The 101,424-nt window shown below is 38.6% G+C and carries 107 protein-coding genes; 68 read left to right on the plus strand and 39 right to left on the minus strand.

All coding sequences use genetic code 11. The annotated features are described in order from the left end of the window. Nucleotides 1-136: 136 nt before the first annotated feature. The 4 genes from gyrB to dnaA form a co-directional block, all read right to left on the minus strand. Nucleotides 137-2,566, minus strand: a complete 2,430-nt coding sequence (gyrB, locus tag V6256_RS02420; protein WP_341596413.1) for a DNA topoisomerase (ATP-hydrolyzing) subunit B — start codon at nucleotides 2,564-2,566, stop codon at nucleotides 137-139. 7 nt (nucleotides 2,567-2,573) lie between these two features. Beyond that, nucleotides 2,574-3,656, minus strand: a complete 1,083-nt coding sequence (recF, locus tag V6256_RS02425; protein WP_341596414.1) for a DNA replication/repair protein RecF — start codon at nucleotides 3,654-3,656, stop codon at nucleotides 2,574-2,576. 86 nt (nucleotides 3,657-3,742) lie between these two features. Continuing rightward, nucleotides 3,743-4,846, minus strand: coding sequence for a DNA polymerase III subunit beta (dnaN, locus tag V6256_RS02430; protein ID WP_341596415.1), 1,104 nt, complete (start codon nucleotides 4,844-4,846; stop codon nucleotides 3,743-3,745). A gap of 14 nt (nucleotides 4,847-4,860) precedes the next feature. After that, the gene (dnaA, locus tag V6256_RS02435; RefSeq protein ID WP_341596417.1) at nucleotides 4,861-6,234 is read right to left on the minus strand and encodes a chromosomal replication initiator protein DnaA; all 1,374 of its coding nucleotides are present in this window, start codon (nucleotides 6,232-6,234) and stop codon (nucleotides 4,861-4,863) included. 515 nt (nucleotides 6,235-6,749) lie between these two features. Between dnaA and rpmH the strand changes: the two genes are divergently transcribed. From rpmH to V6256_RS02465, 6 genes are all read left to right on the plus strand, one after another. Then, complete coding sequence (gene rpmH, locus V6256_RS02440) at nucleotides 6,750-6,884, plus strand: 50S ribosomal protein L34 (protein ID WP_084605455.1); 135 nt, start codon at nucleotides 6,750-6,752, stop codon at nucleotides 6,882-6,884. Nucleotides 6,885-6,894: 10 nt separating this feature from the next. Next, on the plus strand, nucleotides 6,895-7,251 hold the full coding sequence (gene rnpA / locus V6256_RS02445; RefSeq protein WP_341596419.1) for a ribonuclease P protein component: 357 nt from the start codon (nucleotides 6,895-6,897) through the stop codon (nucleotides 7,249-7,251). Then, entirely contained in the window at nucleotides 7,218-7,481 is a 264-nt protein-coding gene (gene yidD / locus V6256_RS02450; protein ID WP_341596420.1) for a membrane protein insertion efficiency factor YidD, read from the plus strand. Before rnpA ends, yidD begins: the two co-directional genes overlap by 34 nt. 14 nt (nucleotides 7,482-7,495) lie before the next feature. Continuing rightward, nucleotides 7,496-9,160 carry a membrane protein insertase YidC gene (yidC, locus tag V6256_RS02455; RefSeq protein ID WP_341596422.1) on the plus strand — a complete coding sequence of 555 codons (1,665 nt, stop codon included), beginning with the start codon at nucleotides 7,496-7,498 and terminating at the stop codon, nucleotides 9,158-9,160. 76 nt (nucleotides 9,161-9,236) lie between these two features. Further along, nucleotides 9,237-10,604: a tRNA uridine-5-carboxymethylaminomethyl(34) synthesis GTPase MnmE gene (gene mnmE, locus V6256_RS02460; RefSeq protein ID WP_341596423.1), complete on the plus strand. Its 1,368-nt coding sequence runs from the start codon at nucleotides 9,237-9,239 to the stop codon at nucleotides 10,602-10,604. Nucleotides 10,605-10,836: 232 nt separating this feature from the next. After that, nucleotides 10,837-11,763 carry a porin gene (locus V6256_RS02465; protein WP_341596424.1) on the plus strand — a complete coding sequence of 309 codons (927 nt, stop codon included), beginning with the start codon at nucleotides 10,837-10,839 and terminating at the stop codon, nucleotides 11,761-11,763. A gap of 848 nt (nucleotides 11,764-12,611) precedes the next feature. Here V6256_RS02465 and V6256_RS02470 read toward each other — a convergent pair. Continuing rightward, entirely contained in the window at nucleotides 12,612-13,526 is a 915-nt protein-coding gene (locus V6256_RS02470; RefSeq protein WP_341596425.1) for a TIGR01777 family oxidoreductase, read from the minus strand. Between the two features lie 167 nt (nucleotides 13,527-13,693). Between V6256_RS02470 and V6256_RS02475 the strand changes: the two genes are divergently transcribed. The 3 genes from V6256_RS02475 to glpX all read left to right on the plus strand — a co-directional run bounded on the left by V6256_RS02475 (nucleotide 13,694) and on the right by glpX (nucleotide 16,657). Next, the gene (locus V6256_RS02475) at nucleotides 13,694-14,257 is read left to right on the plus strand and encodes an anthranilate synthase component II (RefSeq protein ID WP_341596427.1); all 564 of its coding nucleotides are present in this window, start codon (nucleotides 13,694-13,696) and stop codon (nucleotides 14,255-14,257) included. An 80-nt stretch (nucleotides 14,258-14,337) separates the two neighbouring features. After that, on the plus strand, nucleotides 14,338-15,561 hold the full coding sequence (locus V6256_RS02480) for an aspartate aminotransferase family protein (protein ID WP_341596429.1): 1,224 nt from the start codon (nucleotides 14,338-14,340) through the stop codon (nucleotides 15,559-15,561). A gap of 85 nt (nucleotides 15,562-15,646) precedes the next feature. Further along, a complete protein-coding gene (gene glpX, locus V6256_RS02485; RefSeq protein ID WP_341596431.1) occupies nucleotides 15,647-16,657 on the plus strand; it encodes a class II fructose-bisphosphatase in 1,011 nt (336 codons plus the stop codon). A 79-nt stretch (nucleotides 16,658-16,736) separates the two neighbouring features. Here glpX and coaA read toward each other — a convergent pair whose 3' ends face one another. The 8 genes from coaA to aroE all read right to left on the minus strand — a co-directional run bounded on the left by coaA (nucleotide 16,737) and on the right by aroE (nucleotide 21,913). After that, nucleotides 16,737-17,693 (minus strand): type I pantothenate kinase, encoded by a 957-nt coding sequence (gene coaA / locus V6256_RS02490; protein WP_341596433.1) that lies wholly within the window; start codon nucleotides 17,691-17,693, stop codon nucleotides 16,737-16,739. Beyond that, nucleotides 17,686-18,327 carry a nucleoside/nucleotide kinase family protein gene (locus V6256_RS02495; RefSeq protein WP_341596564.1) on the minus strand — a complete coding sequence of 214 codons (642 nt, stop codon included), beginning with the start codon at nucleotides 18,325-18,327 and terminating at the stop codon, nucleotides 17,686-17,688. Before V6256_RS02495 ends, coaA begins: the two co-directional genes overlap by 8 nt. Before the next feature lie 109 nt (nucleotides 18,328-18,436). Next, on the minus strand, nucleotides 18,437-19,045 hold the full coding sequence (locus tag V6256_RS02500) for a thiol:disulfide interchange protein DsbA/DsbL (protein ID WP_341596434.1): 609 nt from the start codon (nucleotides 19,043-19,045) through the stop codon (nucleotides 18,437-18,439). A 34-nt stretch (nucleotides 19,046-19,079) separates the two neighbouring features. Further along, nucleotides 19,080-20,063: a serine/threonine protein kinase gene (locus V6256_RS02505; protein WP_341596436.1), complete on the minus strand. Its 984-nt coding sequence runs from the start codon at nucleotides 20,061-20,063 to the stop codon at nucleotides 19,080-19,082. A gap of 245 nt (nucleotides 20,064-20,308) precedes the next feature. Further along, nucleotides 20,309-20,500 (minus strand): DUF4250 domain-containing protein, encoded by a 192-nt coding sequence (locus tag V6256_RS02510; protein WP_341596437.1) that lies wholly within the window; start codon nucleotides 20,498-20,500, stop codon nucleotides 20,309-20,311. 18 nt (nucleotides 20,501-20,518) lie between these two features. Next, the gene (locus V6256_RS02515; protein ID WP_341596438.1) at nucleotides 20,519-20,782 is read right to left on the minus strand and encodes a YihD family protein; all 264 of its coding nucleotides are present in this window, start codon (nucleotides 20,780-20,782) and stop codon (nucleotides 20,519-20,521) included. A gap of 24 nt (nucleotides 20,783-20,806) precedes the next feature. Next, the gene (locus V6256_RS02520) at nucleotides 20,807-21,088 is read right to left on the minus strand and encodes a DUF1488 family protein (protein WP_341596440.1); all 282 of its coding nucleotides are present in this window, start codon (nucleotides 21,086-21,088) and stop codon (nucleotides 20,807-20,809) included. Nucleotides 21,089-21,094: 6 nt separating this feature from the next. Beyond that, nucleotides 21,095-21,913 carry a shikimate dehydrogenase gene (aroE, locus tag V6256_RS02525; RefSeq protein ID WP_341596442.1) on the minus strand — a complete coding sequence of 273 codons (819 nt, stop codon included), beginning with the start codon at nucleotides 21,911-21,913 and terminating at the stop codon, nucleotides 21,095-21,097. Between the two features lie 359 nt (nucleotides 21,914-22,272). Here aroE and V6256_RS02530 point away from each other — a divergent pair, with 359 nt between their 5' ends. The 4 genes from V6256_RS02530 (at nucleotide 22,273) to V6256_RS02545 (ending at nucleotide 24,718) form a co-directional block, all read left to right on the plus strand. After that, nucleotides 22,273-23,286 (plus strand): class I SAM-dependent rRNA methyltransferase, encoded by a 1,014-nt coding sequence (locus V6256_RS02530; RefSeq protein ID WP_341596443.1) that lies wholly within the window; start codon nucleotides 22,273-22,275, stop codon nucleotides 23,284-23,286. Between the two features lie 94 nt (nucleotides 23,287-23,380). Further along, nucleotides 23,381-23,887: a helix-turn-helix domain-containing protein gene (locus V6256_RS02535; protein ID WP_341596445.1), complete on the plus strand. Its 507-nt coding sequence runs from the start codon at nucleotides 23,381-23,383 to the stop codon at nucleotides 23,885-23,887. Between the two features lie 101 nt (nucleotides 23,888-23,988). Continuing rightward, a complete protein-coding gene (locus tag V6256_RS02540; protein ID WP_341596447.1) occupies nucleotides 23,989-24,198 on the plus strand; it encodes an IS3 family transposase in 210 nt (69 codons plus the stop codon). Further along, entirely contained in the window at nucleotides 24,170-24,718 is a 549-nt protein-coding gene (locus V6256_RS02545) for an IS3 family transposase (RefSeq protein ID WP_341596565.1), read from the plus strand. The genes V6256_RS02540 and V6256_RS02545 overlap by 29 nt, the downstream gene beginning before the upstream one ends. A gap of 66 nt (nucleotides 24,719-24,784) precedes the next feature. On the opposite strand, the gene V6256_RS02550 is transcribed toward V6256_RS02545, so the two are convergent. The 7 genes from V6256_RS02550 to V6256_RS02580 all read right to left on the minus strand — a co-directional run bounded on the left by V6256_RS02550 (nucleotide 24,785) and on the right by V6256_RS02580 (nucleotide 30,389). Beyond that, complete coding sequence (locus V6256_RS02550; protein ID WP_341596448.1) at nucleotides 24,785-25,933, minus strand: 5-(carboxyamino)imidazole ribonucleotide synthase; 1,149 nt, start codon at nucleotides 25,931-25,933, stop codon at nucleotides 24,785-24,787. A 1-nt stretch (nucleotide 25,934) separates the two neighbouring features. Next, nucleotides 25,935-26,417, minus strand: a complete 483-nt coding sequence (gene purE, locus V6256_RS02555; protein ID WP_341596449.1) for a 5-(carboxyamino)imidazole ribonucleotide mutase — start codon at nucleotides 26,415-26,417, stop codon at nucleotides 25,935-25,937. 205 nt (nucleotides 26,418-26,622) lie between these two features. Then, the gene (gene tsaC, locus V6256_RS02560) at nucleotides 26,623-27,192 is read right to left on the minus strand and encodes an L-threonylcarbamoyladenylate synthase type 1 TsaC (RefSeq protein ID WP_341596450.1); all 570 of its coding nucleotides are present in this window, start codon (nucleotides 27,190-27,192) and stop codon (nucleotides 26,623-26,625) included. Between the two features lie 73 nt (nucleotides 27,193-27,265). Then, nucleotides 27,266-27,829, minus strand: a complete 564-nt coding sequence (locus tag V6256_RS02565) for a DNA topoisomerase family protein (protein WP_341596451.1) — start codon at nucleotides 27,827-27,829, stop codon at nucleotides 27,266-27,268. A 1-nt stretch (nucleotide 27,830) separates the two neighbouring features. Next, the gene (locus V6256_RS02570; RefSeq protein WP_341596452.1) at nucleotides 27,831-28,304 is read right to left on the minus strand and encodes a Smg family protein; all 474 of its coding nucleotides are present in this window, start codon (nucleotides 28,302-28,304) and stop codon (nucleotides 27,831-27,833) included. Between the two features lie 2 nt (nucleotides 28,305-28,306). Continuing rightward, complete coding sequence (dprA, locus tag V6256_RS02575; RefSeq protein WP_481133287.1) at nucleotides 28,307-29,416, minus strand: DNA-processing protein DprA; 1,110 nt, start codon at nucleotides 29,414-29,416, stop codon at nucleotides 28,307-28,309. A gap of 25 nt (nucleotides 29,417-29,441) precedes the next feature. Beyond that, nucleotides 29,442-30,389: a peptidoglycan-binding protein gene (locus V6256_RS02580; RefSeq protein WP_341596456.1), complete on the minus strand. Its 948-nt coding sequence runs from the start codon at nucleotides 30,387-30,389 to the stop codon at nucleotides 29,442-29,444. Nucleotides 30,390-30,482: 93 nt separating this feature from the next. Between V6256_RS02580 and def the strand changes: the two genes are divergently transcribed. Genes def through V6256_RS02610 form a run of 6 tightly spaced genes read left to right on the plus strand, consistent with a single transcriptional unit; the run spans nucleotide 30,483 to nucleotide 37,093 of the window. Next, nucleotides 30,483-30,995: a peptide deformylase gene (gene def / locus V6256_RS02585; protein WP_341596457.1), complete on the plus strand. Its 513-nt coding sequence runs from the start codon at nucleotides 30,483-30,485 to the stop codon at nucleotides 30,993-30,995. A 27-nt stretch (nucleotides 30,996-31,022) separates the two neighbouring features. Beyond that, entirely contained in the window at nucleotides 31,023-31,976 is a 954-nt protein-coding gene (gene fmt, locus V6256_RS02590) for a methionyl-tRNA formyltransferase (protein WP_341596459.1), read from the plus strand. Between the two features lie 5 nt (nucleotides 31,977-31,981). Then, the gene (rsmB, locus tag V6256_RS02595; protein WP_341596460.1) at nucleotides 31,982-33,280 is read left to right on the plus strand and encodes a 16S rRNA (cytosine(967)-C(5))-methyltransferase RsmB; all 1,299 of its coding nucleotides are present in this window, start codon (nucleotides 31,982-31,984) and stop codon (nucleotides 33,278-33,280) included. Between the two features lie 44 nt (nucleotides 33,281-33,324). After that, nucleotides 33,325-34,701, plus strand: a complete 1,377-nt coding sequence (gene trkA / locus V6256_RS02600; protein ID WP_341596462.1) for a Trk system potassium transporter TrkA — start codon at nucleotides 33,325-33,327, stop codon at nucleotides 34,699-34,701. Nucleotides 34,702-34,708: 7 nt separating this feature from the next. After that, nucleotides 34,709-36,157, plus strand: coding sequence for a TrkH family potassium uptake protein (locus V6256_RS02605; RefSeq protein WP_341596566.1), 1,449 nt, complete (start codon nucleotides 34,709-34,711; stop codon nucleotides 36,155-36,157). A 42-nt stretch (nucleotides 36,158-36,199) separates the two neighbouring features. Then, nucleotides 36,200-37,093: a LysR family transcriptional regulator gene (locus V6256_RS02610; RefSeq protein WP_341596464.1), complete on the plus strand. Its 894-nt coding sequence runs from the start codon at nucleotides 36,200-36,202 to the stop codon at nucleotides 37,091-37,093. On the opposite strand, the gene rmuC is transcribed toward V6256_RS02610, so the two are convergent. Beyond that, nucleotides 37,094-38,452: a DNA recombination protein RmuC gene (gene rmuC / locus V6256_RS02615; RefSeq protein WP_341596466.1), complete on the minus strand. Its 1,359-nt coding sequence runs from the start codon at nucleotides 38,450-38,452 to the stop codon at nucleotides 37,094-37,096. Continuing rightward, complete coding sequence (locus V6256_RS02620; RefSeq protein ID WP_341596467.1) at nucleotides 38,453-38,701, minus strand: hypothetical protein; 249 nt, start codon at nucleotides 38,699-38,701, stop codon at nucleotides 38,453-38,455. A gap of 296 nt (nucleotides 38,702-38,997) precedes the next feature. Between V6256_RS02620 and glmS the strand changes: the two genes are divergently transcribed. From glmS to V6256_RS02640, 4 genes are all read left to right on the plus strand, one after another. Next, complete coding sequence (glmS, locus tag V6256_RS02625) at nucleotides 38,998-40,830, plus strand: glutamine--fructose-6-phosphate transaminase (isomerizing) (protein WP_341596468.1); 1,833 nt, start codon at nucleotides 38,998-39,000, stop codon at nucleotides 40,828-40,830. Nucleotides 40,831-41,017: 187 nt separating this feature from the next. Next, complete coding sequence (msrA, locus tag V6256_RS02630) at nucleotides 41,018-41,611, plus strand: peptide-methionine (S)-S-oxide reductase MsrA (protein WP_341596470.1); 594 nt, start codon at nucleotides 41,018-41,020, stop codon at nucleotides 41,609-41,611. A 283-nt stretch (nucleotides 41,612-41,894) separates the two neighbouring features. After that, entirely contained in the window at nucleotides 41,895-42,698 is an 804-nt protein-coding gene (locus V6256_RS02635; protein WP_341596472.1) for a MetQ/NlpA family ABC transporter substrate-binding protein, read from the plus strand. A 245-nt stretch (nucleotides 42,699-42,943) separates the two neighbouring features. Continuing rightward, a complete protein-coding gene (locus V6256_RS02640) occupies nucleotides 42,944-43,267 on the plus strand; it encodes a hypothetical protein (protein ID WP_341596473.1) in 324 nt (107 codons plus the stop codon). A 212-nt stretch (nucleotides 43,268-43,479) separates the two neighbouring features. Here V6256_RS02640 and dgcA read toward each other — a convergent pair whose 3' ends face one another. After that, nucleotides 43,480-44,445, minus strand: coding sequence for an N-acetyl-D-Glu racemase DgcA (gene dgcA, locus V6256_RS02645; RefSeq protein WP_341596475.1), 966 nt, complete (start codon nucleotides 44,443-44,445; stop codon nucleotides 43,480-43,482). A gap of 2 nt (nucleotides 44,446-44,447) precedes the next feature. Beyond that, nucleotides 44,448-45,467: an N-acetyltransferase DgcN gene (dgcN, locus tag V6256_RS02650; protein ID WP_341596477.1), complete on the minus strand. Its 1,020-nt coding sequence runs from the start codon at nucleotides 45,465-45,467 to the stop codon at nucleotides 44,448-44,450. A gap of 183 nt (nucleotides 45,468-45,650) precedes the next feature. Here dgcN and V6256_RS02655 point away from each other — a divergent pair, with 183 nt between their 5' ends. Continuing rightward, on the plus strand, nucleotides 45,651-46,532 hold the full coding sequence (locus V6256_RS02655) for a LysR family transcriptional regulator (RefSeq protein ID WP_341596479.1): 882 nt from the start codon (nucleotides 45,651-45,653) through the stop codon (nucleotides 46,530-46,532). A gap of 46 nt (nucleotides 46,533-46,578) precedes the next feature. Here the strand turns inward: V6256_RS02655 and V6256_RS02660 are convergent, their stop codons facing one another. Then, the gene (locus V6256_RS02660; RefSeq protein ID WP_341596480.1) at nucleotides 46,579-46,809 is read right to left on the minus strand and encodes a hypothetical protein; all 231 of its coding nucleotides are present in this window, start codon (nucleotides 46,807-46,809) and stop codon (nucleotides 46,579-46,581) included. 172 nt (nucleotides 46,810-46,981) lie between these two features. Between V6256_RS02660 and V6256_RS02665 the strand changes: the two genes are divergently transcribed. Continuing rightward, nucleotides 46,982-47,860, plus strand: coding sequence for a DMT family transporter (locus tag V6256_RS02665; RefSeq protein ID WP_341596482.1), 879 nt, complete (start codon nucleotides 46,982-46,984; stop codon nucleotides 47,858-47,860). A gap of 36 nt (nucleotides 47,861-47,896) precedes the next feature. On the opposite strand, the gene V6256_RS02670 is transcribed toward V6256_RS02665, so the two are convergent. Further along, entirely contained in the window at nucleotides 47,897-48,697 is an 801-nt protein-coding gene (locus tag V6256_RS02670; protein WP_341596484.1) for a fumarylacetoacetate hydrolase family protein, read from the minus strand. Between the two features lie 220 nt (nucleotides 48,698-48,917). On the opposite strand from V6256_RS02670, the gene V6256_RS02675 reads away from it, so the two are divergent. After that, complete coding sequence (locus V6256_RS02675; RefSeq protein ID WP_341596486.1) at nucleotides 48,918-49,415, plus strand: hypothetical protein; 498 nt, start codon at nucleotides 48,918-48,920, stop codon at nucleotides 49,413-49,415. Between the two features lie 127 nt (nucleotides 49,416-49,542). Here V6256_RS02675 and V6256_RS02680 read toward each other — a convergent pair whose 3' ends face one another. The 3 genes from V6256_RS02680 to V6256_RS02690 are packed head-to-tail and all read right to left on the minus strand — an operon-like array spanning nucleotide 49,543 to nucleotide 51,417. After that, the gene (locus V6256_RS02680; protein ID WP_341596487.1) at nucleotides 49,543-49,977 is read right to left on the minus strand and encodes an ExbD/TolR family protein; all 435 of its coding nucleotides are present in this window, start codon (nucleotides 49,975-49,977) and stop codon (nucleotides 49,543-49,545) included. Then, complete coding sequence (locus V6256_RS02685) at nucleotides 49,974-50,672, minus strand: MotA/TolQ/ExbB proton channel family protein (RefSeq protein ID WP_341596488.1); 699 nt, start codon at nucleotides 50,670-50,672, stop codon at nucleotides 49,974-49,976. Before V6256_RS02685 ends, V6256_RS02680 begins: the two co-directional genes overlap by 4 nt. A 1-nt stretch (nucleotide 50,673) precedes the next feature. Then, nucleotides 50,674-51,417: an energy transducer TonB gene (locus V6256_RS02690; protein ID WP_341596490.1), complete on the minus strand. Its 744-nt coding sequence runs from the start codon at nucleotides 51,415-51,417 to the stop codon at nucleotides 50,674-50,676. 917 nt (nucleotides 51,418-52,334) lie between these two features. Between V6256_RS02690 and V6256_RS02695 the strand changes: the two genes are divergently transcribed. From V6256_RS02695 to V6256_RS02715, 5 genes are all read left to right on the plus strand, one after another. After that, on the plus strand, nucleotides 52,335-53,534 hold the full coding sequence (locus V6256_RS02695; protein ID WP_341596492.1) for a class I SAM-dependent methyltransferase: 1,200 nt from the start codon (nucleotides 52,335-52,337) through the stop codon (nucleotides 53,532-53,534). A 513-nt stretch (nucleotides 53,535-54,047) separates the two neighbouring features. Beyond that, a complete protein-coding gene (locus tag V6256_RS02700) occupies nucleotides 54,048-55,337 on the plus strand; it encodes a thiolase family protein (protein WP_341596494.1) in 1,290 nt (429 codons plus the stop codon). Then, nucleotides 55,337-57,469 carry a 3-hydroxyacyl-CoA dehydrogenase NAD-binding domain-containing protein gene (locus V6256_RS02705; protein ID WP_341596496.1) on the plus strand — a complete coding sequence of 711 codons (2,133 nt, stop codon included), beginning with the start codon at nucleotides 55,337-55,339 and terminating at the stop codon, nucleotides 57,467-57,469. Before V6256_RS02700 ends, V6256_RS02705 begins: the two co-directional genes overlap by 1 nt. Nucleotides 57,470-57,529: 60 nt before the next feature. Then, complete coding sequence (locus V6256_RS02710) at nucleotides 57,530-59,419, plus strand: acyl-CoA dehydrogenase family protein (RefSeq protein WP_341596497.1); 1,890 nt, start codon at nucleotides 57,530-57,532, stop codon at nucleotides 59,417-59,419. Between the two features lie 6 nt (nucleotides 59,420-59,425). Continuing rightward, on the plus strand, nucleotides 59,426-61,603 hold the full coding sequence (locus V6256_RS02715) for an alpha/beta fold hydrolase (RefSeq protein ID WP_341596499.1): 2,178 nt from the start codon (nucleotides 59,426-59,428) through the stop codon (nucleotides 61,601-61,603). A gap of 4 nt (nucleotides 61,604-61,607) precedes the next feature. Here V6256_RS02715 and V6256_RS02720 read toward each other — a convergent pair whose 3' ends face one another. Genes V6256_RS02720 through V6256_RS02730 form a run of 3 tightly spaced genes read right to left on the minus strand, consistent with a single transcriptional unit; the run spans nucleotide 61,608 to nucleotide 64,614 of the window. Beyond that, nucleotides 61,608-61,922: an MGMT family protein gene (locus V6256_RS02720; RefSeq protein WP_341596501.1), complete on the minus strand. Its 315-nt coding sequence runs from the start codon at nucleotides 61,920-61,922 to the stop codon at nucleotides 61,608-61,610. Then, on the minus strand, nucleotides 61,909-62,601 hold the full coding sequence (locus V6256_RS02725) for a pseudouridine synthase (RefSeq protein ID WP_341596503.1): 693 nt from the start codon (nucleotides 62,599-62,601) through the stop codon (nucleotides 61,909-61,911). Before V6256_RS02725 ends, V6256_RS02720 begins: the two co-directional genes overlap by 14 nt. After that, on the minus strand, nucleotides 62,602-64,614 hold the full coding sequence (locus tag V6256_RS02730; RefSeq protein WP_341596505.1) for a GNAT family N-acetyltransferase: 2,013 nt from the start codon (nucleotides 64,612-64,614) through the stop codon (nucleotides 62,602-62,604). 365 nt (nucleotides 64,615-64,979) lie between these two features. Between V6256_RS02730 and rpsJ the strand changes: the two genes are divergently transcribed. From rpsJ to rplQ, 28 genes are all read left to right on the plus strand, one after another. Continuing rightward, nucleotides 64,980-65,291 (plus strand): 30S ribosomal protein S10, encoded by a 312-nt coding sequence (gene rpsJ, locus V6256_RS02735; protein WP_025563085.1) that lies wholly within the window; start codon nucleotides 64,980-64,982, stop codon nucleotides 65,289-65,291. 15 nt (nucleotides 65,292-65,306) lie between these two features. Further along, nucleotides 65,307-65,945 carry a 50S ribosomal protein L3 gene (rplC, locus tag V6256_RS02740; protein WP_341596508.1) on the plus strand — a complete coding sequence of 213 codons (639 nt, stop codon included), beginning with the start codon at nucleotides 65,307-65,309 and terminating at the stop codon, nucleotides 65,943-65,945. 14 nt (nucleotides 65,946-65,959) lie between these two features. After that, a complete protein-coding gene (rplD, locus tag V6256_RS02745; protein WP_341596510.1) occupies nucleotides 65,960-66,565 on the plus strand; it encodes a 50S ribosomal protein L4 in 606 nt (201 codons plus the stop codon). Next, entirely contained in the window at nucleotides 66,562-66,861 is a 300-nt protein-coding gene (rplW, locus tag V6256_RS02750; protein ID WP_341596512.1) for a 50S ribosomal protein L23, read from the plus strand. The genes rplD and rplW overlap by 4 nt, the downstream gene beginning before the upstream one ends. A gap of 11 nt (nucleotides 66,862-66,872) precedes the next feature. Then, a complete protein-coding gene (gene rplB, locus V6256_RS02755; protein ID WP_341596514.1) occupies nucleotides 66,873-67,700 on the plus strand; it encodes a 50S ribosomal protein L2 in 828 nt (275 codons plus the stop codon). Between the two features lie 14 nt (nucleotides 67,701-67,714). Then, entirely contained in the window at nucleotides 67,715-67,990 is a 276-nt protein-coding gene (gene rpsS, locus V6256_RS02760) for a 30S ribosomal protein S19 (protein WP_113819677.1), read from the plus strand. Between the two features lie 8 nt (nucleotides 67,991-67,998). Next, nucleotides 67,999-68,334 carry a 50S ribosomal protein L22 gene (gene rplV / locus V6256_RS02765; RefSeq protein WP_341596520.1) on the plus strand — a complete coding sequence of 112 codons (336 nt, stop codon included), beginning with the start codon at nucleotides 67,999-68,001 and terminating at the stop codon, nucleotides 68,332-68,334. A 3-nt stretch (nucleotides 68,335-68,337) separates the two neighbouring features. Next, entirely contained in the window at nucleotides 68,338-69,027 is a 690-nt protein-coding gene (rpsC, locus tag V6256_RS02770; RefSeq protein ID WP_341596522.1) for a 30S ribosomal protein S3, read from the plus strand. A 12-nt stretch (nucleotides 69,028-69,039) separates the two neighbouring features. Beyond that, nucleotides 69,040-69,450 carry a 50S ribosomal protein L16 gene (gene rplP / locus V6256_RS02775; protein WP_134289635.1) on the plus strand — a complete coding sequence of 137 codons (411 nt, stop codon included), beginning with the start codon at nucleotides 69,040-69,042 and terminating at the stop codon, nucleotides 69,448-69,450. Next, nucleotides 69,450-69,641 carry a 50S ribosomal protein L29 gene (gene rpmC, locus V6256_RS02780; RefSeq protein WP_341596526.1) on the plus strand — a complete coding sequence of 64 codons (192 nt, stop codon included), beginning with the start codon at nucleotides 69,450-69,452 and terminating at the stop codon, nucleotides 69,639-69,641. Before rplP ends, rpmC begins: the two co-directional genes overlap by 1 nt. Beyond that, on the plus strand, nucleotides 69,641-69,892 hold the full coding sequence (gene rpsQ / locus V6256_RS02785; RefSeq protein ID WP_341596528.1) for a 30S ribosomal protein S17: 252 nt from the start codon (nucleotides 69,641-69,643) through the stop codon (nucleotides 69,890-69,892). The genes rpmC and rpsQ overlap by 1 nt, the downstream gene beginning before the upstream one ends. A gap of 176 nt (nucleotides 69,893-70,068) precedes the next feature. After that, nucleotides 70,069-70,437, plus strand: coding sequence for a 50S ribosomal protein L14 (gene rplN / locus V6256_RS02790; protein ID WP_341596530.1), 369 nt, complete (start codon nucleotides 70,069-70,071; stop codon nucleotides 70,435-70,437). A 10-nt stretch (nucleotides 70,438-70,447) separates the two neighbouring features. Then, nucleotides 70,448-70,762: a 50S ribosomal protein L24 gene (gene rplX / locus V6256_RS02795; protein ID WP_341596532.1), complete on the plus strand. Its 315-nt coding sequence runs from the start codon at nucleotides 70,448-70,450 to the stop codon at nucleotides 70,760-70,762. 12 nt (nucleotides 70,763-70,774) lie between these two features. Then, entirely contained in the window at nucleotides 70,775-71,314 is a 540-nt protein-coding gene (gene rplE, locus V6256_RS02800; protein ID WP_341596534.1) for a 50S ribosomal protein L5, read from the plus strand. Nucleotides 71,315-71,325: 11 nt separating this feature from the next. Further along, nucleotides 71,326-71,631, plus strand: a complete 306-nt coding sequence (rpsN, locus tag V6256_RS02805; protein WP_341596535.1) for a 30S ribosomal protein S14 — start codon at nucleotides 71,326-71,328, stop codon at nucleotides 71,629-71,631. A 26-nt stretch (nucleotides 71,632-71,657) separates the two neighbouring features. Beyond that, entirely contained in the window at nucleotides 71,658-72,050 is a 393-nt protein-coding gene (gene rpsH, locus V6256_RS02810) for a 30S ribosomal protein S8 (protein WP_341596536.1), read from the plus strand. Nucleotides 72,051-72,060: 10 nt separating this feature from the next. After that, on the plus strand, nucleotides 72,061-72,594 hold the full coding sequence (gene rplF / locus V6256_RS02815; protein ID WP_341596538.1) for a 50S ribosomal protein L6: 534 nt from the start codon (nucleotides 72,061-72,063) through the stop codon (nucleotides 72,592-72,594). Between the two features lie 9 nt (nucleotides 72,595-72,603). Further along, nucleotides 72,604-72,954, plus strand: coding sequence for a 50S ribosomal protein L18 (gene rplR, locus V6256_RS02820; RefSeq protein ID WP_113819685.1), 351 nt, complete (start codon nucleotides 72,604-72,606; stop codon nucleotides 72,952-72,954). Nucleotides 72,955-72,965: 11 nt separating this feature from the next. Further along, a complete protein-coding gene (gene rpsE, locus V6256_RS02825) occupies nucleotides 72,966-73,466 on the plus strand; it encodes a 30S ribosomal protein S5 (RefSeq protein ID WP_025563067.1) in 501 nt (166 codons plus the stop codon). Between the two features lie 6 nt (nucleotides 73,467-73,472). Beyond that, nucleotides 73,473-73,655, plus strand: coding sequence for a 50S ribosomal protein L30 (gene rpmD, locus V6256_RS02830; RefSeq protein ID WP_025563066.1), 183 nt, complete (start codon nucleotides 73,473-73,475; stop codon nucleotides 73,653-73,655). 2 nt (nucleotides 73,656-73,657) lie between these two features. Continuing rightward, nucleotides 73,658-74,092: a 50S ribosomal protein L15 gene (gene rplO, locus V6256_RS02835; protein ID WP_341596541.1), complete on the plus strand. Its 435-nt coding sequence runs from the start codon at nucleotides 73,658-73,660 to the stop codon at nucleotides 74,090-74,092. 6 nt (nucleotides 74,093-74,098) lie between these two features. Then, nucleotides 74,099-75,427: a preprotein translocase subunit SecY gene (gene secY / locus V6256_RS02840; RefSeq protein WP_341596543.1), complete on the plus strand. Its 1,329-nt coding sequence runs from the start codon at nucleotides 74,099-74,101 to the stop codon at nucleotides 75,425-75,427. 39 nt (nucleotides 75,428-75,466) lie between these two features. Further along, complete coding sequence (gene rpmJ, locus V6256_RS02845; RefSeq protein WP_005417265.1) at nucleotides 75,467-75,580, plus strand: 50S ribosomal protein L36; 114 nt, start codon at nucleotides 75,467-75,469, stop codon at nucleotides 75,578-75,580. Between the two features lie 137 nt (nucleotides 75,581-75,717). Next, entirely contained in the window at nucleotides 75,718-76,074 is a 357-nt protein-coding gene (rpsM, locus tag V6256_RS02850) for a 30S ribosomal protein S13 (RefSeq protein ID WP_333388689.1), read from the plus strand. Nucleotides 76,075-76,085: 11 nt separating this feature from the next. Next, nucleotides 76,086-76,475 carry a 30S ribosomal protein S11 gene (gene rpsK / locus V6256_RS02855; RefSeq protein ID WP_019613697.1) on the plus strand — a complete coding sequence of 130 codons (390 nt, stop codon included), beginning with the start codon at nucleotides 76,086-76,088 and terminating at the stop codon, nucleotides 76,473-76,475. Nucleotides 76,476-76,508: 33 nt separating this feature from the next. Further along, nucleotides 76,509-77,129: a 30S ribosomal protein S4 gene (rpsD, locus tag V6256_RS02860; protein WP_341596546.1), complete on the plus strand. Its 621-nt coding sequence runs from the start codon at nucleotides 76,509-76,511 to the stop codon at nucleotides 77,127-77,129. 25 nt (nucleotides 77,130-77,154) lie between these two features. Next, nucleotides 77,155-78,141 (plus strand): DNA-directed RNA polymerase subunit alpha, encoded by a 987-nt coding sequence (locus tag V6256_RS02865; protein ID WP_113819691.1) that lies wholly within the window; start codon nucleotides 77,155-77,157, stop codon nucleotides 78,139-78,141. A gap of 35 nt (nucleotides 78,142-78,176) precedes the next feature. Then, nucleotides 78,177-78,557 (plus strand): 50S ribosomal protein L17, encoded by a 381-nt coding sequence (rplQ, locus tag V6256_RS02870; protein ID WP_341596547.1) that lies wholly within the window; start codon nucleotides 78,177-78,179, stop codon nucleotides 78,555-78,557. 115 nt (nucleotides 78,558-78,672) lie between these two features. Here rplQ and oxyR read toward each other — a convergent pair whose 3' ends face one another. After that, nucleotides 78,673-79,578 carry a DNA-binding transcriptional regulator OxyR gene (gene oxyR, locus V6256_RS02875; RefSeq protein ID WP_341596548.1) on the minus strand — a complete coding sequence of 302 codons (906 nt, stop codon included), beginning with the start codon at nucleotides 79,576-79,578 and terminating at the stop codon, nucleotides 78,673-78,675. A 259-nt stretch (nucleotides 79,579-79,837) separates the two neighbouring features. Between oxyR and trmH the strand changes: the two genes are divergently transcribed. Genes trmH through V6256_RS02890 form a run of 3 tightly spaced genes read left to right on the plus strand, consistent with a single transcriptional unit; the run spans nucleotide 79,838 to nucleotide 83,378 of the window. Beyond that, on the plus strand, nucleotides 79,838-80,524 hold the full coding sequence (trmH, locus tag V6256_RS02880; RefSeq protein ID WP_341596549.1) for a tRNA (guanosine(18)-2'-O)-methyltransferase TrmH: 687 nt from the start codon (nucleotides 79,838-79,840) through the stop codon (nucleotides 80,522-80,524). A 15-nt stretch (nucleotides 80,525-80,539) separates the two neighbouring features. Further along, complete coding sequence (locus V6256_RS02885; RefSeq protein WP_341596550.1) at nucleotides 80,540-81,979, plus strand: DUF2868 domain-containing protein; 1,440 nt, start codon at nucleotides 80,540-80,542, stop codon at nucleotides 81,977-81,979. A 1-nt stretch (nucleotide 81,980) separates the two neighbouring features. Further along, entirely contained in the window at nucleotides 81,981-83,378 is a 1,398-nt protein-coding gene (locus V6256_RS02890; RefSeq protein ID WP_341596551.1) for a GTPase/DUF3482 domain-containing protein, read from the plus strand. A 13-nt stretch (nucleotides 83,379-83,391) separates the two neighbouring features. Here the strand turns inward: V6256_RS02890 and V6256_RS02895 are convergent, their stop codons facing one another. Next, nucleotides 83,392-84,270, minus strand: a complete 879-nt coding sequence (locus V6256_RS02895; RefSeq protein ID WP_341596552.1) for a phospholipase A — start codon at nucleotides 84,268-84,270, stop codon at nucleotides 83,392-83,394. Between the two features lie 111 nt (nucleotides 84,271-84,381). On the opposite strand from V6256_RS02895, the gene recG reads away from it, so the two are divergent. After that, nucleotides 84,382-86,454 carry an ATP-dependent DNA helicase RecG gene (gene recG / locus V6256_RS02900; protein ID WP_341596553.1) on the plus strand — a complete coding sequence of 691 codons (2,073 nt, stop codon included), beginning with the start codon at nucleotides 84,382-84,384 and terminating at the stop codon, nucleotides 86,452-86,454. Between the two features lie 76 nt (nucleotides 86,455-86,530). Here the strand turns inward: recG and glnG are convergent, their stop codons facing one another. The 5 genes from glnG to glnA form a co-directional block, all read right to left on the minus strand. Beyond that, nucleotides 86,531-87,931, minus strand: a complete 1,401-nt coding sequence (glnG, locus tag V6256_RS02905; protein ID WP_341596554.1) for a nitrogen regulation protein NR(I) — start codon at nucleotides 87,929-87,931, stop codon at nucleotides 86,531-86,533. Nucleotides 87,932-87,972: 41 nt separating this feature from the next. Beyond that, nucleotides 87,973-89,034, minus strand: a complete 1,062-nt coding sequence (glnL, locus tag V6256_RS02910; RefSeq protein ID WP_341596555.1) for a nitrogen regulation protein NR(II) — start codon at nucleotides 89,032-89,034, stop codon at nucleotides 87,973-87,975. Between the two features lie 11 nt (nucleotides 89,035-89,045). Further along, nucleotides 89,046-89,573, minus strand: a complete 528-nt coding sequence (locus V6256_RS02915) for a DUF4124 domain-containing protein (RefSeq protein ID WP_341596556.1) — start codon at nucleotides 89,571-89,573, stop codon at nucleotides 89,046-89,048. Nucleotides 89,574-89,801: 228 nt separating this feature from the next. Further along, nucleotides 89,802-91,973, minus strand: a complete 2,172-nt coding sequence (locus V6256_RS02920) for a glutamine synthetase III family protein (RefSeq protein WP_341596557.1) — start codon at nucleotides 91,971-91,973, stop codon at nucleotides 89,802-89,804. 300 nt (nucleotides 91,974-92,273) lie between these two features. Next, nucleotides 92,274-93,692, minus strand: a complete 1,419-nt coding sequence (glnA, locus tag V6256_RS02925; RefSeq protein WP_341596558.1) for a glutamate--ammonia ligase — start codon at nucleotides 93,690-93,692, stop codon at nucleotides 92,274-92,276. 457 nt (nucleotides 93,693-94,149) lie between these two features. On the opposite strand from glnA, the gene typA reads away from it, so the two are divergent. From typA to V6256_RS02950, 5 genes are all read left to right on the plus strand, one after another. Then, the gene (gene typA / locus V6256_RS02930) at nucleotides 94,150-95,973 is read left to right on the plus strand and encodes a translational GTPase TypA (protein WP_341596559.1); all 1,824 of its coding nucleotides are present in this window, start codon (nucleotides 94,150-94,152) and stop codon (nucleotides 95,971-95,973) included. Between the two features lie 100 nt (nucleotides 95,974-96,073). Continuing rightward, a complete protein-coding gene (locus V6256_RS02935) occupies nucleotides 96,074-96,943 on the plus strand; it encodes a virulence factor BrkB family protein (protein ID WP_341596560.1) in 870 nt (289 codons plus the stop codon). Continuing rightward, complete coding sequence (gene dtd / locus V6256_RS02940; protein WP_341596561.1) at nucleotides 96,940-97,377, plus strand: D-aminoacyl-tRNA deacylase; 438 nt, start codon at nucleotides 96,940-96,942, stop codon at nucleotides 97,375-97,377. Before V6256_RS02935 ends, dtd begins: the two co-directional genes overlap by 4 nt. Before the next feature lie 88 nt (nucleotides 97,378-97,465). Continuing rightward, the gene (locus tag V6256_RS02945) at nucleotides 97,466-100,342 is read left to right on the plus strand and encodes an insulinase family protein (RefSeq protein ID WP_341596562.1); all 2,877 of its coding nucleotides are present in this window, start codon (nucleotides 97,466-97,468) and stop codon (nucleotides 100,340-100,342) included. A gap of 197 nt (nucleotides 100,343-100,539) precedes the next feature. Next, nucleotides 100,540-101,292: a DUF481 domain-containing protein gene (locus tag V6256_RS02950; protein ID WP_341596563.1), complete on the plus strand. Its 753-nt coding sequence runs from the start codon at nucleotides 100,540-100,542 to the stop codon at nucleotides 101,290-101,292. Nucleotides 101,293-101,424 lie beyond the last annotated feature (132 nt).

A 101,424-nucleotide genomic window follows, 5' to 3' on the forward strand; every position in this document is an offset into this window, starting at 1 on the left:
TCGCTGTGCTATCGAGATTGGACAAATTTGGAAACTTAATTAACGGAATTGGTATTATTAGTATTATTAACATTGAAGTAAAAAAAATCCAGCAAGTAAGCTGGATTTTTTATAAGACTAAATAATTAGTTCAGACTTAGATATCAATGTTATCAACACGAAGTGCATTTTTCTCGATAAAGGCTCGACGAGGTTCAACATTATCACCCATTAAAGTAGTAAATAATTGGTCTGCACCAACAGCATCTTCAACGGTAACTTGTAGCATGTTACGTGTATTTGGATCCATTGTTGTTTCCCATAATTGGCTTGGATTCATCTCGCCCAAACCTTTATAACGTTGTATATATAAACCACGTTTAGATTCATGCATTAACCAATTTACTGCATCGATAAAGTTATCAACTGATTTAGTGCGTTCACCACGTTGAATGTAAGCACCTTCTTCTAATAAGTTGTGGATCTCAATACCTAATGCAACAAGAGATTTATATTCACTAGAACCGAAGAATTCTTCATCTAAAGTGTAGTGTGTATCAACACCATGTTTACGAACAATAAAGACAATATTGTTAGTTAATTCATTTTCAGATTTAACAACTTTCGCTTTATAAATCGTACCTTCAAGGTCTTCACGATTTAATACATCGATAATATTATTGACCCAGTCAGTTGTTACTTGTGAATTAACGAGCTCTTCAGCTGTTAATGGCACTTGATAAATCAGTTTATCTAATACAACGTTAGGGTAACGCTTACTTAATCGTGTAATGGTTTCTTGAGCCGTACGGTAGCGTTCAATCATACCTTCTAATGCAAGACCTGTAATACTTGGTGCTTCTTTATTTACATGTAATGCTGCACCTTCCATTGCTAAGCTTGTTAGGTAGCTTTGTAATGCAGGATCATCTTTGATGTAAGTTTCTTGTTTACCTTTCTTAACTTTATATAGAGGTGGTTGTGCAATGTAGATATAACCATTTTCTATTAGCTCAGGCATTTGACGGTAGAAGAAAGTCAGTAGCAAAGTACGAATGTGAGAACCATCGACATCGGCATCGGTCATGATAATGATGCGATGATAACGTGTTTTTTCTGGGTTATATTCATCGCGTCCGATACCACAACCTAATGCTGTAATCAGTGTCGCAACTTCTTGAGAAGATAGCATCTTATCAAAACGTGCTTTTTCAACGTTTAGGATTTTACCTTTCAAAGGTAATATTGCTTGGTTTTTGCGAGATCGGCCTTGTTTCGCACTTCCGCCAGCCGAGTCCCCTTCCACTATGTATAGTTCAGAAAGCGCAGGATCTTTTTCTTGGCAATCTGCTAACTTACCTGGCAAGCCAGCTAAATCTAATGCACCTTTACGACGGGTCATATCACGTGCTTTACGAGCAGCTTCACGTGCGCGAGCTGCATCAACAATTTTACCAACAATGATTTTTGCTTCATTTGGGTTTTCTAATAAGAAATCCTGTAGACGTTCATTCATTGCACTTTCAACAATTGGACGAACTTCCGATGAAACTAAGCGGTCTTTTGTTTGTGAAGAGAATTTTGGATCAGGTACCTTAACTGAAATAACAGCCGTTAAGCCTTCTCGTGAATCGCCACCTTCAGTAGTTGTTTTATTTTTATTGTTTTTAACTTTTGCTAACTCTTTTTCAATATAAGAATTTAGAGTACGCGTTAATGCCCCACGGAAACCGGTTAAGTGAGAACCACCGTCACGTTGTGGGATATTATTAGTAAAACAGTAAATGTTTTCTTGGAAACCATCATTCCATTGCATTGCAACTTCAACTGCAGTGCCATCTTCATGTTCAGTATTAAAGTGGAATACTTTGTTATGAACAGGCGTTTTGTTTTGGTTTAAGAACTCAACAAATGCTTGAATACCACCTGCATAATGAAAGTGATCTGACTTATCTTCTTCACGGTTATCAATTAACTTGATTGATACCCCTGAATTTAGGAATGATAATTCGCGTAAACGTTTCGCTAAGATATCATATTGAAATTTTGTTTTTGAGAAGGTTGTTGGGCTTGGCCAGAAACGAATCTCAGTACCCGTTTGGTCAGTATCGCCGATAACAGCGACAGGTGCATCTGGTTCACCGCGTGTATATGACTGTTGATGTATATGTCCACTTCGTTTGATAGTAAGGCGTAATTTATCAGATAAGGCATTTACTACTGAAACACCAACACCATGTAAACCACCAGATACTTTATATGAGTTATCATCAAATTTACCACCGGCATGTAATACCGTCATGATAACTTCTGCTGCAGAGACGCCTTCTTCTTCATGGATATCGACTGGAATACCACGGCCATCATCTCTTACAGAAACACTTCCGTCAGTATGGATAGTACAGATAATATCGCTACAGTGACCTGCTAAAGCTTCATCGATGGAGTTATCTAAAACTTCGAATACCATGTGATGTAAACCAGTGCCGTCATCGGTATCGCCGATATACATGCCTGGGCGTTTGCGAACTGCATCTAAGCCTTTTAGTACTTTAATACTTGACGAATCATAACTATTCTCAGCCATAAAACTTTCACCTTTCTACTGTAAATTTTCCCTGTTTCACGTGAAACAAAGAGCGTTCTTGCGTAAATAAATCATCGATGTTATTCATCGATATAGCACTGATAAAGACTTGTGCTTTAGAATCTATTATATGTTTTGCTAATATTGCTTGTTTGCTTTTATCTAATTCAGAACTAAAGTCATCGATTAAAAACACGCACTGTTTATTATCAATGGTATTCAAAAATAAACCTTGTGCTAGACGTAAAGCATAAACAAGTAGTTTTAATTGACCTCTTGAGAGCACATCATCAACAGGTAATTTATTAATTTTTAATTTTAAATCTGCTTTTTGAGGGCCGATACTTGTATAGCCTAATTGCTTGTCTCGTTGGAAGTTATCAAATAAATATTGTGCTAAAGGTTTATTCTTTTCATCCCAACCACAGAAGAAATTACTTTCGATAGTAAACTCAGGTAAAAATTCGGCCATGGTTTGTATTATCAAAGGCTGCAATTCTGCAAAGTATTTGGCTCTCTGGGAGCTTATCTGCTCACTTAAGGCACAAAGTTCATTATCCCATACTTCAAGCTCTTTGTAAGCGTTACATTGCTTTAATGCTGCATTCCTTTGCTTTAAAAGCCGCTTTATTCTAGCCCAGTTGTGATAAAAGTGAGGATCGTGATAAAAAACGCCCCAGTCTAGATATGCACGGCGATTTTTAGGGCTACCAGATAGTAAAGTATAGCTTTCCGGTGTGATTAATTGCATGGGTACATATTGTGTAAGAGAAGCTAGCTTCTTAACTAATTGACCATCAATTTTAAGAATCGTTTCACCATTACGTGATTTTTGTAAGCCAATCGGGAACGCACGTTCTTGAAAATTTATTTCACTGTAAAGTGTAAAATGAGGCTGTTCATGTTGAATAACACGGTTGGTTAAATGAGTGCGAAAAGAGCGCCCTAAACCAAGTAAATAAATGGCTTCTAATAATGACGATTTACCGCTGCCATTATCGCCAATTATCAAGTTAACTTTGGGGTGAAAAGTAAGCGAGGTTGATTCAATATTACGAAACTGATTAATGCTCAATTTTTGAAAAGACATTAATCAGTTCCTAATGGTAATAAAGTAAATGCTGTAGATATAAATATACCACCTTTAAAAAGCATTGTTGCTAATAACAGAGTGAGTTATAAACGCATTGGCATCAATACATAAAGTGAATCGTCATCGTCAATCGATTCTATTAATGCACTGTGATCAGATGAACTAAAGGTTATTTTAACTTGTTCACTTTTCAATGTGTTTAGAACGTCTAGTACGTAACTCACGTTAAAACCGATCTCTAACTCAGCAGATTGGTAATCTACATCGATGTACTCTTCAGCTTCTTCCCTTTCAGGGTTGTTTGCTGTGATTTTTAATAAATTTTCAGATAAGGCTAAACGTACACCACGGAATTTTTCATTAGATAAAATAGCCGCTCGACTGAATGCTTGCTTTAGTGTTTCTCTACCAGAAATTAATTCTTTATCGCCATTACGTGGAATAACGCGACGGTAGTCAGGAAAACGACCATCAACTAATTTAGTGGTAAATACAAAACCATCGATCACTGCTCGTAGGTTATTTTTACCTAGTTGAATTGTTACATTTTCTTGATCTTTATCTAACAGCTTCACTAATTCTAATACCCCTTTACGAGGTACAATAACCGATTGCTCTTCAATCGTTTGTTGTATGTTAATGGCACAAGAAGCCAAACGATGGCCATCGGTAGAAACACTACGTAATGTATTACCAGAAACTTCAAAGAACATACCATTTAGGTAGTACCGAACATCTTGGCTAGCCATTGCAAACTGGGTAAATTCAATCAGTTTTTTAAATTCAGTTTGCGGTACTGTTAGTTCAATTAAACTCTGCCATGATTCAATGTTGGGAAAATCAATAGAAGGCAAGGTTGATAGTAAGTACCTACTACGGCCAGATCGCACTGTAACCCTTTCGTTTTTTACTTCAAAGGTGACTTCACATGGATCAGATAAACCGCGGCAAATATCTAATAACTTTCTAGCTGGAACAGTAATAGCTCCTTCTTCTGAAGCAAGTTCTAATGGTATTTGAGCCATTAATTCCACTTCTAAATCAGTACCAGTTAGGTTTAAAAAGTTATCTTTTACTTCTATAAGTATATTTCCCATGATCGGTAAAGCTGGACGACCACCGGCCACTGAGCCAACAACTAATTGTAATGGGCGTAATAATATTTCACGAGAGATAGTAAATTTCATTCGATAACCTTTTCTTACATCGATAACGTGCGGATAAGAATTTTGTAGTCTTCTTGTATATCGTTATTTTCACGACGTAATTCTTCTACTTTTCGACAAGCATGTAATACAGTTGTATGGTCACGACCACCAAATGCTTCACCAATTTCAGGTAAACTATGCTGTGTTAATTCTTTAGCGAGTGCCATTGCGATTTGACGTGGACGAGCAACTGTTCGAGTACGTCGTTTTGAAGACATATCAGAAATCTTAATGCGGTAATGTTCCGCAACCACTTTCTGAATATTATCAACGGTTGTTTGTTTGGTATGAACAGCTAACATATCACGCAGTGCATCTTGAACAAGAGAGATAGTAATATCCTGTCCTGTAAACTGTGCTTTTGCTGAAATGTTGGCAATTGCACCTTCTAGTACACGTACGTCAGTAATGGTTAAACGTTTTGCAATAAAGAAAGCAACATCATCAGGCAGTTGTAAACCGCGCTCTTCCGCTTTCGTTATTAATATCGCAACACGCGTTTCAAGCTCTGGTGGATCAATTGGAATTGATAATCCCCAACCAAAACGAGTACGTAGTCGTTCATCTATTCCTTCAATCTCTTTTGGAAAACGGTCACTGGTTAAGATGACTTGTTGATGCGCATCTAACATTGAGTTAAATGTTTGGAATAAGACTTCTTGAGAACGGTCTTTACCGGCGAAGAAGTGGATGTCATCTATTAATAGTGCATCTAAAGAAGCGTAATACTCTTTAAATTGCTCAATTGTATTATTACGGATTGAGTTGATCATATCTTGAACGAAGCGTTCTGAACGAATATAGACGACTTTACTATCAGGGTTTTCTGAAACGATAGCATTACCTACAGCATGTAATAAATGTGTTTTACCTAAACCTGGGTGTGCGTATAAGAATAACGGGTTATAAACATCTCCCGGATTTTCAGCTATTTGTTGCGTTGTTGCGATAGCAAAGTTATTAGACTTACCTTCAACAAAGTTATCAAAAGTGTATTTTTTTATTAAATTACTTTTATGAGCAACACTGATTGATTTAGATTCACCTTCCCAAGGTTGGTTAGTATTCGCAGTTGGTACTGCTTTTACGGTAGGTTTATTTTCCGTTGCGTTAGCAGTCCCTACTAATAAACGGATTTTAATTGTTTGGTTTTCATCTATGGCATGCACTAAAGTTTGTAATCTAGTTTCAATAGTATCCATGTACTTTTCACGTACCCACTCACTTGTATACTTATTAGGTGAGTATAAAGATAGCGTATTATTATCGTATTCTGCCTGAAGAGGACGTAACCAAGTGCTAAAGTCTCCTGCTGATAGCTCGTCTTTTAATTGTGCTAAACATTCTTGCCAAATAGCGAGGGACATTGTTGGACTCCAGTATATTCATTAGGGCGGATAATTCTACCGATAAGATCGTTTATATGCCATAAGATCAGGCAACAAAAATAAAAAAAAGATCCTTGTGTTTTTTCTCATTCAATGGTTAAAGCATCCACAACCCTCTGATTAGGTAGCGTATAGCTTAGTAAGCTTTATCCACAGCAATAAAAAATACTTATACTTAAAGGTTAAATGATAAGATCGCGGAAGATCCTTGCTATATAGCTGTGCTCCTATATAATCTTGCCACCCTAACTTTTGAGTTTGGCTCGTAGTGACAATTTATTTCTTTAGGATATTTATTCTAAGGAATGTGAATTTAATCTGCCAGAAAGAAGCATCTCTGATTGACTTTTAGTCAATCTATCAATAGAATTCGCTCTCTTTAAATCGGCTGATGCTTTTAATGATCGTTGTTTTAATACTTTTCGAAGTACTTAATCATCAATTTTTAAAAAAACTAGCTACTGTACAGTACTTAACAATAAGTGGAAAAGAGCATGAAACGTACTTTTCAACCAAGCAACACAAAGCGTAAGCGTTCACACGGTTTTAGAACTCGTATGGCGACTAAAAACGGTCGTGCCGTATTAGCTCGTCGTCGTGCTAAAGGCCGCGCTAGCTTAAGCGCATAATTTACCAGACGTGGTGAATTATTCGTTTTCTCGGGAGTTACGTCTGTTAACTCCCGAAGATTTTCAACCCGTATTTAAAAATGCTATTCCAGCAGTATCTCCACACCTAACTCTTCTTGCTAGAAAAAATACCCTTGATCACCCCCGTATTGGTATGGCTATCCCTAAAAAGCATATAAAATTGGCTGTAGGGCGTAATCGTATACGACGCATTGTAAGAGATAATTTTCGTCTTCAACAACATGAGCTTCCAAACATCGACATTGTTGTTGTTGCAAAAGCTGGTATTGCAGATTTATCAAATCAAGAGCTTCAAAAAGTATTGGATAAGCTATGGCGAAAGTTAGTGCAGCGATGCAATGGATAGCAATTATATTGATTCGTGGTTATCAGCTAGTTATTAGTCCTGTAATTGGAGCTCGTTGCCGATTTTCGCCAACTTGTTCTCATTATGCGATAGCAGCAATTAAGAGTCATGGTATAGTAAGAGGATGTTGGCTAACAGCTTGTCGTCTTGTAAAATGCCAGCCTTTTCATGAAGGTGGATATGATCCTGTACCGCCTTGCTGCGAAACTAAACATAAACATAAACCTTAGAGATAAAATACGTTATGGACTCACAACGCAATTTACTTTTCATCGCCCTATTGTTTGTTAGCTTTATGCTATATCAAGCATGGAATGAAGATCAAAACCCTCAGCCGGTTGCTAAAGTGCAAACGACTGAACAAAGTACAACATCTGCAGTACCATCAACTAATAACCATAGTTCTGATGTACCTTCTGCAACTGGTGGTAGTGCTGAAAAAACGCAATTACCGACTGATCAATCAACAAGTGATGTTGTTGTATTAGAAAATGATCAACTACGCTTAGAAATTACGCTAGTTGGTGGTGATGTTATTGTGGCTGACTTGATTGCCCATGACAATGAACTAGATTCTGGAATTCCATTCCGTTTACTAGAAAATGCTGATGGTTTTACTTATATCGCACAAAGTGGTCTGATTGGTAAACAAGGCCCGGATTCAAGTCCAGATGGCCGTCCTGCTTACCGAGTTGAAAAAACAGAAAACATTATTGAAGATGGACAAGATTCTGTCTCTGTTGCACTACATTATGTTGATAAACAAGGTAACAAATTTACTAAAACATTCACGTTAAATCGTGGTGAGTTTAATGTAAATGTTGATTATAAAATTGAAAATAACAGCAATAGCGATATGAATATTCAATTATATGGTCAATTAAAAGAGTCTATACAAGAACATTCTACAAACCTAATGATGCCAGTTTACCGTGGTGGTGCATTCTCTACGGATGACGTTAAGTACAGTAAATATAAATTTGACGACATGCTGGAAGCAAACTTAGCGAAACAAACTCAAGGTGGTTGGGTAGCTATGTTACAACATTACTTTGTTTCTGCTTGGGTACCGCTTGCGACAGACCAAAACGAACTATTTAGTAAAGTTTATCAAGGTAAAGATGCAGCTATTGGTTTTAAATCACCAATCAAAACAATTTCAGCAAACAGCACTGAAGAGTATGGAATCAACCTTTGGATTGGTCCTAAACTACAAGATGAAATGTCACAAGTTGGTGAAAACCTAGACTTAACCGTTGATTACGGCTGGTTATGGTGGCTTGCACAACCATTATTTAAATTACTACTTTTCTTCCAAGGAATTGTTGGTAACTGGGGCGTAGCAATCATCTTAATTACCTTTACTGTTAAAGGTGTTTTATTCCCACTGACTAAAGCGCAATACACGTCAATGGCTAAAATGCGTTTGCTACAACCTAAGATTAAAGAGCTACGTGACCGTTACGGTGACGATCGTCAAAAAGTATCAAAAGCGATGATGGAGCTGTATAAGAAAGAGAAAGTAAACCCACTAGGCGGTTGTTTCCCAATCTTATTACAAATGCCAATATTCATTGCATTATACTGGTCATTAATGGAAGCTGTTGAGTTACGTCACGCACCATTTATGTTCTGGATACAAGATTTATCGGTACAAGACCCATACTACATTTTGCCTATCTTAATGGGTGTAAGTATGTTCTTTATCCAAAAAATGTCTCCTGCAACGGTTCAAGACCCAATGCAACAGAAGATCATGAAGTTTATGCCATTAGTATTTACTTTCTTCTTCTTGTGGTTCCCAGCAGGACTAGTACTTTACTGGTTAATGAGTAACATCGTTACACTTGTTCAACAAACGATAATTTACCGTCAGTTTGAAAAACAAGGTTTAGGCCATAAGAAATAATGCTAGTATTTAGTAATTGATAAAAGGCGACTATAATAGTCGCCTTTTTTATTAGGTTTACTTTTAGGAACAGATAATGATAAAAGCTACTGATACGATTGTTGCTCAAGCAACTGCACCTGGTCGTGGAGGTGTGGGTATTGTGCGTGTTTCTGGCCCTGACGCTGAAGCCGTTGCTGAAATTATTTTAGGCAAAAAACCTAAAGTACGTTATGCCGAATACCTCCCTTTTTATGATCAAAACCAGAAAGTGTTAGATCAAGGGATTGCTTTATTATTCAAAGGTCCAAACTCCTTTACTGGAGAAGATGTTTTGGAATTACAGGGGCATGGTGGTCCTGTCGTTATGGATATGCTGATTAAAGCAATTCTGACTATAAAAAACTTACGTAGTGCCAATCCAGGTGAGTTCTCTGAACGTGCTTTTATGAATGATAAGCTCGATTTAGCACAAGCAGAGGCAATTGCTGATTTAATTGAAGCAAGCTCAGAGCAAGCTGCCAAAAGTGCTTTACACTCATTACAAGGTGAGTTTTCTCATAAAATAAATGACCTAGTTGAAAGTTTAATTTATTTGCGTATTTATGTGGAAGCATCGATTGATTTCCCCGAGGAAGAAGTAGACTTCTTAAGCGATGGAAAAATAGCGACAGATTTATATCAAATAATTGATAACCTAAATGCAGTAAAAGCTCAGGCTAAACAAGGTGCTATCCTTCGAGATGGTATGAAAGTAGTGATTGCAGGTCGTCCTAATGCGGGTAAATCTAGCTTATTGAACACCCTAGTTGGGAAAGAAAGTGCAATCGTAACCGATATTGCTGGTACGACGCGTGATGTGATGCGTGAACACATTCATATCGATGGCATGCCTTTGCATATTATCGATACCGCAGGCTTGCGCGAAGGGGCTGATGAAGTTGAGCGTATTGGTATTGAGCGAGCATGGGCGGAAATTGAAAATGCTGATCGTATCTTATTTATGCTAGATGCGACCACCACTGATGCCGAAAACCCTCATGATATCTGGCCTGATTTTATCGATCGTTTACCTAAAAAAGTAGGCTTAACAGTGGTGCGTAATAAAGCAGACCTGACTGGAGAACCCTTACAAACTACACAGCATGAGGATTACCCTGTTTATCGTATTTCTGCAAAAACAGGTTTAGGCGTTGATGGCTTAACCCAGCATTTAAAAGATATTATGGGTTACCAAGGTAATACCGAAGGTGGGTTTATGGCAAGACGACGTCATTTACAAGCTATCGATCAAGCTGAAAAACACCTGCTTGAAGGTAAAGTACAACTTGAAGAATATAAAGCCGGTGAGTTATTAGCTGAAGAGCTGCGTTTAACACAGCAACACCTAAGTGAAATCACAGGTGAGTTTACTTCTGATGATTTACTCGGACGTATCTTCTCGAGTTTTTGTATTGGTAAATAGCCCATTACTGACCATCTCACCTACACTATAAACCGCTTAATGGCGGTTTTTTTATAAGAGTTTCACCTCCTTAATTTCTTACTTGGTTTATAAAATAAACGATACTTTTTTATAAACCAACAGGTTAGTAATAAACCTGTCACATAATGTCCCTAGACTGCTCCTCCGTAAACAGCAAGTGCTGTTAAAGACTATATTCCCAGATATTTTTTAAACTAAACACGGATGAATCATGAAAAAAACATTATTAGCAACTGCAATTTTAGCGGGTTTTATCTCTACAACAGCGCAATCAGCAACAATCTACAATGAAGACGGTACAACGCTTAAAATTGGTGGTCGTGTAGAAGTACGTGCAGACTTCTTAGGTGATGACTTTGAAGAAACTGAGGGATCGATTTCAGATCAGAGCCGTGCGCGTATCAACTTTGGTGGTAAAACACAGCTTACTGATGAGATAACAGGTTTTGGTTTCATGGAGTATGAAATTAAAGATGGTGAAGATGTTAAAAACCGTTACCTATTTGCTGGTTTTGGTACAAAGGTAGGTGATTTTTCTTATGGTCGTCAAGATTCTGCGAATGTACAAATCTCTGATATGACCGATATCGCTTCTTACCACTCAGGTATTCAACAAGTTTTAGATGCATCATCAGATAAACAAAATAATACGTTCTTGTACTCAAATAAGTTTGCTGATGTGGTGACAGTGCAGGCTGATTATATTGCTTCAAATGAAGATGACGAGGATGATTCATTTGGCTTATCAGCACTTTATACATCAGACTTTGGTTTAGATTTAGGTCTTGCTTATTCTGACTCACAAGATGATTCAAACCAAACAACAGTAGCGGCTGCATATACAATGAATGATTTATACGTTGCGGTTTCATATGCAATGGGTGACATCGATGCGGATGATGATTTCACTTCACTAGAAGCTGCTATTCAATATAAGTTTACCAAGCAATTCCGCATGATCGGTATTATTGGTCAACAAGAAGAAGCTGACTCAGATACTCAAGATTTTTATGCTATAGAAGGCCAATATCGATTTAATAAGTCATTTCGTGCCTATGCTTCTTATGCATTTAATAACTTAGATAACGATGTAGAAACTGAAGATTCATTAGTGGCCGGTCTTCGATACAATTTTTAAGGTTTCATTAAACGTTTTTAATGATCTATCCCAGCTTATGCTGGGATTTTTTTATCTGTATTTTTGATTATTCGTTAATATCACCTCTATATTGAATGACTTTTTATTAAAATAAAGAGCTCCTAGCATGCTTTTTAATTTCTAATTTTGAATATTTCCACTTTATTTTGTTTATTACTGTTATTCGCTCAATTATGGTTTGTGAGAGATCGACCATTGCTAACACAGGCAATTGCAGTTTCTACCTATTATTTTCTGCCCTATTACAAAAAAAATAGTTCTGTAAGCCATTGTTAAATATATTGTTGAGTGAAAATTATACATATTTTTTTGTTAAGTAAGCATTTAGCGTGGCGTTTTTAGCACATAAAACATCGTATTATTTATCTCGCAAAGGGGAGATGGACTACAGGATGTAGACATTAACTCAGCGCGTTGTCAGGATGACACTAGGACCTCTCAGGAAGAGAGTTTATAAAACAGGATGTTTTATAATTAAGGATAAGCAGGACACTCTAGGATGGAGTTTTTTAGTAACTACTAGGATTGTAGCTATTAAGCCAGGATGGCAAAGAAGGACACCTCCTACGGAAAGGGAGATGATAGATGAACAAGATGTTTATCTTATAAGGATATTACAAGGATGAACCCAACGGATTGGGAAGTGGACGCCTAGATGGGCATTAGTCAAAAGGATGTATTGCAGGGAGCATTTACTATCACGGATTTTGATAGAGAGACTAAATTAAGGGCAGCTTCGGCTGCCCTTTCCTATTTCTAGGGCTTCTAATTTTGATCCTGTTAATATTTAAATGCCTCATTCAATAACTCAGTACTAAGTCACTAAATCACAGGGTAGACACAGCAAGTTGTTTCTTTAAGCTTTCCTCTAATAATAAACTCTCAAACTTAAATCCTGCTTGTAATAATTTAGTGGGCTCTACATGTGTGCTTGATAATAGTAATTCCTTACCCATTTCTCCGAACATTAGCTTAATTAATGTTGCTGGCATCGGCAGTATGCAAGGGCGACCTAAAAACTGCGATAAAGTATTTGAAAAGGTTTTATTATCAACAGCATTAGGCGATACCAGGTTAATAGGGCCAGATAGTGTGGTGTGCTTAATGATAAATAAAATTGCGTTTATCTGATCATCCAAATCTATCCAACTCATGATTTGTTTTCCTGAGCCTACTCTTCCACCTAAGCCTACTTTAAAGGCAGGTAACATCTTAGCCAGTGCCCCGCCATTTTTGCTCAATACGACACCACTACGGAGGTTGACGACACGGGTTTGTGCTTGTTGCGCTACTTGTTCCCATTTTTCAGCTAAATGACTTACAAAGTCTTGTCCTTTAGGGCTGTCTTCATTAACCACCTTGGTACCTTGGTGACCATAAAAACCGATTGCAGAAGCGCAAATGAAAAGCGCGGGTGGTTTGTTACTTTGGTTGATAAAGTCGACCATAAGCTGAGTTGATTGGATACGACTTTTGGTTATCTTCTCTTTTACTTTTGCAGTCCAACGCGCATTGGAAATGTTTTCACCTGCAAGATGAATAATAATGTCTGGTTCAGGGCAACCGTTTAAGTCTATTTTTTGTTGCTGTATATTCCAATAAGGCGTGTCTTTTTGTTGTTGTCTTTTCAATAAAAAAACCGTATATCCCTTATCTCGCAATAAAGGTACTAGTGCACTGCCTATTAAGCCCGAGCTACCAGAAATAAGTACATTTTTTTTACTTTCAATGACATTATCCATTACCCTTCCCTATTATAAGTCTCAGTGGTGACTGCTATTATTCACTTTAGAAGCATCTTATGCTGGCTTATTTTAGTGTAGATTGCATAATTAACTTTGCTTGGTGTTAGTACTAAATACGTTACTAGTGATAAAGTAGATCAGTGTTTTTTTATGTGGCCTTAATAATGCTATTAATGATTGATAATTATGACTCTTTTACTTATAACTTAGTACAGTACTTTGGAGAGTTACAACAGGAAGTGATTATAAAACGAAATAATCAAATATCCGTACAAGAGATTGCTGATTTAAACCCTGATCATATCGTGATCTCTCCAGGACCCTGTACACCTAATGAAGCTGGTGTATCATTGGCAACCATTGAACGATTTGCCGGAAAAATACCCATTTTAGGCGTTTGTTTAGGTCATCAAAGTATCGCGCAAGTATTCGGTGCTAATGTTATCCGAGCAGATAAAGTCATGCATGGTAAAAACTCATTAATTAAGCATGATAACCGTGGCGTTTTTGAAGGCCTAAACAATCCGTTGAATGTCACGCGATACCATAGCTTGATTGTACAAGAAGAAAGCTTACCGAGCTGTTTTGATATTTCAGCTAATGTGATTGAAAGTGGTGAAATAATGGCGATTCGTCACCAACATATGCCCTTAGAGGGTGTACAGTTTCATCCAGAAAGCATACGATCCGAGCAAGGCTTAACACTACTAAATAATTTTATTAAGTAAGCTATTGGATTGTTAAAATAAGTGCGTATATTAATCATTTTTATAAATTATTTTTCATAATATTAACTAAGGAACCCTTTATGCCACACTCTGAAATCACCCGTTCACTATTTGATCAAGTTATGGTGCCAAACTATGCTCCGTTAGACATGATTCCTGTGCGCGGTGAGGGTTCTCGATTGTGGGATCAAAAGGATAATGAGTATATCGATTTAACAGCTGGTATTGCTGTTAATGCATTAGGCCATGCTCACCCTGAATTAGTTAATGCATTAACTGAGCAAGCACAAAAAGTCTGGCATGTAAGTAATATATACACTAATGAACCAGCATTAGGTTTAGCACAAAAAATAGTTGATAATACCTTTGCTGAAAAGGTCTTTTTTGCTAACTCAGGTGCAGAAGCAAACGAAGCGGCATTAAAATTAGCTCGTCGTGTCGCTTTTGATAAATACGGCGAAGATAAAAGCGAAATTATTGCCTTTTATCAAGGTTTTCATGGGCGAACTTTCTTTACAGTAACAGCTGGTGGGCAATCTTCTTATTCTGATGGGTTTGGTCCAAAACCAGCGAATATAACTCATTTAGAATATAACGACCTAGCAGCATTAGAAAAAGCCATTTCAGATAAAACTTGTGCGGTTATTTTGGAGCCATTACAAGGTGAAGGAGGCGTTTTACCTATTACACCTGAATTTGCTCAAGGTGTGAGAGCATTATGTGATAAACACAATGCGTTAATGATCCTTGATGAAGTACAAACAGGCATGGGAAGAACGGGTGAACTATTTGCTTACATGGCATTAGACATCGTTCCTGATGTAGTAACATCGGCTAAAGCCTTGGGTGCAGGCTTTCCAATTGCAGCGATGCTAACAAAAACTGACCTCGCGGCACATTTTGTTGTTGGTTCACATGGCACTACTTTTGGTGGTAATCCTTTAGCCTGTGCTGTCGCAGGAAAAGCCTTTGATTTAATTAACGATCAAAAATTATTAGATGGCGTGAAACAAAAAGAGCAGTTGATACGTAAACACTTACAATTGATTAATGACGAATTCTCTGTTTTTAAAGAAGTTCGAGGAAAAGGTTTATTATTAGGTGCTGTATTAAATGAGCAATATCAAGACCAAGCTAAAGCGTTCTTCTTAGAATCAGCGCAGCAAGGTCTGTTAGTTTTAGTCGCAGGCGCAAATGTTTTGCGTTTTGCACCTGCTTTAAATATTTCAGATGACTTAATTGAACAAGCAATGTTGAAATTAAAACAAGCGGTAAAAAATGTAGTTAATCAAGATACTGAATAATATTTTTTAATAGCAAAATAGACTGGTAACGCATTTGTATTGGTCTTTTTGTTACAATTAGATTTAAAAATTGGGAGCTCATAAAATGAGACGCGAATTAGCAATAGAATTTTCTCGAGTAACAGAAGCTGCTGCTTTAGCAGGTTATAAATGGTTAGGTCGAGGTGATAAAAATACAGCAGATGGTGCTGCGGTTGAAGCAATGCGCCTTATCTTTAATCAAATTGATATCGATGGCAAAATCGTTATTGGTGAAGGTGAAATAGACGATGCTCCAATGCTGTATATTGGTGAGAATGTTGGCACAGGTAAAGGCGATAAAGTTGATATCGCAGTTGATCCTATTGAAGGCACACGTATGACTGCAATGGGGCAATCGAACGCGTTAGCTGTATTAGCCGTAGGCGAGCAAGGTAGCTTCTTACAAGCGCCTGATATGTACATGGAAAAACTAATTGTTGGTCCAAATGCAAAAGACGCAATTGATTTAGAGCGTTCTCTAGAGCAAAACTTAAAAGCCGTCGCTTTTGCATTAGGAAAATCGCTTTCTGATTTAACTGTTGCAACATTAGCAAAGCCACGTCATGACCGAATGATTAAAGACATACAAGGTATGGGGGTTCGTGTTTTTGCTATTCCTGATGGCGATGTTGCTATTTCTGTACTGGCATGTATGCCGGATAATCAAGTTGATGTTTTATATTGTATTGGTGGTGCACCTGAAGGTGTTATTTCTGCAGCCGTTGTTCGTGCATTAGATGGTAATATGCAAGCACGTTTAATACCGCGCCCTATGGTGAAAGAGCCTACAGAAGAAAATATTAAAATAGGTGAAGAAGAAGTTAGACGTTGTGAAGCTGTTGGTATTGAAGTAAATAAAGTACTGAAATTAGAAGATCTTGTTAAGAATGATAACGTTATTTTCTCAGCAACCGGTATTACTAAAGGTGACTTGGTTGAAGGTGTGTCTGTTGATGGACGTTTAGCTACAACAGAAACGCTACTTGTTCGTGGTAAATCAAGAACAGTACGTCGTATCCGTTCAACACATTATTTAGACCGTAAAGATCCAAACTTAAAAGATATTATTCTTTAATTAGAATATTCATCCATATCAAATAATAAAGGCGCTTTTAAAGCGCCTTTATTATTTTTGCTAGTGTAATATTAAAATATTATTTACGAAGCTGTACTTCACTCACTTGGTGGTTAATCGACTTCTGGAGAATTAAATTAGCACGGTCTCGCGTAGGACGAATATTTTTTTCTAGATTTACCGCATTAATTTCATCCCAAATCTTCGATGCAATAGCCACTGCTTCTTTCTCACTCATTTTAGAGTAACTATGAAAATAAGCGTTTGGATCAGTGAAAGCACCCTCTCGAAATTTTAAAAATCGCTGGATATACCAGGTTTTTAAAAGCCCTTTATCCGCATCGACAAAAATTGAAAAGTCTACAAAATCAGAAACAAAGGTTTTATCTAGTTCATCTACTGACGGTGTTTGTAGTACATTTAAGCCCTCTAAAATCACAATATCAGGTTGTTCAAATTGTAATGATTTATTCGGTAATATGTCATAGGTTAGGTGCGAATATAAAGGGGCAGTAATGAGTTTTTGCCCTGATTTTATCGCGGCGACAAAATCAATGAGTGCTTTGGTATCAAAGCTTTCTGGAAAGCCTTTTTTATGCATTAAATTTCTAGCAACAAGCTCTTTATTAGGGCGTAAAAAGCCATCGGTTGTCACTAAAGCGACTTTTGGGTGTTCTGGCCAACGTGATAATAAGGCCTGTAAAATACGAGCAGATGTACTTTTACCAACAGCAACACTGCCAGCGACACCAATGATGTAAGGTACTTTTTCATGTTCTGAATTTAGAAATTTATCGCGTACCGCATGTCGATATTGGCGAGCACTCACATAGAGGTTTAATAAGCGCGATAAAGGGAGGTAAATATCAATCACTTCTTGCATTGAAAGTGATTCATTTATCCCTTGTAACTGCTTTATATCGTCTTCTGAGAGCGTTAATTTTACATTGGCACGTAACTTTGCCCACTCTTTACGTTTAAACTCTATATAAGCGTTATGTCGATTTTCTTCATTAAGAACAGTGCGGCTATCCATTAGATACGTTTGCTTCTTCAATATAAATTGATTTACTGTTACCAATTGGATCATCTGCGTACAAATGGTATTGCCCAGCAGGCTTAATTAAACGCTCAAATAGATTCACTAGTGCTTCTTGTGACTCTTCTATGTTGACTTGTTCATGTAGGCGCTTACGTGCTGTTTCAAAATTACTTTTTACCCAGCAACTATAATCATACAGGTCTAAGTAAGCATCTTGTAATAAATACACGCCTTCAATTAGAATAATGTCGATGTCATCAAAGTTATATTCAACTTTCCTAGGGGATTCTGCATCAATGAGATCCACTGATGTTTTGATGCTACCAAACAGCTTTAAAGGTAAAACAAGATCTTCAAACATTTCATCAAAGCGGTAAGCATTGAGGTAATATTCTTCTGGGCTATTCATTACATTAAAGCGAACGTTTTTACTCGATTCCCAGTCATCGGTATGAATAACAGCTACATTTAGCCCATCTAGCTTTAAAGCGGCTGCAATTTTTTCTGTTAACGCACGCTTACCACTGCCTTCAATTCCACTAATCGCAACAACTTGTGCTTTTGTAGACTCTTTGTTGTTATGCAGTTCTTTAATAGCACTTTTTAACTGTGCATAATTATTAAACATTATTTTCAACGCTAATCCCCTTTTATTGACCCGCGTATTATGCCACAAAAATGAAAAAAGCCACTAAAGTGACTTTTTTATTTTAAATAGAGGTATATGAAAGCGCAGTTTAATCAGTCTTTTTAGTTAAGAACTCAACTAATTCATTAAACTCTGCAACACTTTTTACTGAACCCGTGTTTACTTTGTACTTACCATTTACAATCAGCGTTGGTACACCACGTACTTTGAAGTTTTCAGTATTACGTTTCATTTGTGAAGCCATACCATTAACCGCGAAGCTAGCTAAAGCGGCTTTTGCTTCTTGTTCTTCTACGCCTGCTTTTTCAAAAATATCTAGTATATCTTGCTCACCAGAAATATTGTTATGTTGTACATGGATTTCGTCAAATATAATGCTAGTAACGTCGTCTTTTACATTTAACAAATCAGCAGCTGCATATGCTTTTGTTATTTCTTCAGCCATCGCACCACCTAGAAAGTTAACATGGTTCTTTTTAATCGTAACATCTTCAGGTAAAGCGGTTTCTAGCCCTTTCATCAATGGTTCAAATTTAAAGCAGTGTGGACAATAAAATGAGAAGAATTCTAATACTTCTGGTTTTTCTGTTGCTGTGCGTTGAAGGACTTCGTAATGAGTGCCCTCTTTAAAATCTGCCGCTTGAACGCTTAATGGCAGTAAAAACAAACCAATTAATAGAGCAAAAACTTTTTTCATTATGTGTTCCTTTATTATCATGTTATTCATTATTTTAACATGGTGGTTGAAGTGTAAATGGTGCTTCATCTAATGAGACTAATTGTTGTTGCAGCGATTGTAACAACTCTTTCCAATATTGGTCAGTTATAAACCATGGAAAGTTTCGAGAGAATGCCGGATCTGACCATCTTATGTTGATCCAGCTCACATAATTGATTATACGCATTGTCCTTAAGATCTCAATAACAGCAAATTCTTCATTATCAAACTCATATTCTTCTTGGTAACCGTCTAAAATCATCGACATTTGCAATTGTTGTTCATGCTTATCTCCATGTAATAACATCCAAATATCTTGTATTGCAGGGCCCATTTTACAATCATCGAAGTCGACCCAAAAAGGTTGTTCATTTTTCAATAAAATATTGCTGGCGTGTGCGTCACCATGAATTGCGATCATCGCGAGCTGTGGCAGACTTTTACTATCAATTTTTGCTTGGATTTGCGAAAGGGTTAAGAAAAACTGCTCGTGTATCACATTGGGAATATATTCGCAGGTGGCTAAATTTTGAATCGCCGATTGGAGTGTTTTTTTAATATCAAGATCAGGACGTTGTGTGAACTTAAAGTTTGCGCCAGCCTTATGCATTTTCCCTAAGGATACGCCAACATCATATAAGCTATCGATATTATCTACCGCAAGCGTACGCGCAGACAAATTATTGAATATAGCAAACTGGTAACCTGCAAAAGTATGCAATGTTTGACCATCGAATGTTAATGGCACAGAAAGGTCAACACCAGCATCTAATAGGTGTTGGCTGAATGCATGGTCTTCTAATAACTGTGCTTGATTCCATCGTTGTGGACGATAAAACTTCACCACATAGCGTTGTTGATTTTCATCTGTAAAAGAATAAACACGATTCTCATATGAGTTTAACGCTAATAACCCAGTTTCAGGGTAAATTCCAATACTGGCTAATGCATCTAGTTGGCATTCAGGCGTTAGATCGTTGTAGGTTAAGTTTGACATGCATGCTCCAATAAAAAGGGCCACTAATCGCGTGGTGCCGCTTAATATATAGTGTAAAGGTAAATAATGGGAGTAGCGTGAGGTATTTTAATAACCTTTTATGCTGTTGCGCGCTCAGTGTAAAGTGAAGGTGGTGTTATTTCTATCTTATTTGGTCTTATTTATATTGGTTATTATTCGAATAAGAGGCACCTAGCTTTGAGGCGTAGGTGCATCTATTAATCACAGTGATTGTTTAGGCGGTATTAGGCTTTTTTAAATTGCTTATGCGCTGGGTCATAAATAAAGCCATTATCTTTTAAACGTCGCGTTAACGTATTTGCATCTAAATCATAGGTGGTACATAGATCTGCAATAGATTGGTTTTCATTTCTTAGTTTCATATTAACGATACTAAATAGCATATTAATATCCATTTTTTTATAATTCTCTAACATAATGTTCCCCTTAGTGAGTTATAACAAACCTCTGGCCTTTAATAATGCACTTTGAAAATCATCTTCGCAATCTTTTGCAATACCCGGGATCATTTCCCCTTTAGCTGTTTGATCCATTTTTAGATGGTAAATAATCACTTCGTCAGTCAGTTCACTAATTGGCCCTTCAAAACCAGACTCAGTAGCAATGCGTTCTAATAACGCTAATAAGTCGAGATCTTGATGCTTTAACCAATATGGTTTTATTAACTCTAGCATCTCATTAATACGGTGGCTTTGCATTGTTAAACCCTCTTTATCTTATGATTAACAGTGACTGAGCGTTATACTCCCGTCATCATTAAAAGCATGTTGGTTAATCAGTGTTTCAGCAAGATCTTCAATATCAAATCGTGCTGCTTCAAACAGTGTTAATGCGGCTTCTTCATTAGCAGCCGCAAGTGGCAAGTCTGATTGCTCAAGCGTATTTAAGGTTACCCAAGAAATAATGCACAGAATTAAACGCCCTTGGCATTGAGCGTGAAATTCCACTTGCTGCAAATCATGGTTGTAGTATTCGTTATCAGAAAACAGAATGCTTTGATTCATATTAAGTTAACCAGCTAAATTATGGCGTAATTCATTTAAAACTTGTTTGGCGCCTGGTTTTACACCGCGCCAAATAGCAAAGCTTTCAGCCGCTTGGCCCACTAACATACCTAAACCATCTATTGTTAAGCGAGCACCATTATCTTTTGCCCAAGCATTGAATGCTGTGACTTGCGCATTATAGGTCATGTCATAAATGGCTGTTTCAGGAGTAATTAAATGACTAGAAATTGCCGGTAAACTGCCATGTAACCCTGCAGAAGTTGAATTGATAATAAGATCAAAAGGGCCCTTTAATTGATCAAAAGGTTGGGCATCTATATTGCCTAATTGTTCAAAGATAGACACTAAATTTTGGGCTTTTTCAAAGGTTCTGTTAGCAATTGTTAATTGTGCAGGGCTCTCTGCTAAAAGTGAACTACATACTCCACGAGCAGCACCACCAGCACCTAATAATAAGATGCGTGCACCAGTAAGATCGACATGATTATTTTTTAAATCTAATACCAAACCTGCGCCGTCGGTATTATCACCGATAATTAAACCATCATCGGTTTTCTTTAGGGTATTTACCGCACCAGCTAAACGTGCGCGATCCGTTAAAGATTGTGCAAATTGAAAAGCTTCTTCTTTGAAAGGGGCGGTAATATTACAGCCTTTAGCGTTATTATTGAAAAATGCTTGTACAGAAGCGGTGAAACCATCAACAGGGGCTTCAACAATGCCATAGGTCATTTGTTGCTGTGTTTGATTAGCAAATAATGTGTGAATAAAAGGCGATTTGCTATGTTTAATAGGATTGCCAAAAACAGCGTACTGATCCATGTGAGCTCCAATTTCATTAAATTTAGTATGGTTATAATTTACCATGTATATTTTGTGCTGTGTATCTACTCAATCGTTTTTTATTTTGTTAAAGGTTTTTATAGCAACAACTTATGAAAATGTCTTTAACAAAGGGCAATATTAATAGGGCGTTTTCAGAATGCTTTTTTATGATCAAGATTGCCCTTAAGCACATCAAACAGCGCGATGCGTGTCATCTTAATTGCTTAGTACTTGAGATAAAAAGCAATAAAACTGGTTTTTGTTTTGTTGCTGAGAGAGCGTTTGCTAGAATAGCGGTTCATTATCTGGCATTCATTTTTGCTAAATAGCTATTTTCCTTTACTGAGTTTTTGATTATGCCAATAACTGCTTTATTAACCGCTGCATTAGCAAAGCGTGAAACCCTTATTAATAACCTTTCTAATGATGAGTTACCTAAAACAGATTGTTTTCGTGTGTTTCATGGCACAGTAGAAGGGGTCAATGGCCTTAATATTGACCGCTATGGTGATGCTTGGTTAATTCAAACGTTCCATGAGTCACTTACAGATGCACAGCTATCTGATATCAAAACTGTGTTATTAAATGTCGCAGATTTACCCTTGGTTTATAACGATAGGTCAAATAAAAACTCTCGTATTCTTAATGAATTAGATGAAAGTACAGAAGCGTTTGCCCAAAGTGATCAAGTCATGTCTGAGAATGGCGTGTTATTTACCAGTAAATTACGTCATGAAGGACAAGACCCGCTGTTATTTTTAGATATGCGCGTAGGCCGTGAGTTCATGAAGAAACACAGTCATAAAAAGAGTGTATTAAACTTATTCTCTTATACTTGTGGGATAGGCATAGCTGCGGCAGTCGGTGGTGCAAAACGTGTCGTGAATGTTGATTTCTCCTCTTTTGCGTTAGCCGCTGGGCGTAAAAACGCAGAGTTAAATAACGTTGAATCAGTTTGTCAGTTTATTCAAAGCGACGCATTTCCAGCATTACGCCAGCTAGCAGGGCTTAAGGTGATGAGCCGTAATAACAAAAAGCTACCAAGCTACCCAAAAATGTCAGCTTCACAGTTTGATTTAGTCTTTTTAGATCCGCCTCGCTTTGCTAAAAGTGCCTTTGGTACAGTTGACCTTGTTAATGATTACCAAAGTTTATTTAAACCTGCACTATTAACCACAAAACCCGGTGGTACGATCGTTTGTTGTAACAATGTCGCAAAAGTGGATAAAGAAGTGTGGTTTAAAAGCTTAGTGCGTTGTGTTGAAAAGCAGGGTAGAGAAGTAACAGCAGTAGAGTGGTTAGATTGCCATGCTGATTTCCCGTCTTTTGATGATAACCATCCATTAAAAATAGTAGCGCTGACTTTATAAGTGGTCTGCAATAGAGTAATCAATACCTACAAAAAAGCCGAGTTTTGAACTGACCCCCAATAGTTGGACAACCAATTACTGAGGGTCTTTTTTTATGTCCAAATATAGTCGTGAGTTAAAACTCATCATCGCAAAACAGTGCTTAGGTGGTAAGCCATCTAGGAAACTAGCAAGTGAATTTACAATATCCTCTCGACAGATTCGATATTGGACTTCGGTTTTCGCAATTCATGGGACAAACGCATTCTTACCTACTTCGCATGCTCGTAATGCAAAAACAAAACTTCAAGCATTAAAATTAATGTGGACAAATGACTGGTCTCTCACTCACACTAGTGCTGTATTAAATTTGTCTTCACCCGGCTCTCTTTCTTTATGGTTAAAAACATATAATGAGGCAGGGCTTAGAGGACTTGAATGTTCCTCACTCGGCAGAACTCCTATGAAATCACAACCAAATACGCCTGCAAAGCCAAATAATGAAATGACACTTGAAGAACTAAAAGAAGAGCTTGCTTACTTACGAGCAGAGAATGCTGTTTTAAAAAAGTTGGAAGAGCTGGAACAGACAAAACGCCGCCAAATAAAGAAAAAGCGTTAGTTGTTTTAGCTCTCAGAGATAAGCATGCTTTGAAGCACCTTCTTAAAGCCACTCACTTGGCAAAGAGCGTGTTTTATTATCAAGTTAACGCAGGCAAAAAAATGGATGTTTATAGTCTTGAATTAGAGCTTATTAAGACTATTTACCATGAGCATAAAGGTCGTTATGGCTATCGTCGTATTCACCTAGCACTTAGAAGGCAAGGTATTATGCTAAACCATAAGACGGTACAAAGACTGATGGCGCAGTTAAACTTAAAATCGACAGTAAGACCCAAAAAATATAGCGCTTGTAGGGAAAACAGCACCTAATTTACTTAAGCGCGACTTTAAAGCCACAAGACCAGATGAAAAATGGGTAACTGATGTAACAGAGTTCAAGGTTAAAGAGCAGAGAGTCTATTTGTCACCAGTTGTTGACCTATTTACCCAAGAAGTAATCGCTTATAAGATTGCTAAAAATGCGCGTTTACCATTAGTCACGGATATGTTGAAAGATGCTCTCGATAATTTGAGCGAGAACTCAAAACCGATCGTACATAGCGATCAAGGCTGGCAGTATCGCCACAAAGCATATCAAAAACAGCTTACTGATTATGGGCTTACACAAAGTATGTCGAGAAAAGGGAATTGCTTAGATAATGCAGTAGCTGAAAATTTTTTTGGATTATTAAAAACAGAAATGTATCATAGGCAAAACTTCAAAGATGCCGATGAACTGATAGAAAAGCTCGACGAATATATCGAGTATTACAATAAAAAAAGGATAAAGGTCAAATTAAAAGGCCTGACTCCGATAGAGTATCGAATCCAGGCCTTACAAGCCGCTTAACTAAAATGTCCAACTTTATGGGGTCAGTTCATTTATTACTCGGCTTTTTTCTTACATTAAAAGCAATTAATCTTCTAATAAACGTTGTGCTGTGCTTTTCACACCTGGGTAATCTTGCTCAGGTAAGATTTCCGCTAATTGTAATAGCTTTTGACCTAGTGCCGCATTGTTTTCAGCAGAGACATTAATGTGTCCCATCTTACGACCTGCGCGTTGTGTTTTGCCATACCAGTGACTTTTAACATCTGCAATCTTAAGTACTTGCTCACTAATAGACGCTTGGCCTAATACGTTGATCATCGCACTTACTTTTTGCATGCTTGTGTCACCTAGTGGTAAACCAGCCACGGCACGCATGTGGTTTTCAAATTGACTACATGCGGTACCTTGTTGAGTCCAGTGGCCAGAGTTATGTACACGCGGTGCAATTTCATTGACCATTAACTGACCGTCAACATCAAAGAATTCGATAGCTAAAACACCGATGTAATTCATCTCTGCAGAGAGTTTATTAAATGCATCAATCGCTTGCTGTTGAATACTAAGTTCAATTTCAGTTGCTAATGATAGCGTTAATACACCGTCAGTATGTTGATTTTCAGTGACAGGGTAGATAGCAATGTTACCCTCTTTATCACGCGCACCAATCACCGATACTTCACGGTTGAAGGGGATCATTTTTTCTGCGATGATACTGTGCGGGAAGCTCTCGCTGCCAACGGCAATAAACTCAGCCATTTCAGACCAAATTGCATCTAATTGATCAACTGACTTTAAGCGCCATTGACCTTTGCCATCATAACCCGCTTGGCAGGTTTTAATTACTAACGGCAAGCCAAGTAAGGCGACTGAATCAACTAAATGCTGTTTTTCAGTGATCAGTTTATAAGGCGCAGAAGGAACACCTGTTTTATCAAGTAGTGCTTTTTCAATACTACGATCGCCACCTGCTTTAATTGCAGCTTTACCCGGGAAGAACTTGCCACTGTCATTACATAGTGCAAGTACGTCATCAGGGATATGCTCAAATTCGCAAGTAATCACATCCACTAAGGCGATAGCTTGCTCAAGCGTTTGTTGATATGACTGCAAGGTCAATGGGTGAATAACTTGTTTTGAACCCACATCGTAAGCACGCACATTTAAATTTAATGGTGCTGCTTCTAAGCTCATCATACGTGCAAGTTGCCCTGCACCTAATACTAGAATATTCATATTAAACCGCTGGATCTGGGTTAGCTAAAACAGTGTCTGTTTGCTTTTGGCGGAACTCATCAACTTTAGCAAGCAGTTCTGGTTGTTGGCATGCAAGAATTTGTGTTGCTAATAAACCAGCGTTGGCTGCGCCTGCTTCACCGATCGCAAGTGTACCTACAGCAACCCCTTTAGGCATTTGGCAAATTGATAATAAAGAGTCTACGCCTTTCAGTGCTTTCGACTGAACAGGAACACCTAATACAGGTAAGCTAGTAAAAGCCGCTGCCATGCCTGGTAAGTGTGCAGCACCACCAGCTCCAGCGATAATGACTTTAATGCCACGCTGTGCAGCACTAGAAGCGTAATCAGCTAGTAGTTGTGGAGTACGGTGTGCAGAAACAACTCGTGTTTCATACTCAATACCAAAAGAATCTAGCATATTTGCGGCGTGTTCCATGGTCGGCCAGTCAGACTTAGAGCCCATAATAATACCAACTTTCATACATACTCCTGTAATAGGGGGATTATTTAAATATCGTTCAATGATGCGCGCGATTATATACCTGTTAGCCTATAAGATGCAAAATTCAGTCGCTGGAAATAGCTGGAAATAGCTGGGAGAGAGGGCGTAAATATTGGACTTTTTCAACCTCTACTAAGATCAGTAAAGGTTGACATTGAAACGGCTTAACTAACCTAATCTGCGATTAACGTAAGCGTTTACCTGTTAAGGCATCGTGGATTTGTGAAGGGTTCGCTAATCCTGTTACAGGCTGTTCAATAACATAATCAAGTAAGGGGTGGTTAGCAAACATTTGCTCAACTTGTGCACTAGTTGTACATGCATCCTGCCCTGATAAATTAGCGCTGGTGGAGATGATAGGTTTACCAAAAGCTGCACATAGTGTTTGTACAACAGGGTGTTGAGTGACGCGCACTGCAATACTGTCAAAATCACCGCTAACTAACTTAGATAAGGAAGGTTGAACAGGCACAACCCAAGTGAAAGGTCCCGGCCAAGTCGCCTTAATTTTATCAAGCTGCTCTGAGCTGAGGGAAGAAAAGTCAGCATAGTTTTTTAATTGCTCGATATTAGCGGCAATTAAAATCAAGCCTTTATGAGCAGGGCGTTGTTTTAAGTCGAGGATCTTTTGGATTGCTACTTCATTGTCAGGGTCACAACCTAAGCCAAAAACAGATTCAGTTGGATAAGCAATAACACCTTCTGTTGTTAATGCTGCAAGTGCTTGAGAAAGCGTATTGTCATTGATAGTCATTTATTATTCCACTGGTGAGAAGAATTGAGGTAAGTCGCGGCATTAATCCGCCTTTAATACAAGTAACCCATTATTATATAGGCTTGCTTCGATAACCACATCCTTTTTTAGGGCAGATCATGCGCTTACCAGTATTGGTTTTGCGCTCAACTGTGATTGGCCAATGACACTCAGGGCAAAACTCATTGACTGGTTTATCATTGACTGCGTACTTACAGGTTGGGTAGTTATCACAGGCATAAAAGGTTTTACCAAAGCGTGATTGGCGAGGAACTAAATGGCCTTTTTTACAGCTAGGGCAAGCTACTTTAGGTCCCTCCACTTGTTTCTCTGCTTCATTCTGATTGTGATCAGATAGCGGAGAAGTATGCTCACAAGTCGGGTAAGTGCTGCAACCTATAAACAAACCAAAGCGGCCTTGTTTCAACACTAATTCATGTTGGCAAAGAGGGCAACTGCTACCGGTAAGTACTTTTTTTACATCACTTTTTTCGTGTAATGGTTTTAAATAGTCACAGCTTGGATAAGCACTACATCCTAAAAAGGGGCCTTGCTTACCATTACGAATATGCAAGTGTGAGCCGCATTTTGGGCAAAGCTCAGCGTCTTTTTTATGATGGGTACTTAGATTTTCCATATTAGTGAATTAGCCCTTCTTCAAAGTCCATTAACATTGACTCTAATTGTAAGAATTCACTTTCACTACTTGGGCTATTAAATAACACCATTAAGATAAGCCATTTAACATCTTCTAAGGTCAGTTCTTTACTGTCTAAAGACATGATGCAATCAATCACCAGCTCTCGCGTATAGGTGTTTAATATTTTTGCCTGTTCTAAATAGCTAATGTAATTACGGCTATCGACAGAGATTTGCATTTGTTCTTGCTTGTTATAAATACGATGTGAGGTTTTTTGCTCAGGTGTTGTTTTACTTTGAGGGTCTTGATTATGCATGTTTGCTAAGTGATCTAACCATGCTAGCGCCTTGGTTATATCTGATTTTTGAAAACCTTCTTGCATTAATTCATCGGTAACCTCTTGTGTGTCAAGCTCCATCGTTTGATCAACTTGGATATAACTTTCAAAGAGGTACATGATAATTTCAAACATAACTATCCTTTTAACTTAATATAACCTTGCGGTTGGACATTGATTGTACCATTTATCTCTAATTCTATTAACTGATTTTGTAAAGTCACTACATCCAAACCACTTCTTGCTAAAATAACATCAAAACTGGTTAGGCTATAGTCAATACAATTCAATACAGGGTTGTCTGTAGGGACAGTTTTTAGTGTTTTTTTCGCGGCAACTTGATTTAAGTTTAAAGCAGGAAACTCATTGATAATATCGTTAACCGATAGCACCAGTTTTGCACCTTGTTGAATTAACTTCAAACACCCTGAAGCCTGTGGGTTATCGATAGAGCCGGGTAGGGCAAATACGTCTCTATTTTGTTCAATAGCATAACGTGCAGTTATTAATGAGCCGCTTTTAACGGAAGCTTCAATAACTAATGTCCCAAGGCTTAACCCTGAAATAATACGGTTTCGTCTAGGAAAGTTACTTGGGTAAGCGGGTGTGTCCGGCCAAAACTCTGATAATAAAAGCCCTGTTTTAACAATATCTTTGCTTAATACCTTATGCCGTTTAGGGTAAATATTATTTAAGCCAGTGCCTAATACTGCAATCGTTGCGCCTGTCTCAGTTAATGCCCCTTGGTGTGCGACGCCATCAACTCCAATAGCTAAACCGCTAGTGACCGTTAATCCTGCTGCAGCTAATTGTTTGGCTAAATCATAAGCTTTTTCTTGTCCGTAGGGGGTACAGCTTCGGCTACCAACAATGGCAATTTGTGGTGTGTTTAGTAGTTCAATATTCCCTTGTGCAAAAAGTAATAATGGTGGAGAGCTTATCTGTTTTAATAGTTCCGGGTAGCGTGAGTCACCATAGCTAATAATATAGTTATCTTGGTTTAATTGTTGCCAAGCTAAACATTCTTGTATGTGTGCTTGATTGGGGTGTAAAAAAGCTTGGGTTTGTTCTGTGGTCAGTTTTAATTGGCTTAATTGTTTTGAATTAAGCGCAAACAGTTGTTGGATAGAGTAATGAGATAGCATCTTAAAAACTTTACGTTTTTGAATCGATGGAACCGCATCTAACGCAATCCAATAATGAAGGGGATCTTTGCCTGTTTGGTCTTCAAATAGATTCTTTTGGATACCAACCTCTCTTAATTAAAGGCCTTTAAAAGGTTAAGCCTTCAATACTAAAGTTTGCATTCATCACCGCATGTGCCTTGATAACTATTGCGATACTGACTTTTTCATAGACTTTAAAGACCATTAATTGGCCAACTCGTTGTGAAGGTATGGTTAAGTCCATCTCTTGCATTTTTTGAAACACATCGCCATCTTCTTGATAGATGATGTTGGCTTTATTTATTAATAACGCTGGTCCGGGCCGTAAAATAGAAAACATAGAGCCCACTTCAATATGATCTCGTTTACCTTTATCAATCACCACTGTATCCCACTCACCAATAATAGAGGCATGGTTTAGTGCTTTTAAAATATGTCCTTTAACATTTTCATTTACTGCAACGGGTGTAAAGTAAGCCGGTAACGATTCAAATTCTGGAATGGCTAATAGCAAATCACCCTGTTGTGCTTCGCGTACGCTTGAGTTTAAATCAAAAGCGGTTAACAGTGAGTTCGTCGGTAAATTTTTGTTGTTTGAAACCGTTGCGTATCCAATAAAAGTTAATGCAGATCCTAGTATTTCGCCAGTTTTTGAATGATATGGTTCTCCTAGTCGATAAATACCATAAACCTTATCTTGTGAGTATTGACCTTGTGCATAAAAGATATCGTCAGCAAAAAAGCGGGGAGATCCAACAGAGTCACCTAGGATGCGAGGGGCATTTTTTACTAGCTCAGCATTAATAATGTGATCTTTTGAAAGAAACGAAGAAAGCACCGGTAATGGGATGATTGGTGCAGCTTGCTTTTTGATTGTGAAACGTACTGTTGGAGTTAACTTTTTAGACCGTTTTATCATCAACTTATCGTTATTATCAGTGGTTTTGCTATTGATAGTGGGCGGCGTTAATTGCTGTTTAGTATAGGTGTTCGCATTGACCAGTAACGGCAACAGAAACACTAAAATCAATGAGGTAATAGGTTTTAATTTCATAACAATCTTCACCCTATGAGTAATAAAACTTTTTTTTGTAAAGATAAATGACTAGAATTAACTTTTTACAATAAATATGAGTGCCATAATCCAATGCCTTTACTAGATGTATTACATTTTCCAGACGAACGTTTAAGAACAGTTGCAAAACCAGTTGAAGAAGTGACGGAGGAAATCAAGCAAAAAGCAGCAGATATGATCGAAACCATGTATGACGAAAATGGTGTTGGTTTAGCGGCAACACAGGTTAACTTTCATCAAAGACTAGTGGTTATTGATGTATCTGATACACGCGATCAGCCTTTAGTACTTATCAACCCTACTATTATAGATACATCTGGCGTAGAAATCTCTGAAGAGGGTTGTTTATCTGTACCTGAAACTAATGCTGAAGTTGAACGTGCTGAGCAAGTCACTTTAGAATACCTTGATCTTGAAGGAGAAAAGCAGGTCGTTGAGGCTGATGGTTTATTTGCTGTTTGTATCCAGCACGAATTAGATCATTTAAAAGGAAAGTTATTTATTGATTACTTATCTCCTTTAAAACAAAAGCGTATTAAGACTAAGTTAGAAAAACTTCAACGCCAGAATAAAAAATTCTCATAATTTATTTGCTAGCTTAAAGGTTATTTTGTGGAAAATTTAAAGATTATTTTTGCCGGTACGCCCGATTTTGCCGCAAATCATTTACAAGCATTAATTGATGCTAACTTTGACGTGGTTGCTGTATATAGCCAACCAGACCGCCCAGCGGGACGAGGCAAAAAGTTAACTGCAAGTGCAGTAAAAGAAGTCGCTGTTGCCAATAATATTGCTGTGTATCAACCTGAAAACTTTAAACAAGCTGAAAGTGTTGAGCAACTAGCTGCATTAAATGCAGATCTGATGATTGTTGTTGCTTATGGTTTGATTCTACCTGCAAATGTACTGAATACGCCTCGTCTAGGTTGTTTTAATGTACATGGTTCTTTATTACCAAGGTGGCGTGGAGCTGCTCCTTTCCAACGAGCTATTTGGGCTGGCGATAAAGAAACTGGCGTGACTATTATGCAAATGGATGAAGGGCTAGATACTGGCGATATGTTAAAAAAAGTCAGTTGTCCTATCGATCAAGATGAAACCAGTGCTTCACTGTATGCAAAGGTCGCTAAACAGGCACCAGCAGTGTTAATTGATACCATTAAGCAATTACAAGCAGGTGAGCTTGTCGCAGAAAAGCAAGATGAAAGCGCGGCAACCTATGCGAAAAAATTAAGTAAAGCAGAAGCGCAAATCAACTGGCAAGATGAAGCACAATTTATTGACCGTTGTATTCGCGCCTTTAACCCTTGGCCAATTAGCCATTTTCAGTGGGCAGGACAAGTTATAAAAGTGCACCAAGCTAAACTTGTAGACACAGAAACAACAGCAGTCGCAGGCTCAGTATTAAAAGTCGATAAACAAGGCATTCAAGTTGCGACGGGCAAAGGTGTTCTAAATTTAGAAATAATCCAATTAGCAGGCAAAAAAGCAATGCCTGTCGCTGATGTTTTAAACTCTCGTCATGATCTGTTTACGACTTCAAGCAACTTACTCGAACAAGGTTAACAATAATGAACGTACGTGCGATTGCCGCTAAAGTATTAAATCAAGTGGTAGAGAAGGGGCAATCGTTATCACAAGCGTTGCCAGCGATACAACAAGAACTCACTCCTAAAGATAAAGCCCTAGTACAAATGCTCTGTTATGGCGTATTACGTACTTTGCCTCGTTTAGATTTTTTCTGTCGTTCATTAATGAAAAAGCCATTAACTGGAAAACAGCGCGACCTGCACTTTTTGATTTTAGTAGGCATGTATCAACTGCTGTATACACGCATTCCAAGTCATGCGGCAGTAGGTGAAACAGTAAGCGGCGCTAAAGCACTAAAGAAACCTGCTCTAAAAGGCATGGTAAATGGTGTACTAAGAAGCTTTCTACGTGAACAAGAAACATTGATCGCGAAAGCGGATCAACAACCCGCTTTATTATATTGCCATCCAAGCTGGTTAGTTAAACGCCTTCAGACCGCTTATGGTGAAGAAAAAGCCGCACAGATAATGACTGAGAATAACCAACAAGCTCCGATGTGGTTACGTGTTAATGCGCGTTTTCATGATCGTGAGCAATATCTTGCGTTATTAACAGAGCAAGATAAGCAAGCACAAGGCACAGACAATAATGACAATGCACTTTGTTTAGAAAGTGCATGTGATGTTTATCAGTTACCGGGTTTTGAAGATGGTTGGGTGTCAGTACAAGATGGCGCGGCACAATTAGCGGCGCATTACTTGGAAGCGCAACCAAACGAACTGATCTTAGATGCATGTTCAGCACCGGGTGGTAAAACAGTTCATACATTAGAGTTACAACCAGAGCTTAAACAGATGGTTGCAGTGGATTTTGATGAAAAACGTTTATTGCGTGTGCAAGAAAACCTAGATCGTTTAAATCTGCAGGCGACTGTGATCCATGGTGATGCCTCTAAACCTGACGAGTGGTGGTCAGGCGAGCAATTTGACCGTATATTATGCGATGCACCTTGTAGTGCGACGGGCGTTATCCGTCGTCATCCAGATATTCGTTGGTTACGCCGTGATAGTGATATCAATGAGCTGGTTTCATTACAACAAGATATTCTGCAGGCATTATGGAAAAAATTAAAGCCGGGCGGTGTTTTGCTATATGCAACATGCTCTATTTTACCTGATGAAAATGACTTACAAATTGAACGTTTTTTAGCATCCACCAGCGATGCATCATTGATTCCTTTATCTAGTAAGGTCAGTGAGACTGTTTGCCAACGCCAAATTTTGCCAAATGAGCAAAAAATGGATGGATTCTATTACGCGAAACTACAAAAAGCGTTATAAAGCGATATTAACGACAAGCGTTTATCGATAACTAGTGAGGCGAAATGAAAATTATTATTTTAGGTGCAGGGCAAGTAGGTGCTTCTTTAGCTGAAAACTTGGTTGGCGAAAATAACGATATCACAGTAGTTGATGCAAACCATGAAGCCTTACAAGAACTACAAGATCGTCTAGACTTACGTGTAGTTCAAGGTAGTGCTTCTTGTCCACATACGTTGGGCCATGCTGGTGCTAATGATGCCGATATGTTGATCGCCGTAACCAATAGTGATGAAGTTAATATGGTGGCATGCCAAATTGCTTTTACACTCTACAATGTACCTAAAAAAATAGCGCGTATTCGCTCTCAAAGCATTGTGATGCATGAAGATGAGTTATTTAATAAAGATGCGCTTCCTATTGACCACATTATTGCCCCAGAGAAACTGGTAAGTGATTATATTGCTCAATTAATAGAATACCCAGGCGCATTACAAGTTGCTAACTTTGCAAATGGTAAAGTTGGGCTGGTGGCTATTCGCGCTTATTACGGTGGTTCATTAGTAGGGAATGCTATCTCAACTCTAAAAGAGCATATGCCTAACATTGAAGCGCGTGTTGCTGCTATTTTTAGACGAGGTAAAGCAATCCGTCCGCAAGGAACGACCATTATCGAAGCCGATGATGAAGTCTTTTTTATTACAGCAAGCCCCAATATTCGTGCGATCATGAGTGAGATGCAAAAATTGGAACACCCATACAAACGAATCATGATTGTAGGTGGTGGATACATTGGTGAAAGCCTGGCAAAACGCTTAGAAAAAGAAAACTCTGTTAAATTAATTGAAAGAAATTATCGCCGCGCAGAATACTTATCAGAAACCTTGTCTAATACCATTGTTTTCTGTGGTGATTCGTCAGACCAAGATTTATTAATAGAAGAACATATCGACCAAATAGATTTGTTTATTACCGTTACCAATGACGATGAAGCGAACATTATGTCAGCGATGCTGGCGAAACGTTTAGGCGCGGGTAAAGCAATGGTACTGATTCAACGTACTGCTTATGTTGATCTTATTCAAGGTAACATCTTAGATATCGCTATTTCACCACAACAGGCGACCTTATCTGCATTATTAACACACGTCCGTAAAGCTGACTTAAAGCACGTATATTCATTACGTGAAGGTTTTGCTGAAGCGATTGAAATCGTTGCTCGTGGCGACAATATCACGTCAAAAGTAGTGGGCAAGGAGCTATCTCAACTGAAACTACCAAAAGGGACCAGTGTTGGTGCAATTGTAAGGAATGAAGAGGTATTGATTGCTCATGATGATACCGTTATTGAGACTGATGACCATGTGATCCTATTCTTGGTAAATAAAAAGTACATCAGCGATATCGAAAAACTATTTCAACCAAGCCCATTCTTCTTATAAGAATACACTGATGACTTATCGCCCGCTGTTCTTCATCACAGGTTTAGTATTATCGAAAATGGCATTTTTTATGTATTTTCCAATGCTATTGGCCTTTTTTGGAAATACCTTGGGCAGTATTGAGTTTTTCTTCGCTATTCTGATCACGCACATCGCATCCGCTATTTTCTTATACCTTGGTGGTGAAAAACAACGCTCACATTTAGGTGTGCGAGAAATGTTTTTATTAACCACTGGGGTTTGGTTGCTATCCAGTCTGTTTGCCGCATTACCCTTTGTATTAATTGAGCATATTAGCTACAGCGATGCCTTTTTTGAAACCATGTCCGGCATTACAACCACAGGCAGTACAGTGTTACATGGGTTAGATACCATGCAGCCTAGTATCTTATTATGGCGCTCTATTTTACAGTGGTTAGGGGGTGTTGGATTCATCGTGATGGGAGTGGCGATATTGCCATTCTTAAATGTAGGCGGGATGCGCTTATTCCAAACTGAATCCTCAGATTGGTCAGAGAAAGCATCCGCTAAAACACGCAGCGTGGCAATGGATATTCTTATTGTGTATCTATGTTTAACCATTTGTTGTTTTATTGGTTACCGCTTCTCTGGAATGGGTAATTTTGATGCGATAAATCATGCCATGACCACCATTTCAACTGGCGGTTATTCTACCTCAGATAGTTCGATGGGGAATTTCTCACACTTTGCACATTGGAATGCTGCCTTATTTATGTTTTTGGGTGGCTTACCATTTTTATTATTAATCCGTGCTGCACATCAAAGAACGCTTGAGCCGCTCTGGAGAGATGCGCAGATCCAAGGTTTTGTGAAAATAGTATTAGTCTGTGCAATTAGCTTAAGCCTGTATTTGACCATGACAGGGCAATTCTCATGGGCCGATGCGATAAGGTTAAGCGTTTTTAATGTGATATCAGTGATCACTACAACGGGTTTTGGACTGGATGACTTCTTAACATGGGGTGATTTTAGCGTCATTATTTTTGCAGGCTTATTATTTACAGGTGCTTGTTCTGGTTCAACATCCGGTGGTATCAAAATATTCCGTTTCCAGATTGGTTTTAGCTTATTTAAGCGCCAGTTAATGTTATTGATGCACCCTCATGCTTTATTCCCACAAAAATACAATAATCGCAAAGTCAGTGACGATATTGTTCGCTCACTCATCTCATTCTTAATGGCTTATATGTTAACGGTTGCTGTTTCAACGCTATTGCTTACCTTGTTTGGCTCTTCTGCAGCGGTGTCATTAACCGCATCCATTACTGCTGTCTCTAATGTTGGCCCAGGCTTAGTTGAATCAATAGGGCCTTCTGGTAATTTTGCAGATTTGCCTAGTGCTTCTAAATGGGTTTTATCGTTTGGTATGTTGATGGGGCGTTTGGAGATATTGACTGTTGCCGTTATGCTGACAAGGCATTTTTGGAAGCGTTAAATATCTGCTGGTTAAGTGACATGATGCTAAATAGGATTAAAGATGATTGATCAAAAACACCTTATTACTTTCATGAAGCTAGTAGAAACGCAGCACTTTACCAAAACGGCAGAGCAATTATTTATGACTCAGCCCGGTGTGACACAACATATCAAAAAGTTAGAGAAACATTTTAATACTTTGTTATTGGCTCGTTATGGTAAACAATTTGAACTAACCCAAGCAGGTGAAAAGCTCTACCAAGCAGGGCTGAAAATGTTAGCGTTAGAAGATCAGCTTAATGAGCAAATTAATCAAGATGAAATCTCCAAAGGGATTTGTTCTATTGCTTGCTCAGGGGCGCTTGCTAATTTTTTATACCCTCACTTTGTACAACAACAAATGTTATATCCTGAGTTAAGTGTATTCGTTGAAGCTGCGCCCAATAAAAACATCATTAAAGACCTATTAAGCAATGAAATAGATTTAGGCATAGTCACCATTGAATCTAACCATGAACAACTACAGCAGACGTTAGTGGGGATGGAAGAGCTACAACTTGTATTACCGGCAGATATCAAATTACATAATAAAGAAAACTGCGAAGAGATTAATAATATTGGCTTTATTAATCACCCTGATGGTTTACATTTTGCTGAAAAAGTATTCTCAGCTAATTTTAAAGCAGATTATAAAGGGGCGAGTAGCTTAAATATCAAAGGTTATGTTAATCAACTGCAGCAAATACTGTTACCGGTAGCAAAGGGAGTTGGATTTACTGTATTACCTAAACGCGCAGTACAACAGTTCCCACAAAGTGAGCGATTACAAGTGATCACTTTAGACCATACAATTAAAGATCCTCTGTACTTAACACAAAAGCGTTATCGTCAATTACCTATTCGTTATCAATGGTTTGAAGATAAAATAAAGGGGCTGTTAACAGAGCAAGTGTAGCTACTCTTGTGGTTTATCCAAGCCTTGATTGTGCTCGGTTAGTTTTTCTGCAATAGGGCGCTTAATCGGCACGCCCATCGCTTTAAGTTGCTCAGCCTGTTGGATAACATTAGCCCGCCCAGAACTAAGCTGTTTTAGGGCATTTTGATAGGTGTTTTGTGCTTTATCTATCTGTGTTCCAACCTCTAAGAAGTTATCGCTAAATAAACGCAATTTGTCGTATAGTTTACTGGCTTGTTGCGCGATCATTTGCCCATTTTTTTCTTGTCGTTCAAATCGCCATAGGTTTTCAATGGTCCTGAGAGCAATCATCAAGTTACTTGGACTCGCGAGTAAAATATTATGATCTAAAGCCAGTTTCACTAGACTTGGATCATGCTCTAAAGCTGCGATAAACGCAGGCTCTACAGCAACAAATAACAACACATAATCTAGCGTATTCGCACCAATTAAATCTTGATAATCTTTTTTCCCTAAGCCTCTAATATGCTGTCTAATGGACAGGCAATGCGCTTCCATCGCTTGTTTCTTTTCAGTCAGATCATCACTATTAAAATAACGTTCATAGGCTACTAAAGACACTTTTGAATCAATAATAATGTTACGCTGTTGAGGTAAGTTCACGATCACGTCGGGTAAAAAACGTTGGCCTTGTTCATTTTTTAAATTAACTTGGGTACTGTATTCGTGGCCCTCACGTAAACCTGAGCTTTCAAGGATCCGTTGTAGAACCACTTCACCCCAATTACCCTGTTGTTTGTTATCGCCTTTTAATGCATTGGTTAAGTTTTGTGTTTCTTGTTGCATTAAATTGTTCAAATTCGCTAATTGGTCAATTTCACGTTTTAAATTGAAACGCTCTTTACTTTCATTGATATAACAGTCGCTTACTTGTTTTTTAAACCCTTCTAACTGGGTACTGAGAGGGTCTAATAACTGTTTAATAGATTGTTCGTTGAGTTGTTTAAATTGAGTCGATTTATCCTGAAAGATGCGTTGTGATAACACCTCAAATTGTTGGCTTAACTTGGCTTCTGTTGCTTGCTGATCCTGTAAACGTTGCTCTCCGGCTTGCAGGCGAACATCGGCTTCTCTTAGGCGAGTGGTTAATTTACTGACTTGCGACTGTAAACTCTCATTATGCAGTGATAAAGATGAGATCTTATCGAGATGCGATTGATTTTGTTGACTCAACTGCACCTTCTCTTGCTCGATTAACTTATAAGTTAAGTATTGCTCTGATAAAGCCTTTTTAGTGTTAGATAGCTGCAACAAAACAACGACCAAGCCAATCAGCAATAGAGTACTTAACACTAGCAAAAATACGACACTGTTATCCGAGACTAACGCGCCAAACATCTAATATTCCAATCTTTTTAACAAGTGAATGACATGTGGATTAAGTCGGTTCCAGCACAGTAAAAAAAACAGGTAAATCGCTAAGATAATCCATTTATGAGAGTTTTGCCCTTGATCCAGTTCAGAGAAAGTGAAAGGACCATAATAGGCATCCATTACTTTTACATAAATGGCGATGATCACGGGCAGTATTAATACTGTTGATAATTTCCAGGTGAGGGATAAAGCCTGCGTTAGTGGCTGATTCATGAGTGCCTATTTCCATCTTAACAATATCAGAACTGTAACTTTAAACAGTAATTATACGTATGGTACCTTAAGTTGCAAAGTGAGCAAGGATAAAATATAGGCTTGTGTTGGATAGCAATGGCTCCCTGAATAAACTGCTTTAAGTTGCATTATTATGCCTATTTATAATTAAAATAGAATTTTTCTAATATAAACACGCAAACTTTGCATGTTTATGCTGATTTTAAGATGATCTTTTATAAAAAATGCATTAAAGTGCCCACTTATACAATTTTAATTAATAAGTGGGGAAGTTTATGTGCGGTATCGTTGGTGCAGTTGCGCAAAGAGAAGTATCTGAAATTTTAATCGAAGGTTTAAAGAAATTAGAATATCGAGGGTATGACTCTGCAGGTGTCTCTATTGTCGATAGCGAAGGTAAATTATCTCGCATACGCCGTTTAGGTAAAGTAAAAGAGCTAGCTGACGCAATAGAAGAAATGCATGCAATGGGCGGCACTGGTATTGCTCATACTCGTTGGGCAACACACGGTGAACCATCGGAAGCTAATGCGCATCCACATGTTTCTGGCGATATTTCAATCGTACATAATGGCATTATCGAAAATCACGAACCACTACGTGAACTATTACAAAGCCGTGGTTATGTTTTTCAATCACAAACAGATACTGAAGTTATCGCTCATTTAGTTGAGTGGGAATTAAGAACCGCTGATTCATTACGTGAAGCAGTGCAAAAGGTTGTACCACAGCTTGAAGGTGCTTACGGTATGGTTGCTCTAGATAGCCGCGACCCATCACGCTTAGTGGTTGCGCGATCTGGTAGCCCGCTTGTTATCGGCCATGGCCTTGGTGAAAACTTCCTAGCCTCTGATCAATTAGCTTTATTAAATGTAACACGTCGTTTTACTTATCTTGAAGAGGGTGATGTTGCTGAAATTACTCGTCGTGAAGTTTCTATTTTTGATACAAATGGTAACCCAATTGAACGTGAAATGGTTGAGTCAAATGTTGAACAAGATGCTGGTAGTAAAGGCAAATTCCGCCACTTCATGCAAAAAGAAATATTTGAACAGCCAACGGCATTAATCAGCGCACTAGAAGGCCGAATCACAGAAGATAGCGTGATCGTAGAAAGCATCGGTAATGGTGCAAAAGAGATATTATCAAAAGTACAGCATGTACAAATCATTGCATGTGGAACATCTTATAACTCAGGCATGGCAGCACGTTACTGGTTTGAATCATTGGCTGGAGTAAGTTGTGATGTTGAAATTGCTTCTGAGTTCCGTTATCGCGACTTTGTTGTGCGTCCAAACAGTTTATTACTAACGCTTTCTCAATCTGGTGAAACAGCCGATACTTTAGCTGCATTGCGTTTAGCTAAAGAGAAAGGTTACATGTCAGCAATGTCTATCTGTAACGTATCAGGATCATCATTAGTGCGTGAGTCAGACCTTGCATTCATGACCCGTGCCGGTACTGAAATAGGCGTTGCTTCAACCAAAGCCTTTACTACACAGCTTGCGGCAATGTTACTGTTAGTGACTGCGATTGGTAAACAGCAAGGTACGATCAACAAGCAAAAAGAAGCGGATATCGTTCAAGCATTACATTCTTTACCAACCAAGATCGAACAAGCACTAGAGTTTGATAAAAAGATTGAAGCACTAGCATCAGACTTCGCCGACAAACATCACACGCTATTCTTAGGGCGTGGTGAGTACTACCCAATTGCAATGGAAGCGGCATTAAAACTGAAAGAGATTTCATATATTCATGCAGAAGCTTACGCTGCAGGTGAACTAAAACATGGCCCGCTAGCATTAGTTGATGCAGACATGCCAGTTGTGGTTGTGGCACCTAATAATGATTTATTAGAAAAACTAAAATCAAACGTAGAAGAAGTACGTGCTCGTGGCGGTTTACTTTATGTATTCGCTGATGAAAACTCTGGATTTGAAGCTTGCGACGGCATGAAAATTATTTCATTACCGCACGTAGATGAAATTATTGCACCTATCTTCCATACCGTACCAATGCAGCTATTGTCTTACCACATCGCGCTAATCAAAGGCACCGACGTAGACCAACCACGTAATCTAGCGAAAGCTGTTACGGTAGAATAGCCGTAAGGCTTGCCTTCCTTACCCCATACAATGTGTGGGGTGAGATACTCTTCCTAATTCCCTCCCATGTGTTTGGTCATCAATATTGATGAAATATTTTTTGCCTTTGATTGGTCTGTTAAACATATTAATACGTATTTACCGTACGGATTTAGGTTATGACAGCAATTAGTAATGCGGGAGACTTATGAAAAAAATAGTAAGCTTGGCTTTATCGGCATCGATACTTTGTTACGCTTCTTTTGCTAGCGCGGATAAAACTGTGTTAGCAGGCGGGTGTTTTTGGTGTATGGAATCAGACTTTGAAAAACTACCGGGTGTAACAGATGTGGTATCAGGTTTCACGGGAGGGGAAGTAGAAAACCCGACTTACCGTGGTAATCATGAAGGGCATTATGAAGCCGTTGAAATTACCTATGATCCTGAACAAGTAAGTTATCAAGATTTATTGGATTATTATTGGGTGAATATTGATCCCTTTGATAGCGCAGGGCAATTCTGCGATAAAGGGCATAGTTACTTGGGTGCTATTTTTGTAGCTAATGAACAAGAGCGTTCAATTGCTGAAAAAAGTAAGCAAGCGGTGATCGATCAGTTCCCTACTCAAACTGTTGTAACACCTATTTTATCTGCGAGTACCTTTTATCCGATTAAAGGTAATGAGATCCACCATCAAGACTTTTATAAAAAAAGCCCAATTCGTTACAAAGCTTACCGTTGGAACTGTGGCCGAGACCAGCGTTTAGAAGAGATTTGGGGTAATAAGTCTGTCCACCTATAATTCACTTTTATATTAATCATCATCAGTACTGAGTCGAATCTCAGTGCTGATTAGCCACTCTACTTTAGTCTCTTCAGCTTCCTTTATTTTCTTCATTAATATTATCTTTATTGCTTAGGTTATCCCTGTAAATAGCTTTTATATCGGCACTTTTCTAGCGAAAATAATGTTTATTGTTTTAATAGGACTAGGATTATTCATAAAATTCATTTGCGTATCGGTTGCTTATCTGTAATATTCTGTATGGATGTCTATACGGCTATTTAATTTAAAGGAACTAAGTATGTTTAACAAAAAAATTGTGAAGTTATTGACGCTTTTACCATTAATATTTGGCTTAGCTGCCTGTGGTGAAACAGAGAAAAATGAAGTCATTAAAGTTGGTGCGACAGTCGGTCCACATGCTGAAGTTGTTGAAGCAGTAGCAGAAGAAGCTGCAAAACAAGGGTTAACAGTAGAGGTAGTGATTTTTTCTGATTACATTACGCCAAATGCTGCATTAGCTGACGGTAGTTTAGACTTGAATAGTTATCAACATCTGCCTTTCTTAAATAACTTTAATAGTAATAGTGACCAAAAAATTACGTCAATTGGCCATTCTATTTTAATGCGTATGGGGATTTACTCAAATAAGTATAAATCGATTGCTGACTTACCTGATAACGCAAAAATATCTATCCCAAATGATCCAACTAATGGTGGCCGTGGTTTATTACTGTTAGCTGATGCTAAGTTAATTACATTAAAGCCAGGTGCTGATGCAAAAACAACGGTTTATGATATTGTTGATAACCCTAAAAACTTCCAATTTATTGAAGTTGAAGCTGCACAGTTACCGCGTACTTTAGATGATGTGGATGCATCGGTGATCACGATGAACTATGTTATGTCAGCGGGTTTAAGCCCGAAAGAGCAAGGTATTTATCTTGAATCTAAAGATGCTGAGTTTGCAGTGATGAACATTGCGGCGCGCGTTGAAGATAAAGATAATGAAACTTATAAGAAGTTTGTCAAAATCTTTCAATCTGAAGCAACCCGTGAGTTTTTAGATAAAACCTTCAAAGGTACTATTGAAGCGGCATTTTAATCTGCTTAATTAATACATTTGTGAATTTCTAACCGCTCGAAGAGGCGTCCATTATGCTTAATGCAATGGGCGCTTTTTTTGTCTACGCATAATGATTGCTTAATCTATTGTAGAAAGGTTTAATAAGCTTATTGTGCTGCAAGGGGTGTTTTCATCATCGAATGAGGGGTTGTTAGTATTTTTTAGCTTAATCTTCGCTCTTGTTATGGTAAGTTTAATGTAAGTTGTTCAATAATAGGTTGTCTATGTTAAAAGCTTGGTGTCAGATCATTGTTGGTCTTATTTTATGGGTTGTTGCTATTTCGGTAGGGATAACATGGATTGCTTTTTGTTTTGGTACTGTGATTATTGGTATCCTGCTGCTGTTTTTTGCACCGCGTATTTTGTTATTTCCTCCTATGTTTATCTCGGTGTTCGCTAATGGATTCTTACTGGTTGGCCTAGCCAATATTAATCTTTATAACAGAGATAAAGATATTATTGATGGTGAAGCAGAGTGGGTAAGAACCGATGATGATCAGCAAGATGTGATTTCAGGTACCTTGGAAGATAAAAATAACAAAGAATAGTCTTTGGTTATACTGCTGTGATGATTGTTAAGGGTTAGATGGCAGAGTTGTAGCGTATATCGAGATGCTTTATCAGCGTGTCGGTTGCTTTACTTCTTTTATTTGGGCGATGCTGACTCAGCGCTAAGTTATATTCTCTAATAACTCCAAGAAAAGCGAAATTGACTTTTCTTGGAGTATAATCAAAGCGATGTGATTAACCGTTTAATAGACTAAGTCCAAACATCTCCTTGTTGGTAGGTTAAATAAGGTGTGCTATCTACAGCTAACCAAATCGGACCATCCACATCCACCAATTCACACTGTGCAGCGATTGGTAATGCTGCTGACATCGCCAATGATGAGCCGAGCATACAACCGACCATTAAGCGCATATCATGCTGCTTCGCTACCTTAACCATATCTAATGCTTCTGTTAAACCACCGCATTTATCGAGTTTAATATTAATAAATTCGTAGCGTTGCTTTAGTGCTGCAATATCAGTTGCAACGTGGCAACTTTCATCGGCACAAATTGGAATAACATGTTTAAACTCACTAAGTCGCTGATCCTTACCAGCGGGAAGGGGCTGTTCTAACATAGCGATATCATATTGGTTTAATTGCTCGATGATAGCGGGCAAGTCACATTTACCCCAAGCTTCGTTGGCATCAATAATTAATTTATTATCTGGTGCTGCTTTACGAATTGCTGCTACCTTTTCTATTATCTGCTGTGAATCTAACTTAATTTTAAGTAATTTAGCCCCTCGAGAGACGGCATCTAAGGTTGAAGCAACCATTGCCTCTAAGCTGTCTAAGCTGATTGTTTCAGCGGTAACAATGCTGTTAGGTTGAGCGATATCGGTTGCTTGCCATAATGTTTTTTGTTGTGTTGCAGCTGTTAAGCGCCATAGTGCACAATCGAGCACATTACGAGCCGATCCTGCAGGTAATAATGCTTGTAGTTGCGTACGCGAAGCACCGGCTTCAATTTCTGCCTTTACGGCATTAAGTTGGGCAACAACACTGTCTGTACTTTGATTATAGCGTGCGGTCGGAGTGCATTCTCCTAGGCCAATAAATCCTGCTTCCTCGATGCTTACGCGCACCACTGTTACCGATGAACGTGTGCCCCTCGATATAGTGAACGGTCGAGAAAGTGGAATCTCAACAACATCAATCTCGACATGTCTCATAACTACTCCTTAGTGATACTGTGCTTACTTAAAAACTCAGCGATACTTTGTAAACCAAATCTAACAGAGTCGGTTGCTGGTACATTAAACTTCTCTGTTAGCGCTGCTAAATAAGCAAGTGCTTCTGCTTCTGGGTAATTCGATGTATTAACTGAAATACCAGCTAATTGAGCATTAGGGTTAGTGACACGCGCACTGTATAAGTTGAGTGAAATACACTCTTCTACTTCCACCAATGGATGATGTGCTAAATGGCGCGTATGAGGGCGGCCCATTTCATGACACATTACTAACCAGTCTGGCTGAGAACCGTGTAATAAGCCTAAGCTTACACCTGCATAAGATGGGTGAAAAAGAGAACCTTGTCCTTCGATAACATCCCAATGATCGGCTTTGTTGTCTGGAGAGACCCATTCAGCTGCACCGGCAATAAAGTCTGAAATTACCGCATCAACCGGAATACCTTCACCTGCGATTAATATACCTGTTTGTCCCGTTGCACGAAACTGTGCGTCGAGATTTAGCTTTTTCATTTCAGCTTCTAGTGCTAGTGACGTGTACATTTTACCCACAGAGCAGTCAGTACCGACTGTTAGTACTCTTTGTCCTGTACGTTTAACACCTGAACCAACACTTAATTCTGGCTGTTGGTGGCGAACATCAAATAGTGATACTTGGTGTTCTTCAGCTAATGCCACAAGCTCTGGAATATCAGTTAGTTTTTGGTGTAAACCGCTAGCAATATTAAGGCCGCTTGTAATGGCGTCTGTGATTGCTTTCATCCAATGCTTTGGAATATAACCACCTGCATTTGCAGTCCCTAAAACAAAGGTTTTAGCGCCTTGTTGTGCTGCTTCTTCAGGGGTTAATTGTGGCAGGTCAAGTGACACTTCGCAGTCCGCTAAACTCATTTCACCGACACATGTTTCTGGTCTCCATGCATGAATACCTCGCGCTGTTTTTGCAGCAAGTGGATCGGAAACATCGCCAAGGAAAAGCAGGTAAGGTTGAGGTATTTTCATTGTTATCTCTCTCGTTAGTATGATTTGATGAGGTTAATATTCCATAAAAAGATGTCGGTGACGAATACCCCTTTGTTCGTACGGTATAACCTAAGGTTATACACTGCCTGTAAGCTGTGTTACTTTGTGCTAATCAGTATTTTTATAAATGTATTTTTATGGGTTGGTTTGAGGGTAAACATCATGCGGTTACGACAAATAGAGGTTTTTTACGCAATCAGCCAAGCTGGGACAATTAGTGGTGCGGCTAAGGCGTTGAATGTCTCCCAACCTAATATTAGTCGGGTACTTAGTCATACTGAGCAACAGCTGGGCTTTTTGCTTTTTGAGCGCAGTGCTAAAGGATTAATGATAAGCAAAGAAGGGTTGCGATTACTACCTGAAGTAAAGAAGTTAATTACACAGTTACAATCTATCAACGCTTTAACTGATTCGATGCATCCTGATGCGATCAAGGCGATTCGTATTGGCGCAGCTCATGCCTGTTCACAGATGATTGTTGCTCCTATTTTGGTGAATTATCGACAACAAAAACCACATATTCATGTTGATCTATTAACTGAGCATTTTTATGCATTACAACAAGCAGTATTAGATGATGAGCTAGATGTAGCATTGGTTTTTGGTCAAGCTGTTGATCATAAGTTATTGGCAGAACCATTGATTCAGGCAAATATGGTGGCAATAGCACCTAAGCAGTTAAAGACACCTAAGGTGGCGAGCTTATCTTGGTTATGTGAGCATAATTTTTTGATGATGCAAGAAGATGACCCTTTAGGCAGTGTGGTGCATCGCACTTTAGCAGAGCAAGGTTTATACCCTGATAATCCGTTGTTGATTAAAACCTATTCCGTGATTGCAGATATGGTTGTTTCTGGTGGTGGCGTGGCAGTAGTTGATATCTTTACAGCCAGTCGTTATGCCAATGATGTACAAATTATCCCACTGCAAGAAGCGCTTTGTTTTGAGTTAGTTTTAATTTCACGTAGCGATAAACCACAATCACGCGATCTGTTACTGCTCAAATCAATGTTTAAAGCGCAATGTCAGCGTCTTGTACAGTAATGATTATGCTAAAAAGTGAGGGCGCAGCACCCTCTGACTTTTATGGTTATTGAGATTTAACCTGCTTGATACAGTCAGCTATGCTCTCTCTATTTAAAAAGCAGTGTTTTATTATTTTTTCTTGTGCTTTGTTTAATACATAAGGGGTGCTGGAGCTACTACTGTCAGATAAGGTGCGAATAATGCGTCGACGGTAGGTTGATAAACGAGTTACCTGCATTAGGAAACCAGATATAGCAAAGAGGAGTAGGCCACAAATTATATAAACAATTATCATGAATTTATTCCTTATCTATTGATGTAAATAGTTGGTTTAAGACATTCTTTACATTATATTGTTCAATGGGTGTTTACCTGCATGTTCGCGTTTCTTGTGCTTTATTCCTTCAGTTGACACCTTTCTCACAGACCATCATTACGTACATCTATTATTTATTCAAGGAATTGCTATGTCCGTCTCAAGTGTTTTGCGGTTATTTTTATTGGCATCGGTATGGGGTGGTTCATTTTTATTTATGCGGATCACGGCTAATAGCTTAGGCCCGGCATTCTTGATCGAAGGTAGGGTGTTAACAGCGGCATTATGCTTGTTATTGATTGGAGTGTGCTTACGCTATCGCTTAAATTTGCTATCAAATATTAAACATTTTTTTATTATCGGTACCACGAATACTGCCTTCCCATTCCTTATGTTTGCTTATGCAGCACAAACACTTAATGCCTCAACTTTGGCTATTTTAAACTCTACAGCGCCGTTATTTGGTGTGATCATTGCCAGTATCTGGCAGAAAGAAAAACTCAAGCTAAAAGCGACTATTGGTTTAATGATAGGTATGTTGGGAGTTGTTTTTTTGGTAGGGCATCAAGCGGTGACATTGGGTGATGATGGGGTTTTAGCTATCTTTGCCTGTCTATCAGCTGCTTTTATGTATGGTTTTTCAGCTAATTATACTAAAGTTGCGCCATCCGTTACGCCCTTTGAAAATGCACATGGCAGTATGTGGGCGGCTGTAATTATTGTATTGCCGCTATTACCTTTTATTCCAATAAGGGAAGCTGTAACAGCTCCAATCAGTTTATCTGTTATCACCTTGGGTGTGGTATGCACTGGTTTTGCTTATTTGTTGTATTTTCGTTTAGTAAAAGATGATGGGCCAGCTTCTGCGTTATCAGTGACATTTCTAGTGCCTTTATTTGGCATTTTATGGGGCACTTTATTCTTAGGAGAAGAGGTGGGGATTAATACCTTAATAGGTGCGTTGTTGGTTATTACAGGGACCATACTTGTTACTGGTTTCTCACTTAAAAAAGCGATTAAGAACAACTAATTAGTAGCTTTTATTAATCGCTTATTACAATGCCTATTAAGCAGTAAAGGTTACTTGATATTGACCTAGGTTTTCATAAGTAATACCCATCGTATCTACTGGTACTTCGATTGCGCCGGCATACGAACCAGTAATAATGGCTTGGCCCTTTTTGAAGCTAACGCCACGTTCACGCATAAAGTTAATTAACCAGTAAACGGCTTTGTGTGCAGATAGGTTTGGGTGCTTACCATCATATTGTGTTGTCTCAACATCACCATTTTCTGCTTTTGTTTCAAATGTAATGTTAATTTTAGCCGCATCATATGCTTGTGCTTTAGTGATTTCAGGACCAAGGTAGATACCTTCATTTAACAAGCAATCAGCTAGCTTATCAAAAAACGTTAGGTCATCGTTTGGTAGGTAGCGGCGTTGCATTAATTCTAATGCCATATGACAAGAAGCAATGGCGTTATCAATCTCTTGCTCTGAATATGCTTGATCACGAGCTGGTAGATCTTGGCCTAGCACAAAACCAATTTCTGGCTCAATTAATGTTTTACCTGGTTCCGTGGTTTCAACTTTTACTGATGCGCCTTGCTGTACTGTTCCAGCTAAAACAGGAGCAACAACTGTTTGCTCTGCATTTAATGGTACTAAACATTTCCAACCAGCGATTTCTTGGCCAGTTTCTGCCACAGTTGCAAATTGAATTGCTAATGCATCATCCAGGTTTTGTGGACGAATGTCTTCGGCAAGTTGCTCACCTTTTTGGTTGCTTTTACGACGAGCTAGTAGTTCTTTTGCCGCTAATACACTTGCTTCTGTTGTGATTGTTTGTGTTGTGGTTTTGATCATATTTATTCTCTTTCCATGGAATTGATAGTTAATATAAATGTTCCGCGCATATATTAACTTATATTGACTAATTAATTAGTATTTTAGGTGATTTTTATACTTTTATTTTATTAAACTATTAATTTACATAGACTTTTAATATGTAGCTTCTATACTCTTTGCTACCGCTCTTTAAATGGATTTAAGTGTGTTAACGATACAAGCTGTACGACTTTTTTTTATGACAATTTTATCTTTTTGTCTATTCTCTCCTGTTCCTACTTTTGCTAATCCCTTTGACCTTGTATCAATGAATACAGGCTCATTTATATACCATGCCTTTCCTCAGGATGATGATGCAACTCAATATTTCGATAATCATTATTTTTCAATAGAAAGAAAATTAAGCGCCGAATCTGATCTGAGCTTAGTTGCTGGTACTTTTTTAAATAGCCAAGATAATCGTTGTATTATTTTAGGTGCCCGTAAAGATTGGCACCGATTCAATGACAAACTAGTGTTTAAAGGGGTTTACGCTTATGTAGGAGAGTTTTTCTTTGAGCCTTTTGAGAATTGTGGTGATGATGGATTCTATAAAACAGTTAAAGATGAAATAGGAATCGGATTTGCACCCTACCTTTACCATGCTGTTCAATATAATTTTACCGATTATTTTGGAGTGGAAGGCGGCCTCATACTACCTGGTTTAGTTGTGATGAGTGTGCAGTGGAGTTTTTAAAGCGCTGTTTATTGGAATAAAGGTGCTGACTATCTTAGTAAAGTAAATGATTAGGGCACAGAACTCTCGCACTGAGCCCTAATTTACTTAGTCGCCATTAATAGCAATAGAGTGGCTTGTATTAATATTATTCCTGAGCGACTTCTTTTCTGTCGATTAACAGCTGTGTTGCTGAAATGTTCTGTTCTTGTAAGAAAGTAAGTAAATCTACTATGTGTTGTATTTCTGCTGTTTTATCAGCAGCAATCACCACAGGAGGCTCTTCTTTATCACTTATTGTTTGAATCAGCGTTGTTTTAAAGCTTTCCCAAGATTCAACCGATTTACCGTCAATAGCCCAATGAGGTTCTTTCTCGAGAATGTTAATGGTGACCGCTTCTTTGTTCACTTCGACCACTGCTTCCAAATCACTGGTAGGTAAAGTGACCTCCATTGATTGCAGTTTAATGGTTGCCGTAAGCAATAAAAAAACTAGGACAATAAAAATAATATCCAGCAAGGGTGTTAAGTCTGGCGCACTGCCTTGTGGATCAGAGACAAGTGATTGGTTAGTGTGGATCATGATACACTCGCTGCAGTTGGTTTGATGTTTTTACTACCTTTAGCTGTGGCTTTCTCAGAGTAATCAACACCTTCTATCCATAAGTTACAATGATTTAATGCGTGCTCTAATTTATAAGTTATTTTATCTGCCCAAATACCTAGTAGTTGTGCACTACAGATAGCAGGTAAAGCAATTAATAAACCAACAGCAGTTGTGCGCATTGCTAATCCAAGGCCATCTGCTAGATCACTTGGTGCAACACTTCCAGTTGTTAATGCAACGGCTTTAAACATCTCAATAAGGCCTAATACAGTCCCTAATAACCCTAGTAATGGACTAATCACACCGATTAAAGATAACACTTTTAAACCTGTTTTTAATTGTGTTCTTTTTTCTGCTAGCCACATACCAGCACTATCTTCACGCAATACTTTATTAAGATGGCGCTGTTTCAGTAAATGACTTAACCCTTGCGCAAAAAGACTTTTTTGTGTTGATAAAGAGTTAATTAATTGGTCGCATTGTTGTTCATTTTTTGGGTCACACTGATGAATAGTCGTTAATGTTTTTTTACTGCCTAAATTTTTCATGAAGACAAGATTAAAAACTCTTTCAATCACTAAGGTTAATGTGATCGCTGAACATAGGAATAAAGGCCAACTCATTGGGCCTAGGTCAGAGAATAGTTCTGTTAGTATTGTTGTTAATTGCATTTTAGTTTTCCAGTTCAAATTTAATAGGTACGTATAAACGGTGTGCGACACTTTGCCCATTGATACGATGTGGTGAAAATTTCCAACGTTTAATTGCTTTAAGTGCAGCTTTATCTAAATCTCTTGCACCTGAGCTATTTTTTAAAACTATCTTATCTAGTTTTCCTTTTTCATCTAACCAGACTTCATAAGTAACAGTGCCTTCTATACCACGGCGTTTTGCTGAACGTGGGTATTTAGGTGGTGTTGGTGGTGATAAAAAGCGACTTTTTTCAACCAGTGTTGGCTTGCTATTCACCCCTGTTGTTTGTTTAGTATTTGCTTGTTTAATTTTTGGCGCTTCAGTTGGCTTAGTTACTTGCTTTTGTACTTCCTTAGGTGCAACTTTTTCAACTTTTTTAGGCGTTGGCTTTTTAACTACAGGCTTAGGTGTCTTTTTAGGCACAGGCTTAGGCTTTGGCTTTTTAACCTCTTTCTTTTTAACAACCTTTGGTTCATCTTTAATGATGCGTTTAGGTAGGTCAGGTTTTGGTGTTACCTTTTCAACTTTTTTAGGTGGCGGTGTAGGTTGCTGTACAACAGGCTCTGGTACTGGCTTTGGTGCAGGTAAGGCGACAAATTGTATTGGTAAGCTGGCTGCTTGTGCCGTATTCATTTTCACTATTTTTTCAGGCTCTGGCTGTGAAAATAACAGCGCATGTGCGGAAAATGAAATGATAAAAGCAAGTAGGTATCGCATGTACATATGTAAAGTGGCCTAATGTAATTTATTCTTAATGATAATCAATAACAATTATTACTTAAAAACACATTGAGATCAAATATCATTTACCTTACTAAAAGGTCATTTTCTAAGTCAGACTGCCAGTTTTTCTAGCAGTCTCTTGGATATTGAGTGAAGTTAAACTTTATATATCAAAAATAAAAGCGTTCAGGTTACAGAGAAGGAGGAGTACATTAATTATTAAAGGTTATTGAGCGATACTACACTTCTCTATTAGAAACCAAAAAATACAGTTTTGATTAGCGTGAAAAGATAAAGGTTAAGAGATGAAAAAAGGGATTACTTTGCTCAATAAATATAAAAAAAATATAAGTGAAAGTTAATGTTTGATACATCTTGTTTATTGATAATTATCAGAGCCTTGGTTGAGCATTTACAATGTTTTTAAAGCATTATGGAATGCTAACCGTCTATTCTGACTATAAGCCGAGTACTTAACTGCTAAAAATTAACTTGGGGGGTAACTGTTTAATTTTTTTGTATTGAATAAATGCTTAAAGATTATGTTTTTTGGTGCTTTACGGGTTATAACTTAATATTTTTGCTGTCACTTCCTCTTTTATTTTGTCATTTCAGTAAAAATGCTCATAAAATATTTAAGTTATCGGCTATGAAGGTGAGGTTTGTATGGAATTTTTTTAAAAGTAAAAAACCTTTGAAGATCCGCTGGAAAGTAATGAGTATTTTGGTCACTTTTTATCCCTGTTTATTGATTGTTAATGGTATTTTTTGTGGGCGAGAGGGGGAGTGCTTATATTAAATTAAACGTCTCTCATATCACATCGAAAGTAGGCTGTTATTTTGTTGATAAATAGCCTATTTATTACGGTTAGTTAACTGTTAGAATACGCTTCTTTATTTACCCTTTGGATATCAGCATGTCACGTATTGTACTTAACACCCTTGAAGATTTTTATCTATTACTATCAAGAAGCCTTGAAGATAATCAGGTAGTTAAATTACTGTTAAGTAAATATAGAGGCGCTGATAAAAGCTTACATCGATTGAACATTCGTCCTATCACTTTACAGGGTGAATCTGTTTTAAGCTTTGTTTATGAGCACCAAACAAACCATATTACTAAAAACTATGCTTACGACTTAGCCATCGAAGAGATCAAGCAATGTTTAGGTGAAGACTTTAAAAGTGCATATTTAACCTTATTGGATGTTGAACTACAGTTAGAGTTCAGTAAAAAAGGTAAGTTACTCGTTTCTCAGCATAAAGCTAAAACAACAAATAAAGCTGTTGTTGCTCATAACCGTGAAAAGAACCGTTTTGTTGATATTAATCGTCCATTTCTGACTGCACTTAAAGTTACTGATAAACAACATAAATTAATCCCTACCATGTCGAATAAATGGAAGCAGATTAATAAGTTTATTGAAATATTTAGCCAAGCATTAAGTGTGTCTCCACATGATCAAAGTACACCTTTGAATGTCGTGGATTTTGGGTCTGGTAAAGGTTACTTAACTTTTGCGATTCATGATTATTTACGTAATACTTTAAAAAACGATGCGCAAGTAACAGGTGTTGAGCTACGTCAAGCATTAGCAGACTTATGTAACAATACTGCCTCAACATTAGAGCACAAAGGGTTAGACTTTGTATGTGGAGATGTGAAAACACATGCTCCGAAGCAAACAGATGTGATGATTGCATTACATGCTTGTGATATCGCAACTGATTACGCAATCCATTATGGTATTCGAGCGAATGCGAGCATCATAATGTGTTCTCCTTGTTGCCATAAACAAATCCGTCCGCAAATGCAAAGTCCTGAATTATTTCAGCCTATGTTGCAATACGGTGTTCATTTAGGTCAGCAGGCTGAAATGGTAACGGATTCTGTGCGTGCTTTATTACTTGAAGCACATGGTTATACCACCAAAGTTTTTGAGTTCATTAGTTTAGAGCATACCAATAAAAATAAGATGATATTAGCGGTTAAAAAAGCGAAGAATAACCCGAAAGAGCAGGCAAAGATATTTGAACAAGTTGCTCAGATAAAAGCATATTACGGTATCGAGGATCATTGCTTAGAAACGTTATTAAAAGAAAGCGCGACACAATAAATAGCGGCCTTATTTAGTTTTATTTGTTCAAAAGCAGTGCTATTTTGTAATCGGCTATCTTGATTAGCCGATTACGCCGCTGTTATGCCCTTATCCTACCGCTGTTACTTTTCTAGCTCGTTTTATCTACTTCTATTACCTGCATTTTTTCTATTTATTTATCAATATGCTCGATAAAGATTGGCGTTATGTTGTGTTGAATTAAAGTCTTTCTACAAGATTAAAAGGTCAATCACTAACATTGTGAAGAGGAATGCCTTTTTCTATCATCTATGAGTGTGCTATGCGATATCCATCGCGAATTTAAGGTTACTTTTCATATTTTCATTGCTCAAAAATTAGGCGGTAATATACTGGTTTGACATGTATTTTTAAGTGATAAATAAATGGCTAATTAATACTTACACTACAGTGCACGCTCATCTACATCCATTTCTAGATCACTTTAAATCATTATCTTTGACGTTTTACGCAATGCCATATTGGGTATAAAGATAATGCAGGAGGTCGGTGATGAAACAAAGACTGGCAATAATTGAAGGTGGTCGCAGCCCATTTTGTAAAGCTGGCACTGAATTTAAGTCTATGCAAGCAGATCAGCTAGGTGCAATGGTAGTACGCGAGTTGATGGCGAGTTCTTCTCTTAATTATCAAGATATTGATGAAGTGATTATAGGTAATGTCGCGCAACCTGGTCATGCTGCGAATATTGCTCGGGTAATCGCACTACAAGGTGGCTTTCCTGTCAGTACTTGTGCTTATACAGTGAATCGTAACTGTGCCTCAGGTATGGAGTCGATGACTACGGCTGCGAATAAAATATTTGCAGGTGAAATCGATACTGCATTGGTGGGCGGCAGTGAGTCTATGTCGAGTATTCCACTTCTTTATAATCCCCAAATGACCGCCTTTTTTAGCGAAATGATGTTGGCTAAAACAACACTGGCTAAGTTTAAGGTTTTATCTAAATTTCGTTTACCTTTTTTAAAGCCTACGATAGGAATAGAGCTTGGCTTAACTGACCCTGTGTGCGGATTAAATATGGGGGAAACTGCTGAGGTATTAGCAAGAGAGTTTTCAATCTCACGCGAGCAACAAGATAAGTTTGCATTGAAAAGTCATCAACAGGCTCTTGATGCTCAGAGAAGTAATAGGTTTAACCGTGAAATTATCAGTGTGCTCGTCGCTCCGCATTATCAACATATTCAACATACAGATAATGGACCTCGTGATTCATTAACCTTAGAGGGGTTAAGTAAGTTACGACCTTATTTTGATCGTTTAGCGGGCAGTGTGACAGTGGGTAATGCTTGTCCAATTACCGATGGGGCAGTGGCTTTTACTGTTATGTCTGAAAGCAATGCTAAACAACGCGGCTTAACTCCTTTAGGTTATTTAAGTGATTACATTTACGCAGGGCTAGAAGGTAGCCGGATGGGATTGGGGCCTGCTTACGCCACCTCAAAATTATTAGCGCGCTCTGGTATGGCGATCAGCGATTTTGATTTACTGGAATTAAATGAAGCGTTTGCGGTGCAGGTTATTGCTAATCAACAAGCGTTTGCTAGTAAACAGTTTGCACAAACATATTTACAAAGAGCAACCGCATTGGGAGAGATTGATCCTGCTAAGTTAAATGTTAATGGGGGAGCGATTGCCTTGGGCCATCCTGTTGGTGCCACTGGTGGCAGGTTGATATTAACGTTATTACACGAACTACGGGAACGTCGTTTACAACGTGGTCTAGCGACCTTGTGTATTGGTGGCGGACAAGGTAGCGCATTAATGTTGGAGGTTGAATAATGAAACATATTCACATACAACAAAATGAGTGGTTAATCAGAGTAACCTTTGATTGCGCAGAGCAAAAAATTAATACGCTTTCTCATCAAGTAATGAATGAGCTATGTGCTTTACTTAAGCAGTTTGAAAGTGCACCGCAAAAGGTTATTAGCTTTGAAAGTGCTAAGCAAGATATATTTATTGCTGGTGCTGATATCAAAGAGTTGCAACAGATTAATGATGTTGAAATGGCTAAAGAAAAAGCTCATTTCGGTCAGAAGATATTTAAAACTTTAGCGGCCTTACCGCAAACAAAAGTGGCCGTTATTAATGGCTCTTGTGTTGGTGGTGGCTGTGAATTGGCGTTAGCCTGTGATTTTAGATTAGCCACTGATAATCCTAAAACTAAAATAGGATTACCTGAAGTTAAGCTTGGTATTATTCCTGGTTGGGGAGGCACACAGCGCTTACCTCGTTTGATTGGCTTGCCTGCTGCATTATCGATGATACTGCCTGGAAAGTTAGTCTCTGCCAGTAAAGCTTATCGCTTACATCTAGTCGATAAGGTGATCTCTTGTATTGATTTAGAGGAGCAAGTTGAACAGTTCTTAGAAAATCTACAAAACAGCTCTTTTCAAACTGACCTTGTGAACAGAAGGCAACCTAAAAATACCTTAGGTAAGTTGAAACAGTTTATCGGCGATACAGCTGCTGCACGTTTTTATATTTTAAAAAAAGCACGTCAACAGGTGCTTAAAACAACCAAAGGTTTGTATCCAGCGCCATTAGCCGTATTAGATGTTTATGAGAAAAAGTGTGGGTTTGACGAAGGTATTCAGCGAGAGTTAATTGAATTTTCAAATCTAGCGCCTTCTGATATTTGTAAAAACTTAATTGCGATATTTTTTCTGACTCAAGAAGTTAAAAGGCAGCAACGAGAGGCATATTCTGATGTGGTTACGCTCCCTAAAACAGGCGCGGTGATCGGTGCTGGTGTAATGGGAGGTGGGATTGCATGGCTAATGAGTAGTAAAGGTTTATCTGTGCGCCTTAAAGATATTCAGTGGCAGTCAATCGAGTTAGGTTATCAAAAGGTCGTTGAGTATTTTAATCAATTGAAAAAAAGAGGAAAAGTTAAGCAGGGTGAGATAGATGCTGCAATTAATCGGATTGGCGGTTCTTTAGATTATAGCGGCTTTAATCGTGTGGATATGGCTATTGAAGCTGTGGTCGAGGTGATTGACGTTAAACAAAAGGTATTACAGGAAGCTGAAGCTGCATTACCAGAGACTAGCTTATTATGTACCAATACTTCTGCATTATCAGTCACGGAGATGGCCAGTGTATTAAAACGACCTGAACAGTTTTGTGGGATACATTTTTTTAATCCAGTTAACCGAATGCCACTTGTTGAAGTAATTAAAGGCCAACAAACCAATTCACAAACTATCGCGCAGGCGATCTCTGTTTGTCATCTCTGGGGCAAAGTACCGGTTGTGGTTAAAGACAGTCCAGGCTTTTTGGTTAATCGGATTTTACTACCTTATTTAAATGAAGCTGCTTATTTATTAGAAGAGGGAGCTGATATTGAAAAAGTTGATCAGGTTATGACCGATTTTGGCATGCCAATGGGGCCTTTTCAGTTGGCTGATCAAGTAGGTATTGATGTTGGTTATAAAGTAGCAAAAATATTAGAAGCGAGTTTTGGTGAGCGTATGCAAGTGGCACCGGTACTCGAGCATTTATACGCTAAGTTAAAGTTATTAGGGAAAAAAAGTGGACGTGGCTTTTATCGCTACCAAGATCAGGAAGTGCAAGTTAATGAGCTTTTGTATCAATCACCTACGGTAAAAGACAGTGAAGATAAAAGCGATGCAGAAATCATTGACCGATTAATGTTAGTGATGGTTAATGAAGCAGCGCATTGTATAGATGAAGGGATCGTTGAGAATGCAGGACAATTAGATTTAGCGATGGTGATGGGCACTGGTTTTCCTGCGTGGCGTGGAGGGTTATGCCGTTGGGCTGATAATGTTGGTTGTGCAGAAGTAGCTAAACGATTAGATGCATTACAGCAAACAGTAGGGAGTCGTTATCAAGCTGCTACTTACCTGCGAACATGTGCAAAACAGGGACGTGGTTTTTATCAATAGTTTATTGCAGTCTTAATTAAATCAAAGCCGTTGAGCAGTGGTTTTGATTAAGGAGTGGTTATGAGTTTTCCTGAAGATAAAAAAGTCATTATTGATACTTCTAAAATGAGTGATCAAAAAGCTTCGTCCTTAAACCTGACTGAAGAAGCCCGCGAGTCAGTATGGCAACATCCAAGCTTTGCTAAGTCTTTATTTATGGGCGAGTTTAAGTCAGATGCTATTTTTCCATTTCCTGAACAAACTACCGAAGATAAGCTAATTGGCGATAAAATGGTGAAACAAGTTGGTATTGTTTTAGCTAAAACATTAGATGCCGACTTAGTAGATGAGACGCGATTAATTCCAGATAAAGCAATGAAAGCCTTAGCTAAAATTGGGGTTTTCTCAATGAAAATTCCTAAAGAGTACGGGGGATTAGACTTTTCTCAGGTCAATTATAATCGAGTACTAATGGCGATCGCCAGTCACTGTGGGTCAACAGCAGTATTAGTTTCAGCACACCAAAGTATTGGTGTGCCTCAGCCAGTTAAATTATTTGGTACTGAAGAGCAAAAACAACGTTTTTTACCTTTATTTAAAAATGGAGCCATTTCTGCCTTTGCATTAACTGAGCCGAGTGTTGGTTCTGATCCTGCGCAAATGGAAACAACAGCAAGGTTAAATGCAGCAGGCACGCACTATTTAATTAATGGTGAGAAATTATGGTGTACAAATGGGCTAATCGCCGATTACTTAGTGGTGATGGCATGTACCACTCCTAAAATAGTGGATGATAAGGAAGTGAAGCAGATTTCTGCTTTTATTGTGAACGGTAAAAGTGCCGGGATTAATATTAAGCACCGTTGTGACTTCATGGGGATCCGCGGCATTCAGAATGGCTTAATAGCGTTTAAAGATGTGGAAGTGCCAGTAGAGGATAGATTACTAGAAGAAGGACAAGGGTTAAAAATTGCATTAGCAACGCTAAATACCGGGCGTTTAACGATTCCTGCTGCAAGTACTGGTATGGCAAAACAATGTTTAAATATGGCCCGTCGCTGGGGTAAACAAAGAGTGCAGTGGGGATTACCGATTGCTCAGCATGAGAAAGGGAGTAATCGTATTGCTTATCTTGCTTCTACTACCTTTGCCATGGAGTCTGTGACTTGGTTAACCAGCTTTATGGCAGATAAGGGGGATCTGGATATTCGCATGGAAGCTGCCATGGCGAAATTATTTTGTAGTGAAATGGCCTGGCAGGTAATGGATGAAACAGTGCAAATGTTTGGTGGCCGAGGCTTTGAGAAAGCAAGCTCCCTTAAAGCCCGTGGTGAGTTGCCTTTTCCTGTAGAGCGCATGTTACGGGATGCACGAATTAATCGTATTATTGAAGGAACAACGGACATTATGGAGTTGTTTTTAAGTCGTGAAGCTTTGGATACACATTTATCGTTAGCTGCCGATTTAATAAAGCCAGGTGCGGACTTCTCTACCAAACGTGATGCTGCTTTTAAGTTATTTAAAGAATACGCATCTTGGTATCCAGCACAAATATTTAATAAGGAGTTTATTGAGCAGTTTACCTTAAGTGGTGACCTTGCAGAGCATGTTAATTATTGTCAGCGAAGTACGCACCGTCTCGCGCGAGTATTATTTGAGCAGGTTGTCACACATCGTGAAAAATTAGAGTTACGCCAAGAAACATTAGGTCACTTAATGACGATAGGTTGCGAAATATTTGCCATGGTTAGTACTTGTTCTTATGCAAAAAGCCAAGTGTCAGCGGGTTATTCTAATGCGGTTGCGTTAGCGGATCATCATTGTCTTTTAGCTACACAGAGAATAGAAGCTCATTTTGACGCATTATCTGCACCACACTCAAGTACCGCGCAAAAAATCAGTGATGCTATTTTAAATGAGCAATTCCAATGGTTAGAGGAAGGTATCTATCCAATTGCTGATGGGAAGTGATCGCTTATGCCAAAAGAGTCGACCTTAGAAAAGCCTAGTTCATCTTTCTTAATTTCAGGTTGGTTGATTAACTTGATAGAGAAGTTTACTAAGTCTTCAGTATCTGCCGAAGGAGTAGAGTTTTTAAGTGCACATCCTACGTTATTCGTGGTTAATCATTTTACACGTATGGAAACAGCACTATTACCTCAAGCCTTATATAAGTTTAATGGGCAAATGGTGCATTCTTTAGCAGACAGCTCATTGTTTGTGGGAAATTTTGGTCGCGTTTTAGAGTCTGTTGGCGCATTACCTTTAAATCTACCTAACCGTAATGAAAAGATTATTTCTGAACTTATGCGTGGTACTTATAACTGGGTGATTTATCCTGAAGGTGGCATGGTTAAAAATAAAAAGGTGTTTAACAAAGGCCGTTTATCAATGCAAATGCCAAATGCATCGAGAGCGCCACACACCGGGGCTGCTATGTTGGCATTACAAACCTTTCTAAAGAAGGAGGAGTATAAAAAAGCGATTGCAGAGAATAATGAAGCATTAATTAGTTATTACCAAGAAACCTATGACTTGCATGGGCCTACCGATCTTTCTCCATTAGATCTACATATTGTGCCAGTGAATATTAGTTATTACCCATTACGTCCCGGTAAAAACTTAATTTCTGCAGGTGCACAACTTTTCTTTAAAGAATTACCTGATTTTTTTGAAGAGGAGTTGTTAGTAGAGGGAAATATTATTCTTGAGGAGTGTGATATTTCAATTTGTTTTGGCCATGCAATTAACTTACGTACTTTTACCAGGCCATATCGACGATTCTTTAGTTTACTGACGCCTTTTATTTCTTCCGCTAAACGTATGGATTATTTAATGGAGTTGATGCGTCATCGCTTAACTAAGCAGTTTATGCTGAGAGTATACGGTAGCCTATCCATTAATATGGACCATCTTGTGACTACGGCATTACGCTTTATTCCCAGTAATGGAATGAAGGAAAGTGACTTTAAAAAAGTGATTTATTTGACGATTGTACACATTAAAGAAAATAAAAAGAGAAGGGTGCATCCAAGTTTATCGGAAGGGGTGATTAACCTTGTTAGTGGTGAAGTTTATAAGCCTTATGACTTAAGTCTTCAATTAGCAATCAATGAACAGGTGGCAAACATCCAAGATGGTGTTATTTTTGTTAATTGTGAGAAGTTTAATATGCAACATCCTTTTCACCGGATGCGGATTGAAAGTGTCGTTAATGTGTTAGTTAATGAATTCGAGATCATGAGTAGTTATGTTAAAAAGATTAAAAGGTTAATCTCAACCTCTCCTAAGAAGCTATCTGCACAAGTTGCTAAGCAAGTATTAAAAACGGATTGCTTGTTATTTGAAGGTGAGCGTATGCGTTCTTTTGATCGCTTACACACTAAAACAAGAGTAATTGGCAAGCCGCAATATTTTCAAGGTGAAACAGATAAAGTCGGTGTGTTATTAATTCATGGCTTTTTAGCTTCACCTAAAGAGATGGAAGCACTTGCTTTATATTTAAATGGTTTGGGTTATGGAGCTTATCTTGTTCGTTTATTGGGGCATGGCACGTTGGCAAAAGAAATGCGTGACTGTACTGTTCAAGGTTGGATTGAATCAGTAAATCGAGGTTATGCCGTATTATCGCATTATCATCAAAAAGTGGTTGTGGTTGGCTTTTCTGCTGGTGGGCTATTAGCGTTATTAAAAAGTACAACGAATGTTGATAACATCGCTGGGGTTGTGGCAATTAACCCTGCTATATCATTAAAGAAAAAGTCTGTTTTTTTCACGTCCTTGTTAGATAGTTGGAATAATCTACTGAGCCATTTCTCTTTGCAGGTCGGGACACTGAAGTGGGTGGAGAATAAAACAGAAAGCCCCGAGAGTAATTATGACCGTATTTATATTGCTGGGTTAAGGCAATTACTTATTTTACAAGATAGATGTGAATCGATATTACATAATGTCTACTTGCCATTATTAATTATTCAGGGCAGCAATGATCCTGTGGTTGAAAATGATGGTGCGGATCAAATTATGCGTTCAGTAATGAGCAAAGATAAAACGTTACATAAGATTGAAGCGGATGAGCATATTATTGTCAGGGGAGACAAAGCTGAAGAGGTTTATCGACCGATCCTCAGCTTTATTCAAAGACTAATTGATTAATAAATTAAAAGCGGTGACGTTGTTTGTCTAGATTGAGTATTTTTAAGTTTTTACTGTCTAACTCAATACCTTCTTCCTGTAATAGCGCTATTTTTTTATCTGTTCCTAATGCAAATTTGCCGATAGCTCCGTTACTATTGACCACGCGATGGCAAGGCACAATGATCGGTGTTGGATTACTGGCCATCGCATTCCCAACAGCTTGGTAAGCTTTACCGCCAAGGTGATGCGCAATATCTGCATAGGTGACCACTTTTCCTTTTGGAATTTTTACTAAGAGGTCATAACATTGTTGATTGAATGATTTACTTGAATCCATTGATCTCTTGCTCCGTTAAAAAACGAGATTCACCTAATACTAAATTAGGGTCTAGCTCTACAGCGCCTATTTTTTCTCGGTGTAACCCTGTTACAAAATTACCTACTGCCGCAAACATGCGTTTTACTTGATGGTATTTACCCTCGCTGATTGTTAATACCACCTCTGTTTCATTAATTAGCTCAAGCTTTGCTGGTAAACAAGGTTGTGGTTCACTTTTTAGCTGTATCCCTTCTGCAAACTGATCAACGATACTTTGGTCAACAGGCTCTTGTAAGTGAACACGATAACGTTTTTCACATTTTTTACGTGGGCTAGTCACTTGGTGTGACCATTGGCCATCATCGGTAATTAAGACTAAGCCTGTAGTGTCTGCATCTAATCTACCTGCAATAAAAACATTCTGCTTTTTTTCTATTTCAATAAGGTTTAATAGACTTGGCATTTGTTCATCGACATTAGAGCTAATAAAACCAGGTGGTTTGTTTAGCATTAGGTAGCGAAAGCCACGCACTGTTAGTGTTTGTCCTTTAAAAGTAATGATATCTTCAGCTGTTACTTTATATGCGCCACTACGTAAAGCTCCTTTTTGATTGTTAATCATGCCTTTACGAATAACATTCTTGGCTTCGCTGCGGGTTAACTCTGTTGATTCACAGATAAATTTATCAAGTCTCATTTATTTTTCTCTTGGTATTGAATTAAGTAATTCGCAGATACAGTTTTTTAAGAATGCTTGCGCTTGTTTTTGTCCGGTAAAGTTTTGTTCTTTTATGACCTGTTGCCAACTATGATTTTGAATCACTTTGGTTATCAAACAGTGTTGTTGTCGTTGGTTCAACGAGGCCAATGATGTGTTATAGAGCAATTCAATTAATAGATATTCTACATTTTCATAGCTACGATTGGCATTAATATATCCTGATAGCGAATGATATTGTGTATTTCCTGATTTATTTGTTATTTCAGGCCAAAGCGCGATGATGGTAGCCGCTTCTAATTGAGCAAGTTGCCTACTTAGTTGTACCTTGATTTGTTGGTGAAAGGCGGCTTGTATTTGTTGGTGCAATATTAATGCTTTCTCATTTAAAGGTAAGTTAACCATAAATGAATGTTGCCCGCTGCTTTTGTCTCGACTGGTACCGATCCGTAAAACTTGAAACTGTTGTTGCTGCCAAAAACGAATAAGCTGCTCACTACCTGCAAAGCTAGCACTGATATGGTCAAACTGTTGTTGTCTAGCCCAAGCGATAGCCCAACTCAATAATCGAGAACCCAATTGCTGGTTTTGCAAAATAGGTTGTACAGCGATACGTTGCACTCGGGCGAACTTTTGCATTGCAGCTTGCTTGAAGCCACTGTGAAAAGTAAGTGATTGTGCAATTAGATGACCTTTAGGGCGACGCTTACCCTGGTAGATATCATCAGCTAGTTGTGGTTCAAACCCACCTTCACGATTAATTAAGAGAACGGCTAGGATTTGTTGCTCATGATACATCCCTATCATTGTTAAATCTTGATCATTAAGTAATGCACTTAAGTCAGAAGGTTTGGTTTGATAATGCGCATTAATTAATAACGAAAACAGTTGATTGAGTCGAGTAGGGTGCTCCAATAAAGATTGTTTATTAATGACCTCAATACGGGGTTGTACATCCTGTATTGTAAAATGACTCAAAGCTTGCTTTTCCATTAAGCATAAGCTGTTGAGAGTAAAAGCTTCTACGGGATCATTTTCAGCCCAACGGATTGCTTTATTGAGTTGCAAGCTTCGCCATTGCGGTGCTATTTGAGATAGTTGCTGTTGAAAGCGTAATGCAAACCCTCGGCCTGAGCCCTCATAACCAAATTGCGTTGTTGCAAAAACTAACCTTGAGTAACGTTTACTAAAGTGCGCTAACATTTTCAGTGGGATTGCAGCTGCTTCATCAATAATTAATAGCTCACAATCAGGTTGTTCTATATATAAGGCATCTGGTGCGATAAAAATAAGTCGGTTAATGTGTTGTTTTTCTAATAATGTTAGTGATGCATGTTTATAGACAATCTTTACCGCTTGCTTACTTGGTGCACAAATAAGTATTTTAGAACAACCTTCATTAATTAAAGTAGCGGCAGCTATGCCCAGTGCTGCAGATTTACCTCGACCACGGTTGGCGGTTATGACCAAAGGGCGGCGACGGTGGCCGGTCACGGTTTTCATAATTTGTTGAATAGCTTGTTGCTGCTCAATATATTGATCGTTGTCAGGTTTATTATTAACCCTTGATTGTGCAACAAGAGGTAAAGCTGTTTCTTGGTTAATAATAGGAAAAGCAAATGAGATAAGCTGCTTTTCTATATAAGTAGAGAAGTAATCTGTGTTCGCGATGATTTTAGGCAATATCAATATAATGATAGAGCCACCTTTAACTGCACCTTCTGCTGCAGCAAACATATTGGCATCGAAGTGCTCTGACATATTAAGTATTAACAACTCAATATCTTGGCCTAATAGAGAGTTGTAGTTATTGGCCGTGATAGAGGAGGGGGCTTTTCCGCACCATTTATAGGCAACTTGTTCTGTATCTATGATAGAAATCGCTTGTGTTATGGCCCAATGTTCTTCTCCCTTTAAGCAAAAGAGCTGTCTATGATTAGATTGGCGCGCTAATTGTTTAAGTTGTTGGTAAAACTGAATGAGTGAAGCCAAAGGTGATCCCTAGTTGAATGTAATACAAGCGAGACTGAAAATGTAACATATATTGAAAGGGAGTGTGAGTTGTGGAAGAATTTCATTATTCGATGCTGACAGAGAACATTTCGAATATTTTTTAAACAAAACACCAATAAAGGGTTGCTTAAGTCAGCAGTTAGTGTATTATACGCCCACTTGCCAATAAGGCAGGCGGGTTAATGAACCCATAACCAGACAAAAAATGAATAATAAAATTGTTGGTTATCAAAAATGACTCCCAATTGGGGAGCTACTAGTTTGAATATACACTTGAGGTCTATCTAGGATAGGTTGTCAGGTGTATATTTGTATGTTGTATTTTTAACTAGGAGTTTTGGTCCATGCAGAACCAAAGAATCCGTATCCGCCTTAAAGCTTTTGATCATAAACTGATCGATCAATCAACGGCGGAGATCGTTGAAACTGCAAAGCGCACAGGTGCTCAGGTACGTGGTCCTATTCCACTACCAACTCGTAAAGAACGTTTCACTGTACTAACTTCACCGCATGTAAACAAAGATGCACGTGATCAGTATGAGATTCGTACTCACAAGCGCTTGATTGATATCGTAGAACCAACTGAAAAGACTGTTGACGCACTAATGAAGCTAGATTTAGCTGCTGGCGTTGATGTTCAAATCAGCTTGGGTTAGAAAGGAGTTATCGTAATGACAATCGGTCTAGTAGGTCGTAAAGTTGGTATGACTCGCATCTTCACTGAAGATGGTGTTTCTATCCCAGTTACAGTTCTAGAATGTTCACCAAACCGTGTTACTCAAGTTAAAACACTTGATACTGATGGCTACCAAGCTATTCAAGTAACTGCTGGCGAGAAAAAAGCTAGCCGTGTAAACAAGCCAGAAGCTGGTCACTTTGCGAAAGCAGGTGTTGAAGCTGGTCGTGGTTTATGGGAATTCCGCCTTGGTCAAGACGAAGGTGCAGATATTCAAGTTGGTGCTGAGCTAAGCGTTGAGTTGTTCAACGAAATTAATAAAGTAGATGTTACTGGTCAATCTAAAGGTAAAGGCTTCCAAGGCGGCGTTAAGCGTTGGAATTTCTCTATGCAAGATGCGACTCATGGTAACTCTATAAGCCACCGTGCTCCAGGTTCAATTGGCCAATGTCAAACACCGGGACGCGTATTTAAAGGCAAGAAAATGGCTGGTCACATGGGTGCTGAGCGTGTTACGACTCAAAACCTTGAAGTTGTTCGCGTAGACATTGAACGCAACCTACTGCTTGTAAAAGGTGCAGTAGCTGGTGCGAAAAATGGCAACGTATTCATCAAACCTGCTGTTAAAGCATAGCCGAGGAGTTAGTAATGGAATTGGTATTGAAAGATGCACAAAGTGCTCTGGAAGTTTCTGAAACTACCTTTGGACGTGAATACAACGAAGCCCTTGTACATCAGGTAGTCGTTGCATATGCAGCTGGTGCTCGTCAAGGTACTCGCGCTCAGAAAACCCGTAGTGAAGTTCGCGGTGGTGGTAAAAAGCCATGGCGTCAAAAGGGTACTGGTCGCGCACGTGCAGGTACAATCCGCAGCCCAATTTGGGTTGGTGGTGGTGTAACTTTTGCAGCTCGTCCACAGGACCATAGCCAGAAAGTTAACAAAAAAATGTACCGCGGTGCAGTAAGAAGTATTCTTTCTGAGTTAGTTCGTCAGGATCGTCTAATCGTTGTCGAGAAATTTACTGTTGAGGCTCCTAAAACTAAAGAGCTTGCAGCTAAATTAAAAGACCTGGATCTTAAAGATGTGTTAATCATCACTGAAGAGTTAGATGAAAATCTATTCTTAGCAGCGCGTAACTTATACAAAGTTGACGTGCGTGATGTTCAAGGCATTGACCCAGTTAGCCTTATCGCGTTTGATAAAGTTCTAGTAACTGCTGATGCAGTGAAAAAGATTGAGGAGAGCCTAGCATGATCAGTGAAGCACGTTTACTGCAAGTTGTTATAGCCCCGCATGTCTCTGAAAAGGGAACTTTATCTGCTGAAAACCATAACACTATGGTATTCAAAGTTGCAGGTACTGCGACTAAAGCAGAAATCAAAGCGGCAGTTCAGAAGTTATTTGATGTTGAAGTTACTGGTGTTCGCACACTAAACGTGAAGGGTAAAACCAAGCGTACAGGTCAACGTATGGGTCGCCGTAGCGACTGGAAAAAAGCATACGTTACTCTGGCTGAAGGTGCAGATATTAGTTTCGATGGCGCTGAGTAGAGGAATTATATATGGCTATTGTTAAATGTAAGCCTACATCTCCAGGTCGTCGCCACTTAGTTAAAGTGGTAAATAACGATCTGCATAAAGGCAAGCCATACGCTCCACTTTTAGAGTCTAAATCTAAATCTGGTGGTCGTAATAATGGCGGTCGTATTACGGTTCGACATATTGGTGGTGGTCACAAACATCATTACCGTATCGTTGATTTCAAACGTAATAAAGATGGTATCCCAGCAAAAGTTGAGCGTTTGGAATATGATCCAAACCGTAGTGCAAACATTGCACTAGTACTTTATGCTGATGGTGAACGTCGTTACATCCTTGCCCCTAAAGGCATGGTTGCTGGTGATGTAATCCAATCTGGTGAAGATGCATCAATCAAAGTAGGTAACTGCTTACCGATGCGTAACATCCCAGTAGGTACAACAGTACACGCTGTAGAAATGAAACCTGCTAAAGGTGCACAAATTGCACGTTCTGCTGGTTCTTACAGCCAAATTATAGCTCGTGATGGTGCTTACGTTACTCTACGTTTACGTAGTGGTGAAATGCGTAAAATCCCTGCTGAGTGTCGTGCAACAATCGGTGAAGTTGGTAATGCAGAACATATGCTACGTCAACTAGGTAAAGCTGGTGCTACGCGTTGGCGTGGTGTTCGTCCTACCGTTCGTGGTGTTGTAATGAACCCAGTAGATCACCCACATGGTGGTGGTGAAGGTAAAACAAGTGGTGGTCGTCACCCAGTTTCACCTTGGGGTGTTCCAACTAAGGGTTACAAAACTCGTAAGAACAAGAAAACTGATCAGTATATTGTTCGTCGTCGTAATAAGAAATAAGCAGAGGTATCGCCATGCCACGTTCTCTCAAGAAGGGTCCTTTCATTGACCTACACTTGCTGAAGAAGGTAGAGAAAGCGGTTGATAGCAACGAGAAAAAGCCTATTAAGACTTGGTCTCGTCGCTCAATGATCATTCCTGATATGATTGGTCTAACTATCGCTGTCCATAACGGGCGTCAACACGTGCCAGTATTTGTAACTGATGAAATGATCGGTCACAAACTGGGTGAATTTGCACCAACGCGTACTTACCGTGGCCATGCTGCGGATAAGAAAGCGAAGAAATAGAGGTAATTATGGAAGCTTTAGCTAAACATTTATATGCTCGTTCTTCAGCACAGAAAGCGCGCCTGGTAGCAGACCAAATTCGTGGTCTTCCAGTAGAAAAAGCACTAGAACTTTTATCATACAGCCCTAAGAAAGCTGCTGTATTGATTAAAAAAGTTGTAGATTCTGCAATTGCAAACGCTGAACATAATGAAGATGCTGACATTGATGAACTAGTAATCACAAAAATTTGTGTTGACGAAGGTCCAACAATGAAGCGAATCATGCCGCGTGCGAAAGGTCGTGCCGATCGCATAATGAAGCGTTCTTGCCATATCACAGTAGTGGTATCAGACAGGGGTTAAACAATGGGACAGAAAGTTCATCCTAACGGTATTCGCCTAGGTATCACTAAAGCATTTAGCTCTACTTGGTATGCAGGCAAAAAAGAATTTGCAGATAACTTATACAGTGATTTTGAAATCCGTAAATTCTTAACAGAGAAATTGAAAAATGCTTCTTTGTCTAAAATAACAATTGAACGTCCAGCGAAAAGCGTACGTGTGACTATTCACACAGCTCGTCCTGGTGTTGTAATTGGTAAAAAAGGTGAAGATGTTGAGAAGCTACGCACAGCTATTGCTAAAATGGCCGGCGTTCCAGCTCAAATCAATATCTCAGAAGTTCGTAAACCTGAACTTGACGCAAAACTAGTTGCAGATTCTATCTCTTCTCAGTTAGAACGTCGTGTTATGTTCCGTCGTGCTATGAAGCGTGCGGTACAAAATGCTATGCGTCTAGGCGCTAAAGGTATCAAAGTTCAAGTTAGTGGACGTCTTGGTGGAGCTGAAATCGCTCGTGACGAATGGTATCGTGAAGGCCGTGTGCCGCTACATACTCTTCGTGCGGATATCGATTACTCTACATCAGAAGCGTTGACTGTTTACGGTATCATCGGTGTTAAGGTTTGGATATTTAAAGGTGAAATTCTTGGTGGTTTACCACTTCAACAAGAAGAACAGCCAGCTAAACCAAAACGCAAAGGTCGCGGTAAGTAGGAGAAATACGCTATGATGCAACCAAAACGTATGAAGTTCCGCAAAATGATGAAAGGCCGCAACCGTGGTCTTTCTAAAGGTGCGGAAGTAAGCTTTGGCGAATTTGGACTAAAAGCTGTCGGTCGTGGTCGAATTACTGCTCGTCAAATCGAAGCAGCACGTCGTGCAATGACTCGTCATGTTAAACGTCAAGGTAAAATCTGGATCCGTGTGTTTCCTGATAAGCCGATTACCAGCAAGCCTTTAGAGGTTCGTCAAGGTAAAGGTAAAGGTAACGTGGAATATTGGGTTGCTCAAACTCAGCCAGGTAAAGTTCTTTATGAAATGGAAGGTGTTCCAGAAGCATTGGCTCGTGAAGCATTTGCTCTTGCAGCAGCTAAATTGCCAGTGGCAACAACTTTCGTAACTCGTAAGGTGATGTAATGAAAGCTAACGAACTTAAAGATAAAAGCGTTGAAGAGCTTAATGCTGAGCTTCTAAACTTATTACGTGAGCAATTTAACTTACGTATGCAGTTAAGCACTGGTCAGTTAGAAAAGCCGCACTCAATTAAACAAGTGCGTCGTGACATCGCCCGTGTTAAGACAGTATTAAATCAGAAGGCAGGTGCGTAATGAGCGAAAAGAATACTCGTACTCTTCAAGGTAAAGTAATCAGTGCAAAAATGGAGAAATCTATTGTTGTAGCTATTGAACGTAAAGTGAAGCACCCGTTATACGGTAAATTCATGAAGCGTACTACTAAGCTTCAAGCACATGATGAAACAAACCAATGTAATGAAGGTGACTACGTAGAAATTACAGAATGTCGTCCTCTATCTAAGAATAAATCTTGGACATTGGCTAAAATCATAACTAAAGCCTAACTAACTGATTTTTAATTAGTTTGCTTAAGTTATATAAGCGAGACGGTACTCAATTCTTTGAGTGCCGTTTTTTTAGACTATCTTTCTAAAAAAGTTGGTGGTATGATGCCGCTCCCTGAAATAAGGGAACACAACTCATTTAGAGAGTATTAAATAGTAAATAGCGGAGCACTATAATGATCCAAATGCTAAGTGTGCTAGATGTCGCCGACAATAGTGGCGCTCGACGCGTAATGTGTATTAAGGTCCTTGGTGGCTCGCATCGCCGTTATGCAGCAATCGGTGATATCATCAAAGTTTCAGTGAAGGAAGCAATTCCTCGCGGAAAAATTAAAAAAGGTGATGTTCATTCAGCTGTGGTAGTGCGTACCAGAAAAGGTGTACGTCGTCCCGATGGTTCTGTTATTCGTTTTGATCGCAACGCTGCGGTTATCTTGAATGCAAACAACCAGCCAGTCGGTACACGTATCTTTGGCCCTGTAACCCGTGAGCTTCGAAATGAAAATTTCATGAAGATAGTTTCACTGGCGCCAGAAGTACTGTAAGGAACCGAAAATGGCAGCAAAAATAAAACGTGACGATGAAGTAATTGTTATTGCCGGTAAAGATAAAGGTAAAACTGGGAAAGTTTCTCAAGTTTTAGCTAACGGTAAAGTAATTATTGAAGGTGTAAATGTTCAAAAGAAACACCAAAAACCAAACCCTCAAGCGGGTGTGGAAGGCGGAATCATTGAACAGAATGCACCGATCGAAGTATCAAATGTTGCGATCTACAACTCGGCAACGAGTAAAGCAGATCGTGTTGGATTTAGATTAGAAGACGGCAAAAAAGTTCGTTTCTTCAAGTCTAATAATGAACTTGTGAAGTAACTGGAGTTTACGATGGCGAAACTGCATGATTTCTATAAAGACAACGTGGTGTCTGATTTGCAAAAGCAATTCGACTATACGTCTGTCATGCAAGTCCCTCGAATAGAGAAAATCACCCTAAACATGGGTGTTGGTGAAGCACTGGCTGATAAAAAAGTCCTAGAGCACGCTGCGTCAGATATGGCAGCAATCTCAGGTCAAAAGCCAATGATCACTAAAGCACGCCGCTCTGTGGCAGGCTTCAAAATTCGTGAAGGCTACCCGATTGGTTGTAAAGTAACACTACGTGGAGAGCGTATGTGGGATTTCTTTGAGCGTTTGGTAACAATCGCTATCCCGCGTGTACGTGATTTCCGTGGCCTAAATGCTAAGTCATTTGATGGTCGTGGTAACTACTCTATGGGTGTACGTGAGCAAATCATTTTCCCTGAAATCGATTACGATAAAGTTGATAAAGTACGTGGTTTAGATATCACAATTACTACTTCAGCTAAGTCTGACGAAGAAGCACGCGCGTTATTAACTGCGTTCAACTTCCCATTCCGTAAGTAAGGAGTTAGAAAATGGCTAAACAATCAATGAAAGCGCGTGAAGTAAAACGTGAGAAGTTAGTTGCTAAGTTCGCTGAAAAGCGTGCGGCATTAAAAGCAACTATTAGCAGTGCAAATACATCTGATGAAGATCGTTGGAATGCAGTGTTAGAGCTTCAATCGCTACCTCGTGATTCAAGTTCAGTACGTCAACGTAATCGTTGTAACGTTACTGGTCGTCCACATGGTTATCTTCGTAAATTTGGCATGAGCCGTATTAAGGTTCGTGAGCATATGATGCGCGGAGAAATCCCTGGCCTGAAAAAAGCCAGCTGGTAATCAATTAAATCACGGAGTAAATAGTTATGAGCATGCAAGATCCTATTTCGGATATGCTTACGCGTATTCGTAACGGTCAAGCAGCAAGCAAAGTGTCTGTAAAGATGCCTTCTTCAAAGCAAAAAGTTGCAATTGCAACTGTGCTTAAAGCAGAAGGTTATATTGAAGATTTTGCTGTTGCTGGTGACACAAAGCCTGAATTAGAAGTTACATTAAAGTACTTCGAAGGCAAAAAAGTAATCGATACTATTAAACGAGTAAGCCGCCCAGGTCTTCGTATCTATAAAGGTGCAAATGATCTTCCTAAGGTTATGGCTGGTTTAGGTATTGCGATTGTTTCAACTTCTCAAGGTGTAATGACTGACCGAGCTGCGCGTAATGCTAGCATCGGCGGTGAAATCATCTGTTACGTATCTTAAGGAGTAATCTATGTCTCGTATAGCTAAGGCACCGATTACTGTTCCTGCTGGCGTAGAAGTAAAAGTAAACGGTCAAGAGATCACTGTAAAAGGTGGTAAAAGCGAATTAGTTCGTAATCTTAATGATGCTGTTGTTGTTAAACTAGAAGATGGCGTATTAACTTTCGCACCTGTTGAAGGTGTTAAAGACGCATGGGCACAAGCAGGTACTGCGCGTGCTAACGTTAACAATATGGTTGTAGGTGTAACTGAAGGCTTTAAGAAGACTCTTCTTCTTCAAGGTGTTGGTTACCGTGCACAAGTTAAAGGTCAAGAAATCAACCTAACTTTAGGTTTTTCACACCCTGTTGTTTACACTTTACCAAAATCGGTATCTGCAACGGCTACTAGCCAAACAGAAATCGTTTTAGAAAGTGCTGATAAACAAGTTGTAGGCCAAGTAGCTGCAGAGATTCGTGCATTCCGTCCACCAGAGCCTTATAAAGGTAAAGGTGTTCGTTACGCTGATGAAAATGTGCGTCGTAAAGAAGCGAAGAAAAAGTAAGGTAAGACTATGGATAAGAAAGCATCTCGTCTTCGTCGTGCTACTCGCACACGTAAGAAATTGCAAGATCTTGGTGCAACTCGTCTTGTGATCAACCGTACACCTCGCCATACTTACGCGCAGGTAATTACAGCAGACGCACAAGTCGTAGCAAGCGCTTCTACATTAGAAAAAGAAGTGATCGCACAAGTTAACAACGGTGGTAATAAAGAAGCAGCTCAACTAATTGGTAAATTAGTTGCAGAGCGTGCGGTAGAGAAAGGAATTACTAAAATTTCTTTTGACCGTAGCGGTTTCCAATACCACGGTCGTGTTGCAGCACTAGCTGACGCAGCTCGCGAAGCTGGTCTACAGTTCTAAGGGAAAAGATTATGTCAAAAGTAGAATCTCAAACCGGTGATCTGAACGAAAAGCTAATCGCAGTAAACCGTGTTTCAAAAGTAGTTAAAGGTGGTCGCATCTTTAGCTTCACAGCACTAACAGTAGTTGGTGATGGTAATGGTCGTGTTGGTTTCGGCTATGGTAAAGCGCGTGAAGTTCCTGCTGCTATTCAAAAAGCAATGGAAAAAGCTCGTCGTAATATCAGCGAAATTCAATTAAAAGGTAACACTCTGCAGCATCCTGTTAAGGGCCGTCATTCTGGTTCTAAGGTGTACATGCAACCAGCATCTGAAGGTACTGGTATCATCGCAGGTGGTGCAATGCGTGCCGTATTAGAAGTTGTTGGTGTACAAAACGTACTATCAAAAGCTTACGGCTCAACTAACCCAATTAACGTTGTTCGCGCTACGATGGATGCACTAGAGAGCATGAACTCTCCTGAGCAAATCGCAGCTAAGCGTGGCTTAAACGTTAGTGATATTCTGGGGTAATTCAGCATGGCTACTAAAACGATTAAAGTAACTCAAACCAAAAGTGCAATTGGCCGTTTACCAAAGCACCGTGCAACGTTAACAGGTCTAGGCCTACGTCGTATCGGTCATACTGTAGAGTTGCAAGACACTCCAGCAGTACGTGGTATGGTTAATAAAGTTTACTATATGGTTAAGGTTGAGGGGTAATAATGAAACTTAATACTCTATCTCCAGCAGCTGGCTCTAAGCCTGTTGCTAAACGTGTCGGTCGTGGTATCGGTTCTGGACTTGGAAAAACTGGTGGCCGCGGTCACAAAGGTCAAAAGTCTCGTTCAGGCGGTACTGTACGTCCTGGTTTTGAAGGTGGTCAAATGCCTTTGAAACAACGTTTACCAAAATTTGGTTTCACGTCTCGTAAATCTCTTGTACGCGGTGAAGTTCGTTTGAACGAAATTGCTAAAGTAGAAGGCGATATCGTGTCTCTAGAAACGTTGAAACAGGCAGGTCTACTAACAAACACAACTAAGTTTGCTAAAGTAGTTCTATCTGGTGAAATCTCTCGCTCAGTAACAGTACAAGGCCTTGGTGTAACTAAAGGTGCTCGTGCTGCAATCGAAGCGGCAGGCGGAAAAATCGAGGAATAATAGGCAATGGCTAAGAAACCAGGATTAGATCCGAAAGCGGCACAAGGAAACAAAATGAGCGAACTTAAAACGCGCTTGTTGTTTGTTTTAGGCGCTATATTAGTGTTCCGTGCAGGCTCTTTTGTTCCAATTCCTGGTATTGACGCCGCTGTCCTAGCTGACTTGATACAAGGACAACAAGGTACCATCGTAGAAATGTTTAACATGTTCTCTGGTGGTGCTTTATCTCGTGCGTCTATCTTTGCATTGGGGATTATGCCGTATATTTCTGCGTCTATAATCATCCAATTGTTAACGGTAGTTCATCCTCCTTTAGCGGAGCTAAAGAAAGAGGGTGAGTCTGGTCGTCGTAAGATTAACCAGTACACACGTTACGGTACTTTGGTATTAGGTACATTCCAAGCAATCGGTATTGCAACCGGTTTACCAGCAATGATGCCAGGCCTTGTAGAACATCCAGGTCTGCCTTTTTATATCACTGCTGTTGTTAGTTTAGTAACGGGAACTATGTTCCTTATGTGGCTAGGCGAGCAAATAACTGAACGCGGTATCGGTAATGGTATTTCTATCATTATCTTCGTAGGTATTGTTGCTGGGTTGCCTTCGGCAATCGGGCAAACTGCCGAGCAAGCACGTCAAGGTGATATTCACCTTCTTGTGCTACTTGCATTAATTGTTATCGTGTTTGCAACAACTGCATTTGTAGTTTTTGTAGAACGTGGTCAACGTCGAATCGTCGTTAACTACGCTAAGCGCCAACAAGGCCGTAAGGTTTTTGCTGCTCAAAGCACTCACTTGCCATTAAAACTAAATATGGCTGGTGTAATCCCTGCAATTTTTGCATCGAGTGTTATCTTATTCCCTGGTACTATTGCCCAATGGTTTGGTCAGACTGAAGGTTTAAGCTGGTTACAGGATGTTTCATTGGCTTTACAGCCGGGTCATCCGTTGCATATGATGTTATATGCAGCTGCTATTATCTTCTTTTGCTTCTTTTATACTGCACTTACGTTTAACCCACGTGACACAGCAGATAATCTGAAGAAAAGCGGTGCCTTTATCCCAGGAATCCGTCCAGGAGAACAAACATCACGTTACATTGATAAAGTGATGACGCGTCTAACATTAGCTGGTGCGTTATACATTACCTTTATCTGTTTGATTCCCGAGTTTATGATGGTTGCAATGGATACGCAGTTCTACTTCGGTGGTACTTCGTTATTAATTATCGTTGTTGTTATCATGGACTTTATGGCACAGGTGCAGACTCATTTGATGTCTAATCAATATGATTCTGTCTTGAAAAAAGCTAACTTGAAGGACTACGGAAAATAGTTTCCTAGCCTGACAGTTACATAACTACGGAGTGTTGCAATGAAAGTTCGTGCATCCGTTAAAAAAATCTGTCGTAACTGCAAAGTTATCAAGCGCAACGGTGTTGTGCGTGTTATCTGTGTAGAGCCAAAGCATAAACAACGCCAAGGCTAATACTAATATAGATTTTGGATCTATCAGCAGCTTAGGTGATTTTTTCATCTAAGCTGTGTTTTGTTTGCTAATTTATCATTTGTCGAGTATCCTACCGGGCTTTTCACAAATGAATCGTTAACTTTAAGGAGTGCATAGTGGCCCGTATCGCTGGCATTAACGTTCCTGATCATAAGCATGCAGTTATCGCATTAACTGCTATTTTTGGCATCGGCAAGACTCGTTCACAAATTATTTGTGCACAGTCAGGCGTAGCTGAAACTACTAAGCTTAAAGATCTGGATGAAACACAAATCGAAGCTCTTCGTACAGAAGTAGCTAAATTCGCCGTTGAAGGTGATTTACGTCGTGAAGTATCTATGAGCATCAAGCGTCTTATGGACCTTGGTTGTTACCGTGGACTTCGTCACCGTCGCAGCTTGCCTCTACGTGGACAGCGTTCTAAAACGAATGCTCGTACTCGTAAAGGTCCGCGTAAAGCAATTAAGAAATAGGGTAAGAGATAATGGCTAAAACACCAACTCGTGCTCGCAAGCGCGTTAAAAAGCAAGTTGCTGATGGTATGGCTCACATCCATGCTTCTTTCAACAACACAATCGTAACTATTACAGACCGTCAAGGTAATGCTCTTTCTTGGGCTACTGCAGGTGGTTCTGGTTTCCGTGGTTCTCGTAAATCTACTCCGTTCGCTGCACAGGTTGCTGCTGAGCGTGCTGCTGAAGCAGCAAAAGAGTACGGTCTTAAAAACGTTGAAGTTTTTGTAAATGGACCAGGACCTGGTCGTGAATCTTCGATTCGCGCACTAAACGCGGCGGGTTTCCGTGTAACAAATATTACTGACGTTACACCGATCCCACATAATGGTTGTCGTCCACCAAAGAAACGTCGCGTTTAATCGCAACTTTCTAAGGTAATTGGAGAAAGAACAATGGCAAGATATTTAGGTCCTAAGCTTAAGCTTAGCCGTCGTGAAGGCACTGATTTATTTTTGAAATCAGGTGTTCGAGCGATCGATTCTAAGTGTAAAATCGAAAACGCACCAGGTGTACACGGTGCACGTAAACCACGTCTATCAGACTACGGTTTACAATTACGTGAAAAGCAAAAAGTTCGTCGTATGTACGGCATCTTAGAAAAGCAATTCCGTAACTACTACAAAGAAGCTGCTCGTTTACAGGGCAACACTGGCGAAAACTTACTTCAACTTCTTGAAGGCCGTTTAGACAATGTTGTATACCGCATGGGCTTTGGCGCGACACGTGCTGAATCACGTCAACTAGTTAGCCATAAAGCTATTCTAGTGAACGGTAAAGTTGTAAATATCCCTTCATTCAACGTTAAACCAAGCGATGTGATCTCAATCCGTGAAAAAGCTAAAAAGCAATCACGTATTGGCGCTGCACTAGAAATCGCTGGTCAACGTGAAGCCCTTGGTTGGGTTGAAGTTGATACAACGAAGATGGAAGGCGAGTTTAAACGTCAACCTGAACGTTCAGATTTATCTGCTGAGATTAACGAACAGTTAATCATCGAACTTTACTCTAAGTAAAGTTAACTGTTAAGAGAGGGCACAAATGCAGGGTTCTGTAATTGATTTTCTAAAACCAAGATTAGTTGATATCGAACAAGTTTCAACAACTAGAGCAAAAGTGGTTCTTGAGCCACTAGAGCGTGGCTTTGGCCATACTTTGGGTAATGCTCTTCGTCGTATTTTGTTATCATCTATGCCGGGAACGGCGGTAACTGAAGTCGAGATTGATGGTGTACAACATGAGTACAGCACAAAAGAAGGCGTGCAAGAAGATATCCTAGAGATTCTTCTTAACCTTAAAGGTCTAGCAGTTAAGCTTGAAGGTAAAAATGAAGTTTTAGTTAGTTTAACTAAATCTGGCGCTGGTCCTGTTACTGCAGGCGACATCATTCATGATGGTGATGTAGAGATAGTCAACCCAGAACATGTGATCTGTAATTTAACAGGCAATGCTGAAATCAGCATGCGTATTAAAATTGAATCAGGTCGCGGTTATGTTCCAGCTTCATCGCGTATTCATAGCGAAGAAGATGAGCGTCCAATTGGTCGTCTACTAGTAGATGCGACTTTCAGCCCTGTTGAGCGTATTGCTTACAGTGTAGAATCTGCTCGTGTTGAACAACGTACTGATTTAGACAAGCTTGTTATCGATATGGAAACAGATGGTACTTTAGAGCCTGAAGAAGCAATTCGTCGCGCAGCTACAATTTTAGCTGAGCAATTAGACGCATTTGTTGATTTACGCACTACTTATGAAGCACCAGTAGCTGAAGCTAAACCTGAGTTTGATCCAATTCTTTTACGCCCAGTAGATGATTTAGAACTAACTGTTCGTTCTGCTAACTGTTTGAAAGCAGAGTCGATTCACTATATCGGTGATCTAGTACAACGTACTGAAGTTGAGCTTCTTAAAACACCTAACTTAGGTAAGAAGTCACTAACTGAAATCAAAGATGTGCTTGCATCACGTGGACTGTCTCTAGGCATGCGCTTAGAAAACTGGCCACCAGCAAGTCTAATCGAAGATTAGTCTAAAACCGATTTACGAATAATAAGGATTAGGTTATGCGCCATCGTCAAAGTGGACGTCAACTTAACCGAAACAGCAGCCACCGTCAGGCTATGTTTCGTAATATGGCAATTTCTATTGCTACGCATGAAGTTATTAAAACTACAGTGCCAAAAGCAAAAGAATTGCGTCGTGTAATTGAGCCATTAATTACATTAGCTAAAACGGATAGCGTTGCTAACCGTCGTCTAGCATTTGCTCGTCTTCGTGATGATGCAGTAGTGGCAAAATTATTTAATGAACTAGGTCCTCGCTACGCGAATCGCCCTGGTGGTTACACTAGTATCATTAAATGTGGTTTCCGTACTGGTGATAAAGCTCCTATGGCTTATATCCAGTTTGTAGACCGTCCAGTTGTAGCGGACGAAGAAGCGTAAGTTTCTTTATAGTTGCAATAAAAAAGCCGAACTTATGTTCGGCTTTTTTGTATCTGTAGTTTTTACGGCTAATCTAAGTTTATCTTTATCAGTTAACCGTCAATTATGGCAGCTATTATTGATATTCTGCTAATCGCTTTGAAACTGTTTTGTTAATTAATTCTGCTAACTGATCAAAGCATACTTGGCGTGCACTGTTGTTACGGCTAAGTAATACAATCTTTCTAGAAGGTACTGGTGCTTCAAATGGGATATATTTAACACCTGATTGTGCGCGATTTAACGGTATAGCCAGTTGCGGTAATAAAGTCAGTCCATTTTCTGCACTGATCATATGTCGTAAAGTTTCTAAACTGGTTGCCTTAAAGCTACTGTCTTCGATTGCGCCTGCGGTAAAACAAAAGCCTAAAGCCTGATCTCTCAAGCAATGTCCGTCCTCAAGCATCAATACATGCTCTCCACTGAGTTCTTGAAGGTTAATCAAACGGTTATTAGACCATGAATGCTTATCTGATAGTGCAAGCTCTAAGGGTTCGTCGTATAGCTCTACTTGTTTAAAGTTTTCCATACCAGGTAACACTGCTAACATTAAGCAATCAAGCTCACCTTGCTCTAATTGCTTTAATAACACCGCTGTTTGGTTCTCATGTAGATAAAGCTCCAAGTCAGGAAATGTTTCTTTCATAATTGGAATAATTAAAGGTAATAGATAAGGCGCCACTGTAGGAATTAAACCAATATGCAAGGTACCGCGCATTGGCTCATTATGACTTTTTGCTAACTCTCTTAAGGATTTCGCTTCTAAAAGGATGGTTTTAGCCTTGGCCACTATATCCAGCCCTGCAGGCGTAAAAATAACCTTTCTTGAAGACCTTTCCATTAATTGGACATCTAGCTCTTCTTCTAGTTTCTTTATCTGCCCACTTAATGTTGGCTGGCTGACAAAGCATTTATCAGCTGCTTTACGGAAGTGTTTTAGTTCTTCTAAAGCAATTAAGTATTCAAGATCTCTAAAATTCATTATCTAACCTATTTGACGTATCTATTTTTTATTCGTTGTTCACTATAGCATATAGCAAAACTAGGATTTATACCTCTAAGATCAGCTTTATTCTCTAAGTTTAGTGATCGTTTAATTTACTATTAATTTGAGTGGGACTTTAATAGATCAAACCTCCTATTATTAAGTGTTAAGGTTATCTCTGCTATCTAGATAGCTTTAGCCTCTATTAAAACATCTATATAATAAGCTCTTTTATAATTGCTAAGTGTGAGAATGTATGACGCCTGAACGTTTTGCCCGAATAACTTCTATGTTAAACCACCGTCAACCCGATTTAACGGTTTTTATGGAGCAAGTTCATATGCAACACAACCTTGCTGCCATTGTAAGGACTGCAGATGCAATGGGAATTAATAATGTTCATGCTACTTGGGATATTGATTCGTCACGTATTTCACGTAATGTTGCCTCAGGTAGTCAAAAATGGGTTAATGTACATTCACATGATACGGTACAAGATGCTGTTGCTGCGTTGCGTGAACAGGGGATGCAAATTATCGCCACTAATTTATCTGCAACAGCGATTGATTTCCGTGAAGTTGATTATACTAAGCCGACTGCAATCATGATGGGCCAAGAGAAGTTTGGGATCAGTGATGAAGCATTGGCATTAGCTGATCAAGATGTAATTATTCCTATGGTGGGGATGTGTCAGTCATTAAACGTATCAGTCGCTTCTGCTATTATTATGTCTGAAGCACAACGACAACGCCAAATAGCGGGTATGTACGGACAAACTTGTCGACTACCTGAAGAAGAGCAACATCGTATTTTATTTGAAGGTGGACATCCTATTTATCGCCAGTTATGCAGAGAAAAAGGTCTGCCTTACCCACCTTTAGACTCTGAAGGGCAGATTGATGCTCCTGAAGCATGGTGGAACGCCATTCGTGGCCGTAAATAATAAAGAGGAATCTAAGTGGATCAATACCAGCAACGTATAGTAACCGAAGGTATTCGTGTAATTGAAAATGATTCCCCAGCTGATAGTTTTAATGCCGATTATAGCGAATTAAGCTTTGATGCGGCATTAGCTAAGCGTACTCAGCTTGCTGAGCTACGTTATCAAGTGACACCTGTATTTTTTCACTTTAAGCAACTATTTAGACGTTTTTCAGTACTAGTCTCTTTGATTTTCTTAATGATTGGGGCAACCAGTGTGTCACAATTTCTTGTTAATAATGCTGGCACGCAAATTAACTTTTTCTGGGCAATTTTATTATTTATTGTCCCAAATCTATTGTCATTACTGATTTGGTTAATCTTTTATTTTAGAAAAGTTAACTTAAATATTAGTTGGATTGCTAACCTTAGCCTTTCTGGAGTTAGAGGGCTGGATAAGTTACATCATAAATTGACCAGTAAGCATGACTATTATACTAAGTTATTTCAGTTCTATTTTGATCATCGTTTCATTTCTTACATGGGCAAGGCTCAACTCTCTTTTATTAGCCACCTTTGGTGGAGTTGTTACTTATTAGGGGCAACTTGCTCTCTATTGGTAGTACTAGCGACCCACCAAGTGGATTTTATTTGGGAAACAACAATTTTAAGTGCTGATGTATTCGCACAGTTGACGAGTATGTTAACGCTTTTACCTAATTTATTAGGGATATCCGTTCCACATAGTGCAGACGTGACGAATGCAGGTATTAGTATTGTAAACACTTTAGAAATTGCACAAGCAAACCGTATTAGCTGGGCTAATTTACTTATTTTCAGTCTAATCGTGTATGGTTTATTACCACGTATTTTATTAATGTTTACTTTTAAACAGAAAATTAAATACCAACAAAAAAAGTTCAAAATAAACTACTCATTACCGTATTACATTCAGTTAAAAAGCCTATTACAGCCTATTGTACATCACCGTTTTATTAGTGATCCTGATGTGTCTTCTATACTAGATAAAGAAAACTCAGCGGTTATCGATAAATTTTATAATCAACACCTTACTATGCCACTCGATGCTTACCCGCTAGCGATTGAACTCAATAAGTCGACGCTTTTAGCTGCGCAACAACATGCTGATCAATACTATTCAATAAACTTAACGAATATTCTAGATAGCGAAAGCCAGCAATACGCTTTATCGGAATTAACGATGTCTGATAAATCTGATTTGGTGCTGTATGTTGATATACGCAGAGCCCCAGACCGAGGTTGGTTAAGTTTGGTGAATAAACTGTATTATAAAGACGCTACAAAACTTTATTTAGTTTTATTAGGGACTGAGCCCTTACAAAATAATCAAAAACGGCTTGAGCGATTACAAGACTGGTTAGAGGCAGCTAATAAAGTGCATATCAGTTCATCTCGTGTTACCTACATACACCCTAATAATAAAAGTGAGGGGTAAGATGGATAAGAAACAATTATCAGTAGCAGTCGTCGGGCATGCAAATACAGGTAAAACATCGTTAATTCGTACTTTACTTCGCGATGCAAATTTTGGAGAGATAGCAGATAAAGCGGGCACCACTCGTCATGTAGAAGGTGCTGAAATTAGGATAGATAGTAATCAGAGTATTATTATTTACGATACGCCTGGGCTTGAAGACTCAATTCATTTGTTAAATACCATTGATCAGCTTCCACAGGAAGAGCATCAAGATGGCATTGATCGTTTGTTAGCTTTTATTAATTCTGCCCCCTTATTTCCTGATTTAGAGCAGGAGATAAAAGTACTCAAAGCATTATTAAGTAACGATATTATTTTTTATGTGATTGATGTGCGTGAGCCTATTTTAGGTAAATACCGTGATGAATTAAAAATATTAAGTTATGCGGCTAAGCCCATTATACCGGTACTTAACTTTATAGAGTCTGATGATGCAGATGTGAAGGGGTGGACGACACAACTCGCGCGTTTAAACCTACATGCGTTTGTGAGTTTTGATAGCGTGGTATTTAAATTCTCCGATGAACTAAAAATCTATCAAAAGATGCAGACGTTATTATCTCAGTACGAGGCACAACTCGATGTTTTAATTGCGCAACGAAAACAACAATGGCAAGAGAGAGCCACAGCTGCTCAGCAACTTATCGCAGTATTACTTGTAGAGTCTGCCGCATGCCGTTTTAAAGCTGATAATGATGAAAAAAGTATTGAGCTTTTCAGTGAAAAATTGCAATCAACAATGCGCAAATTAGAAACCAAAACACTTAATCAACTATTAAACCTCTACCAGTTTCAACAACAAGATATTGACCAATATGAGTTGCCTATACAGCAAGGTAAATGGGAATTGGACCTGTTTTCTTCAGATCATCTACAAGAATTTAGCTCTAAGGTCAGCGGCGACTTCGTAAAAGGAGCCGGTGTTGGTGTTGCCGTTGATTTAGTGGCTGCTGGAATGACCTTGGGCGCCGCAGCGGTTGCCGGTGGGGTAATGGGCGTTCTGTGGGGAGTCAAACAACGATATTATGATGAAATCCATGCGAAGGTTACAGGTTATCGTTACCTTTGTGCGGACGATACAACATTACAAGTTTTATGGACGCGTCAGCTTAACTTATTAAGTGCATTACAACAGCGTGGTCATGCTAGTTTTACCAAAATGTCATTGGTTAACACTACGAGTGATGAGAAACCGTTACCCAAACGCTGGAATAAATGGCTAAGTAAGGCTCGTCATCACCCTCAATGGCTGTCTTTAAATAATAGTGATCAGCCTTCATTTAAAGGTAAAAAACAACAATTAATCGATGAAATTGTGCAAAGCTTAAATAATGAAATAATCCCTAAAGATGAATAATCCTCGTTACTGATTACAAAAAGTCAGTGACGGCGATCCCTAAACCCACCGTATTAGTGTATTCATTGTATTCAATTAAACTATTACCGTAACCGGAAAATACTTGGATGTAGCCTTTTATTCGTCCGTATAAAGGAAAGCTCCATGAAGCTTTCAATGAGCCTTTACTAAAGCCACTTTCAAGGTTGTTACGACTGACCAGTGAGTAAACGTGATCATCCTGCTTGTAGGCAAGCATTACTTGACCATGTCCGAAATAATCTAATAAATCAGGATTATCGTCATCATCGGATGATTCAGAGAAGCGGTACCAAGGGTTGACGTTGACAACAAGATTTTGTCTACTAAAAACTAGGTTACCATTCAGGCGATTCCAACTTCGAGAGGAAGGCTCGCTACGTCCATTGGATTGGTGAGTAAAACCAAATGAAGCGCTTTTAAATTCCCAACCTGCTGCTAGCTTCTTATCTGTATCCCATACTAGAAAGGCTTCTGGCTCATAGTTTGTTTCACGAAAGGGAGCTGAGCCTTTAGTGTCGTATGCCTGCCAAAATGAGACTTGAGTATAAGCAACATAACCTGAAATCGGGAGGTCTGCTATATGGTCAAAGAGCGGTAATTTGATACTAATTTGGTACTTTATTTCGTTGCGTTGTGGTGTGCTATCATTACTTTCACCTTGGTATAAATCATAGCCTTGTATTTTGTCATTATAATACAGGGGTAAGATGTAGTTAGGCTTATGCGCTAAAATAGAGAATTCGAGACCCTCTACTGTCGATTCATCTTCAGCACGTTGTTCGATAACATCAACATCATTTTGCTCTATATCTTCACTCTCAGCGAATATACCGGTGCTAAAAAATAGCGTTATTAATATGAGTAAGTACATTCTTTTACCTTATACAAAAACTTAAGTGATAATCGCCTATATTAACCTATAATCACCTTTAGTGGTTTATACATTACGTATTAAATGAATAATAGTTAACAGAGGTAGTAAATGAAATTAAGTAAAATACCTTTGTCTGCACTAAAAGGTGTGGGAGCAAAGGTTGCAGAAAGGCTGAGCAAAATAGGCTTAAATACAGTCGAAGATTTATTGTTTCATTTGCCGTTGCATTATCAAGATCGCACTCGACTTTATGCAATTAAAGATATTAAAGATGGTATGCAAGTTAGCATACAAGGTGAAGTCGTTAGCTGTCAGGTTCAATTTGGTAAACGTCGTATTTTAAAGTGTAAAATAAGTGATGGGGAAGGGATCGCTACATTAAACTTTTTTCACTTCAATGCTGCTCAAAAAAACAGTTTTAAAGAAGGGCAGTGGATAAAATGTTTTGGCGAATTTAAGCGCGGTTATCAAGGCCTTGAGGTGACTCACCCAGAATATTCATTAGTGGCAGAAAACACATCGAGTTCCGTAGAGGAGGTGCTAACACCTATTTACCCGACTACTGAGGGTTTAAAGCAAAATAGTTTACGCCAATTAACAGAGCAAGCATTACAACACTTACAACAAAACCAAGTTGAAGAGTTAATCCCCACCTCGTTACTGATGCACCCTATTAGTTTATTTGATGCATTGATGACGATACATCGTCCACCTCCGTCAGCGAGCATAGAGCAATTAGAAGAGCGAACTCATCCTGCTCAACAACGTTTAATTATCGAAGAGTTATTAGCGCAACAAATTAGTATGTTGGCATTACGAGAGCAAGCACAACAGCATAAATCGCCCGTATTGAATGCACCTGGAGTGTTGTCGCAACAGTTATTGAATAATTTACCGTTTTCTCCAACGGAAGCACAACATCGAGTTAATGCTGAGATTCAACAAGATTTAAACCTTGAGCTACCTATGATGCGTTTAGTACAAGGTGATGTGGGATCGGGTAAAACATTGGTCGCAGCATTAGCGGCACTAACTGCGATAGAGGCTGGATATCAGGTTGCCTTAATGGCACCAACAGAGCTGCTAGCAGAACAACATCTATTAAACTTCCAAAGTTGGTTTGAGCCATTAGGTGTGCGGGTGGGGATGCTATCTGGAAAAATGAAAGTAAAAGAAAAACGTAATCAAGTTGAAAATATTACCTTAGGCTTATCACAAATGGTGATTGGCACTCATGCTTTATTTTCAGAGAACGTTATTTTTCATAATTTAGCGTTAATTATAGTCGATGAACAACATCGCTTTGGTGTTGATCAACGTTTATCGTTACGCGAAAAAGGCGTTAATAATGGTTTGGTTCCACATCAATTAACCATGACCGCAACACCCATTCCTAGAACGCTTGCTATGACAGCCTATGCGGATTTAAGTGTTTCTGTAATAGATGAATTGCCGCCGGGCAGAACACCGATTAAAACGGTTGCATTGGCCGACTCTCGACGAGAAGAGATAATTCAGCGTGTTTATAAAGCGTGTAAAGAGGAAGGCAGGCAGGCTTATTGGGTATGTACCTTGATTGAAGAGTCAGAAGCGTTAGAGTGCCAAGCAGCAGAAGATACCGCCAATAATTTACAGCTGGCTTTGACTGATTTACGTATTGGCTTGGTTCATGGGCGAATGAAAGCAGCGGAAAAACAATATGTAATGGATTCATTTAAAGCGGGTGAGTTAGACTTATTGGTTGCGACAACCGTTATTGAGGTTGGTGTAGATGTTCCTAATTCTAGCCTTATGATCATTGAAAACCCTGAGAGGTTAGGCTTAGCACAATTACACCAGTTGCGTGGGCGTGTAGGACGAGGAAAGGTCGCTAGTCATTGTGTATTACTTTACAAATACCCATTATCTAAAACTGCTTTAAAACGATTAAATGTGTTGCGAGAAAGTAATGATGGATTTTATATTGCAGAGCAAGATTTAGCGATTAGAGGACCAGGAGAGGTATTAGGAACAAAACAGACTGGCATTGCAGATATGAAAATTGCAGATCTCTTGAGAGACCAAGCTTTAATTCCTCAAGTACAATCACTGGCATTAGCTTTAATTGACGCTCACCCTGAATATATTCGTCCATTAGTGGACCGTTGGCTAGGTGATAAACCTGTTTATGCGCAAGTATAAAAAAACCTAATTCTGATCAGAAAATTAGGTTTTTATTTAGCATTAAGCTGAAACAGGGCGATTATAAAAGTATTAATTAATCGTTTAAGTTAAGTTCTTTTAGTTTGCGCGTTAGTGTATTGCGTCCCCAGCCTAACAATTTTGCTGCTTCATGTTTTTTGCCTTGCGTATGTTTCAAGGCACTTTGCAGCATTATTTTTTCAAATTCAGGTAATAATTGCCCTAGGATATTTGTTTCACCATTTTTAAGTTGTGTATCAGTCCATTTTTTTAGGCTATCTTGCCACTGCTCTGGCGCATTGCCCTGATCTGGTGTTTCTTGCTCTCCTAGCTCAGGCGGTAAATCATTGATATGAACTTCTTGACCACTGGCCATTACAGTTAACCAACGACAAATATTTTCAAGTTGTCGAACATTCCCAGGCCAAGGTAGGCCACTGAGGTAATTAATGGTTGCTTTAGTTAATTGTTTACTTTCAACATTTAATTCATTGGCAACAATCTGCAAAAAGTGATTCGCTAGTAGTGGTATATCTTCGCGGCGTTCTTTTAGTGCAGGTAACTGTAAACGGATCACATTCAAGCGATGGAATAAATCCTCACGAAAGTCACCACTTTGTACTTTTTGCTCTAAATTTTGATGGGTTGCAGCAATGATACGGACATCTACTTTAATCGCTTGATGGCCACCAACACGATAAAATTGCCCATCCGCTAATACGCGTAATAAACGCGTTTGTACGTCTAAAGGCATATCACCGATTTCATCTAAAAATAAAGTGCCTCCATCAGCTTGCTCAAAGCGACCTTGTCGATTTGCAGCAGCTCCTGTAAAAGCGCCTTTTTCATGACCAAATAATTCAGCTTCTATCAATTCTTTTGGGATCGCTGCCATATTAAGCGCAATAAAGGTCTCATTTTTGCGCGGGCTATGCTTATGTAACGCATGGGCAACAAGTTCTTTACCTGTTCCTGATTGACCGTTGATCAATACACTCATACTAGAGCTAGACAAACGCCCGATAACACGGAAAACCTCTTGCATTGCCGGTGCTTCACCAATAATTTCAGGGGTTGCAATGGCTTGTGCAGTCGGTTTCTTTTGTTGTTTTAGCTCCTTACTATGATTTAGTGCACGCTTGATAAGTGCCGTTGCTTCATGAATATCGAAAGGTTTAGGTAAATATTCAAATGCACCACTTTGATAAGCATTAACTGCGCTGTCTAAATCTGAATGTGCCGTCATAATAATGATCGGAATAAGGGGATAGCGTTGATGAATTTTTTGCATCAACTCTAAACCATCTATACCCGGCATTCTAATATCTGAAATAATTATTTCAGGTTGTTCAATTAATAATTGCTGCCATAAACACTCTGCATCTGGAAAGCTTGCATGCTCTATATTTTCAGCTTTTAATGTTCGTTCTAAGACCCAGCGAATGGCATGGTCATCATCTACTATCCAAGCTGTCATTGTTCATCCTTAATATTTTATTTTTATTGCATGGCTCAAAATTATATTGGTAAATAAATAGAAAACTCTGTTTTACCTTTTTGGCTGGCAACTTCTATACGTCCAAAATGTTGTTTAATTAATTCTTGTGCGATTGATAAACCTAACCCTGTACCGTCTTTTCGTCCAGTAACCATTGGGTAAAAGAGGGTGCTTTGTAAGTGCTCAGGGATCCCAGGACCGGTATCAATTACTTTTATTTCTGTAGATAAGCGTTGTGATAATCCATTGATTACAACTTGAGTCGCGGCACGTGTACGCAGCGTAATAGTGTGTTCACCAGGTTCATTTTGTAAAGCTTGTACTGCATTTTGTACTATGTTTAATAGAGCTTGTTGCAACTGATCTGGTTGCATTTCAAAATCTGGGATACTTGGATCATAGTCCATCTTAATTTTAATGTGTTGTGGTAAATTTAAATTAACTAGCTTACGAACACTTTCTAAGACAGAGTGAATATTATGAATACTTTTTGTGCCTACTTTTTGTGGTCCTAATAATCTATTAACAAGCGCACTTAATCGATCTGCTTGTTCAATAATGATTTGTGTAAATTCTTTTAAATCTGCACTAGGCAGTTCAGCCTCTAACAGTTGTGCTGCACCACGCAAACCACCTAATGGGTTTTTAATTTCATGGGCTAAGCCTCTAACAAGCTCCTGTGCCGCTTTTTGTTGGTGTTCTTGATAATGTACTTGGCTAATACGCTTTTGATGTTCAATGCAGCGCATTTCGATCAATACGTAAGATATTGAATTGATAATGATATAGTTTGCGCTTAAATCAATCAGAATAGGCTGACCATCAATTAATAAAGACAGTTCATTTGCAGTAAAAGAAGATTGGTCAACAAGTAACTCCTCTATAATTTTTGAAGAGAAATGATATTGTTTTGCGAGGGTTTTTAAGTAATTCCCATATAACCTTTGCTTGCTTTGTGAGAGTAAATGCTCGCTTGCTGGGTTAGTGTAGATCACTTTTAAAGAGGTATCTAAAACCAAAAAAGCGGTTTGCGCTTCTTCGAGAAAGGTAAAAGCAAGTTCTTTACAAGGTTCTTTTAACATAGTCCTACAATCTATTTAATAGCTGCTCGTTGTAAATGAACAGTAACAACTTGTGTCTTAGTTAATATATTGCCCTCATTATCTAATAGTTTCACTTGTAACTGATGAGTGCCTCGGTCAATATTTAATGCACGAATTGTTGTTGATTTTTGTGATTTACCAAATGCTACACCATCTATAAATAGTTGTAATAATTGGTTGTTATTTAGTTCTGGCCTTATGTCTACATTGATATCTATAGTGCCATTATTACTACGTATTGCTATATCTTCTTTGGGTGAAAGTATCTTGATACTGTATTCACCTTGAGTGACTTCTGTTGTTTTGTTCTGCTTCAATTGTATTGTTTGTTGGTTCTTGCTTGTAGACATTAAGTTTTGCTTTTCAATAGATATTTTTTGTGCACCTATTAAGGGGGCAATATCTGAAAAGTGACTGTTACCATTAGCATCAACCCAATGATAAATTTCTGCCTGAACTCTTACCGAAGCCAACGTTAAAAACAATAACATTGATAAATAAGTAACGATATCTTTCATCATACTTCCTTTCAATATTAGCCTGATTTATTAACAGTATAGTGTTTATTACACTGCTTATTGATCTGGTAGGTAATAGAGAAAAAAATATGTTTAATTAATTGATGCCTATCGTTCCTTCATTTTATTGTGAATAGTGATTAATCATCATATGAATGACGATAATACTATTTTATAAAAAGTGGCTTTCTCAAGAGAAAGCCACCAAGGTCTTTTTATTATTGAATATTACTTAATAAATAACATTTCTGAATATTTAGGTAGAGGCCATAATTCATCCGCTACTAATAATTCAAGTGCATCACCGTGTTCACGTACTTCAGCCATTAATGGACAAATTACATCAGCACTATGGCGCATATGCGCTTCGGTATCTGCAAAGTCATGTTTAGCAATTTCAGCTTCAAGCTTAGTTGTTGCTGCTAATAGACCATTAATATGCTCTGCTACTGACTTAGCAACTGATGAGTCTAATTCAATACCTAAATCTAGTGTTGAAGCAGAGGCTAGCGTTAACTCTGAAACATACGCAATTGCTGCTGGGTAAATTTTAGTTTTAGCGATATCAATAACTAATTTAGCTTCTACTTCAATCGCTAAATTGTATTGTTCTGCATAAACTTCGTAACGGCTTTCTAATTCAACTGGTGATAAAACACCTGTTGTTTCAAATAGCTCGATAACTTCAGGCGATTTAAATGCTGGTAAAGCATCAGCTGTTGTTGGGATGTTTTTCAGGCCGCGTTCTTCAACTGCCGCTGTATGCCAATCTTCTGAATATCCGTCACCACCGAATACAACATTACCGTGTAATTCCATTAATTCTTTAAGAACAGTAATTACAGCAGCCGTTTTATCTTGCTTTTCTAAAGCAACTTCTAGTTTCTCAGCAATCCAGTTTAGTGAATCAGCAAGCATTGTATTCATTGCAACTAGAGAACCTGAAACAGACTGCTCTGAACCTACAGCGCGGAATTCAAAGCGATTACCTGTAAATGCAAATGGAGAAGTACGGTTACGGTCACCTGGATCACGTGCGAAATTAAGGATTTGAGAAAGACCCAGATCCATTTCACCACCTTGAGTACAAGTTGTTAGTTTACCTGTTTTAATTTCGTCATATACTCTTTCTAATTGGTCACCTAGGTAAACAGAAAGAATCGCTGGTGGCGCTTCGTTAGCACCTAGACGGTGATCGTTACCTGCAGAAGCAATAACTGCACGTAGTAATGGACCAAATTTATGTACACCACGAATAACTGCACCACAGAATAATAAGAATTGTAGATTCTTATGTGGCGTCTTACCTGGATCTAATAAGTTACCTTGTGTGCTGTTACCAACAGACCAGTTAACGTGTTTACCTGAACCATTTACACCTGCGAATGGTTTTTCATGTAATAGACATAGGAAGCCGTGCTCTTTAGCTGTTTGCTTCATCATTGTCATTAACAATTGTTGTTGATCTGCACCAACGTTAGCTGCGCCGTAGTAAGGTGCAATTTCAAACTGACCTGGTGCAACTTCGTTATGGTGTGTTTTAGCTGGGATACCTAGCTTGTATAGTTTGTCTTCGAAATCTTGCATGAACACTTGTACACGTGCTGGGATTGCACCGAAGTAGTGATCATCAAATTGTTGACCTTTAGCTGGAGCCGCACCAAATAATGTACGACCTGCTAATAGTAAGTCTGGACGTGCGTTAGCAAAGTTTTCATCAACTAAGAAGTACTCTTGTTCTGGACCACAACTTGAATCAAGTGCTGCTACTTCTTCTTCGCCCATTAATTTAAGTACTTTTTGTGCTGCTTCATTCATTGCTGAATTAGAGCGAAGTAATGGGATTTTTTTATCTAGTGCTTCACCAGTCCAAGACATGAATACACTTGGAATCATCAGTGTTGCGCCATTTGCAGTATGCTGGATGTAAGCTGGGCTTGTTGGATCCCATGCTGTATAACCACGCGCGGCGTTAGTCATACGTAGGCTACCATTAGGGAAAGATGAACCGTCTGGTTCGCCTTTAATAAGTAAGCTGCCAGTGAACTCATTGATAGCATTACCATCAGAGTTCGTTAGAATGAATGCATCATGCTTTTCAGCAGTGATATTTGTCATTGGATAGAAAACATGAGAGAAAAATTTTGCGCCTTTTGCTAAGGCCCAATCTTTCATTGCTGCTGCAATGATGTCTGCAGTTGCTTTATCTAAAGCTTCACCAGTTTTCACTGTTTTTTTGATCGCTTTAAAAGCATTTTTTGATACTGCTTCTTCCATTTTTGCTAAATTAAAAACATCAGTTGCCCAGATTTGATTTAGTGGCTCAGTTTGAACGACCTCTTTTGGTGCACGGTTAGTAATTTGTTCAATTGCTTGAAGGCGGACTTGATTTCCACTCATGTGATGCTCCTTGCTTCTATATAAAGGCGCTGCGTTTAGCAGCCATGTTATTTTTAAATGTATAAATAAAAAATATATAACTTAGAAAGCAAGAGTTAGACCAACTTTAGTTTTTTTGAATAATTACAGTTAGGAAGACGGATAATATCTTAAATCCAGATTAGTGAATGACTGTTTAAGCTGCTTTGTAAATGTTATAGGCTTTTTATTACAGGGAATAAGCAGTTTACTGTCTATTAGATAATAAAAAAGGCCGCAATGGCGGCCTTTTATTGAGTACGTAATGTTTAAATTTTTAAACTATACGCTGTAGTATAAATCGAACTCTTTAGGATGTGTTGCTTGAGATACTGCTTCACACTCTTTAGTTTTTAACTCGATAAATGCGTCAATACCTTCATCAGAGAATACACCACCTTCTGTTAAGAATGCACGGTCCGCGTCTAGTGCAGCTAGTGCTTCTTCAAAAGAAACAGCAACTTGTGGAATTGCATCAGCTTCTTCTTTAGGTAGATCGTATAAATCTTTATCTAGAGACTCACCTGGGTGGATCTTATTTTTAATACCGTCAAGACCAGCCATTAACATCGCAGCGAAACCTAGGTAAGGGTTCATTGTTGGGTCAGGGAAACGTACTTCGATACGTGCTGCACGAGCAGTTGGTACGATTGGAATACGAATTGACGCTGAACGGTTACCTGCTGAGTAAGCAAGCATTACAGGTGCTTCAAAACCAGGGATTAGGCGTTTGTACGAGTTAGTTGATGAGTTAGTAAATGCGTTTAGTGCTTTAGCATGTTTGATGATACCACCGATGTAGTACAGTGCCATCTCAGAAAGACCACCGTATTGGTCACCAGAGAATAAGTTCACGCCATCTTTACCTAATGATTGGTGACAGTGGTTACCAGAACCGTTATCGCCAACTAAAGGCTTAGGCATAAACGTTGCTGTTTGGCCGTATGCATGCGCTACGTTATGAACAACATATTTATAAATTTGGATTTCATCTGCTTTTTCAACCATTGTGTTGAAACGACAAGCGATTTCATTTTGACCAGCTGTTGCTACTTCGTGGTGATGTGCTTCAACAACTAAGCCCATTTCTTCCATGATTAAACACATAGCAGAACGGATGTTTTGAGCTGAATCAACAGGTGCAACTGGGAAGTAACCACCTTTGATACCTGGACGGTGACCTGTGTTGCCATCTTCATAAGAAGTACCAGAGTTCCAAGCAGCTTCTTTCGCATCAACTGAGTAGAAAGCACCAGCAATACTGTTACCGTATTTAACATCGTCAAATAGGAAGAATTCAGGTTCTGGACCGAATAATACAGTATCAGCAATACCAGTAGAGCGCATGTAAGCTTCAGCACGTTTTGCAACAGAGCGTGGGTCACGGTCGTAACCTTGCATTGTTTTTGGCTCTAATACGTCACAACGTAAGTTTAGCGTCATGTCATCTGTGAATGGGTCTAGTACAGCAGTTGCAGGATCAGGCATTAATACCATGTCTGAATCTTGAATGCCTTTCCAACCAGCAATTGAAGAGCCATCGAACATTTTACCTTCTTCAAAAAAGTCTTCATTTACTTGATGGTGTGGAATTGAAACGTGTTGCTCTTTACCATGCGTATCAGTAAAGCGTAAATCAACGAATTTTACTTCTTGCTCTTGGATAAGAGTTAAAACGTCTTGGATTGTTTGTACAGACATGTTGTTGAACCTCATTTGACATCGGAAATTATTACGACGCTAATCAATATTTTTATAAATCAAATATGATTTGCCATCATTGTAAGCTTAATTATTTATCACGCAGCGAATATTATGCCAACTTGATGAACCCTACTATAACCTAGATCATTCACTTTCAAAATGGAACTATAAATTATTTTTGCACCGATTTGGTGCTTCTTGCATCTATTTTGGTGCGTTTTTCAATAAGCGGTCAGTATATCCTGTTTATTTCTCATTTTTGGGCATTTTCGCTAACTGTGATCGACTTAAAACTTTCTATTTTTGAAATTATGTTTACAATGTGCGCACATTTGGCTAGAACACTTTCTGTGTTTTTATTGCCTAATTCTTTTTATACCAATTAAATAAAAATAGATTCGTCTACTTTTATTTAATTGGTATTTTTAATAGTAAGTTATTTTTGAGGCGCATCATGTCGTTAGATAAATTAAGAAATATTGCCATTATTGCTCACGTTGACCATGGTAAAACAACATTGGTTGATAAATTGTTAGAGCAGTCTGGTACATTGGATTCACGCGGTGGTTCTGAAGAACGTGTAATGGATTCTAACGATCTTGAAAAAGAACGTGGTATTACCATCCTTGCAAAAAACACTGCAATCGTATGGAACGATTACCATATCAATATCGTAGATACTCCTGGACATGCTGACTTCGGTGGTGAAGTAGAGCGTATTCTATCTATGGTAGATAGTGTTTGTCTTATTGTTGATGCAGTTGATGGTCCAATGCCACAAACTCGCTTCGTTACACAAAAAGCATTCGCACATGGTTTAAAACCAATTGTTGTTATTAACAAAATTGACAAACCAGGTGCACGTCCTGAATGGGTAATGGATCAAGTATTTGATTTATTCGATAACTTAGGTGCAACTGATGACCAATTAGACTTCCAAGTTGTTTATGCTTCTGCATTAAATGGTTGGGCAAGTACTGATATGGACGAGCAAAAAGATGACATGGAAGACTTATTCCAAACTATCGTTGATACTGTTGCGCCACCAGAAGCGGATCGCGAAGGCGATTTCCAAATGCAAATTTCTCAACTTGATTACAACTCTTATGTTGGTGTTATCGGTGTTGGTCGTATCACACGTGGTGAAGTTAAAGTTAATCAACAAGTTACTATTGTTGGTGCTGACGGTAAAGAACGTAAAGGTAAAGTTGGCCAAGTATTAGGTTACTTAGGTCTTGAGCGTCATGATGTTGAAGTTGCAGAAGCGGGTGACATCATTGCAATCAGTGGTTTAGGCGAACTTAAAATTTCTGATACAATTTGTGCACAAACCAATGTTGAAGCAATGCCTCCTTTAACTGTTGATGAACCAACAGTAACAATGACTTTCCAAGTAAATACTTCTCCATTCTGTGGTAAAGAAGGTAAATACGTTACTTCACGTAACATTCTTGACCGTCTACATAAAGAGCTAGTACATAACGTTGCACTTAAAGTAGAAGAAACTGAAGATCCTGATAAATTTAAAGTATCAGGTCGTGGTGAATTACACTTAGGTATCTTAATCGAGAACATGCGTCGTGAAGGTTACGAATTAGCTGTATCTCGTCCTGAAGTAATTGAGAAGATAATTGACGGCCAACTACATGAGCCAATGGAAACATTGACAGTTGACTGTGAAGAAGAGCATCAAGGTTCTATCATGGAACAATTAGGTATCCGTAAAGCGGAACTAACTAATATGATTCCAGATGGTAAAGGACGTGTTCGTTTAGACTTTATGATTCCAAGTCGTGGTTTAATCGGTTTCCAAACTGAATTTATGACAATCACTTCTGGTTCTGGTCTTCTATACCATAGCTTTGATCATTACGGTCCTCATAAAGGCGGTACAATTGGTCAACGTCAAAATGGTGTATTGGTATCAAACCAAGCAGGTAAAGCGGTTACTTACTCTTTATTCTTCTTACAAGATCGTGGTCGCCTATTCTTAGGTCACGGTACAGAAGTATATGAAGGTCAAATTATCGGTATTCATAACCGTGCTAACGATTTAACAGTAAACTGTGTTAAAGGTAAGCAGCTTACTAACGTACGTGCATCAGGAACAGATGAAGCACAAACGTTATCACCAGAAATTAAACTAACTCTTGAGCAAGCGTTAGAGTTTATTGATGTTGATGAATTAGTAGAAGTTACACCAGAAAGCATTCGTATTCGTAAGAAACTACTTACAGAGAACGAACGTAAACGTGCAGCTCGCCCTGCGAAAGGTTAGTTCGTTTAGTTAAAGTACTTAACTTTCTAATATTAAGGTCTTACTATAGTAAGGCCTTTTTTTTATTTTAAATTTCTTGAATAGCTAAGGAACTGTGATTGTGATATCTAAACAGCAAGTATTAATGAAGAAACTGAAGTTACTATATGGTTACGGTATTTTTTTATGGAAGCGTAGCCGTGAAGATAATATAAAAGTGCCAGCGGGGCATCTTGCTTACGTTACTTTATTATCAATAGTGCCATGTTTAGCCGTTGTCTTTTATATCTTATCTGCTTTTCCTATGTTTTCTGAGTTAAATAAAATAATTGAAGATTTGATTTACAATAACTTTGTTCCTACTGCGGGAAGCACTGTCAAAGAGCATATGACAGGGTTTATAGAAAATACGAAGCAAATGAGTATGATGGGGGTTGCCTCATTAATGGTTATCGCATTATTACTTATTTCTACGATTGATCAAACGATTAATAGAATTTGGCGCTGCAATATGAAGCGTTCAATAGTACAGGCATTCACTATGTACTGGACAATACTCAGCCTAGGACCAATTATTATTGGTGGTAGTATTGCAATGAGCTCATACCTTTTTTCAATTGTACATACAGATGGATTTTTATCGATTGGACAGAGAATACTGAGTGTTATGCCCTTTGTTTTTGCTTGGTTAGGCTTTTCTGGTGTATATGGTTTAGTGCCACATAAAAAAGTGCCTGTTTCTCATGCACTGGTGGGTGGTTTTGTTGCTGCATTATTATTTAACTTTGGAACAGACTTATTTTCTTTATACATCACTAACTTCCCATCACAACAAGTGATCTACGGTGCATTAGCTGTTATTCCTATTATGTTTGTTTGGATCTATTTTAGCTGGTTGATTGTGTTAATTGGTGCTGAAGTAACGGCAACACTAGATGAGTTTGTTAAATCATTAGCTAAAACTGACGAAGAAGATGAGGTTGAATCATGATTGCGATGATTCAACGTGTCAGCAATGCCTCTGTAAGTGTTAATGAGCAATTAGTAGGGGCAATTAAAGGCGGCTTATTAGTCCTACTGTGTGTAGAGAAAGGCGATACTGATAAACAAGCGAAACGTTTAGCCGAAAAGGTACTGGCGTATCGCATTTTTGCTGATGAAAATGAAAAAATGAATTTAAATGTACAGCAAGTTAATGGTGAACTATTAGTTATATCGCAATTTACATTGGCCGCTGAAACTAAAAAAGGTAATCGCCCGGGATTTGGTAATAGTGCAGACCCGCTTGAAGCTAAACGCTTATATGAGTTGTTTAATGCGCATTGCCGTGATCTTGGGTCTGTTGTTGAGAATGGTATATTTGCTGCTGATATGCAAGTCACCTCGACAAATGATGGCCCTACAACTTTCTGGCTTCAAATTTAACAATACGAAGCGCTGCATCCTAATAAACTATTTATCTTCTAATATGTCTTAAAATAAAAATGGCATTTAGTCACCAAGAGATCCTTTAATGCGAATCAAGATGTTCACCCGATTTACTCGTGTATTTATTGTTACTTTTTTTATTTCATTCCAATTACAGGCTACAGAAAACAATATGAAGTCATTTGAAATTGTTCAAGAAACTATTAACAAAAGTCCTAATGATACCCGCCAGTATCAAGTTATTCGCCTTGCTAATTCATTAGAGGTGTTGTTGATATCTGATCCTGACTTAAAAAATAGTGCTGCCTCTTTATCTGTGCCTATTGGTAGTATGCATAACCCTGATTCACAACTAGGGTTGGCGCATTATTTAGAACATATGTTGTTTTTGGGGTCAGAAAAGTACCCTGAGATTAATCAGTATAGTAAGTTCATGAGTCAAAATGGTGGTTACACAAATGCTTATACTGCACAGGACAAAACGGTTTATGGTTTTGAGGTAAATGATAGCGCATTTCCAGAAGCATTAGACCGTTTAGGTGACGTAATGCGTGCTCCTTTATTAGATGAAAAGTATGCAGAAAAAGAACGTCATACGGTGAATGCTGAGAATGAAACTTATGTTGATAATGATATGCGTAAACTTTATGCATTACAGCGTTACTCTTTAAATCCAGCCCATCCGATGGCACGTTTTAGTACAGGGAATCTAACCACACTTGTTGATAAACCAGAGAGCATATTGCAACAAGAGCTAGAGCAGTTTTTTGAACAGAACTACTCTGCTAATACCATGAAAGTAGCATTAACGAGTCCTCGTTCACTGGAAAAATTACAAGCAATCGCTGTTAAGTATTTAACTCAAATTCCTAATAAAAATAGCACTCAACCGGAAATTACGGTACCGCTTTTAACTGATCAACAGCGTGCTATAGAGGTTCAATTAAAGCCGACGGCAGAATTAAAATTATTACAAATTAATTTTCTAGTGCCTTCTGTGAAAGATCAATATATGTATAAACCTGGCGCTTATATTAGTCGTTTATTAGGCTCTGACCATAAAGGTGGCTTGTCTGATTATTTACAAAATTTAGGTTTGACGGAATCCGTATCAGCAGGTTTTTATGGCTTACATAGCGAACACTACTCACAATTTAGTTTGACCTTTAAGTTAACCAACAAAGGTTTACTAGAGCAAGATACTATTGTCGCGAGCTTATTTGCTTATATCAATTTAATCAAAGAGCAAGGTGTTAACCCATTACAATATACGGAGCAGAAAAAAAGCTTAGATAACTACTTTAAATTTTTGCCTAAAAGCGCAGGCTTTAATTACGTAATGGGATTATCTGCGAATATGCAACACTACCCATTAGCCGACTTGTTATCATATTCATTCAGATTAGACGCGTTTAAAGCGCAGTTTATTAATCAGCTTATTACTTATTTAACTCCTGATAATAGTCGTTTATTTTTAGTTTCACCTAATGCAGTGGTCAATAAAGATATCCCTTATTATGAAGGTAAATATTCACAAGCGAGTATTAAAAAATCACGTTTACAAAAATGGTTAAATAAAGCCAAGACTATTCAAGATAAGATGATATTACCAGTGCGTAATGATTGGTTACCTGAAAACTTGACGCTAGTAAAACCAGAGAAAAATAAAAAAGCGATACAATTAGTTAAAGAGTCAGGCTTATCTGTTTGGTTTAAACAAAGCCAATTGAAAGAACCTAAAGCCATGTATAAATTGCATTTAAATAATGCTTTGAATGATCAAAGTCCGGCAGCACGTATTAAAATTAACTTATTGCTTAATATTATTAATAAGCAATTATCTGAGTTGCATTTTGTTACACAAGAGGCGGGTGTTGCTTTTGCGATTGGTAGCAGTGATGGGTTAATGATTAGTACCAGTGGCTATAGCGATAAGCAAGATGAATTGTTATTGATGCTATTAACACATTTACAAAATATGCAGGTAGATGAACAATCATTAACGCTAGCAAAACAAGAGCTTAAACGTCGTTTATATAATAAAAAGAAAACTAAAGCCATGGATCTTGGTTTAGATGGTTTTAGACAACTAGTAAGGCAACCAGCTTGGTCAGATGAAACCTTATTGGCTGCTGTTGATCAGGTCACTAGTGAACAGTTAGTAGAATTAAGTAAACAAATACTCTCAGAATCGAGCGTACGCCTGTTAGCGTTAGGTAATGTGTCGCCTATCGAAGTATTACAGTTAGTTGCTCAACTTAAAGTCAAAATTAAAATTCAACCAAAACCATTTTATACCATCAAGCGTCTACAAGCGGACCCGGAGCAAGGTGCATTAAATTATGTACGTAAATCTGAATTAGAAGATGATGCTTTAGTAAGTCTTTATTTGTCAGCCAAACAAGATGAAATGAGTCTGGCAAAAGCTGAGCTAATGAATAAACTACTTAAACCGGCTTTTTATGACCAAATTCGAACACAAGAACAATTAACTTATTCTCCATTTACCGCTTCTATACAAGTTGGAGATAACGTTGCTTTTGGTTTGTTTACACAAAGTCCTGCTGTGGGTAGCGCGAAGTTATACGAGCGTTTTGAAGCCTTTTTAGATTCATTTAAAAAGACCCTAAATGAAGTCAAAGAAGAAGACTTTGAAGAGATAAAAGCAGCGCATATTGCAAACTATTTAGCTAAGCCAAGTAATATGAAGTCAGAATTTTCATATTTATTAAATGAATGGGCTCAAGGCAAACAAGAGATCGATAGCAAAGCACAGCATGTTGAGCGCTTGCAATCTATCACTCTAAAAGATGTACAAGACTATTACACTAATTTGTTTTTCAATAAGCAGGATGTGCAACAAATTATTGTGCAAGTGAAAGGCAATAAGTTTAAGCAAGAGGAAGTACTTTCTTTAACGCCTGAGTTATCGGTTTCCGATATTGATAACTTACCAAAATGATAAAAAAATGTTATGTGATCCAGTTATAATTTTTGACGTATTTAAATAGGGCAATAATAGGCAATTTTTTTTGATAATAAAGTAATGTGATTTAGATCTCATTTTTTTATTTTTTATTTTAAAATGTTAGTATGCTGAAAACCAACGATTATTTGCACTCTATTCATGCGGATACAATAAAAATTATAGGATATAAAATGAAAAAACTATTAGTTAGCGTCGCGATTGCGAGCACTTTACCATTACATGCATATGCAAAAAGTGACTTTGTTGAAGGTGATGCAACATTTGGTGGTGAAGCTGAATTGGGTGCAACGTTAACAACGGGTAACACGGAAACGTCATCAATTAAAGGTCGTTTAGCATTAAAGCATGAGCTAGGGAATTGGGAAAACTCATATACATTTGCAGGGTTATACCAACGTGCAACTGAAGATGATGTTGATTCTGTGACTGCTAAGCGTTATGCAGCTGATCTACAAGGTAACTATCAATTAGATGATCTAAGTTACTTATTTGTTACAACAAACTACGAAGTAGATGAATTTTCTGGTTATGACTTCTCTTCTACATCTGCTGCTGGTTATGGCCACCGCTTTATCGATAACGAAACAATGTCTTTAAATGCTGAAATAGGTCCTGGTTACATTTACCAAGAGTATGATGATGAAAATAAAGCTTTATTAAACGAGACACATGAAAGTAGTGCTGTTGCACACATGGTTGTTGACTTTCAATCATTAGTTGGTGAATCTGCTAAGTTCCAACAAAAGTTTATTGCAGACTGGGGTAGTAAATTAGATGCAAGCTCAGAAACATCGCTATCAGCTAACATTGTTGGCTCATTAGCAATGAAATTTGCCGTAGTGGTTAGCTACAACAGCGATCCATTAGAAGGTATCAAAAGTACTGATACAGAAACTAACTTAACATTACTATATGGTTTCTAAGAATATTATTTGCTATCAAAAAGGCTGCCTAGTGCGGCCTTTTTTGTTTCCCGAGACTAAAATAATTAGTAGTACTTGACCCTGTAAATAACTCTGTGTAACTGCGGTTTTTAAATGTAATCTTTAAGGCGG

Source organism: Psychromonas aquatilis, assembly GCF_038155185.1.
GTDB classification, from domain to species: Bacteria; Pseudomonadota; Gammaproteobacteria; order Enterobacterales; family Psychromonadaceae; genus Psychromonas; species Psychromonas aquatilis.

Bases quoted from the DNA above. Each gene is read 5' to 3' on its own strand.
- gyrB (WP_341596413.1), bottom strand. From the start codon at position 2,566: ATGGCTGAGAATAGTTATGATTCGTCAAGTATTAAAGTACTAAAAGGC.
- recF (WP_341596414.1), bottom strand. From the start codon at position 3,656: ATGTCTTTTCAAAAATTGAGCATTAATCAGTTTCGTAATATTGAATCA.
- dnaN (WP_341596415.1), bottom strand. From the start codon at position 4,846: ATGAAATTTACTATCTCTCGTGAAATATTATTACGCCCATTACAATTA.
- dnaA (WP_341596417.1), bottom strand. From the start codon at position 6,234: ATGTCCCTCGCTATTTGGCAAGAATGTTTAGCACAATTAAAAGACGAG.
- rpmH (WP_084605455.1), top strand. From the start codon at position 6,750: ATGAAACGTACTTTTCAACCAAGCAACACAAAGCGTAAGCGTTCACAC.
- yidD (WP_341596420.1), top strand. From the start codon at position 7,218: ATGGCGAAAGTTAGTGCAGCGATGCAATGGATAGCAATTATATTGATT.
- yidC (WP_341596422.1), top strand. From the start codon at position 7,496: ATGGACTCACAACGCAATTTACTTTTCATCGCCCTATTGTTTGTTAGC.
- mnmE (WP_341596423.1), top strand. From the start codon at position 9,237: ATGATAAAAGCTACTGATACGATTGTTGCTCAAGCAACTGCACCTGGT.
- V6256_RS02465 (WP_341596424.1), top strand. From the start codon at position 10,837: ATGAAAAAAACATTATTAGCAACTGCAATTTTAGCGGGTTTTATCTCT.
- V6256_RS02470 (WP_341596425.1), bottom strand. From the start codon at position 13,526: ATGGATAATGTCATTGAAAGTAAAAAAAATGTACTTATTTCTGGTAGC.
- V6256_RS02475 (WP_341596427.1), top strand. From the start codon at position 13,694: ATGCTATTAATGATTGATAATTATGACTCTTTTACTTATAACTTAGTA.
- V6256_RS02480 (WP_341596429.1), top strand. From the start codon at position 14,338: ATGCCACACTCTGAAATCACCCGTTCACTATTTGATCAAGTTATGGTG.
- glpX (WP_341596431.1), top strand. From the start codon at position 15,647: ATGAGACGCGAATTAGCAATAGAATTTTCTCGAGTAACAGAAGCTGCT.
- coaA (WP_341596433.1), bottom strand. From the start codon at position 17,693: ATGGATAGCCGCACTGTTCTTAATGAAGAAAATCGACATAACGCTTAT.
- V6256_RS02495 (WP_341596564.1), bottom strand. From the start codon at position 18,327: ATGTTTAATAATTATGCACAGTTAAAAAGTGCTATTAAAGAACTGCAT.
- V6256_RS02500 (WP_341596434.1), bottom strand. From the start codon at position 19,045: ATGAAAAAAGTTTTTGCTCTATTAATTGGTTTGTTTTTACTGCCATTA.
- V6256_RS02505 (WP_341596436.1), bottom strand. From the start codon at position 20,063: ATGTCAAACTTAACCTACAACGATCTAACGCCTGAATGCCAACTAGAT.
- V6256_RS02510 (WP_341596437.1), bottom strand. From the start codon at position 20,500: ATGTTAGAGAATTATAAAAAAATGGATATTAATATGCTATTTAGTATC.
- V6256_RS02515 (WP_341596438.1), bottom strand. From the start codon at position 20,782: ATGCAAAGCCACCGTATTAATGAGATGCTAGAGTTAATAAAACCATAT.
- V6256_RS02520 (WP_341596440.1), bottom strand. From the start codon at position 21,088: ATGAATCAAAGCATTCTGTTTTCTGATAACGAATACTACAACCATGAT.
- aroE (WP_341596442.1), bottom strand. From the start codon at position 21,913: ATGGATCAGTACGCTGTTTTTGGCAATCCTATTAAACATAGCAAATCG.
- V6256_RS02530 (WP_341596443.1), top strand. From the start codon at position 22,273: ATGCCAATAACTGCTTTATTAACCGCTGCATTAGCAAAGCGTGAAACC.
- V6256_RS02535 (WP_341596445.1), top strand. From the start codon at position 23,381: ATGTCCAAATATAGTCGTGAGTTAAAACTCATCATCGCAAAACAGTGC.
- V6256_RS02540 (WP_341596447.1), top strand. From the start codon at position 23,989: ATGGATGTTTATAGTCTTGAATTAGAGCTTATTAAGACTATTTACCAT.
- V6256_RS02550 (WP_341596448.1), bottom strand. From the start codon at position 25,933: ATGAATATTCTAGTATTAGGTGCAGGGCAACTTGCACGTATGATGAGC.
- purE (WP_341596449.1), bottom strand. From the start codon at position 26,417: ATGAAAGTTGGTATTATTATGGGCTCTAAGTCTGACTGGCCGACCATG.
- tsaC (WP_341596450.1), bottom strand. From the start codon at position 27,192: ATGACTATCAATGACAATACGCTTTCTCAAGCACTTGCAGCATTAACA.
- V6256_RS02565 (WP_341596451.1), bottom strand. From the start codon at position 27,829: ATGGAAAATCTAAGTACCCATCATAAAAAAGACGCTGAGCTTTGCCCA.
- V6256_RS02570 (WP_341596452.1), bottom strand. From the start codon at position 28,304: ATGTTTGAAATTATCATGTACCTCTTTGAAAGTTATATCCAAGTTGAT.
- V6256_RS02580 (WP_341596456.1), bottom strand. From the start codon at position 30,389: ATGAAATTAAAACCTATTACCTCATTGATTTTAGTGTTTCTGTTGCCG.
- def (WP_341596457.1), top strand. From the start codon at position 30,483: ATGCCTTTACTAGATGTATTACATTTTCCAGACGAACGTTTAAGAACA.
- rsmB (WP_341596460.1), top strand. From the start codon at position 31,982: ATGAACGTACGTGCGATTGCCGCTAAAGTATTAAATCAAGTGGTAGAG.
- trkA (WP_341596462.1), top strand. From the start codon at position 33,325: ATGAAAATTATTATTTTAGGTGCAGGGCAAGTAGGTGCTTCTTTAGCT.
- V6256_RS02610 (WP_341596464.1), top strand. From the start codon at position 36,200: ATGATTGATCAAAAACACCTTATTACTTTCATGAAGCTAGTAGAAACG.
- rmuC (WP_341596466.1), bottom strand. From the start codon at position 38,452: ATGTTTGGCGCGTTAGTCTCGGATAACAGTGTCGTATTTTTGCTAGTG.
- V6256_RS02620 (WP_341596467.1), bottom strand. From the start codon at position 38,701: ATGAATCAGCCACTAACGCAGGCTTTATCCCTCACCTGGAAATTATCA.
- glmS (WP_341596468.1), top strand. From the start codon at position 38,998: ATGTGCGGTATCGTTGGTGCAGTTGCGCAAAGAGAAGTATCTGAAATT.
- msrA (WP_341596470.1), top strand. From the start codon at position 41,018: ATGAAAAAAATAGTAAGCTTGGCTTTATCGGCATCGATACTTTGTTAC.
- V6256_RS02635 (WP_341596472.1), top strand. From the start codon at position 41,895: ATGTTTAACAAAAAAATTGTGAAGTTATTGACGCTTTTACCATTAATA.
- V6256_RS02640 (WP_341596473.1), top strand. From the start codon at position 42,944: ATGTTAAAAGCTTGGTGTCAGATCATTGTTGGTCTTATTTTATGGGTT.
- dgcA (WP_341596475.1), bottom strand. From the start codon at position 44,445: ATGAGACATGTCGAGATTGATGTTGTTGAGATTCCACTTTCTCGACCG.
- dgcN (WP_341596477.1), bottom strand. From the start codon at position 45,467: ATGAAAATACCTCAACCTTACCTGCTTTTCCTTGGCGATGTTTCCGAT.
- V6256_RS02655 (WP_341596479.1), top strand. From the start codon at position 45,651: ATGCGGTTACGACAAATAGAGGTTTTTTACGCAATCAGCCAAGCTGGG.
- V6256_RS02660 (WP_341596480.1), bottom strand. From the start codon at position 46,809: ATGATAATTGTTTATATAATTTGTGGCCTACTCCTCTTTGCTATATCT.
- V6256_RS02665 (WP_341596482.1), top strand. From the start codon at position 46,982: ATGTCCGTCTCAAGTGTTTTGCGGTTATTTTTATTGGCATCGGTATGG.
- V6256_RS02670 (WP_341596484.1), bottom strand. From the start codon at position 48,697: ATGATCAAAACCACAACACAAACAATCACAACAGAAGCAAGTGTATTA.
- V6256_RS02675 (WP_341596486.1), top strand. From the start codon at position 48,918: ATGACAATTTTATCTTTTTGTCTATTCTCTCCTGTTCCTACTTTTGCT.
- V6256_RS02680 (WP_341596487.1), bottom strand. From the start codon at position 49,977: ATGATCCACACTAACCAATCACTTGTCTCTGATCCACAAGGCAGTGCG.
- V6256_RS02685 (WP_341596488.1), bottom strand. From the start codon at position 50,672: ATGCAATTAACAACAATACTAACAGAACTATTCTCTGACCTAGGCCCA.
- V6256_RS02690 (WP_341596490.1), bottom strand. From the start codon at position 51,417: ATGTACATGCGATACCTACTTGCTTTTATCATTTCATTTTCCGCACAT.
- V6256_RS02695 (WP_341596492.1), top strand. From the start codon at position 52,335: ATGTCACGTATTGTACTTAACACCCTTGAAGATTTTTATCTATTACTA.
- V6256_RS02700 (WP_341596494.1), top strand. From the start codon at position 54,048: ATGAAACAAAGACTGGCAATAATTGAAGGTGGTCGCAGCCCATTTTGT.
- V6256_RS02705 (WP_341596496.1), top strand. From the start codon at position 55,337: ATGAAACATATTCACATACAACAAAATGAGTGGTTAATCAGAGTAACC.
- V6256_RS02710 (WP_341596497.1), top strand. From the start codon at position 57,530: ATGAGTTTTCCTGAAGATAAAAAAGTCATTATTGATACTTCTAAAATG.
- V6256_RS02715 (WP_341596499.1), top strand. From the start codon at position 59,426: ATGCCAAAAGAGTCGACCTTAGAAAAGCCTAGTTCATCTTTCTTAATT.
- V6256_RS02720 (WP_341596501.1), bottom strand. From the start codon at position 61,922: ATGGATTCAAGTAAATCATTCAATCAACAATGTTATGACCTCTTAGTA.
- V6256_RS02725 (WP_341596503.1), bottom strand. From the start codon at position 62,601: ATGAGACTTGATAAATTTATCTGTGAATCAACAGAGTTAACCCGCAGC.
- rpsJ (WP_025563085.1), top strand. From the start codon at position 64,980: ATGCAGAACCAAAGAATCCGTATCCGCCTTAAAGCTTTTGATCATAAA.
- rplC (WP_341596508.1), top strand. From the start codon at position 65,307: ATGACAATCGGTCTAGTAGGTCGTAAAGTTGGTATGACTCGCATCTTC.
- rplD (WP_341596510.1), top strand. From the start codon at position 65,960: ATGGAATTGGTATTGAAAGATGCACAAAGTGCTCTGGAAGTTTCTGAA.
- rplW (WP_341596512.1), top strand. From the start codon at position 66,562: ATGATCAGTGAAGCACGTTTACTGCAAGTTGTTATAGCCCCGCATGTC.
- rplB (WP_341596514.1), top strand. From the start codon at position 66,873: ATGGCTATTGTTAAATGTAAGCCTACATCTCCAGGTCGTCGCCACTTA.
- rpsS (WP_113819677.1), top strand. From the start codon at position 67,715: ATGCCACGTTCTCTCAAGAAGGGTCCTTTCATTGACCTACACTTGCTG.
- rplV (WP_341596520.1), top strand. From the start codon at position 67,999: ATGGAAGCTTTAGCTAAACATTTATATGCTCGTTCTTCAGCACAGAAA.
- rpsC (WP_341596522.1), top strand. From the start codon at position 68,338: ATGGGACAGAAAGTTCATCCTAACGGTATTCGCCTAGGTATCACTAAA.
- rplP (WP_134289635.1), top strand. From the start codon at position 69,040: ATGATGCAACCAAAACGTATGAAGTTCCGCAAAATGATGAAAGGCCGC.
- rpmC (WP_341596526.1), top strand. From the start codon at position 69,450: ATGAAAGCTAACGAACTTAAAGATAAAAGCGTTGAAGAGCTTAATGCT.
- rpsQ (WP_341596528.1), top strand. From the start codon at position 69,641: ATGAGCGAAAAGAATACTCGTACTCTTCAAGGTAAAGTAATCAGTGCA.
- rplN (WP_341596530.1), top strand. From the start codon at position 70,069: ATGATCCAAATGCTAAGTGTGCTAGATGTCGCCGACAATAGTGGCGCT.
- rplX (WP_341596532.1), top strand. From the start codon at position 70,448: ATGGCAGCAAAAATAAAACGTGACGATGAAGTAATTGTTATTGCCGGT.
- rplE (WP_341596534.1), top strand. From the start codon at position 70,775: ATGGCGAAACTGCATGATTTCTATAAAGACAACGTGGTGTCTGATTTG.
- rpsN (WP_341596535.1), top strand. From the start codon at position 71,326: ATGGCTAAACAATCAATGAAAGCGCGTGAAGTAAAACGTGAGAAGTTA.
- rpsH (WP_341596536.1), top strand. From the start codon at position 71,658: ATGAGCATGCAAGATCCTATTTCGGATATGCTTACGCGTATTCGTAAC.
- rplF (WP_341596538.1), top strand. From the start codon at position 72,061: ATGTCTCGTATAGCTAAGGCACCGATTACTGTTCCTGCTGGCGTAGAA.
- rplR (WP_113819685.1), top strand. From the start codon at position 72,604: ATGGATAAGAAAGCATCTCGTCTTCGTCGTGCTACTCGCACACGTAAG.
- rpsE (WP_025563067.1), top strand. From the start codon at position 72,966: ATGTCAAAAGTAGAATCTCAAACCGGTGATCTGAACGAAAAGCTAATC.
- rpmD (WP_025563066.1), top strand. From the start codon at position 73,473: ATGGCTACTAAAACGATTAAAGTAACTCAAACCAAAAGTGCAATTGGC.
- rplO (WP_341596541.1), top strand. From the start codon at position 73,658: ATGAAACTTAATACTCTATCTCCAGCAGCTGGCTCTAAGCCTGTTGCT.
- secY (WP_341596543.1), top strand. From the start codon at position 74,099: ATGGCTAAGAAACCAGGATTAGATCCGAAAGCGGCACAAGGAAACAAA.
- rpmJ (WP_005417265.1), top strand. From the start codon at position 75,467: ATGAAAGTTCGTGCATCCGTTAAAAAAATCTGTCGTAACTGCAAAGTT.
- rpsK (WP_019613697.1), top strand. From the start codon at position 76,086: ATGGCTAAAACACCAACTCGTGCTCGCAAGCGCGTTAAAAAGCAAGTT.
- rpsD (WP_341596546.1), top strand. From the start codon at position 76,509: ATGGCAAGATATTTAGGTCCTAAGCTTAAGCTTAGCCGTCGTGAAGGC.
- V6256_RS02865 (WP_113819691.1), top strand. From the start codon at position 77,155: ATGCAGGGTTCTGTAATTGATTTTCTAAAACCAAGATTAGTTGATATC.
- rplQ (WP_341596547.1), top strand. From the start codon at position 78,177: ATGCGCCATCGTCAAAGTGGACGTCAACTTAACCGAAACAGCAGCCAC.
- oxyR (WP_341596548.1), bottom strand. From the start codon at position 79,578: ATGAATTTTAGAGATCTTGAATACTTAATTGCTTTAGAAGAACTAAAA.
- trmH (WP_341596549.1), top strand. From the start codon at position 79,838: ATGACGCCTGAACGTTTTGCCCGAATAACTTCTATGTTAAACCACCGT.
- V6256_RS02890 (WP_341596551.1), top strand. From the start codon at position 81,981: ATGGATAAGAAACAATTATCAGTAGCAGTCGTCGGGCATGCAAATACA.
- V6256_RS02895 (WP_341596552.1), bottom strand. From the start codon at position 84,270: ATGTACTTACTCATATTAATAACGCTATTTTTTAGCACCGGTATATTC.
- recG (WP_341596553.1), top strand. From the start codon at position 84,382: ATGAAATTAAGTAAAATACCTTTGTCTGCACTAAAAGGTGTGGGAGCA.
- glnG (WP_341596554.1), bottom strand. From the start codon at position 87,931: ATGACAGCTTGGATAGTAGATGATGACCATGCCATTCGCTGGGTCTTA.
- glnL (WP_341596555.1), bottom strand. From the start codon at position 89,034: ATGTTAAAAGAACCTTGTAAAGAACTTGCTTTTACCTTTCTCGAAGAA.
- V6256_RS02915 (WP_341596556.1), bottom strand. From the start codon at position 89,573: ATGAAAGATATCGTTACTTATTTATCAATGTTATTGTTTTTAACGTTG.
- V6256_RS02920 (WP_341596557.1), bottom strand. From the start codon at position 91,973: ATGAGTGGAAATCAAGTCCGCCTTCAAGCAATTGAACAAATTACTAAC.
- glnA (WP_341596558.1), bottom strand. From the start codon at position 93,692: ATGTCTGTACAAACAATCCAAGACGTTTTAACTCTTATCCAAGAGCAA.
- typA (WP_341596559.1), top strand. From the start codon at position 94,150: ATGTCGTTAGATAAATTAAGAAATATTGCCATTATTGCTCACGTTGAC.
- dtd (WP_341596561.1), top strand. From the start codon at position 96,940: ATGATTGCGATGATTCAACGTGTCAGCAATGCCTCTGTAAGTGTTAAT.
- V6256_RS02945 (WP_341596562.1), top strand. From the start codon at position 97,466: ATGCGAATCAAGATGTTCACCCGATTTACTCGTGTATTTATTGTTACT.
- V6256_RS02950 (WP_341596563.1), top strand. From the start codon at position 100,540: ATGAAAAAACTATTAGTTAGCGTCGCGATTGCGAGCACTTTACCATTA.